The sequence below is a fragment of the Luteimonas campi genome, from assembly GCF_051162505.1.
GTDB lineage: Bacteria > Pseudomonadota > Gammaproteobacteria > Xanthomonadales > Xanthomonadaceae > Luteimonas.
Genome location: NZ_JBNWEM010000001.1, coordinates 1,022,346 through 1,126,430, shown reverse-complemented (window position 1 = coordinate 1,126,430; position 104,085 = coordinate 1,022,346). Strand labels below are relative to the sequence as shown.

Sequence of the window (104,085 nt, the reverse complement as noted above, 5' to 3'; positions counted from 1 at the left end):
GGCCAGCACCTGGCCGGCCGCGTCGAAGGCGGTGAAGCGCATGCCGTTGGTGTGGTGCGGCAGCTTCTGGCGCTTGTTCATCACCAGGTCGCGCTTCTCGTCGAAGGCGACCGGATGCGTGCCGCCCAGGGCGATGCGCCTGTCGCCGCGGATCCGCGCCAGCGCGGCGGGAATGATGTCCGGATCGATGAGGTGGGGCAGTTGCCCTTCCAGACCCATCAGCAGCGCCTTGTCGGTGCCGTGGCCGCGGCCGGTGAGCGCCAGCGAGCCGAACACCTCGGCGCGCACCTGCGCCACCTCGTGCAGGCAGCCCGGCTCCACCAGCCAGCGCTCGACGAAACGCGCCGCCGCCCGCATCGGCCCCACCGTATGCGAGGAGCTCGGTCCGATGCCGATCTTGTAGAGGTCGAAGGTGCTGACGGACATGGCGGATTCCAGATTCTGCGCGGCCATTGTATTGGTTGCGTCCGTAACACAGGCGGTACGGTGCGTCGCGTCGCGTCGCGACAGCCGCTACGCTGCGTATCCCGTCCGGATCCGGCCCGCGACCCCCATGAGCCGCTACATCCTCTACCAGCGCGACGACTGCCATCTGTGCGACCAGGCCATCGAGCTGCTGGTGCGGGTCCGCTTCGCCGAGCCGCGCAGCGTCTTCATCGACGACGATCCGGCGCTGGAGGCGCGCTACGGCCACCGCGTGCCGGTGCTGCACGACACCGCCACCGGCGCGGAGCTGGACTGGCCGTTCGACCCGGCCGCGCTGCAGGCCGCAGGCAGGTGAAGGCCCTGGTCCTGGCGGCGGGGATGGCGATGACGGCAGGCGCGGCGGACGCGGACGTGCACCTGGGCAAACCGCTCGCGGGGGCCGATCCGCTGCGCTGGCGGGGCATGGCGCTGGGCGCGGTGGTGGATCCGGCGCAGGTGGAGCGGATCATCCTGCTGCGGGCGGTGACCAGCGCGCCGCGCGAACTGGACCTGGCCAATCTGCGCCGCATCCTGGCGGCAAGCGCACCGCTGCGGCTGGAGGCGCCGGATGCGCCGCCCCCGCCGCCATGGCAGCCGCGCCAGGGCATCTGGCACGCGCTGCTGCTGATGCGTTCGGGGCAGGTGTTCGAGCTGGAGCTCCACGCCGGCGATGCCGGCCTGCGCGGCTGCCTCGCCGCCGAGGACGGCGCGCGAGGCTGCTTCGTGCTGCCGCAGCAGGCGGTCGACGCGCCCTGATCAGGGCGACGGGGTGAGGAACACCCGCGTGCTGATCGCCACTTCATCGGGAATCACGCTGGTGTCGGCCCAGTCGCCGCCGCCCACGCCGAACGCCAGCCGGCTGACGGTGGCGCGACCGGCGAGCAGTGCGGGACTGCCTGCCGTCCAGGTGAATTCCAGCGTGACCGGCCGGCTCACGCCGCGCAGGCTGAGCGTGCCGTCGGCGGCGTAGCGGTCGCCGCCGAGCGCGCGGAAACTGTCGGCCACGTAGCGCGCGGTGGCGAACCTGGCCACGTTGAAGAAGTCTCCGCCCGACAGGGTCGAATCGCGGTCGGCGTTGCCGGTCTGCGTGCCCGCCAGTTCGATGGTGACCTCGAGCCGCGCGGCATCGAGCTGCTGCGGATCGAAGCTGAGCCTGGTGTCGAAGCCGCCGAAGCGGCCGGTGAACACCTCGCCGTCGTACTTGGTGGCGAAGGCGAGCGAGGAGCCGGGCGCCTGCACGTAGTCGGCCGCGCGCGCGGGCGCGGCCAGCATCGCCACCAGCATGGCGGCGACGGCGGCGGGAGTGGTGAGCTTATTGGACATGGTCGGTGTTCCGTGGGGGAGCGGGGCGCGCGCCGCGGCGGGGCAGCATGCGCAGCAGGGTGTCGTCGCGCTGGAAAATGTGGTGGTAGAAGGCGGCGCCCGCATGCGCGGCCACCAGGAGCACCAGCACCCAGAACAGCAGCCCGTGGGCTTCGCGCGTGAGATCGGCCAGCCATTCGTTGGGCGCCACCAGCTTGGGCATGTCGAACTGGCCGAAGAACCGGAACGGGCGCAGGCCGCTGGCCGAATCGTAGAGCCAGCCCGACACCGGCATCGCCAGCGCCACGGCATAGAGCAGCCAGTGGGTGAGGTTGGCGATCGCGGCCTGCCAGCCCGGCGTGCCGGCGACCGGCGCCGGGGCGCCGGCATACAGCCGCCAGCCCAGGCGCGCCAGCATCAGCGCCAGCACGGTGATGCCGAGCGACTTGTGCGCGGTGTACACCCAGAAATACTTCGGCGTGCGCGGCAGTTCGTCCATGGCGAGCCCGGCGATGGCCAGGGCCAGGATCAGCAGCACGATCAGCCAGTGGAACGTCTTGCTGACGGCGCCCCAGTGTTCGCGGGAATTGCACAGGGTCACGGGATGGGCTCCGGTTCAGGAACGGGGGTGGGGTCGTCCGACGCCGGCCGGTCGGGCGCTGGCGCCGTGGGTGCATCGCCTGCTTCGGACCCATCGGCCCCATCGCGATCGCGCACCCGGGTGGCTTCGGCCTCGATGCGCAGTTGCACCGTGTCGCCGATCATCGAGCGCCAGGCCGTGATGCCGAAGTCCGCGCGGCTGAGTGTGGCGGTCGCGGAGAAACCGACCGTGCGGCGGAACGGGGGCAGCGGGTGGCGCCTGGCGCCATTGAGCGTGACCTCCAGCGCCACGTCGCGGCTCACCCCGCGCAGGTCCAGCACGCCATGGACGACGGCCAGCTGTTCGTCCAGCGGCTCGACGCGGGTGGAGCGGAAGGTCGCGACCGGATGCGTGCCGGCGTCGAGCAGGCCACGCGCCAGGGTGGCCCGGTTCCACTCCTCGTCGCCGAAATCCAGCCGCTGCAGCGGGATCTCCACCGTGACTTCGGCGCCGGCCCACTCGCCGGGCGTGAAGCGCAGGCGGCCGGTGCTGCCCGAAATCGTGCCCAGCGCAGTGGAGAAGCCGGCATGGTCGACGGCCACCAGGATCCGCGTGTGGACCGGATCGAGCGCGTAGGTCGCCGGTTCGGCGCGCGCGGCGCCGGCCAGGGCGAGCAGCAGCCAGGCGGATGCGGACAGGCGCAGCAGGAAGCGGGGCATTGGCGGGTCTTGGCAGGTCTCTGGGCAGGGACCGGTCGCGCATTCTAGGCCGCGGCGGCGGCCCGGGTCCGGACTTGCGCCGGCAACGATGCGTTGCGACGATGCCGGGCCGCGTGCCGCCGTGCGCGCCAGGGACGGGCATCGCGAGCGGGGAGGCCGGGTGCGGGCGATCGCCTTGACAGTGCTGGTGTGGGGATGGGCGCTGGCCGGGGCAGTCCTGGCCGCGGAGCCGCTCGCGCCGCCGCAGCTGCCGATGCCGCGCCAGATCAGCGTGTTCGACGGCCTGCCTTCGAACCGGATCAACGCGCTGGCCGAGGACCGGCAGGGTTATCTATGGATCGCCACGCGCGACGGCCTGGCCCGCTACGACGGCGTCGGCTACCGCATCTGGCGCGTCGGCGACGGTCTGCACGACAACCACGTCTGGACCGTGTTCGTGGACGACCGCGACCGGGTCTGGGTCGGCACGCAGAACGGCGGGCTGGCCATGCTCGATGCCGGTCGCCGCGGCTTCGTCCATTTCGATCGGGGCAGGGACGCGAGGATCGGCAGCAACGACGTCTGGTCGGTGGCGCAGACGCCCGACGGTGCGATCTGGTTCGGCACGGCCGACGGCGGCCTGCACCGGATCGATCCGGACGGGGCGATCCGCCGCTTCATGCCGGAGGTCGGCAATCCGCGCAGCCTGCCTTCCGCCTCGGTGACCTGGCTGCGCGTGGACCGCCGCGGCCGGCTGTGGGTCGGGACCTACCACGGCCTGGCGCGCTGGACCGGCGACGGCTTCGACCGCCTGCTGCAGGACGTGCGGCCCAGTCCCGCGGTCAATGCGCTGGTGCTCGACCAGGCCGGCGACCTGTGGATCGGGACCTCCAGCAGCGCCTGGGTCTATCGCGATGCGAGCGGAACGATCGAACCCGCGCCCTGGCGCGACCCGGTGCTCGGTCTGCCGGTCCTGAGCATGCTGGTGCAGGATCGGCAGGGCGCGCACTGGCTCGATACGCGCAGCGGGCTGGCGCTCGAGCGCGGTGGACGGGTCGAGGACGTGCCCCTGTACAGCAGCACCAGCCGCGGCCTGGTGCGTCCGGCCTGGTCGGCCGCGCTGGAAGACCGCGAAGGCGGCCTGTGGCTGGCCAGTTCCGAAACCGGCGTCTGGCACCTGCCGGCCAACTGGCGCAACTTCACCGTGCTGCGGCGGCGGCTCGAGGATCCGGCCTCCTCGGGCAATGCCTTCGTCTATAGCGCCACGCCGGCGATCGATGGCGGGTTCTGGCTGGTCGGTACCGGCGGCGTGCTCGACTGGCTCGATCCAGACACGGCCGAGGTGCAGCACCGTACCGCCGGTGTCTGCGGCGACATGCTGCCGTACGTGGTGCGCGAGGTGCGCGACCGCAGCGTCTGGATCGGCTGCCACGGCTCGGTGACCCGTTACGAGCCCGGCAGCGGCCAGCTGCGCCGCTGGCACCAGGGCGATGTGGAGGATCCGGCGCCCGCCGGCGTGGTCAGCCAGATCGTGGAGGAGCCGGACGGGTCGATCTGGCTGGCCTCGACCGACGCGCTGCAGCTGCGCGCGCCCGACGGAAGCCTGCGCCAGACCATCCCCGCCGGCGGCGGCCAGGGCTTCCCCGCCGGCAACGCCCTGCAGCAGGTCTCGCGCGGGCCGGACGGCGCGCTGTGGCTCGGGACCGCGCAGGGACTGCTGATGTGGAACGCCGGCGCGCGCGTGTTCGAACCGGTCCCGGGCGGGCCGGAGTGGCAGGTGTTCGCCTTCGGCTACGCCCCGGACGACACGGTCTGGGTGGGCGGCAGCGGTGTGCTGGTGTCGTATCGCTGGACCGGCGCGGAACTGATCGCCGAGCGCACCATCGACGCGCGCCAGGGCCTGCCGGCGGTCGCGCCGGGCGGGCTGGTTGTGGACGCATCGGGCGTGGTGTGGATGAGCACGCCGCGCGGACTGGTGCGCTACGACCCCGAGCGCGAACGCCTGCGCGTGTACAGCGTGCTCGATGGCCTCCCCAGCCAGCAGTTCAGCGACTACCCGTTCGAGGCCTCCGCACGCGGCTACATCGCGGTCGGCACCGCGGACGGCCTGCTGCTGTTCCATCCGCGCCATGTGCAGGTGAGCGAGCGCGCGCCCACGCTGGCGATCGAATCGGTGCACGCGCGTCGCGGCGAGCAGTCGCTGGAGTTCCCGGCCGACGCGCCGGTCGTCCTGCACCACGACGACCGCGACCTGCGCGTGGTCGCGCGCCTGCTGTCGTTCACCGACGCGCATGCGCATCGCTACCGCTACCGGCTGGAGGGCTACGATCCGGACTGGGTCGAGGTGGGCGCCTCGGGCGAACGCATGTTCCCGAGCCTGCGCCACGGCAAGTACGCGCTGGACGTGCAGGCGCGCACCGCCGACGACGAATGGACGCCGGTGCAGCGCCTCGAATTCGTGGTCGAGGAACCCTGGTGGCGTACCGGCCTGGCGACCGCGGCCTGGATCCTGGCCGGGCTGGCGCTGCTGGCGCTGCTGGCCGGCCAGTACCGCGCCCGGCTCAAGCGCCGCCACGCCTGGCAGCTGGCCGAGCACAAGCGCGAGGTGGCCGAACAGGCCTCGCTGGCCAAGACCCGGTTCCTGGCCACGCTGGGGCACGAGGTGCGCACCCCCATGACTGGCGTGCTGGGCATGAGCGAACTGCTCGCCGGTACCGCCCTGGACGAGCGCCAGCGCGGCTACGTCGAGTCGATCCGCCGCGCCGGCGAACACCTGCTGCGCCTGGTCAACGATGCCCTGGACCTGGCGCGGATCGAAGCCGACCGCCTGCAGCTCGACCAGCAGCCTTTCGAACTGCATGCGCTGGTGGCCGAGACGGCCGCGTTCTGCGCGCCGCAGGCTCAGCAGCGTGGCCTGGACTTCCATGCGCGCGTCGACCCCGCGGTGCCGCGCTGGGTGATGGGCGATGCCGGACGCGTGCGCCAGATCCTGCTCAACCTGCTCGGCAATGCGGTCAAGTTCACCGAGCGCGGCAGCGTGGCCCTGCAGGTGCAGGCGATGCTGCCGTCGGGCGTGCGCCTGACCGTGCGCGATACCGGCCCGGGCCTCAACGCCGAGCAGAAACAGCGCCTGTTCCGGCGCTTCGAGCAGGCCGAAGGCGCGCGCACCAGCGCCCGCTACGGCGGCAGCGGACTGGGCCTGGCGATTTCCCAGGAGCTGGCCGCGGCAATGGGTGGGCGCATCGATATCGACAGCGCCCCCGGGCAGGGCACCGCCTTCATCGTCGAACTGCCGCTGCAGCCATGCGCTCCGCCACCGGGGCAGCCGGTGCCGGAGCCCACCCCCGCGGCCAGCAGGCTGACCCTGCTGCTGGTCGAGGACGATCCCACCATCGCACGCGTGGTGAGCGGCCTGCTCGAAAGCCAGGGGCACCGGGTCGTGCACGTGGCGCATGGGTTGGCCGCGCTGTCGGAGATTCCGCTGCACGCCTTCGACGCCGCCCTGCTGGACCTCGACCTGCCCGGGATCGATGGCCTGACCCTGGCCCGGCTGATGCGTTCGAACGGCTTTGCCGCGCCCCTGATCGCGGTGACCGCGCGCGCCGACGGCGAGGCCGAGGCCGCGGCGGCGGGCGCCGGCTTCGACGCCTTCCTGCGCAAGCCGGTGACCGGCGCGATGCTCGCGGCCGTACTGGCGGAGGCGATCCGGCCCTGAGCGGCCCAGCCGGGGTGCGGCATCCGCGATCCGCCGATGCCGCACGCCGGGCCGGGTGGTTGTCCTACGCGCGATCCGGTCACGACCCGATCGCAGGCATGCCGCGCGATCGCCAGACTCGCCTGGTCGTCCTGTCGGGGAACCCCACATGCGCACGGGCCTGGTCCTGCTGCTGTCGCTGCTGCTCGCGCTGTGCGCCGCCCCCTGCGGCGCGCAGCCGCCGGCACTGATGCTGGCGAAGGATTACCAGCCGGGGATCGCGATCGGTGACTACTGGGTCAGCGAGAAGCTAGACGGCGTGCGCGGCCACTGGGACGGGCGCGTGCTGTGGACGCGCGGCGGCGGCCGGATCGCCGTGCCGGCCTGGTTCGTCGCCGGCTGGCCGCCGGTGGCGATGGATGGGGAACTGTGGATCGCGCGTGGGCGCTTCGATGAGGTGAGTGCGATCGTGCGCGCGCAACGCCCGGGGGACGCCGCCTGGCGGCAGGTGCGCTTCATGGTGTTCGACCTGCCCGCGCACCCCGGCAGTTTCGACGAGCGTCTGGTGCGGCTGCGCGCCCTGCTCGCGGGCGCCGACGTGCCCTGGCTGCAGCCGGTGCGGCAACAGCGTTTCGCCGATGCATCGCTCCTCGATGCGCGCCTGCAGGCAGTGGTGGCGGCCGGTGGCGAGGGGCTGATGCTGCACCACCGCCATGCGCGCTACCGCAGCGGGCGCAGCGAGGGCCTGCTCAAGCTCAAGCCCTGGCAGGACGCCGAAGCACGCGTGGTCGGGTACAGCCCGGGACGCGGCAAATACCAGGGCATGACCGGCGCCCTGCTGGTCGAACGCGCGGACGGCCTGCGCTTCCGGCTGGGCAGCGGACTCGACGATGCCCAGCGCGCCTCGCCGCCGTCGCTCGGCAGCCTGGTGACCTATCGCTACAACGGCCTCACCGGCAACGGCGTGCCGCGCTTCGCGCGCTTCCTGCGTGTGCGCCATGAGGCGCCGCCACCCGATCCCTAGGAGGGCCAGAGCAGCAGCGGAACCAGCGGCCCACCGTCCGGTTCCGGGCGGCGCCCGGCGAGGCTGCGGCCGGGGATCAGCGCGCGCTGTAGGCGTGCACCTCGTCGACCAGGGCGGCGACGTGATCGGGGTTCATGTCCGGCGACATGCCGTGGCCGAGGTTGAACACGTGACCGTCGCGCGAGCCGCCGTTGCCGTCGCGATAGCTGTCGAGCGCGCGACGCACTTCGCGGCGCACCGCTTCGGGCGAGCCGTACAGCGTGGTCGGATCCAGGTTGCCCTGCAGCGCGACCTTGCCGCCGGTGCGGCGTGCGGCCTCGCCCAGTTCCACCAGCCAGTCGACGCCGACGCCGTCGGCGCCGGTGGCGGCCAGCTCTTCCAGGTAGGCGGCGGTGCCCTTGCCGAACAGGATCAGCGGCGTGCGCTGCGCGCCTTCGCCGCGTTCGAGCCCCTGCGCGATGCGCTGCAGGTAGGGCAGGGAGAACTCGCGGTACATCGCCGGCGACAGCACGCCGCCCCAGGTGTCGAACACCTGCAGCGCCTGCGCGCCGGCCGCGCGCTGCGCGGCGAGGTAGGCGATCACCGCGTCGGCGGTGACCGAGAGCAGCGCATGCAGGGCCGCCGGCTCGTTGAGCGCCATAGCCTTGATGCGGGCGAAGTCCTTGCTGCCGCCGCCCTCGACCATGTAGCAGGCCAGGGTCCAGGGGCTGCCGGAGAAGCCGATCAGCGGTACCGCGCCGTCCAGCTCGCGCCGGATCACGCGTACCGCGTCCATCACATAGCGCAGTTCGGTTTCCATGTCGGGCACGGCGAGCTTCGCGACGTCGGCCGCGCTGCGTACCGGACGCTCGAATTTGGGGCCTTCGCCGTCGACGAAGTACAGGCCCAGGCCCATCGCGTCGGGGATGGTGAGAATGTCGGAAAACAGGATGGCCGCATCCAGCGGGAAGCGGCGCAGCGGCTGCAGGGTGACCTCGCAGGCGATGTCGGGGTTCTTGGCCATGGCCAGGAAGCTGCCTGCCTGGCGGCGGGTCTCGCGGTACTCCGGCAGGTAGCGGCCGGCCTGGCGCATCAGCCACACCGGCGTGCAGTCCACGGGTTCGCGGCGCAGGGCGCGCAGGAAGCGATCGTTCTTGAGGGCAGCGGTCATGGCGTTTCCGTCTCCGGGCGGCGGCCCGGACCTGTAGGGGACAAGAAGGGCGCCCGCGACGGCGGCCCGCCCCGCATGGGCGGGGTCCGCGCGAAGGCAGGAAGGGGGGTGCATGCAGCGGGGGCGGGCCGGCACGACCGGGGCGCGATGCTCACTTCGGCGCGCCCGCCCCTTCGGCGTACATCAGCTGGAAGCCGCGCTTGAGCTGCGCGTCCCGGGCATGCTCCAGCGCGGCCAGGGCGCTGGCATGGTCCAGGTACTGTTCGCGCCGAAGGCTGCTGCGACCGCCGGTCTGGCCGGTTTCGCGCAGCAGCGTCCACGCCCCCAGCAGGTCCTGCTGCAGGGTCAGCTGCACGAAGCGCGGGGCTTCGCGGCCGTCGGGACGTTGTTGCAGGAGCAGGCGCATGGGCCGGCCATTGTACGTCGCGGCGCGTCACGGGCCGCGCCACGCCGGGGCTCAGGCCTGGAGCACGTCCCGGACCACGTCCTCTGGCACGTCGGCCTCGACCCTGGCCCGCCCGGCCCCCTCCCAGACGATGAAGCGCAGGCCGCCGGCCTGGGTCTTCTTGTCCAGGCGCATGAGGGCGACCAGCCGGTCCGGATCCAGCCCCGGCGGAGGGTCGACCGGCAGGCCGAAGCGCAGCAGCAGCTCACGCAGGCGGGCAGTGTCGGCCGCGGTGGCCAGCCCGAGGCGCTCGGACAGGCGCGCGGCCTGGATCATGCCCACCGCCACCGCCTCGCCATGGACCAGGCCGCCGTAGCCCTGCCCGGTCTCGAGCGCGTGGCCGAAGGTGTGGCCGAAATTCAGCAGGGCGCGTTCGCCGTGCTCGAACGGGTCGCGCTCGACGATCGCCGCCTTGTGCGCGCAGCTGCGGGCGATGGCCTCGGCCAGCGCGTCGTCGTCCATCGCGAGCAGGGCTTCGGCGTGGGCGTCGAGCCAGTCGAGGAAGCCGGCATCCACGATCGCGCCGTACTTCACCACCTCGGCCAGGCCCGCACGCAGTTCGCGCGGCGGCAGCGTGCGCAGCGTGGACGTGTCGGCCAGCACCGCGCGCGGCGGGTGGAAGGCGCCCACCAGGTTCTTGCCCTGGGGCAGATCGACCGCGGTCTTGCCGCCGACCGAGGAGTCGACCATCGCCAGCAGGGTGGTCGGCAACTGCACGCAGTCCACGCCGCGCATCCACGCGGCCGCGGCGAAGCCGGCCAGGTCGCCGACCACGCCGCCGCCGAGCGCGTAGACGGTGGCGTCGCGGCGCGCACCGGCATGCGCGATCGCGTCGATCGCCTCGCCGAAACGCGCCAGGGTCTTGGAGGCCTCGCCGGCCGGCATGGTCCAGTGCGCCAGGCGCAGGTCGGGACGCGCCGCCTGTAGCGCCTGGAGCACGCGCTGCAGGTACAGCGGTGCGACCGCGTCATCGCTGACCACGAAGGCGTCCCTGCCGCGCAGGGTGGCGGCAAGTCGAGCGCCATCGCCGAGCAGGCCGGGGCCGATGCTGATGGTGTAGGGGTGGCCGCCGCCGACGGCAACGTCGCGGCGTGGCTGACTCTTCATGCGGTGGCGGTGTCCTTCAGATCCTGGTCCGGCGCGCGCTGCCACTGCGCCTGCAGCAGGCGGGAGAGCTGCACGGCCGCCTGCGGCGGCAACCAGGGGTCGGTGTCGAATCGCAGGTCGGCGACTTCCTCGTAGAGCGGCGCCCGCTGCAGTGCCAGCCGCCGCAGCACCTGCTCGCGATCGTCTCCGGCGATCAGCGGGCGACTGCGGTCGCGGGCCAGCCGATCGAGCTGGCGCGGCAGGCTGACCTGCAGGTACACCACGAACGCACGCTCGCGCATGCGTTGCCGGCTGCCCGCATCGAGCACCGCGCCGCCGCCGGTGGCGATCACCTGTCCCCGGCCCGACAACAGGTCCGACAGCGTGGCCGATTCGCGGGCGCGAAAACCGGCCTCGCCCTCGCATTCGAAGATGGTGGGAATGGTGGCGCCTGTGCGTATTTCGATCTCGCGGTCGGCATCCAGGAACGCCAGGCCGAACCGCTGGCCCAGGCGCTTGCCGATCGAGGACTTGCCGGCGCCCATGGGGCCGACCAGCACGAGATTGGGAGCCGGATTCATGGGCGGGATCGTAACAGCCCGTGCGCGTCCACCGTGGCCCGGCCTGCGCGATCGCAGTCGTTGCATTCGCGACTTTCCCGCCTTGCCGGGGCCGTCGCGCGCAGCGCGCAAGCGGCACCTACGACTGCGCGGCTGCGCCGCGTGCGTACACTTGTTCGACCGCAACTGCGCTGGCTCGGCTCGCACTGCCTGCTCGAGCGGATCGAACGCCTGGCGCGACGGACTGGTGCGTGCATCCGTCCTGCGGCGATCCACAGTCGGGTTGGACAGGTGGCGGACGACCGCATCCCGACCGCACATCGCTTCCATCCGCACCGACACCGGCCGGGCGCACGCCGCGCGCTGTGCCCGCAGCGCAGTTGCCCGAACCCTGGCGCAGCGAGGATCCCGGGCGCCGCCCGTGTAGACACGGCGATCCTGCATCGCGGCGCCGGATAGGCGCTCAGGCGAGGCCGCGGCAGCCGACGGTGCGGCGCGCCGCGTCCAGTTCGATGACGGCATCGGCCTGCGCCGGGAGGATACGCAGCGCCTGGCGGCTGACGCGCTCGAAATGCTGCACGAAGCGCGTCACCTGGCTGCGCGTCATGGCTGGCCGGGTGGGACTGCCCGCCTGCAATGCCTGCTCCTGTTGCCAGCGCCACGAGGCCACCACCTCGAAGCCGGGTGGCTGCAGGAACAACAAACGGTCGACGCGCTCCCAGAGTGCCGGGTAGTCGCGTGCGAGGGCGGCGTTGCAGTAGCCGCGCCAGGCGCCGCCGGCGTCGTGCTCGCGCTCGAGCGTATTGACCGGCTCGACCAGGCCCGCCGCCGGCTCCGGCGGCGTGCACAGGCACCAGCCCTCGAAGACCACCAGGTCCACCGGGCCCACCAGCGGCCACTGCGAACGGGGCAGGCGACGGTCGCCGAGCTTGTCGAAACGCGGCAGCCGCGTGCGACGCCCCGCGCGCAGCGCGTCGAGGGTGGCCAGCGCCAGCGGCAGGTCGTGGGTGCCTGGCGGGCCGCGCGTGGCCAGCAGCGGGTGGACGTCGCGTGCCAGCGCCCGACGCGCCGGCACATCGAGATAGACGTCGTCCAGCGACAGCGCGACGGCCCGCAGTCCGCGGCCGGTCGCGGCGGCCACCACCTGCGCGGCCAGCGTCGACTTGCCGCTGCCCTGCAGGCCAGAGATGCCGTAGACCACCGCGCCAGCGGCCAGCGCGCCGTCGAGCACGCGCATCGCCAGCGCGTCGTCGAACCCTTGCGGCGGAGCGGCGTGCGCGTGATGGACCATCGGGCCACAATAGCCCAATGAACTGCGCAGACCTGCAGGCCGAGGCCCTGGCCACCTTCGATGCCCTGTTCGCCGAAGCGTCGGCGGCGGGCGAACCCGATCCCACCGCGATGACGGTGGCCACCGCGTCGCGCGAGGGCCTGCCGTCGGCGCGCACCGTGCTGCTCAAGGCGCACGACGCGCGCGGCTTCGTGTTCTACACCCACCTCGACGGGCGCAAGGGCCAGGAGCTGCAGCTCAATCCGCACGCGGCGCTGCTGTTCCACTGGCCGCGCGTGCGCAGCGGCGTGCAGGTGCGCATCGAGGGGCCGGTGGAGCTGGTCGACGAGGCCGAGGCCGATGCCTATTTCGCGACCCGGCCGCGGGTGAGCCAGCTCGGCGCCTGGGCCTCGAAGCAGTCCGAGACGCTGGCCTCGCGCGATGCGTTCGAGCAGCGGCTCAGCGAACTGGAGGCCGAGTTCGCGGGGCGCGAGGTGCCGCGCCCGCCGCGCTGGACCGGCCTGCGCGTGCGGCCGGACCGGATCGAGTTCTGGTACGGCGGCATGTTCCGCCTGCACGAGCGCTGGCTGTACGAGTTCGATCTCACCGGCCAGTGCCGCAAGCGGATGCTGTATCCGTGAACCCTGCGCCGGCGTTCGCGCTGCGGCCGGTGCGGTTGCCGGACGACTCGGCCGCCTGGGGGCGGATGCGGCAGGCGCTGTGGCCGGACGAAACCGGGGTCGATGCAGCCGACGAGCTGCACGCGGCCACGCAGCCTGCCGACGCCACCGGCGTCGTGCTGGCCCTGGCCGGTGACGCGCCGATCGGCTTTGCCGAGGCGCGGCGCCGCATGGAATACGTCAACGGCACCCGCTCGTCGCCGGTGGGCTTCCTGGAAGCGTGGTACGTCGTGCCCGGCTGGCGCGGCCGAGGGGTCGGGCGCGCGCTGGTGGCGTGGGTCGAGGCCTGGACCCGGGCCTGCGGGTGCACCGAGCTTGCCTCGGATGCGCTGCTGGACAACCGGGTCTCGCTGGCGGCCCACCTGGGCTGCGGATTCGAGGAGACAGAGCGCGTAGTCTGCTTCCGCAAGCCGCTGCAATGAGCGTCGGCCCACGGCGCATCGTCTGCCTCACCGAGGAACCCACCGAAGTCCTCTACGCGCTGGGCGAGCAGGACCGGATCGTGGGCATCAGCGGCTTCACCGTGCGTCCGCCGCGCGCGCGCAAGGACAAGCCCAAGGTCAGCGCCTTCACCAGCGCGAAGATCGACGCGATCCTGGCGCTGCAGCCGGACTTCGTGGTGGGGTTTTCCGACATCCAGGCCGACATCGCCGCCGAACTGGTGCGGCGCGGGGTGGAGGTGTGGATCAGCAACCACCGCAGCGTCGCGGGGATCCTCGACTACGTGCGGCGCTTGGGCGCGCTGGTGGGTGCGGGCGCCCGTGCCGACGCCTATGCCGACGGGCTCGCGCGCGGCCTGGAGGCGATCGCGGCCGACGCGGCGAAGTTGCCGCTGCGGCCGAAGGTCTACTTCGAGGAATGGGACGAGCCGCTCATCACCGGGATCCGCTGGGTGGCCGAGCTGGTCCGCATCGCCGGTGGAGACGACATCTTTCCCGAGCTGTCGATCGAACCCCTGGCCAAGGCCCGCATCCTGGCCAACGGCGATCCGGTGATCGCGCGCGCGCCGGACATCATCCTCGGCTCCTGGTGCGGCAAGAAGTTCCGGCCGGCGACCGTTGCAGCGCGCCCGGGCTGGAGTGCGATCCCGGCGGTGCGCGACGGCGAACTGCACGAGATCAAGTCGCCGCTGATCCTGCAGCCGGGGCCTGCCGCGCTCACCGACGGCGTTGGCGAGATCGCGCAGGTCATCCGGCGCTGGGCGGAACGGCGCGCCTAGCCGTGGCGCATCGGCGGGTGGTTCCGGACTCCCCGGGGGGTAGATGCCGGCAGCGGACCGTCCGGGCGGCTACCGGGCGAACACATCGCGACTGAAACGCAGCACGTCCGGCGCATCGGCGCCCTCGCGCTGCACGCTCACCTCCAGGGCCAGCGTGTCGGGCGGCGCAACCCGCGCGGTGCCGACATAATCGACGAAACCGTCGCTGTGCACTTCGCGCATGGCCACGTCCTGCCAGACGCCCCGCAGGTCGCGCGCGCGGACGCTCACCTGCGCCTGCACCGAGGTTTCCTCATGCGCCGGTCCCTGGCGCAGGCCGACCAGCAGCAGTTGCGTCGCGCGGTCGGGCGCCACGCCGTAACGGGCGGCGATGGCAGGGCTGAGTGAAGCGGTGGGGGCCACGCTGGCGCTGATCCGCACGCCGCCGGCCTCCATCGTGGCGGGTTGGCGCGAGGCGACGCTGAGCGCGGCCAGTTCCTCCTGCCCGACCGGGCTGCCACCGCAGGCGGCCAGCGCGCACAGGACCACAGCCGCCAGCACACCTCCCCCGCGTGCGCGCCGGTCAGTCATTGGCGGCCGACAGTTCGGCGCCGCGGCGCGTGGCGGCGTCGATCGCACGGGCGACCAGGTCATGGAACCCGCCCGCCTCGAAGGTTTCGATCGCGGCCTGGGTGGTGCCGTTGGGCGAAGTGACGCGGCGGCGCAGCTCCGCGGGCGGCTCGTTGGATTCGGTGAGCATCCGCGCCGCCCCGAGGATGGTCTGCTGCGCCAGCGTGCGTGCGGCCTGTGGCGGAAGGCCCTGCGCGATCGCCGCCGCCTCCATCGCCTCGGCCAGCAGGAACACGTAGGCGGGGCCGCTGCCCGAGGTGGCGGTGACCGCGTCCATCTGCGCTTCGTCGGCGATCCACACGGTCTGCCCGGCGCTGGCCAGCAGCTGCGTGGCGCGTTCGCGCCCGCGCGCATCGACCTGCGCATTGGCGAACAGGCCGGTCACGCCGGCGCCCAGCAGGGCAGGCGTGTTGGGCATCGCACGCACCACCGGCAGGCCGCCGCCCAGCCAGCGGTCGAGCTGCGAGGCGGTGATGCCGGCGGCGATCGATACGACCAGCGGTCGCCCCTCCTGCGCGGGTGCGGCCAGCGCCGCGCAGACCTGGCGCATCACCTGCGGCTTGACCGCGAACACCCAGGTCGCCGCGCCCTGCACGGCCTCCTCCGCCCCGGCGAAGCAGGCCACGCCGAAGTCCTCGGCCAGCCCGGCGCGGGTACGGGCATCGGGCTCGGCCACGCGGATGCCTGCGCGGTCGGCGCCGGCCGCGACCAGGCCGCCTATCAGGCTGCGGGCCATGTTGCCGCCGCCGATAAAGGCGATGGGCGGGGAGGGGGCCGGGGACGGGTCGGGCAGGGTCATGGGCGGGCGAGGTTTGCGGAAAACCCCAACCCTAGCGCGAACGCGGGCCGCTGGCATGTCGCGGACAGGTCAGGGGCGGAGCGCGGCGGGTCAGCAGCCGGCGGGAGAGGACGCGATGTGCGCGATCTCCGCCCTTCACCGCATGCGCCGCCCGTGGCGAAGCCGGGCCCGGCGCGCCCGCAGGCCGCGGATTCACAGGCCTCCAGCGCTCGCCATGCAGGGTCGGCCGGGACCCGCAACGGCCTGAATTGTGATCCGCGTACATGGCTATACTGGCCCCCGGGGATAGGCTGTCGCCAACGGTCGTGGCGGCCGCATCACGACACACTGCAGCCGCAGGGGAGCTTGCATGGATATCGCCGAACTTCTGGCGTTCTCGGTCAAGAACAAGGCCTCCGACCTTCATCTGTCGGCAGGCCTGCCGCCGATGATCCGGGTCGATGGCGACGTGCGCCGGATCAACATCCCGGCGCTGGAACACAAGCAGGTGCACGCGCTGGTCTACGACATCATGTCGGACAAGCAGCGCCGCGACTTCGAGGAATTCCTCGAGACCGACTTCTCGTTCGAGATCCCGGGCCTGGCGCGCTTCCGCGTCAACGCGTTCAACCAGAACCGCGGCGCGGGCGCGGTGTTCCGCACCATTCCCTCGGAAGTGCTGACGCTCGAGGACCTGGGCTGCCCGCCGATCTTCCGCGAGCTGATCGAGCAGCCGCAGGGCCTGATCCTGGTGACCGGGCCGACCGGTTCGGGCAAGTCGACCACGCTGGCGGCGATGATCGACCACATCAACAAGAACGAGTACGGGCATATCCTCACCATCGAGGACCCGATCGAGTTCGTGCACACCTCGCAGAAGTGCCTGATCAACCAGCGCGAGGTGCACCGCGATACCCACGGCTTCAGCGAGGCGCTGCGCTCGGCGCTGCGCGAGGACCCGGACATCGTCCTGGTCGGCGAATTGCGCGACCTGGAGACCATCCGCCTGGCCCTGACCGCCGCGGAAACCGGCCACCTGGTGTTCGGCACCCTGCACACCAGCTCGGCGGCCAAGACCGTGGACCGCATCATCGACGTGTTCCCGGCCGGCGAGAAGCCGATGGTGCGCTCGATGCTGTCCGAATCTCTGCGCGCGGTGATCAGCCAGGCGCTGCTGAAGAAGGTCGGCGGCGGCCGCACCGCGGCCTGGGAAATCATGGTGGGCATCCCGGCCATCCGCAACCTGATCCGCGAGGACAAGGTGGCGCAGATGTATTCAGCGATCCAGACCGGCCAGCAGCACGGCATGATGACGCTCGACCAGCACCTGCAGGACCTGGTCAAACGCGGCATGATCACGCGCCAGCAGGCCAGGGAATACGCGAAGGAAAAACGTCTTTTCGAATGATCGAGAAAGACGCGGGAATCGGGAATCGGGAATAGAGAATCGCAAAAGCCGAGAAACGTGCGCCGGGCGTGTGGGGTGTCGAGGAGCCAGCTCCTGACGATTCCCGATTCCCGATTCCCGATTCCCGGCTCCGCAGGAGCCACCATGAGCAGCATCGACTTCACCTCGTTCCTCAAGCTGATGGCGCACCAGAAGGCGTCGGACCTGTTCATCACCGCCGGCATGCCGCCGTCGATGAAGGTCCACGGCAAGATCCAGCCGATCACCCAGAACCCGCTCACGCCGCAGCAGTCTCGCGACCTGGTGCTCAACGTGATGTCGCCGCCGCAGCGCGAGGAGTTCGAGAAGACGCACGAATGCAACTTCGCGATCGGCGTCTCGGGTGTGGGCCGCTTCCGCGTCTCCTGCTTCTACCAGCGCAACCAGGTGGGCATGGTGCTGCGCCGGATCGAGACCAAGATCCCCAGTATCGAAGAGCTCAACCTGCCGCCGATCATCAAGACGCTGGCGATGACCAAGCGCGGCATCATCATCTTCGTCGGCGCCACCGGCACGGGTAAATCCACCTCGCTGGCGGCGATGATCGGATACCGCAACCAGAACTCGACCGGCCACATCATCACCATCGAGGACCCGATCGAGTTCGTGCACAAGCACGAGGGCTGCATCATCACCCAGCGCGAGGTCGGCATCGATACCGACAGCTGGGAGAACGCGCTGAAGAACACCCTGCGCCAGGCGCCGGACGTGATCATGATCGGCGAGGTGCGCACGCGCGAGGGCATGGACCACGCCATCGCCTTCGCCGAGACCGGCCACCTGGTGCTGTGCACCTTGCACGCCAACAACGCCAACCAGGCGATGGACCGCATCATCAACTTCTTCCCCGAGGACCGTCGCGGCCAGCTGCTGATGGACCTCTCGCTCAACCTCAAGGGCGTGGTCGCCCAGCAGCTGATCCCGACGCCCGACGGCAAGGGCCGGCGCGTGGCGATGGAGATCCTGCTCGGCACGCCGCTGGTGCAGGACTACATCCGCGACGGCGAGATCCACAAGCTCAAGGAAGTGATGAAGGAGTCGACCAACCTCGGCATGAAGACCTTCGACCAGGCCCTGTTCGAGCTCTACCAGGCCGGCGAGATCTCCTACGAGGACGCGCTGCGCTACGCCGACTCGCAGAACGAGGTGCGGCTGAAGATCAAGCTCGCCCAGGGCGGCGATGCGCGCACGCTGTCGCAGGGCCTGGACGGCGTCGAGATCGCCGAGGTCCGCTGACCGCGGCCGCGGCCCGTCGCCGGGCCGCGCTGCAGCGGCGGCGACAACCGGCATCGCCACCATGACATCCGCGGGCGCGACGGGCGCGGGCCCGGACGTGGCGCTGCTTACCGCCTGGCTGGATCCGGCGGCAGCGACGCAGTTGTTCGACGGGCTGCGCGAGGCATTGCCCTGGCAGGTGCACCAGGTCCGGATGTTCGGGCGCGCCATCGACGCGCCGCGCCTGAGCTGCTGGATCGGGGACGAAGACGCGGCCTACCGTTATTCCGGCGTCCGCCATGCGCCGCATCCCTGGCCCGCCGCGCTTCGCCCGCTGCGGGCGCGACTGGCGGGCGAGACAGGAATCGACTTCAACAGCGTGCTGGCCAACCTCTATCGCGACGGACGCGACTGCATGGGCTGGCACAGCGACGACGAGCGCGAACTGGGCCAGCGTCCGCTGATCGCATCGCTGAGCCTCGGTGCGGAGCGTCGCTTCCTGCTGCGGCACCGGCAGGATCCCGCGCGCAGGCTCGCGCTGGCGCTGCCGCATGGCAGCCTGCTGCTGATGCGCGGCGATACCCAGGCGGCGTGGCGGCATGCGCTGCCGCGGACGGCCCGGCCGGTGGGCGCCAGGATCAACCTCACCTTTCGCTTGATCGCGCCGGCATGACGCCTCGCCCCCGTGGGAGCGTGAGGGCTCAGCGCGCCTCGCCGGGGTGCGCGCTGCGCTGGTGCGTGTCGCCCGCGCTCAGGATCCAGTGGGCGAGTTCCGCGGTGAGCCGCTCCATCCCGCGCGAGAAGGCATCGGCGACCAGGGCGATGTCGGTGCCGGCGGACGGCTCGGCGTGCAGGAACGTACGCGAGGCGACGATCGCCTGGTCGCGCCCGTGGATCAGCTTGGCGTTGAACTCGATCGTGGCGGCCGGCACGGCCTTGCCGGCGTAGTCGGCCTCGAAGCGGCGTACGTCCATCACCAGCTTGTAATCGGCGGCGATGCCCGAGCCCTGGCGCGCGACGGCGGGAATCCGGCCCGAATCCTCCAGTGCCCGCAGCAGCGCATCGGTCAGCATGTCCGGCGGCGGCTTCGCCCAGCTGGCGCCGCGATAGACCTGCAGTTCGCCCGGCGTCGGGCGCACCGCGATGCGGGACGTGTCGACGATGCGCGCCGCCTGCGGCGACACCAGCGAGAGCTGCCAGTCCACCGCCGGCGTGGCGGCGTCGAGCGTGACTCGCGGATCGGGCGCGAAGATGGTCGTCGGCTCGCGGTCGCCGCCGCCGAGGATCGAACAGCCTGCGAGGGCCAGGGCGAGGATGGCCGCAGAGGCCGTGCGCACCGCGCCGGTGCGGGCGGCCCGGGTGCGCGCCGGGGGGTGGAAGAGGCGTGCGGCTCGGATCACGGTTCGAACTCCTTGGGGCCCTGGCGGCCGAACAGATACTGCGCCGGATTGCCGTCGAGCCGGTCGCTGATCCTGCGCAGGTCGCGCACCAGGCCGCGCAGTTCGGCCAGGGTCGGGCCGAGCTGGGCCAGGCCGTCATTGGCGAAGCTGCCGATGGCTGCGCGGTTCTCGTTGAGGATGGCGTCGGCGCCGCCGGCGGCCGAATCCAGCCGGTCCAGCGTGGTGTCGATCTTGCCCACCAGCGACGGCAGCTGCTGCGCGAGTTCGCGGTCGAAGGTATCCAGCGTGCGGTTGGCCGAAGCCATGGTGACGGTGAGCTGCTCGCTGGCCTGGCGTGCGTTGACCAGGATCTGGCGCATGTCCTCGCGTTGTTCCGCAATGGTGCCGGTCATGCTCTGGATGTTGTCGAGCGTGGCGGTGAAGCGCTGCACGTTCTCCTCGCTGAGCATGTCGTCCAGGCGTTCGACCAGGCGGTTGGCGGTGTCGGCGATGTTCTGCAGCGCCGAAGACTCGGTCTGGATCACCGGCGGCCCGCCGTTGGGCCCGGGCTGCAGCGGCGGCGCTTCAGGGCTGCCGCCGGTGAGCTGGATGATGGGCGGGCCGGTGAGGCTGGTCATCGACAGCCGCGCGCGGGTATCGGACTTGATCGGTGCCTCGGCCTGCAGGCGCAGGCGGGCGATGACCTGGCGCGGATCGTTGGGCGCCAGCATCAGGTCCTCGATCGTGCCCACGGCGATGCCGTTGTAGTGCACGTTGCCGCCCTCGGTGAGGCCGGTGACCGGTTCGCGGAAGACCACGTGGTATTCGTTCCAGTCGCGGTCGGAGGAGTATTTCGCCGCCCACAGCGCGAACAGCAGCAGGAACAGCGTCACCCCGATGGTGAACGCCCCGATCAGCACGTAGTTGGCTTTGGTTTCCATCTCAGCTGTCCTCAGCCGCGGCCGCCGCGGCGTGCGCCGCGCGCCCGCGCGGGCCATGGAAGTAGTCCTGGATCCAGGGGTGGTCGTTGCGCTCGATCTCCGCGAGCGGGGCCACGGCCACCACCTTGCGGTCGGCGAGCACGGCGACACGGTCGCAAATCGCATACAGCGTGTCGAGATCGTGTGTGATCAGGAACACCGTGAGCCCCAGCGCTTCCTGCAGGGTGCGGATCAGCCGGTCGAACGCCGCCGCGCCGATCGGATCGAGCCCGGCGGTCGGCTCGTCCAGGAACAGCAGGGGCGGATCCAGCGCCAGCGCCCGCGCCAGGGCTGCGCGTTTGCGCATGCCGCCCGAGAGCTGCGAGGGCAGCTTGTCCAGCGCGTCGGCCGGCAGGCCCGCCAGCCGCACCTTGAGCAGGGCCAGCTCGTAGCGCAGCGAGTCGGGCAGGTCCGGGTGGTGTTCCTTGAGCGGCACCTGCACGTTCTCGCCGACGGTGAGCGAGGAGAACAGCGCCCCGTCCTGGAACAGCACCCCGGTGCTGCGCTCCAGGTGCAGGCGGTCGCGCGGGTCGTCCGAGCGCGGGTCGACGCCCAGCACCGCGATCTCGCCCGCATCGGGCTGGCGCAGGCCGATCAGCGAACGCATCAGCACCGACTTGCCGCTGCCCGACCCGCCGACCACGCCCAGGATCTCGCCGCGGCGCACGTCCAGGTCCAGTTCCTCGTGCACGGTCTGGGCGCCGAAGCGGTTGACCATGCCGCGGACGCGGATGATCACCTCGCGATCGTCGGGATCCGGCATGACCGGACGTGCGTCTGTCGAAAGCGGGGATGGGGAATCCGTCAAGACATCGCCTCCATCGCCCCCGCGCCCCGCGCCCGTGCGAATCCCGACTCCCGGCTTTCAACAGACTCACGTCTGGTCATTCCGAATCCCGGCCTTTCCATCACCAATCCATGTACATGAACCAGATCGCCGCGAACGCGTCGAACACGATCACCAGCGAGATCGTCTGCACCACGGCGGACGTGGTGCGCTCGCCCACCGACTGCGCCGTGCCCTTGACCTGCATGCCCTCCAGGCAGCCGATCAGGCCGATCACCATCGCGAACAACGGCGCCTTGGACATGCCGATCAGGAAGTGGCGCAGTTCCATCTGCTCCTGCATGCGCGCCAGGTAGGCCTGCGGCGGGATGTCGAGGCTGAAGGCGCCCACCGACAGGCCGCCGAGCAGGCCGGAGACCATGGCGATGAAGGTCAGCAACGGCAGCATCACCAGCAGCGCGATCAGGCGCGGGATCACCAGCAGTTCCACCGGGTCCAGGCCCAGGGTGCGGATGGCATCGACCTCCTCGCGGCTGACCATCGCGCCGATCTGCGCGGTGAACGCGCTGGCGGTGCGCCCGGCGAGCAGGATCGCGGTGAGCAGCACGCCGAACTCGCGCAGGAAGGCGATGGACACCAGTTCGACCACGAAGATCGTGGCCCCGAAGTCGGCCAGGATCTGCGCGCCGAGGAAGGCGATCACCGCGCCCACCAGGTACGACAGCAGGGCCACCAGCGGCACCGCGTCCAGGCCCACCTGCTCCATGTGGTGCACGGTGGGGGTGAGCCGGAAGCGGCGCGGATCGAGCACGGTGCGGCCGAGCTTGAACAGGGTCTCGCCCAGGAAGCTCACCAGCGCGACCACTTCCCGGGCATTGTCGTGCACGGCGTGGCCGAGCCTGGCCAGCGCGGCGGCGAAACCATACTCGCGCCGCGTCTTCGGGCGCTCGTCGTGGATGTCCTCGATCGCCGACACCAGGGCGCGATGGTCGTCGCGGAAGCGGAACGCGTCGTAATCCAGTTCGCGGCGCTTGGCATAGCGCAGCAGCTGCAGCACGCCCAGCGAATCGAGCCGTTCGACCGCGGAGGCGTCGATCGCGGCCACCGAATCGGGCGCGGCGCGCAGCGCTTCGCCGATGTCGGTCGCGTGGTCCAGCGTCCAGCACCCGGCCAGGCGCAGCAGCGCCGCGTCGGCGGGATCGGCCTCGGCAGTGGGCGGTGTGGGGGTGGACGCACTCATCGCCGGCGAGGATACAGGCAACGCCGTGCAAGTTCAGATCACGGCGCCGCTGCGAGCGGCGGCCTGCCATGCGATCCTGTCGCCATGCCTGCCGACGCCGTGCCCGCCAACGCCGCCTATGCGATCCGCATCGCCTTCATCGTCGAACTGGCGGGCCACCTGCATCGCTACGGGACCACGGCGCAGCGGCTGGAAGGGGCGATCGTGTCGGTGGCGCGCCGGCTCGGGCTCGACTGCGAACCCTGGAGCAACCCGACCGGGCTGATCCTGAGCTTCAGCGATCCGCAGCGCCCCCCGGGCGAAAGCGACACCACCCGCGTGATCCGCCTGCCGCCAGGCGAGACCAACCTGTCGAAGCTGTGCGAGGCCGACCGCATCGCCGAGGAGGTCACCGCCGGCCGGCTCGGCATCGCCGATGGCCATGCGGCGCTGCGCGCGCTCGATCGCGGCGCGGACTGGCGTGCCCACCTGCGACAGACCTTCGGCTTCGGCCTGGCCGCCGCCAGCGTGGCCGGGCTGCTGCGCCTGCCGTGGCTGGACATCGGTACTGCGGGCGGGATCGGCACCCTGGTCGGCCTGCTGCTGTGGGCCAGCCGCAACAGCGCCCAGATGAAGGAGGCGGACGATGCCATCGCCGGCATCCTCGCAGGCGGGCTGGCGGCGCTGGTCGCGGTCTTCGTGGCTCCGCTCAACCTCAACACCGTGGTCATCGCCTCGATGATCGTGCTGATGCCCGGGATGGCGCTGACCAATGCCTTCAGCGAACTCACCAGCCAGCACCTGATGTCGGGCACCGCGCGCTTCTTCGGCGCGATGACCACGCTGCTCAAACTCACCGTCGGCACGATGATCGCACTGACCCTGGTGCAACTGGTGGGCCTGGAGCCGCAGGTGCGCGCCTGGCGGCCTCAGCCGGACTGGGTGGAATGGTGCGCGGTGGTCACCGCTGCCTGGGCCTTCGCGGCCCTGTTCCGCGCAGCGCGCCGCGACTACCTGCTGGTGATGGCTGCGGCCATCGTTGGTTACCAGATCTCGCGCCTGGGCGGGCAGTGGCTGGGCAGCCCGGCCGGCGTATTCCTGTCGGCACTGGTCATCACCGTGGCCGGCAACGGATACGCGCGCTGGATGAACCGGCCCGGCGCGCTGATCCGCGTGCCCGGCATCATCATGCTGGTACCGGGCAGCACCAGCCTGCGCAGCCTGCTGGTGGCCGTGCAGCAGCAGGATGTCTCGGCAGGGCAGGGCGCGGCCATCGCAGTGCTCAATGTGCTGCTGGCGCTGGTGGCGGGACTGCTGATCGGCAACCTGCTGCTGCCGGCGCGCCGCGATCTCTGAGCGGCGCCTGCGAAAACGCCGGCTCGCGCCGGCGTCGGGATCGCGTCTCGCCCGGGGGGCGGGCGCTTACTTGATCAGGAAATCCTCGGGCTTCTTGCCCTTCTTGACCAGCGCCGCCATCCAGCGCGGCTGCTTGCCGCGGCCGGTCCAGGTCTCGTCCGCGTTCGCGGGGTTGCGGTATTTCGGCGCGACCTTGCCCAGCTTGCGGCCGGCACGGGCCGGTGCACGCTTGCCCGTCGCCTTCTTCGCTCCGGCCTTGCGCCGGGTGCCCGCGGCCGAGCCGCCGAACAGCTCTTCGACCGAATAGCCCTCGGCAGTCGCGAAGTCGACGATGCGCTTGCGGATGGCGGCGATGGGCGTGCGCTTCTTCAGCGCGGTCTTGCGCTCGCGGGCCGCGCTGATCAGCGCATCGAGTTCCTGGGCCGACAGTGTATTCAGATCGATTGCCATTCAAGACTCCGTAACGGAAAAAAGGGGAATGGCCGGTCCCTGGCGCGGCGCCATGGTAATGGAATGCGGCGTGCAGGGAAAATCACGCGCCCTGCCATCGCTGCATGCGGAGATTATCCGCGGGCATATTGCGAGGATATTGGGCGGGCCATCGCACTTGTCCCGAAACCCGCAGGCCGCCGTCGCTGGCGCGCGCAACGGCGGCCTCGCGGTGATATGCGCTGCTGGCCGCTACGGGTTAATGCGGTCGCCCGGGCACGGGTCGACGCCGGCGCGATATGCGCGCGGCCGGAGAAAACCCAAGAAGGCGGCAGGCGGTGGTCGACCGCCTGCCGGAGGGGCGGAGATCCCCTAGGCGGCCTGCAGGCGCGCCATGACCGCCTCGCGGTCGAGATTGGCGGATTCGGCTTCGCCGCGTGCGCGGTATTCGAACGTGCCCGCCGCCAGCCCGCGCTCGGATACCACGATCCGGTGGGGGATGCCGATCAGTTCGATATCGGCGAACATCGGGCCAGGACGCAGTCCGCGATCGTCCAGCGCCACGTCGACGCCGGCCTGGGCGATCTCGCGATACAGCGCCTCGGCCGCAGCCGCGACCTCGGCATTGCCCTTGGGATTGATCACGCAGACCACCGCCTGCCAGGGCGCCATCGGCGCCGGCCAGACGATGCCGGCCGCGTCGTGGTTCTGCTCGATCGCCGCAGCCACGATGCGCGAAACGCCGATGCCGTAGCAGCCCATCGCCGGGTGGACCGCCTTGCCGGATTCGTCCAGCACGCTGCACTGCATGGACTCGGAGTAGCGCCGGCCCAGCGCGAACACATGGCCGACCTCGATGCCGCGCGCCAGCGACAGCGTGCCCTGGCCGTCGGGCGAGGCATCGCCGGCAACGACGTTGCGGATGTCGGCAACGAGGTCGGGTTCGGGCAGGTCGCGCCCCCAGTTGACGCCGGCGATGTGGAACCCGCTTTCGTTGGCGCCGACCACGAAATCCGCCATGGCCGCCACGCTGCGGTCGGCCACGATGCGGATCGGCCGCTTCGCCCCGAGCGGTCCGAGGAAGCCGGGTTCGGCGCCCAGGTGGTCGCGGATTTCGGCCTCGGTGGCCAGCCGGTACTCCGCCATGCCGGGCAGCTTGGCCAGCTTGATCTCGTTGACCACGTGGTCGCCCCGCACCAGCGTCAGGACGAAACCCTCCTCGCCCCAGAGCGCGACCGACTTGACCGTGCGCTGCAAGGCGATGCCCAGCAGGTCGGCCACCGCCTCGCAGGTCTTCTGCGTGGGCGTTTCGACCCGGCGACGCTCCTCCGTAGGTGCGGGCCGCTCGCCCGGCGACACCGCTTCGGCCAGCTCCACGTTCGCCGCGTAATCGGAATCCTGCGAGAAGGCCAGCGCGTCCTCGCCCGAATCCGCCAGCACGTGGAACTCGTGCGAGGCGCTGCCGCCGATGGCGCCGGTGTCGGCGGCCACCGCGCGGAACTTCAGCCCCAGGCGGGTGAAGATGCGCACGTAGGTGTCGTACATGTTGCGGTATTCGCGCTGCAGGTCCTCGTCGCCGACGTGGAACGAGTACGCGTCCTTCATGATGAACTCGCGCGCCCGCATCACGCCGAAGCGCGGACGGATCTCGTCGCGGAACTTGGCGGTAACCTGGTAGAAGTTCACCGGCAGCTGCTTGTAACTCGAAAACTCCTGGCGGAAGAAGTCGGTTACCGCTTCCTCGGCGGTCGGGGTGAAGCAGTAATCCTGCTCCTTGCGGTCGCGGATCTTGAGCAGCTGCGGGCCGAACTTCTGCCAGCGCCCGGTTTCCTCCCACAGCTCCTTGGGCTGCACCGAGGGCATCGCCATCTCGATCGCGCCGGCCCGGTCCATTTCCTCGCGCACGATGGTCTCGACCTTGCGCAGCACCCGCAGCCCAAGCGGCGACCAGGTGTACAGGCCGGCGGCCAGCCGCCGCACCATGCCTGCGCGGAGCATCAGCTGGTGGCTGACGATCTCGGCGTCGGCGGGGGTTTCCTTTTCGGTACGGAGGTGGAACTGCGACAGGCGCATCGTCGGGCTCGGAACGGCGGGACGCGCATTCTGCCATGCGTGCCCCGCAGGTTCCGGAGGGAGCGCTCAGGGCGCGGCGTCGGATGCCGGATCCGGATCGATGAGGTTGCGCCGTTCCAGCGCGGCCACGTCCACGACCGTGTACTCGCGATCCCTGGGCGGCACGTCGGTGATCTGGACGATGCCCGCCGCATCGCGCCAGCGGTACAGGGCCGGGCCTGGGGGCCGGTCGCCAGCGGCAGCCTTGCCGGCGGGGGGCGAGTTTGCGCCGGCAGCCGGTGCCGCGGCGTCGGGCGCATCGCGCGCCAGCCACCAGGTCAGCGCGACCGCACCCGCGAGGCCTGCGACGATGGCCCAGGCCAGGCGCATGCTCAGGTCGCCGGCACGCCGGTTCCCGCGCAATAGGCCTTGACCGCGGCATTGGCCAGTTCCAGCTGGCTGGCGCGCTCGGCATCGTTCAGTGCGCGGCCCGGCTGCCCATCGCTGCCCGCTTCGTGGACCGGGCTGCCGCTGCCCAGCGCGGCGACATTGGCCTTGGCCACGGTGCACCTGGGATCCTCGGCGGCGGCCTGGCTCACCACCGGCTGCGCGCTGCCGGCCCGATCGCCGCTGAGCACGCGCTGCTGGTAGCTACCCTTCGGAGGCGGGGTCTGCGAATAGTGGGTGACGCCGTTGGCATCCTTCCACTGGTAGACCTCGCCGCCCTGCGCGGCGGATGCGGCCAGCAGGCCGGCGGCGGCGAGCGCCAGGATCGGAAGGCGTTGCATCGACGGGCTCCTGGGGACGCGGGTGTCCAGCGCGGATTGCAGCATCGCGCAGCCCCCCGCGCAAGCACGGGACGGTGGAAACGTGAACCCCACGGCAGGGGGCCGGGGCCACGGCCGGCCCCGCGTGCCGGCGACCTCGCGCCGTCTGGCGCTACACTGCCGCGATGGATCATCAGACCCCAGCGCCGCCGCGTGGCCGCGGCATCTACCTGCTGCCCAACCTGTTCACCACCGGCGGTCTGTTCGGGGGCTTCTTCGCCATCATCGCCGCCTCGCAAGGGCGCTTCGGCGCGGCCTGCATCGCCATCTTCGTGGCCGCCATCCTCGACGGCATCGATGGTCGCGTGGCACGCATGACCAATACCCAGAGCGAGTTCGGCGTGCAGTACGACTCGCTGGCCGACCTGATCAGCTTCGGCATGGCGCCGGCGCTGGTGATGTACCACTGGGCGCTGATGTCGATGAAGCTCGATGGCCCGACCCTGGGCAAGATCGGCTGGCTGGCCGCCTTCCTGTACGCGGCCTGCGCGGCGCTGCGGCTGGCGCGTTTCAACAGCCAGGTCGGAACGGCGGACCGGCGCTGGTTCATCGGGCTGGCCAGCCCCGCCGCCGCCGGGCTGATGGCCAGCTTCGTGTGGACCTGCGACGAGCTGGGCTTCGTCGGCGAGGAACTGCGCTACGCGGCGCTGGCGGTGACGGTGATCGCCGGGCTGCTGATGGTCAGCCGGCTGCGCTACAACAGCTTCAAGGGCAGCGGTACCGGACCCAAGGCCGAGCGGGTGCCGTTCGTGGCGTTGCCGATCGCGGTGGGCGTGCTGATCGCGTTGTGGGTCGATCCGCCCAAGACCCTGCTCATCGCGGCGTCGCTGTATGCGCTGTCCGGGCCGGTGCTCTGGTTCTGGCGCCGCCACGAAGGCGCACGCGCGGAGCCGACGTGAGCTGGGATCCGTTCCAGCGCGACGCCCTGGAGGCCATGGGCCTGCGGCTGTACGAGGTGCATGGCGCCAGCGTGGCGCAGGACCCGGCGCCGGTTCCCGTCGAACCGGTCGCGGCTAACGACACGTCCCATGTCCCGGCCAGCGTAGGCATGGCCGACGGCGCGCTGCTGCGCGCGCTGCTGCGCGCCTGCGGCCGGGGCGCGGACGATGCCGCCGCGCTGGCGCTGTGCCGCGGACTGCTGGCCGGTGGCCTTCCCGACGCCGCAGCGCGTCGTGCGCTGTGGCCCCGGCTGCGCGCACTGCGGACGCGTCCTGCGCGATGAACGCGCGCGCCATCGACGCAGATCAAGCCCGCGCCTCGCTGCGGCCGATGCGCGATGACGACCTGGACGCGGTGATGCGGATCGAGGTGCGCGCCTATCCGTTTCCGTGGACCGCCGGCATCTTCCGCGACTGCCTGCGCGCCGGCTATCCGGCCTGGGTGCTGGTGCAGGACGCCCGCATCCTCGGCTACGGGGTGCTGAGCGTGGCGGCGGGCGAGGCCCACGTACTCAACGTGTGCATCGATCCGGACGACCAGGGCCAGGGCCACGGTCGCCGGCTGCTGCGCGCGCTCGTGCGCGCGGCACGCGGGCAGGGCGCGCAGCGGGTGTTCCTGGAGGTGCGGCCGTCCAACCCGAATGCGATCGCGCTCTACCACGACGAGGGGTTCAACGAGATCGGGCGCCGGCCGCGCTACTACCCCGCGCACGACGGGCGCGAGGATGCGATCGTGATGGCGCGCGAACTGGTCGCCGACGACATCAGCACGATGCCGCCGCTGTAGGCGGGCGGCATCGCGCCATCGTCCCGGTCGCGCCCGCGAGGCGCCGGACGCCTGGTCAGGCGAGACGCGCGCGCTGCTGGGCCAGGGCCTCGTGCTGTGCGGTCCAGTCGGACAGGCGCTGGCGCTCTTGCTCGACCACCGCCGCGGGCACCTTGTCGCTGAACTTCGCCAGCTTGGCCGCGCTCTTGTCCTTCTCGGACGACACCCGGGCCAGCTCCTTGTCCAGGCGCGCGCGCTCGGCGTCCAGGTCCACCAGGCCTTCCAGCGGCACGAACAGCCGCAGCTCGCCGACCAGCCCACCAGCCGCGGGCGGCGGTTCGCCATCGATGGCCTCGATGCGCTCGAGCTTGTTGAGGAAGCGCAGCTGCGCATCGAAACGCTGCAGGCGCGCGCGGTCGTCGGTGCTCCCGTCGCGGACCAGCAGCGGCACCTGGCGCGAAGGCGACACGCCCAGCTCGCTGCGGATCCGGCGCAGCGCGGTAACCATCGCCTTGAGCCATTCGACGTCGGCCTCGGCCCGGGCGAAGTCGCCGCTGAAATCGCCGGCCTGCGGGTAGGGCTGCAGCGAGATGGTCTCGCCCGCGATGCCCAGTCGCGGCGCAACCTGGCGCCAGAGCTCCTCGGTCACGAACGGCACCAGCGGATGCAGCAGGCGCAGCACCGCCTCGAGCACGGCCAGCAGGGTGCGACGGGTGCTGTCGGCGGCGGCCGCGTCGTCGCCCTGCAGCGCGGGCTTGGCCAGCTCCACGAACCAGTCGCAGTACTCGTTCCAGGCGAATTCGTACAGCGTCTGCGCGAGCAGGTCGAAGCGATAGCTGGCGAAATGCGCCTGCGCTTCGGCCGCGGTGCTGGCGAGGCGCGAGAGGATCCATCGCTCCGCGTCGGTCGCGGGCGCATGCGCGCCACCGGCGGCATCGAAGCCTTCGGTGTTCATCAGCACGAAGCGGGTGGCATTCCACAGCTTGTTGCAGAAGTTCTTGTAGCCCTCGGCGCGGCCCAGGTCGAACTTGATGTCGCGGCCGGGTCCCGCCAGCGCCGCCATGGTGAATCGCAGCGGGTCGGCCCCGTGCGGCGCGATGCCGTCGGGGAATTCCTTGCGCGTGGCCTTCTCGATCCTGGGCGCGTCGGTGGGCTTCATCAGCCCGCTGGTGCGCTTGGCGACCAGGGCGTCGGCGCTGATGCCGTCGATGATGTCGAGCGGGTCGAGCACGTTGCCCTTGGACTTGGACATCTTCTGCCCGTCCTTGTCGCGCACCAGGCCGGTGATGTACACGTCGTCGAAGGCGACCTTGCCGGTCAGCGCGTCGGTCATCATGACCATGCGCGCGACCCAGAAGAAGATGATGTCGAAGCCGGTGACCAGCACGCTGGTGGGCAGGAAGTCGTCGAAGCCGCGCTCGCGCATGGCGGCTTCGTCCGGCCAGCCCAGGGTGCTGAAGGGCCACAGCGCGGACGAGAACCAGGTCTCGAGCACGTCGCTGTCCTGGCGCAGCGCGACGTCGTCGCCGATGCCGCCGCGCGCGCGCGCCTCGGCCTCGTCGCGGCCCACGTAGACGTTGCCGGCCTCGTCGAACCAGGCGGGAATGCGGTGGCCCCACCAGAGCTGGCGGCTGATCGTCCAGTCCTGGATGTTCTCCATCCAGTGGCGATAGGTATTGATCCAGTTCGGCGGCACGAACTTCACGCTGCCGTTCTCGACCAGCTCCATGCCGCGACGGCCCATCTGGTCCATCGCCACGAACCACTGGTCGGTCAGGAAGGGCTCGATCACCTGGCCGCTGCGGTCGCCGAAGGGCTGCATGATCGGCTTGGCGTCCACGACCGGCTGGCCTTCGGCGTCGACCACCGCCAGGCCCTCGGCGGTGATCGCCTCGACCACGCGGCGGCGCGCCTCGTAGCGGTCGAGTCCGCGCAGTTCCTCGGGCACCAGGTTGATCGCCCCGACATCGTCCGGGCCGCGCTCGCCGCGGGCGATCGCGCCGGCGATGGCCGCGCTTTCGGCATAGGACAGGCCGTCGCTGCGCATGCGCGCCGAGCCGTCCATCAGCGCGTACAGCGGCAACTGGTTGCGCTGCGCCACGCCATAGTCGTTGAAGTCGTGCGCGCCGGTGATCTTCACCGCGCCCGAGCCGAAATCCGGGTCCGGGTACTCGTCGGTGATGATCGGGATCAGGCGCCGGTGCTCCTTCGGCCCGACCGGGATCTCGCACAGCTTGCCCACGATCGGCGCATAGCGCGCATCGGACGGGTGCACCGCCACCGCACCGTCGCCGAGCATGGTTTCCGGGCGGGTGGTGGCGATGGCGATGTAGTCGCGGGTTTCGCGCAGGGTGATGTTGCCGTCGGCGTCGCGCTCGACGTATTCGTAGGTTTCGCCGCCGGCCAGCGGGTACCTGAAGTGCCACATGTGGCCGGGCACCTCGCGGTTCTCCACCTCCAGGTCGGAGATCGCGGTGTTGAGCACCGGATCCCAGTTCACCAGCCGCTTGCCGCGATAGATCAGGCCCTGCTCGTGCAGGCGCACGAATGCTTCGATCACCGCCCTGGACGGCATCTCGTCCATGGTGAACACGCTGCGCGACCAGTCGCCGGAGGTGCCCATGCGGCGCATCTGCCGCTCGATGGTGTCGCCCGAGTGCTGCTTCCACTCCCAGACCTTGGCGATGAAGCCTTCGCGTCCGAGCGAGTCGCGGGTCTCGCCGGTGCCGGCGATGGCGAGGTTGCGGCTGACCACCATCTCGGTGGCGATGCCGGCATGGTCGGTGCCCATCTGCCACAGCGTGCGGTAACCGCGCATGCGGTGGTAGCGCGCCAGCGCGTCCTGCAGCGTGTGCTGGAAGGCGTGGCCCATGTGCAGGGTGCCGGTGACGTTGGGCGGCGGCAGCAGGATGGTGTAGGCCGGACCGTCGCCGCGCGGCGCGAATACCCCGCTGGCCTCCCATTCCGCGTAGAGGCGGGATTCGAAGTTGCCGGGGTTGTAGCTGGGAGCGAGTTGGTCGGTCATGGCGTCTGGCTGGTCGTTCCGAACGAGGCGGGACATCCGCCCGACGGCGGCCACCTCGCCGCGTCTGGAGTGTCGGGGAGCGCGGGCGCGGCGGTGTCCCTGCGCGCGGTTACATGTCGTACTTGTTGAGCTGCAGTCCCTGTGCCTTGTAGTGCTTCCAGCGCTCGCGCAGCGGGGCGCGCGCCGATTCGTCGGCAGGCACCACCTCCAGCACGCGCTCGAAGCCCCCGCCCACCGGCGCGTCGCGCAGGTTGATCACCAGCGGCCGCATCGGCGGGTCGGCCTGAGGATCGGCGATGAGCACGGGCGTCACCTCGTCCTCCTCGTCGCGACCGGCGATCTGGTGGGGAATGTACTCGTCCTCGCCCATGTCCCAGAGCAGGTCGTCGAGTTCCTCGGCCTGCGCGCTGTCGCGCGCCAGCACCAGGACCCACAGGTCCGCCGCGTAGGCCTTGCGCACCAGCTCGCAGACCAGCCGCAGCGGCTGCTCGCGGAAACGCGGCTTGGCGATCAGGTAGAAGTCGGCGCGTGGCATGAGAGCCGGGAATCGGGAGTCGGGAACGGGGAATCGGAAAAGCCGCGGGCCTCGACCCGGAAACTGCTCGCCGGTGACCGGGCGGTTCTCACCGCTCCCGAATCCCGATGCTCAATTCCCGGTCGCGCCACTGGCGCGATCCAGCAGCCACTGGCTCAGCAGGCCCACCGGACGACCGGTGGCCATGCCCATCTTGCCGTCGCCGCTGGCGCTGCCGGCGATGTCCAGGTGCGCCCAGCGCTGGCCTTCCGTGAAGCGCGACAGGAAGCAGCCGGCCGTGATCGCGCCGCCCCAGCGCCCGCCGATGTTGTAGACGTCGGCGAAGTTGGAGTCGAGCAGGGTCTGGTATTCGTCCCACAGCGGCAGGCGCCAGGCGCGGTCGAAGACTTCCTCGCCGGCATCCAGCAGTTCCGCCGACAGGTCGTCGTGCTTGCTCATCAGGCCCGAGGCGTAGCGGCCCAGCGCCACCATGCAGGCGCCGGTGAGCGTGGCCACGTCGATCAGTGCCTGCGGCTTGAAGCGCTCGGCATAGGTCAGCGCGTCGCACAGGATCAGGCGGCCCTCGGCGTCGGTATTGCCCACCTCGATGGTCTTGCCGGCCATGCTGGTGATCACGTCGGAGGGCCGGTAGCTGTTGCCGTCGATCGCGTTCTCGACCGCCGGCACGACCACCACCAGGTTGACCGGCAACTGCATGCCGACCGCGGCGACGAAGGTGCCCATCACGCCGGCCGCGCCGCACATGTCGAACTTCATCTCCTCGATGCCGCCCTGCGTCTTGAGGTTGACGCCGCCGGTGTCGAAGGTGATGCCCTTGCCGACCAGCACGTAGGGCGCGCTGTCGCCGCCGTTGTTCCACTTCAGCACCACCAGACGCGGACGGTTGGCCGAACCGCGCGCAACCGCGAGCAGGGCGCCCATGCCCAGCTGTTCCATCTGCGCCTCGTCCAGGACCTCGGCCTCGGCCTTGTCGAAGCGGGCGGCAAAGGCCTGCGCCTGCTCGGCGACATAGGCCGGATTGCAGATGTTGGGCGGCAGGTTGCCCAGCTCGCGCGCGAACTTCACGCCCGCCGCGATCGCCTTGCCCTGCGCCAGCGCCGTCTCGTCCGTGCCCTGCAGCGACAGCGCCTCCAGGCCGGCTTCGCTGCGCTTCTTGTTCTTCGCACCCAGGGTGGTGGTGTACCGATAGGCTGCATGGTCCGCGGCGATCACCGCCTGGCGGATGTTCCAGGCCGCGTCGCGGTCCTTCACCTCGAGCTCGGTCAGGGTGAACAGGGCCGACTTCACCGGCCCGGTGCGCAGCGCGCGGACGGCGTCGGCCACCGCCTTGAGGTACTGTGCCACCCCGAACTTGCTCTTATCGCCCAGGCCGATCAGCAGCACGCGCGGCGCGGCCACGCCCGGCAGGTCGTGCACCACCAGGCTGCGCCCCGTGGCCCCCGAGATGTCGCCGCGCGAGACGAGCGCGGCCAGGCGGCCCTCGGTGTCGAGCGCCTGCGCGGCGGGGCTCAGCGAGCCGTCGGAGAACGCGCCTACCACGACGCAGTCGGTGCCGGTGGCGCCCGGAGCCGAGCGGTTCAGGGTGAATTCGAGGGTCATCAATCAGATTCCGATGGGTATTTCCGTACAATCGGCGCCCGCGCAGCAGATGGGCGCCGGAGCCGGCGTCGAATCAAGGCCGCAGTCGCAGGCCGGACGCAATGCCCTAGTCTAATCGAAGCCCCCGCCCGATGCCGAAGCTCGACAGCTACCTGTTCCGCGAATTCGCGCAGACCACGTTCGCGGCGCTGGTGGTGCTGATGATCGTCAGCCTGGGCGGCGTGTTCGCCGACGTGCTCAAGGACATCGTCGGCGGCAGGGTGCCGGCGGGGATCATGTTGACCCAGCTGGGCCTGCAGCTGCTCAACTACCTGCCGCTGATCCTTCCGCTGGGCCTGATGCTGGGTCTGCTGCTGGGGGTGGGGCGGCTGTACCGCGACAGCGAGGCGCCGGTACTGGCCTCGATCGGGGTCGGTCCGCGGCGGCTGCTGCGGCCGCTGCTCATGCTGGTGGTGCCCTTCGTGCTCATGGTCGGCGCCTGCTCGCTGTGGCTGGGACCCTGGGCACGCGGCTATTCCCAGCAGATGATCGAAGCGGGCCAGCGCACGCTGCTGGTGTCGGGCCTGGAGGCCGGGCGCTTCGTCGAACTGCCGGGCGGCGGCGGGGTGGTGTACGCCAATTCGATGTCCAGCGACGGCACCTACCTGGGGCGGGTCTTCATCTACCGCCAGGAGGATGGCCGGATGGACATCACCTCGGCCCGCACCGGGACGCTTGCCCTGGATGGCGACACGCGCTACCTGAAGCTCGACGAAGGGTTCCGGGTCGAAGGGCCCATGGACGGCGGCAAGGACTTCCGCCTGATGCGCTATGCCTCCAACGAGGTGCGCCTGCCCGACGCCGAGAGTTCCGACGCCGACGGCGATGCGGAGCTGATGTCGACCCTGGCGCTGTTGTCGGACGGCCGGCCGGAAGCGCGTGCGCAGCTGCATTTCCGGCTCGCGCCGCCGCTGCTGGCGCTGGCCTTCGCGCTGCTGGCGGTGCCGCTGGCGCGCAGTCCGCCGCGCCAGGCGCGCTGGGGCCGCATCCTGCTGGGCCTGCTGGCCTATGTGTTCGGCGTCAACCTGATGCTGCTGGGGACCAACGCGCTGGCCTCGGGCCGGCTGCCGGCTCCCCTTGGGCTGTGGTGGCTGCTGCTGCCGCTGCTGGCGCTGGGGCTGTGGATGTACTTCACCGACGGCCGGGTCCGCCGGGCGCGGCTGCCACGCATGGCAGGAGCGCCGCGATGAGGCCGTTCCCCAAGCTGCACGACCTGCTGGTCGCGCGCGTGGTCATCGGCACGGTGCTGCTGACCTGGGCGGTGCTGACCGGTCTGGACCTGGTGTTGGCCATGGTCGATGAACTGCGCAGCGTCGGCCAGGGCAGCTACGACTTCCTCAAGGCCCTCAACTACATCGCGCATACGGCGCCGCGGCGCGCTTACATGATGTTCCCGACGGCCGCGGTCATCGGCTCACTGATGGGCCTGGGCCAGCTGGCGGCCAGTTCCGAGCTGACCGCACTGCGCGCGGTGGGCGTGTCGCGCAGGCGGCTGAGCGTGTCGGTCGCGCTGCCGCTGCTGCTGCTCACCGGGCTGATGATGGTCAATGCCGAGACCGTGGCGCCGTGGGCGCAGCGCAGCGCGGACATGATGAAATCCGCGGCGCGGTCCAACGACATGATCGTGGCCCAGTACTCGGGCCTGTGGGCGCGCGAAGGCGACATCTTCCTCAACGCGCAGTCCGGCCGCGAGCGTGCCGAGGGCGACGAGCAGTGGCTGGAGCTGGACGATGTGCGGCTGTTCGAGTTCGACGAGAACGGCCGGCTGGCGTCGGTGGCGCGCGCGCGCCTGGCCGAGCATCGCAGCGACAGCGGCTGGCTGTTGCGCGACGTCCAGCGCACCTGGTTCGAGGAGCGCGCCGTCACCCAGACCGAAGCCGCCGAGGAGCATTGGGAGTCCAACCTCGACTCGGCGACGCTGGCGGCCAATGCCGGCAACATCTGGCGGCCGCGTTACATGTCGGCAGCCGAGCTGCGCCAGGGGATCGACTACCGCAAGCGCAACCAGCTCGACGCCAGCGAGTTCGAGGAACACTACTGGGGCCACTGGTTCTATCCGCTCAACGTGCTGGCGCTGTGCCTGGCGGCGATCCCCTTCGCCTTCGGCAGCCTGCGCAGCGGCGGCCTGGGGCGGCGCCTGTTCGTCGGCGTGGTCTTCGCCCTCGGCTTCTGGTTGTTGCAGACCCAGGTCGTGAAGCTGGCGGCGGTCTACCAGTTCGATTACCGCATCGCCTACCTCGTGCCGCCGCTGATCATGCTGGCCGTCTCCTGGTTCCTCTTCCGCCGACGGAGTGGGTGAGGAGCGGGCGCTTGCGAGGCACTGCCTCGCGCCCGCTCCGAACGCCCGGCGCGCTGCGCCGGGCCGGATGAGGAGGAGAATCGCCTGCGAGGCACTGCCTCGCGCCCGCTCCGAACGCCCGGCGCGCTGCGCCGGGCCGGATGAGGAGGAGAATCGCCTGCGAGGCACTGCCTCGCGCCCGCTCCGAACGCCCGGCGCGCTGCGCCGGGCCGGATGAGGAGGAGAATCGCCTGCGAGGCACTGCCTCGCGCCCGCTCCGAACGCCCGGCGCGCTGCGCCGGGCCGGATGAGGAGGAGGAAGCGCCTGCGAAACACTGCCTCGCGCCCGCTCCGAACGCCCGGCGCGCTGCGCCGGGCCGGATAAGGAGGAGGAAGCGTCTGCGAGGTACTGCCTCGCGCCCGCTCCGAACGCCCGGCGCGCTGCGCCGGGCCGGATGAGGAGGAGGAGGCGCCCGCGAGACTGCCTCGGGCCCGCTCCGAACGCCCGGCGCGCTGCACCGGACGGATGCCCCCCATCACCTCGGCCCCAGCGACAGTCCGCTGTCGGCACCAGCGCGCAGGTCAGTCCCGGTCGCCTGCGGGACCAGGCAGGCTCAGGCCGCCTTGGCCGCCCTCACCATCCGTGTGCGCGCCGCCCGGTCGTGCCAGGTCTGCCGGTCGCGATCGAACCAGGCCCACCAGAACCCCAGCCCGCCCGCCGCCAGCGACAGGGTCGCAACCGCATAGCGCAACCACAGCCTGCGCCGGCCTGGCGCCGCGCCGTCCTGGCCGACCACCCGCAGACGCCAAGGCCGCATGCCCAGCGTCTGCCCACCGCGGGCCCAGCTGATCGTCGCGTAGAGACCGGTCGCGGCCCAGCACGCCAGCCACAGCAGCCACTGCAGCAGGCTGGACGGACCGATGTTGTGGCGGACATCGCCGCTGACGGCCACGTCCAGCAGGACGAAGGGCACCGCCACCACGATCCACAGCGAAACCGTCACGAACAGGTCGTACAGCAGCGCCAGCAAACGCCAGCCGATGAGGGCGGTGGGCGGCTGCGCCGCGCTGTCTGCGGGAGGTGTGGACATCCGCACAGGATAGCGGTTCGCGACACGTCGGCTAAGCTGCGCCGATGACCAGCACCACGCCCGCCGAGCGCCGCCAGCGCAGCCAGCAGTTGCCGCCGCTGCGCGAGGCCGACGGCGCGGCGATCGACGGATTCCTCGATGCGCTGTGGGCCGAAAGCGGTGTCGCCCGGCAGACGCTGGACGCCTACCGGCGCGATCTCGAAGGACTTGCGCGCTGGCTGGACGGCCGCGCCGGCGGCCTGGCCGCGGTCGATCGCGCCGCCTTGTTCGATTACCTGGCGGCCCGCACCCGCGAGGGCTACGCGGCGCGCAGCAACGCACGGCTGCTCACCGCGCTGCGTGCCTTCTTCGCCCATCTGCGCCGACGCGGGGTGCGCGAAGACGATCCGGTTGCGCTGATCGACCCGCCGCGGCTGCCGCGCTCGCTGCCCAAGGCGGTCGGCGAGGGCGAGATCGAGGCGCTGCTGGCCGCGCCGGATGCCACCACGCCCGACGGGCTGCGCGACCGCGCCATGCTCGAGCTGATGTACGCCTGCGGCCTGCGGGTGAGCGAACTGGTCGGCCTGCCGGCAACCGCGATCAACCTCCGCCAGGGCGTGCTGCGGGTGACCGGCAAGGGCGGGCGCGACCGGCTGGTGCCGCTCGGCGAGGAGGCGCAGCACTGGCTGGAGCGCTATCTGGCCGAGGCACGACCGCTGCTGGCGGGCAAGCGCGTCCTTCCGTCGCTGTTCCTCACCGCCGCGGGCGAACCGCCCAGCCGCCAGCAGTTCTGGTCGACGGTGAAGCGGGCGGCGGCCGTGGCCGGGATCGATCCGGACAGGATCAGCCCCCACGGCCTGCGCCACAGTTTCGCCACCCACCTGCTCAATCACGGCGCCGACCTGCGCGCCCTGCAGATGCTGCTGGGCCACAGCTCGCTCTCGACCACGCAGATCTACACCCTGGTGGCGCGCGAGAAGCTCAAACAGCTGCACGCCCGTCATCACCCGCGCGGGTGATCGCGACGGTCACCCGTCAGGGTGCGCACTGACGTGGCTGCGCCTGGCCACGCACGAGAACCCTGCGAGAGGGAGTTCCAGAGTCCTGCTTGAGTCGGTGATGGCGGTCGCCGGGGACGCATCGGGACGCACTCGACACCCAGCGTGGGCCTGCTCGGCGCCGGAATCCGATGGCAGGCACCGCGGCATGCTGCAACGCGGCGGGACCGCCGCAGACCTCGATGTTAGCGTTAACATTCTGCTCGCCGGGGGATCCACCAGATGTCGCATCCAAGTCCCGCGCGCCGCCTGGCGGCCGCCTCCATCGCCATCGCGCTCGCCTGGCCGGTGGCCGCCGTCGCCGAAGCGCCGGTGCTCAACGAGCTGGAGTATTTCCACAAGCGCGGCCTGGATGTGCTGGCCTTCAGCAATTACTACGACGGCCTGTTCAGCGACGCCAAGCATGCCGGCGTGGAGTTGATCCACCACGGGGTACGCACGGCCACCAATGGCGATGTCCGGCTGAGTCCCACGCCCGAGCAATGGGATCCGGTCGCGTTGATGGTCGACCGCAAGGTCGACACGCGCACCAGTACGGTGACCACCCGGCTGGGTTATGCCGCGCACGACTTCGAATACGACATCCGCGTCTCGCCCGCCGGCCAAGGCGTCCGGGTCCAGGTGGTATTCGACCGGCCGTTGCCGCGCGCGCTGGTGGACAAGGCGGGGTTCAACCTGGAGTTCCTGCCGTCGGCCTACTGGGGCAAGGCCTGGACGACGGACTCCGCAAGTGGCCAGCTGCCGTTGTATCCGGCCGGGCCGACCGCCAGGGGCAACGATGGTGCGCCGGTGCGCCTGCCCATGGCACGCGGGACGAGCCTGACCCTGGCGCCGGAGGATCCCGAGCGTCGCGTGACCATCCGCGCCCGCGATGGCGAGATCGGCCTGTTCGACGGTCGCAACCAGGCGCAGAACGGCTGGTACGTGGTGCGCGGCATGCTGCCGCCGGCCAAGACCGGCGTGGTGTTGGAGTGGACGATCGAGGGCAATACCGTGCCCGGCTGGACCCGGCAGACGGTGATCGGTCATTCGCAGGTCGGCTACCACCCCGCGCAGCGCAAGGTCGCCGTGCTCGAGTCCGACCGCAATGCCGGCGCTCCGGGGCCTGCCCGCCTGCTGCGCATCGATGCGGACGGCCGCGAGCACCAGGCGCACGCTGCCGACGTCCTGCGCTGGGGCCCCTATCTGCGCTACGAGTACTACACCTTCGACTTCTCGGACGTGCGCGAGCCGGGCATCTATGTCATCGAGGCCGCCGGGCAGCGCAGCAACGCCTTTCGCATCGCAGAGGACGCCTATGCCAACGCCTGGCAGCCGACCCTGGATGTGTTTTTCCCGGTGCAGATGGACCACATGTTCGTCAACGAGGCCTATCGCGTCTGGCACGGCCGCCCGCACATGGACGACGCGCGCCAGGTGGCGCCCAACAAGGCGCACTTCGACCTGTTCGGGCAGGGGCCGGACCTGGATTCGCCGTTCCAGCCGGGCGAGCACATCCCGGGGCTCAACTACGGCGGCTGGTTCGACGCGGGCGACTTCGACATCCGCACCCAGACCCATTACGCCACGGTGATGTCGCTGGTGGACACCTGGGAGCAGTTCCGGCCCGAGCGCGACGAGACTTCGATCGACCAGAAGAAGCAGCACGTCGAACTCCACCGTCCGGACGGCGTGCCGGACATGCTGCAGCAGATCGAGCACGGCACCCTGGCGCTGATCGCGCAGCATCGGGTGTTCGGGCACGCGATTCCCGGCATCGTCGAGCCCGACCTCGGCCAGTACACCCATCTGGGAGACGCCGCCAGCAAGACCGACGGCAAGGTCGACGACCCGAACGACCCCGATTCGCCCGCCGACGACCGCCTGGCGTTCACCACCAACACCACCGCCCTCAACTACGGTTCGGCCGCTGCGCTGGCCGCCGCCAGCCGCGCGCTGCGCGGCTACAACGATCCGCTCGCCGAAGAGTGCCTGGCGACGGCGAAGAAGGTGTGGGAATTCGAGCACGGGCGCGAGCCGAACCTGTTCCGCGTCGGCAACACCACCGGTGGCGACCCGGAAGACGAGGAGCTGCGTGCGGCGGTGCAGTTGCTGCTGAGCACCGGCGATGCCAGGTACGCCGCGCGCATCCAGGCGCTGTGGCCGGCGATCGACGCGCGCTTCGGTTTCAATGCCGCGCCGGCGGTGGCCGCGCTGCCGAAGATGGACGCGGCGTTCGCCGCGAAGCTGCGCGCGCGCGCCGAGGCGTTCAAGGCCGAACGCGCGCAGATGGTGGCCGAAAATCCCTACGGGGTCCTGATCACCCGAGGCGGCTGGGCCGGCAACGGCGCGGTCATCGGCATGGCCAGCACCAACTACCGTCTGCACCAGGCCTTCCCGGACCTGTTCGACATCGAGCCGACCCTGCAGGGGTTGAACTACCTCTACGGCACCCATCCCGATTCGAACATCTCGTTCGTTTCGGCGGTGGGCGCGAAGTCCAAGCAGGTGGCCTACGGCATGAACCGCGCCGACTTCAGCTTCATCGCCGGCGGCATCGTGCCGGGCGTGCTCGTGCTCAAGCCCGATTTCCCGGAGAACAAGGAGGACTGGCCGTTCTTCTGGGGCCAGAACGAGTATGTGATCAACCTCGGCGCCAGCTACATCTACCTGGTGCACGCGGCCCAGGACCTGCTGTCGCGGCCGTAGCGGCCGGCCCGGCCGGGCGCGCCCCGGCGGCCGGGATCAGCCCTGCAGCGAATTGAGCAGGGCGAACACCACCGCCAGCACCAGCGCGGCGCGCAGCAGGACGATGCCGGCGTTTTCGCCCAGCTTGCGGAACGGGAGGTCGGAGAGGTTCATGGCTGCGCTTGGCTATGGGGACCGTCGCTGCTGTTGACGGCGCCGACGAGGCAAGCAGGAGTCGTGCCTGCGGGAACTGCGACGCATACCGCGGTTTCTGGCGCAGGATCTGACGCGGGCCGGCAGTCTGTTGCAGGGGGAGCGGGCGGATCCTGCCGTCGTGGCCCGGCGGCGGGCGAGCGGCGCAGTGACGTCCCGCCGTGTCATTGCCCTCGCATCCCATCGACCCCGCCGGCCTGCCGCTCGGGCCCCACGCCCGCGCGCACCGTCCGGGAAAACGCAAAAGCCCCCTTGCGGGGGCCCTGGCGGATCTGGCGGGGAGGGGGGGATTCGAACCCCCGAGGCGCTATAAACGCCTGCCTGATTTCGAGTCAGGTACATTCAACCGCTCTGCCACCTCCCCGGAATGCGGATGTCGCGCGGTCCCGGCGCTGAACGCCGGGGGCGCAATCATACGGGGCGGGCTGCCTGCGGACAAGGCGCGCGCTAGACTGGCCGGCCCGACTTTTCCGCAGGAACCGTGCCCATGTCCGAGATTTCAGTGCCAGTGTCGTTCGGCGAGCTGCTGGACAAGATCTCGATCCTGCAGATCAAGTCCGAGCGCATGACCGACGAGGCCAAGCTGACCAACGTCCGCAACGAGCTCACTGCGCTGGAGAACACCTGGATGGCGCACCCGGCCGCCGGCAAGGACATCGCCCGCCTGCGCGCCGACCTCAAGGCCGTGAACGAGCGGCTGTGGGTGATCGAGGACGATATCCGCCTCAAGGAAAAGGCCCAAGCCTTCGACGAGGAGTTCATCCGCCTGGCGCGCAGCGTGTATTTCGAGAATGACGTGCGCGCCCGGGTGAAGAAGGAGATCAACCTCGCCCTGGGCTCGGCATACGTCGAGGAGAAGTCCTACCAGGACTACGGGACCGGCAAGGGCGCCTGAGGCGCGGCAGCGGCGAATGCCGCGACGCGGCTGCGGGACCAGCGGTCCGGCAGCTCCGACAGGTGTTTCCGGGTCGCGCCGGCGTGGCGCGATCCCGGTCTGGACGCTCGTCGTCGGCTGGGTCCAAACGTGCGGTGCAATGGTTCGCTCTGCCGGCGTGTTCGCGGCGGACCGGACCGCCCACCGCGCGTGAACGCCGTCTGGGGCGATCCCTCAGCCGTGATCCGTCCGGTAGCGCTCGAACGTGGCAATGGCATCGTCGACCGTCACCAGGTCCATGACCCCGTCGAACTCGATCTTGGTGCCCCACTTCAGCTCGGCGGCCGGCTTGCGCAGGTACCTGCGCGCCGCATCGTCGTAGCGGTCCACGCAGTAGCGCAGGTCCGAGTAGGGGCCGCTGCGGGCCGGGTTGCTGGCCGCGTGCAGGCCCAGGACCTTGGTGCCCATGGCGTTGGCGATGTGCATGGGCCCCGAATCGGGCGTCAGCACCAGCGCGGCGCGCTCGAGCAGGGCTGGCAGCTGCTTGAGCGTGTCCTTGCCCACCAGGTCGATCGCCGGAGCCGACATCGCCGCGAGGATGGCGTCGGTGGTGTCGCGCTCGAGCTGGCTGCGGCCGCCGCAGAGCACCACCCGCCAGCCCTGGGCGGCGGCATGGTCGGCGACCGCCGCGTAGCGGTCGGCGTACCAGTTGCGGCGCACGTGGCTGGAGCACGGCGAGATCAGCAGCGCCGGACGGCCGTCCTCGGGCCATTGCGCGGCGGCCCAGTCGCGGGCCTCGGCCGGAACCGGCATGTCCCAGCGCACCTGCGTCTGGCGCAAGCCCAGCGGCTCGCAGAAGCTGCCGATGGCCTCGAGCACGTGGATGCCGGGGCGGTCGGGGATGCGTTCGTTGACGAACAGGCCGTGCAGGTCCTTCGAGCGCGAACGGTCGTAGCCGACCCGGCGCCGGGCCGGGATGAAGGCCGACAGCAGGTTGGCGCGGGCCGCCACCTGCATCTGCAGCAGCGCATCGAACCGGCGCCCGCCCAGCGACCGGCGCAGCTCGCGCATCCCGGCGAGGCCGCTCCGCTTGTCGTAGACGACGAACTCCACGTCGGACAGGCCATCGAGCAGGCGCTGCTCGCCCTTGCCGATCACCCAGGTCAGCGCGACATCCGGCCACGCCGCCCGCAGGGTGGCGATCAGCGGCAGCACATGGGTCACATCGCCCAGCGCCGAGAGGCGCAGCAGGCAGATCGAACGCGGAGCGGGATGAGGTTGGGCCACGGCTTGATAGACTCGCTGGATGGTCGCGTTCGACGCCACTGAGAGCCTGACGCCCTTCCGCGATCCGCGCGGCAGCGGCGAGTATGGTGCGATTCTGTTCGACTCCACGCAGTTGCGGCAAGTGGACCCGCGCTGGTTCGACGCGGAGGAGTGGGGCATGCGCGCGCAGGCGGTCGCCGGCAGCGGCCGCGGCGGCGCCTGGTTCATCGACGCCAGCCACGGCCCCTGCGTGCTGCGCCAATACCTGCGGGGCGGGATGGCCGCCAACCTCAGTCGCGACCGCTACATCTGGCGTGGCGCCGACCAGACCCGCAGCTTCGCCGAGTTCCGGATCCTGCGCGAACTGCTGCGCCGCAAGTGCCCCGTGCCGCAGCCGGTCGCGGCCTGCTACCTGCGCAGCCGTTTCAGTTACCGCGCCTGGATCATCGTCGAGCGCCTGCGCGACGTGCGCTCGCTGGCGGACCTGGTGCGCGAATCGGTGGTCGATGCTCCCTGGGAGCAGACCGGCGTGCTGGTCGCGCGCTTCCATCGAGAAGGCCTGGACCATGCCGACCTCAACGCGCACAACGTGCTTTACGACGCCGCCGGCAAGGGCTGGCTGATCGACCTGGACCGCAGCCGGATGCACATCCCGGCCACCGCCTGGCGCGAGCGCAACCTGCAGCGCCTGCTGCGTTCGCTGCACAAGATCGCCGGCGAATCCGGCGGCGCGGCCGTCGATGCCGGCTTCGCGCGATTGCGCAAGGCCTACGACGCGCGCTGGGCGCGCGGGAACTGACCATGGCCGGGCACCCGTCCCGCAGTGGCGACGGCGCCTGCGCCGGGAACATGGCGCCATGAACTGGGCGCTGCGCTTCCACGGCGTGGGCAATGCTTCGGCCATCGAGCTGGGCTCGCCCATGGCCACGATCGAGCGGGACGGCCGGCCCTGGCTGACCATCGACTGCGGCAGCGAAGGCCTCACGGCCTTGCTGGCCCAGTACGGCGAAACGCCGCCGGCGCTGTTCATCACCCATACCCACCTCGACCATGTCGGCGGCTTCGAGCGGCTGTTCGTTTCGGAATACTTCGACCCGGCGCGTCGCGGGAAGATGCCGGTCTATGTGCCGGCCAGCGTGGTGCCGCTGCTGCACCAGCGCGTGGGTGCGTATCCCAACGTGCTGGCCGAAGGCGGCGCCAACTTCTGGGACGCGTTCCGGGTGATCCCGGTAGGCGATGCGTTCTGGCACGACGGATTGCGGCTGGAGGTATTTCCGGTGCGCCACCACTGGCCCGACACCGCGTTCGGCCTGCGCCTGCCCGGCAGCCTGGTGTGGACCGGCGACACCAGGCCGATCCCGGAACAGCTGCGCCGCCATGCCGATCGCGGCGAGCTGGTCGCGCACGACTGCGGCCTGCACGGCAATCCCTCGCACAGCGGCGTGGACGACCTGGAGCGCGAGTACGAGCCGGGCCTGCTCGCGCGCTGCGTGCTGTACCACTACGCCAGCGCGGCCGACGGCCGGGCGCTGGCCGCGCGCGGGCATCGTGTGGCGCAGCCGGGCGAGGTGTTCGCGCTGGCCGAGCCGCTGGCGTATGCGGTGGGCGGACCATGAGCGCGCAGCCCCGCCTGCCCGAGGCGCCGGCGGACCGGCTGGGGCGCCCGCTGCGCGATCTGCGCCTGTCGGTGATCGAGGCCTGCAACTTCCGCTGCGGCTACTGCATGCCGGCCGACCGGATCCCGGACGACTACGGCCTGGATGTCGCCGGGCGCCTGTCGTTCGACGAGATCGAAGTCCTGGTGCGCGCTGCGGCGGGCCTGGGCGCGACCAAGCTGCGCATCACCGGCGGGGAACCGCTGTTGCGGCGCGACCTGCCGCGGCTGATCGGGCGGCTGTCCCGCATCGACGGGCTCGACGACCTGGCGATGACCACCAACGGGTCGCTGCTCGCGCGCCACGCCGCAGCCCTGCGCGCGGCCGGCCTGCGCCGGATCACGGTCAGCCTGGACGCGCTGGATCCGCAGCTGTTCCGCAGCCTGTCCGGCGGGCGCGGCGAGATTGCCGACGTGCTCGCCGGTATCGCCGCGGCGGAGGCGGCCGGGTTCGGGCCGCTCAAGATCAACTGCGTGGTCCAGCGTGGCGTCAACGAGTCGGAGGTGCCTGCCCTGGTCGAGCACTTCCGCGGCAGCGGCCACGTGCTGCGCTTCATCGAATATATGGACGTGGGCACCTGCAATGGCTGGCAGCGCACGCGCGTGGTGCCCTCGGTCGAGCTGCGCGACCGCATCCACGTCCGCTGGCCGCTGCGCGCGCTGGATGCCAACTACCGTGGCGAAGTGGCGCAGCGCCACGCCTTCGTGGACGGGGCCGGTGAGATCGGTTTCGTCAGTTCGGTGACCGCGCCGTTCTGCGGAGATTGCCATCGCGCCCGGGTTTCGGCCGACGGGCAGTTGTACACCTGCCTGTTCTCGGCGCAGGGCCAGGACCTTCGCCCGTCGCTGGCCCTGGGCGAAGCCGCGCTGGCCGCGCGCCTGGCCGGGATCTGGTCGCAGCGCACCGACCGCTACAGCGAACTCCGCGGCAGCGGGCAGGCGCAGCGCCGGCGCGTGGAGATGTTCCTGGTGGGCGGTTGAGCGCGGACAGTTCCGGTCGCAGCGGCTAGGATGGCGCCATGGCAATCCGCAAGACCTTGACCCATCTCGACGACCAGGGCCGCCCGGCCATGGTCGACGTGTCCGGCAAGCCCGCGACCGCGCGCCAGGCGCTGGCCGAATGCCGCGTGCGCTTTCCCGCGGACGTGGCTGCGCAACTGCGCCGCTCCGGCCTGCGCAGCGCCAAGGGCGGCATCGTCGACACGGCGGTGATCGCCGGCACCATGGCGGTCAAGCGCACCCATGAGCTGATTCCCTTCTGCCATCCGCTGCCGATCGACGGCGTGCGCATCGCGATCGACTGGCACGGCGAGCGCGAGCTGCGCATCGAATGCGCGGTCAGGACCACCCATCGCACCGGGGTGGAGATGGAGGCGCTCACCGGCGCGACCGTGGCCGCATTGACTGTCTACGACATGTGCAAGGCGCTTTCGCACGCGATCGTGCTGGGGCCGGCGAAGCTGGCGGGCAAGCGCGGCGGCAAGCGCGATTTCGGGCAGGTGGGCTGATGCCGCGGGTCACGCTGCTGTATTTCGCGAGCCTGCGCGATGCCGCGGGCGCGGCGTCGGAAACCTTCGATGCGGCGCCCGGCGACCTCGCGGCGCTCTACGCCCAGGCGCGCGATTGCCACGGATTCCCGCTGCCGCTCGAGCGCCTGCGCGTCGCGGTGGATGGCGACTTCGCCCGCTGGACCGATCCGGTACGCGAAGGTTCGGAAGTGGCCTTCATTCCGCCGGTTTCGGGAGGGTGAGCATGCACGGCCGCAACGCACGCCATGGCGCCAGGGTGGCAGCAGGCCGCTCCCGGCCCCGCGGCGCCGCGGCAGGCCTGCGGCAGCGGATGCCGACATGACCCGCTTCCGCATCGCCGAGGCCCCCTTCGATATCGCGCCGCTGCGCGAGCGGCTGCTGCACGGGCGCGCGGGCGCGTTCGCGGCCTTCGAGGGCTGGGTTCGCGACCACAACGAGGGCCGTCCGGTGCATGGGCTGCGCTACGAAGCCTATGTGCAGCTTGCGCAGACCGAGGGCGAGCGCATCATGGACGAGGCGCTCGCGACATTCGGCGTGATCGACGCCTGCTGCGTGCATCGCATCGGCGAACTGGCCATCGGCGACCTCGCGGTCTGGGTGGGCGCCAGTGCCGCGCACCGCGGTGCCGCGTTCGACGCCTGCCGCTGGATCATCGACGAGGTCAAGGCGCGGGTGCCGATCTGGAAGCACGAGCGCTATGCCGACGGCGACGCTGGCTGGCTGCATCCGCGCCAGACGGATCCATCCGTCTCCACGGACTGACACCGTCGCCACGGGCGCGAATGATGAACTGGCCGCTCTCCCCCCGCGCCCATCACCTCTTGATCGCAGAGACCGCCATGCAACGCTGCGCACCCCGCCTGCTCGCATTTTTCCTAATCCTCCCGTCCATAGCCTGCGCCCAGGGCACGCTGCTGGTCGGCAACAAGAGCGACGACACCGTCTGGCGCCTCTCGCTGGAGGACGGCAGCCGGCGCGCCGAGCTGGCCAGCGGCGCTGGCCCGCACGAGATCGCCGTGTCCACCGACGGCCGCATCGCCGTGGTCACCGATTACGGCCACCAGCAGCCGGGCCGTTCGCTGAGCGTGCTGGACCTGGCCGGTAACGCAGCGCCGCGCAGCATCGACCTGGGCGACCATCGACGGCCGCATGGCCTGCGCTTCCTGCCCGGGGGCGATGTCCTGGTGACCACCGAGCAGAGCCATGCCCTGCTGCGCGTGGACCTGGCCGCGGGGAAGGTGAAGCAGGCCATCGAAGTGGGCGACGGCGTCGGGCACATGGTCGCGGTTTCGGGCGACGGCAACGTCGCCTACGTGAGCAAGATCGCGGCCGGCACGGTACTGCGCGTCGACCTTGCCACCGGCGAGGTGACGCATGAGGTCGCGGCGGGCGAGGGCGCCGAAGGCATCGAGGTGGCCCCCGACGGCAGTGTCTGGGTGACCAACCGCGAGGAGGACACCGTGACCGTGCACGATCCGGCGACGCTCGCGAAGATCGCCACGCTGCAGAGTCCGGGCTTTCCGATCCGCGTGGTGTTCACGCCCGATGGCCGCCACGGCCTGGTCACCAATGCGAAAGCGGCGACGCTGTCGGTGTTCGACGCCATCACCCGGCTGCCTGTCGCCAGTGTGGCGCTGCGGCCCGAGGGTGCGGAGTCTGGGCAGAGCATGCTGGGGCAGGGGCCGATGCCGATCGGTGCGATTGCCGATCCGGTGCGCCCACGCGTGTATGTGGCGATCAGCGGCGGCGACCGCATCGCAGTCGTGGACACTACGCAATGGCGCGTGCTCGATTACTGGGTCACCGGTCGGCAGCCCGACGCGCTGGGCCTGGCCCCCTGACAGGCCGGCCTCTGCGCCGCATCCGGCCGCAGTGTCCGGGTTTGCGGCCGGCGACGCGCGGAAATGGCGATGGCCCCGCCAGCTTGCCTCGGCACCCGCGTCGATCGATACCGTTGCTGCCTTCCGGCCCTGGCGGGGTTTTCGACCTAGCGTCGCGAGGGGCCGACGGGGCCACCATGGGAATCTGCGTCGGCGCGGCAATGCCGCCTGGCAGAAACGCGATTGTAGACGTTCGGCGGCATTGGCGACCAGCGCGTCGCGATGCGGGGTTCAGTCCAGCGCGCGCCAGGTGGCCGGCGCCACGGGCGCCAGCGTCTCGAGCTGGGGCCGGCCGAACAGGTAGCCCTGGAACAGCGATACGCCCAGTGTCCGCAACATGCGGTACTCGTCCGCGGTCTCGACGCCTTCCGCGATCACAGTCGATCCGAGCTCGGCCGCGATCCGTGCCACGCCACCCACGATGGCCTGGCGCGCCGGATCGGTGGCGATCCCGCGCAGCAGCGCCATGTCGAGCTTGCACGTCCGGCTGAAACTCGGCCAGCAGCCCCAGTCCGGCATAGCCCGCGCCGAAGTCGTCGATGGCGGTCAGGAATCCGCGGTTGCGATAGTCGCGAAAGATCCGGGTCAGGTGCGCGTGGTCGCGAACCTGTTCCGATTCCGCGGTTTCGAACACCAGTTGTCCGGTGGGAAAGCCGCAGCGCTGCGCCGCCGACAGGGTCAGGCGGATGCAGGTGGCCGGTTCGTACACCGCGTTGGGCAGGAAATTGATCGACAGCCGCGAGCGCAGGCCCAGGCGTGCGGCGGTCTCGATCGCCTTGACCCGGCAGGTCTGGTCGAACCGGTAGAGCTGGGCGGGACTGACGCGGGCGAGTACCTCGGCCGCGCCGCTCCCCTCCATCGTGCGCACCAGCGCCTCGTAGCCGAACACGGAACGGTCACGTGCGTCGACGATGGGCTGGAACGCCATGCGCACGTCGAAGTCGAGGCGGTCGGCGTCCCCGCAGTTGGCGCAGGGGTGGGGGCTGCCGGGCTCGCCGAAGAAGCGGCTCAGGTACATGGACGCTCCGGCGCGTGGGTCGGCTGCAGCAGACAATACGGATGGCGCCACGATCCCGGACGCAACGCCGAGGCGCGTGCTCGACCGGGATCGGGGCGGAGGCTGGACCGTGGCTGGCGTCCGTCCTGGAGAGTACCAGCGACCGTCGCCTCTCCGGTTGCCCGAAACGAAAAACGCCCCTTGCGGGGCGTTTGCGAAACTGGCGGAGAGAGGGGGATTCACTCGGCGCTTGCGCGCCTCGCCCTTCGGGCGGCTTCGCCGTGCAGGCCGCTGTGCGGCCTGTCGAACCCGCGGGGGTTCTCATCCCCCTCTTCGGTGCCGCCGGCGAAACCCACGCGACCCGACCCAACTACCCACTTGAAACTGGCGGAGAGAGGGGGATTCGAACCCCCGAAGCGCGGTTTAGACGCTTACACACTTTCCAGGCGTGCTCCTTCAACCACTCGGACACCTCTCCGGGAGGCCCGGCAGGCGACGTCCAGCCGCACGCAGGGGCGCAAATTCTAGCGGCGCAGCGGCCGCACCACAACCAAGACGGCGGGCCGCGGCCTGAACGGACCGGTCCGGGCGGACAAACCCGGGCGCGGCGCGGCACAATGCACGCATGTCGTACCTCGTCCTCGCTCGCAAGTGGCGCCCCCGGCGTTTCGCCGAACTGGTGGGCCAGGAACACGTGGTCCGCGCGCTCTCCAATGCGCTCGATTCCGGCCGCGTGCACCACGCCTACCTGTTCACCGGCACCCGCGGCGTGGGCAAGACCACGATCGCGCGGATTTTCGCCAAGAGCCTGAACTGCGAGCGGGGCACCGGTGCCGATCCCTGCGGCCAGTGCGAGACCTGCCTGGCGATCGATGCGGGCCGCTACATCGACCTGCTGGAGATCGACGCGGCCTCGAACACCGGCGTGGACAACGTCCGCGACCTGATCGACAACGCGCAGTACATGCCCTCGCGTGGCCGCTACAAGGTCTACCTGATCGACGAAGTCCACATGCTGTCCAAGCCGGCGTTCAACGCGCTGCTCAAGACGCTGGAGGAACCGCCGGAGCATGTGAAGTTCCTGTTCGCTACCACCGATCCGGAGAAGCTCCTGGTCACGGTGCTGTCGCGCTGTCTGCAGTTCAACCTCAAGCGCCTGGACGAGGAGCAGATCGGCGGGCAGATCGCGAAGATCCTCGAGGCCGAGGGCATCGCCGTCGAACCCGGCGCGGTGCGGCAACTGGCGCGCGCGGCCGATGGCAGCCTGCGCGACGGCCTGTCGCTGCTCGACCAGGCGATCGCCTACACCGGCGGCAACCTGTCCGAGGCCGGCGTGGCGACGATGCTCGGCACGGTCGATCGCACCCGGGTCGGCGCGCTGCTCGAGGCGCTGGCCGCGGCGGATGGTGCGCGGCTGATGGAGGAGATCGCGGCGCTGGCCGAGTTCTCCCCCGACTGGTCCGGCGTGCTGGAGGCGCTGGCCGCCGCGCTGCACCGCATCCAGGTGCGCCAGCTGGTCCCCGGCAGTCCGGGCGAGGCCGACGGCATCGATATCGAACCGCTGGCGTCGGCGCTCCGCCCGGAGCTGGTGCAGCTCTGGTACCAGATGGCGCTCAACGGCCGCCGCGACCTGCCGCTGGCGCCGAGCGCCCGCTCGGGGTTCGAGATGAGCCTGCTGCGGATGCTGGCGTTCCGTCCGATCCAGGGTGGCACGGCCGCCGCGCCCGGCGCGGACGCCGCGCCGGCCCGGGGCGGCCGCTCGGCTGCGGAGGCGGCGCGCGCCGCGCTCGAGGCCGACGTGCAGCCTGCGCGCGCGGCCCCTCCGCGCGCGGCGGAGGCTCCGCCGCTTCGGCAGCCTGCAGAAGCTCCCCGGGCCGCCAGGCAAGCGGAGGCCGCGCCGTTTCGGCAGCCTGCAGCGCCTCCCCAGGCCGGCACGCACGGGCCGTCGTCGCCGCGCCAGGAGCACCAGCCCGACAGCGCCCGGCCGAACGCGGCCGAGCCGTCGCCCCGCGAGCCCTCGCCACCGCGGCCGACCGCGCCCGCAGGCGCCAGCGCCACCCACGGACCGCTCGACGAGGCGGGGTGGGTGGATCTGGTCGCCGGCCTGGCGCTGCGGGGTCCGGTGCGCGAACTGGCGGCGCATGCCGCGTTCATCGACTGGAGCGGCGGCGCATTGCGACTGTCGCTTCCCGCCAGCGATGACCACCTGAAGGCGCCGTTCCTGGTCGCCCAGCTGGCCAATGCGCTGGCGCCGGCGCTGGGCGTCGCGCCGCAGATCCGGTTCGACGAGGCGGCTGTGTTAGCGGGCGAAACGCTGCACGCGCGCACCGCCCGCGAGCGCGACGAGCGCCAGGCGGCCGCCGAGAGCGCCTTCCTGTCCGACCCGCAGGTGCAGCGGCTGATCCAGCAGCAGGGCGCGCGGGTCGTGCCCGATTCCATCCGACCATTCGACGAAGCCTAGGAACACCGACATGCGTGGAAACATCGCCCAGCTGATGCAGCGGGCGCAGAAGATGCAGGAGAACATGCAGAAGGTGCAGCAGGAGATCGCTGCGCTGGAAGTCACCGGCAGCGCCGGCGGCGGCATGGTCAGCGTGACCCTCTCCGGCGCCAAGGAATGCCGCAAGGTGCGCATCGATCCCAGCGTGCTGTCCGATCCGGAGATGGCGGAGGACCTGATCGCGGCCGCCTTCAACGACGCCTCCAACAAGATCGACGCCGCCTCCCGCGAGAAGATGGCCGGCGCCACTGCCGGCATGCCGATCCCGCCCGGGATGAAGCTGCCGTTCTGAACGGCCGTGGCTGGCGATGGCCGGCCTGCGGCTGTCGAGCGGCGACGCCGGGTTGCTGATCGGCGACGGCACGGGTCCGCGCCAGCCTCTCGCAACCACCGGTCAGCACTCACCAATCGCCTCCCATGTCCTCCCTGCTCGAACAGCTGATCGAAGCCTTCCGCGTGTTGCCGGGCGTGGGCCAGAAGACCGCGCAGCGCATGGCCTACCACGTGCTCGAGCGCGAGCGCGATGGCGGGCGGCGCCTGGCCGCGACCTTGGCCGACGCGATGGAACGCGTGGGCCATTGCGCGCGCTGCCGCGATTTCAGCGAGACCGACGTCTGCGCCACCTGCGCCAGCGCCTCGCGCGATGCGCACCAGCTGTGCGTGGTCGAATCGCCCGCCGACCGGCTGGCGATCGAGCAGGCCACCGGCTACCGCGGGCTGTACTTCGTGCTGCAGGGCCGGCTGTCGCCGCTCGATGGCATCGGTCCGCGCGAGATCGGCATGGACCGGCTGGACGTGCGCCTGCGCGAGGGCGAGGTGCAGGAACTGATCATCGCCACCAATCCGACGGTGGAAGGCGAGGCCACGGCGCATTACCTGGCCCAGCTCGCGCGCCAGTACCAGGTCAGGCCCAGCCGTCTCGCCCACGGCGTGCCGCTGGGAGGGGAGCTGGAGTACGTGGACCGCGGCACGCTGTCGCACGCGTTCGGTTCGCGCAGCGAGATGGCCTGAACCGACCCGCTGCGACGCCGGCGCGCAGCGGCGCTTTGTCGCATCGCCGCCGTCGGCAGCAGGGCGATCGCGTTCCCGCGCCTTGGGCCGCACATGTCCCTGCGCGGGATTCCGCGCTACGCTCGTGGCGATCGCGAGCCCTTGTCCCGATCCCACCGTCTCTCCGGAACGCCGACGCTCCGCCCATGCCGACCATCTTCCACAAGATCATCCGCCGCGAGATTCCCGCCGACATCGTGTTCGAGGATGAACACGTCATCGCGTTTCGCGACATCGCGCCGCAGGCGCCGGTGCACGTGCTGTTCGTCCCCAAGGAACGGTTCGCGACCTTGAACGACGTGCCGGCATCGCGGCCGGAAATCGTCGGCCGCCTGGCCGTGGCGGCCGCCGCGTACGCGCGGGAGCAGGGGTTCGCCGAGGATGGCTACCGCATCGTCATGAATTGCAATGGCGATGGCGGCCAGACCGTGTTCCAGATCCACCTGCACCTGCTGGCCGGAACCCCGCTGGGCCGGTTCGGCGCCTGAAGAAGATCGACCGCCTGGCGCGCCGGGAAAGCTGTCGGCCCGATACCGCCCACAGCTTCCCGAGCATGGGCGGGAGATCGACAGCTCACTGCAGGGCCGCGCGATCTTCCGCTACGGCCGCCATGGCGGCCGTGCTCACCACCAACCCCACCACGGCCACGGCTCGGGACGGGTGATCACGCGCACGGCCTCGCGCTTGGGCCACAGGTACACCACGTCCGCGGCGACCTTCGGGAAGCGATAGTCGTACTCGCCGATGCGACGGGTGTCGTAGCCGGTGACGGTGCCGGAGAAGGTGACCTCGCGATTCACTTCGAACACGGCCGGATCGTAGAAGCCGGTGCGGCAGGCGATGAATCGGCCGTTGCTGTCGTCGCTGCCCCACCAGGGACGGCCGGTCGACGTCAGCCGGGTGGAGATCATCTCGAAGCAGGTCTCGTTCGGACCCGGTTCGACTCTGACGATGCGCCCGCCCCAGCGGACGGGCAGGCCGGTGGCATCCGATTCCACCGCGGCATGCGGCGTGATCGGGCTGAAATCGCCCCGCAGCGGCTTGGGCTGGGAGGCGCAGGCGGCGAGCAGCAGGGTCGCGGCGGCAGCAAGCAGGAGGCGGACGGTCATGGCGGGGGTTCCATGCGGTTGGTTCATGCGGGGCGATGCCTGCGCAGGTCGCGGATCAGCGGGCGTGGATCGGCGTCGGCACTGCGCGGAGCGTAACGCCAGTTCTCGAAACGCGCGGTGAGCGCCAGCAGCGTGCTGGCGTCGCCGGGGCGTGCCGCGGCGACGCGCCGCGCCCACTGCAGCGACGGTTCGTGCGGCGCGCGTGCCAGGCCCAGCCTGGCGTAACGGGCGCACAGGCGCCGCCAGGCTGCCACCACGGCGTCGCCGCCGCGTTCGGCGCGGGTGGCGAGCCACAGCATCCAGGCCAGCGCCAGCCCGGCGCAGCCTGCGAACAGGCCCACCAGCCCACGCAGGCCGGCGCCGTCCAGGCCCAGCGGCCGCAGCATCGCCATCTGCCGGGTGGCGTCGAAACCAAGCACCAGGTCGTTCCAGCCGCGGCGCAGCCAGTCGCCGACGTTCAGCATCGGCGCCACTCCGGGCAACGCGCCGAACCCGCCGCCGCTGCGGTCGTCGATGGTGTCGTAGATGCGCTCGGGCGCGACCGCCGCGGTGGGATCGACGCGGACCCAGCCGCGACCCGCCAGCCAGACCTCGGCCCAGGCATGGGCGTCCTGGTTGCGCACGATCCAGTAGTTGCCGATGGGATTGCGATATCCGCCGACATACCCGGTCACCACGCGCGAGGGAATGCCGGCAGCCCGCATCAGGATCACGAAGGCGGAGCTGAAGTGTTCGCAGAAGCCCTGCTTCCAGTCGAACAGGAATTCGTCGGCCGCGTGCCGGCCGGGCAGGGGCGTATCGAGCGTGTAGCCGAACTCGCTGCGGATCATCCGCATGGCCCGGTCCACCAGGGCCGCGTCGTTGCCATCGCCGAGTTCGCGTCGCCACTGCCGGGCCAGCGCCACGGTGCGCGGATTGAAGCCATCGGGCAGCTGCAGCGCGTTCTGACGGATCAGCGCGGGAAGTTCCGGCTCGAACGACACGGGCGGCGACGCACGCATGCGCCAGCGCGTGACGCTCTGGATGGGCGCGGTCTGGATCACATGGTCCCAGCCCATGCGCGCGCCCGCGGGGGGCGCGTCGGGCAGCTCCAGGGCGACCAAAGTGCGGCGCTCGTTCGGCTCGACCTCCATCTCGTACTCCCAGACAGTGTCCGAGCGCGTGGTCTGCGGCGCGGGAATGCCCCGCAGCCAGCGCGAGCGGGTCCAGGTGCGGCCGTCGTAGTCCATCAGCACCGGGCCGCGCCAATACATCTGGGAGGTGTCGGGTGTCGCGCCGGAAAACGTCACGCGCAGCGCGGGGCGATCGTCGGTCATGAAGTCCAGCCATTGCCCGGGCGCCATCTCGTCGGACAGGCCGGGCCGCGTCAGCGCGCGCTCGGGCACCCCCCACAACGGCGAGCCAAGACGCGGGAACAGCCAGAAGGCCACCAGCGCCAGCGGCACCCCGATCAGCACCAGCCTGCCGACCAGGGCCAGGCGCGCGCGAGGGATGATCGACACGCCCACCGCCGACTCGTGTTCGGAAAGCTGCGCTAGCGCGGCCAGCGCCGTCAGCGCGCCAGCCAGGCCCAGCAGCAGCGACAGCGGCCCCTGGTCGAGCAGGAAGGTGGAGAACGGCGCGAACAGGGCGAAACCCACCAGGCTGCGCGCATCCCGCACCGAGGCCAGTTCGCCCGGCTTGATCGCCAGCATCGCCGCCAGCAGGGCGCAGGCGGTATCGCGGCCGAGGCTGAAGCGCGACATCGCCAGCACGCCGCCGATCAGGCACAGCGCCAGCAGGGTGCGGATCCAGCCGGGCAGCGGGCGGCGGCTGGAGACGATGGCGACCAGCACGCCGATGCCGATGCAGCCGGCGGCCACGCTCGCCGGCAGCTGAGGCAGCAGCGGCAGGAGGCAGGTGGCGGCCGCCGCCAGTGCCCAGCGCCGGCTGGCCGCGTCGAGCGGTACCGGGTCAGCCGCCTGCACGCGATCCTCCTTCCGCCGGCAGCAGGGCCAGCGCGCGCAGGCAGGCATGCCGGTGCGCCTCGCCCTGGCCCGGTCCCAGGGTTTCGGCGGGCAGCTGCAGCCGGTAGCGGCGCGACTCGCGCTCGGCCTCGTCGATCCAGCGCGCGAGCCGGCGGATGCGGTCCTCGTAGGGCAGCGCATGCAGCGCGTGCCAGTCGAGCATCACGTCGATTCCCAGCGGCTGCTCGAACTCGCGCACGAGCAGCGCATCGCGCCGCGCGGACGCCTTCCACGCCACCGCACGCACGCTGTCGCCGCGACGCCATTCGCGCAGGTGGTGCACATCGTCCCCGCTGGGCGTCAGCCGCGACCGGGCGGACTCGCCCTTGCCCGAAGGCAGGGGCGGCCCCGCCGCCTCGGGCACGGGGTAGACCAGCAGCGGTGCGTCGGTCCAGACGTAGGCCCAGGCGCGCGCAAGCCCGAGCGGGCGCGTGGTGGAGATGCGCAGCCGGCCAGGGTCGAGCCAGCCGCGCCGCAGAGTCGCCACCGCCAGGTCCGCTTCACCCGCGCCGTTGTCCAGCGACAGGGTCGCGGACACGCCGCCACACGCCACCTGCAGGCCGCGCCGCTGGCGCCCGGCTGGTGCGCGGGCGTGCACGCGCAGTTGCAGCGGCGTGCCGGCAGGCACCGGCTCGGCGCCGATCGCGTGGATTTCCAGTCCGCTCAACTGCAGCTGCGCCTGCAGCAGGCTGGCGATGCCCGCGCCGGCGAGCAGCAGGCACAGCAGCAGCGCCGGGTTGTTGTTGTAGTTGAGCGCGCCCGCGCCCATCGCCAGCAGCAGCAGGCTGAAGAACAGGCCGAAGCGGGTCGGCAGCAGGTAGATGCGATGCCGGTCGAAACGCACCGGCAGCGACACCGGGCTGCGGCGCCGCGTCCAGGCATCGAAGCGTCGCTCCAGCCGCTGGCGGATCGCGGCCAGCATCAGGCGTCTCCGCCCGCGGCATCGGGCCCGCTGGCGCGGGTGCGCATGGCGACCATCATCGCAACGCCCGTCTCAGTCCACCGGCACGTCCTGCAGGATCGATCGCGCCAGCGCGGCGCCATCGCTTCCCGCTTCGACCTCGGGCACCAGCCTGTGCGCGGCCACCGCTCCGAACAGCGCCTGCACATCGGCGGGCGTGGCGCTGGTGCGTCCCTGCAGCAGCGCGTGCGCGCGCGACGCGCGCAGCAGGGCGATGCCGGCGCGCGGCGACAGCCCCACGCGCACGCCCGGCGCGTGGCGGCTGCGTGCCAGCAGCGCCTGCACATAGCCCACCAGCGCCTGGCTGGCATGCACGCGGGTAACCGCATCGCGCAGGCGCATGACGTCGTCTCCGCCCAGCAGCGGCGCGGCGCGCGCGATCAGCCCGCGCCTGTCTTCGCCGGCCAGCAGCGCGCGCTCGGCGTCCTCGTCCGGATAGCCCAGCGACAGCCGCAGCAGGAACCGGTCGAGCTGCGAGTCGGGCAGGGGATAGGTGCCCGAAAGGTCCACCGGATTCTGGGTGGCGATCACGAAGAACGGCTCCGGCAGCCGATGGGTGGTGCCGTCGACGGTGACCTGGTGCTCGGCCATCGCCTCCAGCAGGGCGCTCTGGGTGCGCGGCGGCGCGCGGTTGATCTCGTCGGCGAGCAGGACGTTGGCGAACACCGGCCCCGGGTGGAATTCGAAGCGCCGCGCCTGCGCGTCGAAGATCGAGACGCCGACGATGTCCGAAGGCAGCAGGTCGGAAGTGAACTGCACGCGCTGGAAACCCAGCCCCAGCGTCGCGGCCAGCGCATGCGCCAGGGTGGTCTTGCCGAGGCCGGGCAGGTCCTCGATCAGCAGGTGGCCATCGCACAGCAGGGCCACGAAGGCCAACTGCACTTCGCGCACCTTGCCCAGGACCAGGCTGTTGACCTGCGCCTGCGCCGCCGTCAACGCGTCTTGATCGCGGTCGGTTAGCATGGCGGATTCATGGATGGCGGCGGACACGACGCTCTCCCGATTGACGAATTTCCGAGTGTACGGGGTTGCGGCGGATGCAGGAACGAAGCGGGCAGCGGACGGCGTTCATCGCGCTGTGGACGTGCGCGGTGGTGGCCAAGCTGCTGGTCGCCGCGCGCCTGCCGCTGTTCGTGGACGAGGCGTTCTACTGGCAGGAAGGCCAGCACCTGGCCTGGGCCTACTCCGACCTGCCCGGACTGACGGCGTGGACGATCCGCCTCGGCGGCGAACTGTTCGGCGACAGCGTGCTGGCGGCCCGGTCCCTGTTCGTGGCGATTTCCGCGGCGCTGCCGTGGCTGGTGGTGCGCATCGCCGGGCGCGAGCTGGAACCCGCGCAGGCCTGGATCGCCGGCTGCGGCGCACTGGTGCTGCCGCTGTTCGCCACCCTGGGGGTGATGGCGCTGCCGGATGTGCTGATGGCGCTGGCCACGCTCCTCTGCCTGGACGCACTGACCCGAATGCTGCGGCAGGTCAGTTACGGCGCGGCGGTGCAACTGGCGCTCGGCCTGGCGATCGGGGCGCTCAGCCATTACCGGTTCATCGCCGCGATCGGCGCCGGCCTGCTGGCGCTGCTGCTGATCGCGCGCGGCCGCGAACTGCTGCGCGATCCGCGCGTGATCATCGCGGTCGCGTTCGGCGCGGCGGCCTGGATGCCGCTGCTGGCGTGGAACATCGAGAACGCCGAGGCCGGGCTGCGTTTCCAGCTGGTCGACCGCCACCCCTGGGCGCTGCATCGGGACGGCGCGAGTTTCGTGCCGATCCAGGCGGCGTTCGTGACGCCGCTGCTGCTGGTCGCGCTGCTGGCGGGGGCGTGGCGCGTCCGTCGCCACGACAACGACGCGCTGCGCCTGCTCGGCCTGTCGGGCGGCATCGTGGTCCTGGGATTCTTCGCGCTCGGGTTCTTCGCCGATACCGAGCGGGTGAGTTTCCACTGGCCGCTGCCCGGCTATATCGCGCTGCTGCCGCTGCTGCCGCTGGTGCTGGGCTCGTGGCCCCGCTGGCTGCGCGTGCTGACCTGGGCGATCGCGCTGGTGGGCACGCTGTCGATGCTCGGCTACTACGCGGCCGTGTCGTCCTCCGAGCTGCGCGAACGCAGCGCGGCGGGCAAATGGTATCCGCAGAATTTCTCCGGCTGGGACGAACTCGCAGCCGCAGTGCGCAAGGCGCGGGCGGACATGTCGGAAGACACCCGCCTGATCGCCGACAATTTCAAGGTCGGTGCCGAACTCGGCTTCGCGCTCGGCGATCCGGCCATCCCGGTGCTGCCGCATGCGCTCAACCGCGCACATGGCCGTGCCCCGCAGCTGCAGCTGTGGGGGCTGGAGGCGAGCGCGCCGGGTCCTGGCGACGGTCCGGCCCTGCTGGTCGTCTCCCCGAGCGACGTCAAGCTCAGCGAACTGCTGGACCACTACCAGTCGCTGTGCCGCAGGTTCGGCGCCTTGCCGCCGCCGCAGGTGGTGGATGCCGATGGCGGCGGACGGCGTTTCCTGCTGTTCGCGCTCGACGGCGAAACAGCAGAGGCACCGGAAGAGTGCGTGCCGCCTGCCATCGCCTACCTCAACACGCCCCGGGCCGAGGCGCGGTTGCCGGCCGTGTTCGAGGCCAGCGGCTGGGCGATCAAGGACGTGGCCGGGGTGAAGCGGGTGTCGGTGACCCTGGGTGGACGGGTTGTCGCCGAAGCCGAGTACGGGCTGCGGGACGACTGGCCGCAGCAGTTCTACCGTGGTCGATCGAAAGACCCGTCGCTGCCGCAGGTCGCGTTCCGTGCGCAGGTCGATGCCAGCGGGCTGCCGCCGGGACGGTACTGGCTGGGACTGGAAGTGGTCGGCGGCGACGGCAGCATCGAACGGTTCGCCGGGCAACCTGTGGAGCTGCTGGGCGAATGACGATGCAAGGCGAACCCGGGCGGGTGCATGGCGAGGGCGGGGCGGCACGATGACGACGACTCGGGGAAGCACCTGGATGGCGTTCGCCGCGCTGTCCCTGCTGTTGCTGGCCGCGACCCTGGCCTGGCACCTGCCGATGATGCTTTGGGACCACATCGACCTGGTGCCCATGTACGAGGCCTGGCAGGACGGAACGCTGGCCTCCTCCGCGTTCTGGCAGGTCCACGATGGCAGCCATCTGCACGTGGTCGCCTATGCGGTGCTGCTGGTCACGACCTGGGCCTCGGGCGGACAGCCCTGGCTGGACAGCCTGGCCAGTTTCGCCCTGCTGCTGGCGCAGGCGGCGGTGCTGATGGGGATGGCCGGTCGGGCGCCAGGCGGCGCCATCTCCGCGCCGTGGCGTCTGCTGCTGCTCTGCATCGCGCTCTACCCCGGCCACCTGGCCAACCTGCAGTGGGGCTGGCAGGTCGCAGTGTTCATCAGCACCCTCGGCGCGGTGGCCGCGATCGCCCTGCTGACGCGGCCCGGGCTGTCGCTCGCATCCAACATGCTGGCGGTCGCGCTGGCTTCGGTCGGCGTTCTCGGCTTCTCGACCACGCTGGCGGTGTTTCCGGTCGCGCTGGGCCTGCTGGCGCTGCATCCCGGCCTGCCGCGCAGCCAGCGGCTGTGGCTCGCGCTGCCCTGGCTGGCTGCAGGCGCAGCGCTCGTGGGCTGGCTTTGGGCGGGGCGAGCGAGCGCGGGCGGCGGCGTTCCCGGCCTCGCCACACTGGTGCTGTATGTCCTCAACTATCTGGGCGGTGGGGTGTCGCGCCTGGCCACGGCCACCGCGCCCGTGTGGACCCTGGTCGCGCTGGTCACCGCGTCCTGGGCCGCGGCCAGGCGCTGGCGGCCAGCGCTGCTGCCGTGGCTGGCGCTGATGCTGTTCGGGGTCGGGTGCGCGCTGATGACCGCCATGGGCCGGGCGGGCGAGTACGGCGCTGACCACGCGTTCGTGACCCGTTACGTCAGCTTCGCGTCCCTGTTCTGGTTCGGCTGGGTCGGCCTGATGCTCCTGGCCTGGGGCGACGTGCAGCCGGCCTGGCGGCGCTGGGTGCGAACGCTGCTGTGGCTGTTGCTGGTATTCCTGCTCGGCAACGGAGTTCATCTGGTCAAGCAGGCGCGCGAGCTGCACGCACGCGCCGAGGGCTATGCCATGCACATCCGCAGCCGCTATCCGGCGGTCGATCCCAGCGTGATGGACGCGGCCTACGGCTGGCGTGCAGGGGCCGCGCACGGGCATCTGGAGGCCTTGCGCGCGCGCGGGTTCGCGCCGTTCGACCAGGCTGTCGCGGACGAGGATCGCTCAGGGCAGGACGAAGCCCGCGCTACGCAGTAGCCGCGCGGTCGCGATCAGGGGCAGGCCGACCAGGGCGGTCGGGTCGCGCGTCTCGATGGCCTCGAACAGGGCGATGCCCAGGCCCTCGCAGCGGAAGCTGCCGGCGCAGTCCCAGGGTTGCTCGGCATCGATGTAGCGGGCGATGGCGTCATCGGCCAGTGGCCGGAAGCGCACCGTGGTGGTGTCCAGCGCCTGCCCCCGGGCCTGGTGCCCGACCACGGCCACTGCGGTCAGGAAGACCGCCTCGCGCCCGGACATCGCCTGAAGCTGCGCGAGCGCGATGTCGCGCGACCCGGGTTTGCCCAGCACCTGCCCGTCGCAGCTGGCGACCTGGTCGGAGCCGATCACCACCGCGTCGGGATGCCGTCGGGCGACGGCCTCGGCCTTGGCCACGGCCAGGCGCAGCGCGAGCGTCGCCGGCGGCTCGCCCGGGTGCGCGCTTTCGTCCACCTCGGGCCGCGCCGTGTCGAACGGCAGGCGCAGCCGGCCGAGCAACTCGGCGCGATACGGCGAAGTGGAAGCCAGGATGAGGGGGGCGGGCGACATGGCGTTCAGTGCAGTGCGGCGCGTGCCCGCTCGATCTGGAGCAGCTGCGTCTCGATGCTGTCGCGGGCGGCATCGATCGAGGCGCGGACGCGGTCGAGCTGTTCCAGCGACGCACTCTGGCCATTCTGCTGCAGCCACAGGCGCTGGCGCAGCATTTCCTGCATCGCCTCGCGCACCGGGTTGTGCTCGTCGCCGGCAATGGCCTCGATCTCGGAGCGGGCGGTGCGCAGGCGGTCTTCGAGTGCGTCGGCCGCATCCAGCAGCTGCGTCAGGGCCCGGTGGCGGCGGTTGCCGCGGCCGCGCAGCCAGGCGGTGAGGACGGCTGCGGTCGCCACGACCAGCACGGACAGGACAAGAACGGTCACAATGCACTCCCCCGGACGGGACGGCAGTCTGACCGCCGCCGCCGCAGCGGGCAAATTTCCTGCCGGCACAATGGCTTGCCCGTACCGGGTGGGTTTGACAGGGTTCGTTTCGACCATTAAAATCCTACAGCTTATGTCCGCGGAACTGCCCGAAATCCTGGACGCTTGGCGGATGGTTGCCGCGCGGCGGGAGTTCAAGGGCCGGGTCGCACTGGCGGCGCTGCCGAGGCTGCGCGAGGCGTTGTCGGGGGCCGAAGGCGAGGTCGCCTTCGAACTCGGGTTCGACACCGACGCGCTGCGCGTGCCGTACCTGGAACTGAAGCTCGAGGCCGAGCTGCCGCTGGAGTGCCAGCGCAGCCTGCAGCGGTTCCTGTTCCCGGTGCGGATCGAGCAGCGGCTGGGGCTGATCCGGGACGAGGACGGGGAAGCCGGCCTGCCCGGTGGCTACGAACCGCTGCTGGTCGAGGCCGACGGCATGCTGCGGCCGCTGGACCTAGTCGAGGACGAGCTGATCCTCGCCCTGCCGGTGGTCCCGGTGAAGCCGGGCTCCGAGGCGGTCGAGCGCGACTGGCCGGTGTCCGCGGAAGAAGAGGTGCGTGCCAATCCGTTCGCCGGGCTGGCCGCGCTGAAGAAGAAACAATGAAGCGGTTCGCGTCCCGGTGGCGCGGAGCGCGATAGCAACAACCGAATCGTTCCTGGAGCAATCCCATGGCTGTGCAGAAGTCCCGCGTCACCCCGTCCCGTCGTGGCATGCGTCGTTCGCACGACGCGCTCACGGCCAAGCAGCTGGCCACCGACCCGACCACGGGCGAGACCCACCTGCGCCACCACATCACCGCCGACGGCTACTACCGCGGCAAGCAGGTGATCCAGCCGAAGACCAAGGTCGTCGAGGAAGATTGACCCTGATCCGGGCCCGTCCGCGGGCCTGGTGACCTCGGCCCGCCTCCCGTGTCCGCGCCCGCGGTGACGGTTGCGCGGGCCGCCCGCTTCGACCAGAGGGCCGTCCACGAGATGAGCAGCGCGCGGATCTATTCACGTATCGCCGGGACCGGCAGCTACCTGCCCAGCAAGGTGCTGACCAACGACGACCTGTCGAAGATCGTCGACACCAGCGACGAATGGATCGCCTCGCGCACCGGCATCCGTGAGCGTCACATCGCCGCCGAAGGCGAGACCACGGTGGACCTCGCCTACCACGCCGCCGTGCGCGCGCTGGAGGCGGCGGGCACGCGCGCCGACGAGATCGACCTGATCATCGTCGGCACCACCACGCCCGACCTGATCTTCCCGTCTTCGGCCTGCCTGCTGCAGGAGCGGCTGGGTATCGCCGGCTGCGGCGCGTTCGATGTCAACGCCGCCTGCTCGGGCTTCCTCTACGCGCTCTCGGTGGCCGACAAGTTCATCCGCTGCGGCGACGTCAAGACCGTGCTGGTGGTCGGCGCGGAAACCCTGACCCGCATGGTCGACTGGACCGAGCGCACCACCTGCGTCCTGTTCGGCGACGGTGCCGGCGCGGTCGTGCTCAAGGCCGACAGCGAAACCGGCATCCTCAGCACCCACCTGCATGCCGACGGCAGCAAGAAGGAGCTGCTCTGGAACCCGGTCGGCGTCTCGGTGGGCTTCGACGACGACGCCAAGAACGCCGGCGTGCGCATCCAGATGTCCGGCAGCGACGTGTTCAAGTACGCGGTCAAGGCGCTGGACTCGGTGGTCGAGGAAACGCTCGAGGCCAACGGCCTGGATCGCCACGACATCGACTGGCTGATCCCGCACCAGGCCAACCTGCGCATCATCGAAGCCACGGCCAAGCGCCTGGACATGCCGATGGAGCGCGTGATCGTCACCGTCGACAAGCACGGCAATACCTCGTCGGGTTCGGTGCCGCTGGCGCTGGACGAAGCGGTCCGTTCGGGCAAGGTGCAGCGCGGGCAGTTGCTGCTGCTCGAGGCCTTCGGCGGCGGCTTCACCTGGGGCTCGGCGCTGCTGCGCTACTGACGCCTGGCGCGACGCAGGCGTCGCGCCGCCTCCGCATTCATCTGTCCGCCACTGCGCTGCAGGGGCGGTATTGCCGTGTCCTGCCATCACGAGCGCGGAGTCCGCCGTTTCCCGCTGGCCGGCATCCGCGGCCGATCGCAGTACGCGAAGGTTCTGACGGTGCGACACCAGCGCGTGGGTCGCTCGCTCCGACGATGGGCGATCTTGAAAGGTGATCGGACGGCATGCCTGCCGATACCTGCAGCATCCTGCGCCCGCGCATACGCCCCGGTACAGACGGGGCGATGGCTTTGCCCGTATCATCGCGCCCTGTTTTCACCCCGGAAGTTGGCGTGACCGATCCACAACTCGCGTTCGTGTTCCCCGGGCAGGGCTCGCAGTCGCTGGGCATGCTCGCCGAACTGGCCGAGCGCCAATCCCTGGTGCGCGACACCTTCGCCGAAGCCTCGCAGGGAGCGGACGCCGACCTGTGGTCGCTGGCGCAGACGGGGCCCGAGGAACAGCTCAATCGCACCGAGTTCACCCAGCCGGCGCTGCTGGCCGCGGGCGTGGCGGTGTGGCGCGTGTGGCTGGCGCAGGGCGGGGCAGGTCCGGCGCAGTTGGCCGGCCACAGCCTGGGCGAATACGCCGCGCTGGTCGCTGCCGGCGCACTGTCGCTGGAGGACGGCGCACGGCTGGTGCGCCTGCGCGGACAGCTGATGCAGGACGCCGCGCCTGCAGGCACCGGCGCGATGGCGGCGGTGCTCGGCGCCGAGGATGCGCTGGTGGAGGAGGTCTGCCGCGAAGCGTCCGGCGACGAGGTCGTGGTGCCGGCCAACCACAATTCGCCCGGCCAGATCGTGATCGGCGGCCATGCCGCGGCGGTCGACCGCGCACTGGCCCTGCTGGCCGAGCGCGGCGTGCGCAAGGCGGTGAAGCTGGCCGTCAGCGTGCCTTCGCACACCCCGCTGATGCGCGAGGCGGCCAATCGGCTGTCGCAGGCGATGTCTTCCCTGGCCTGGAGCGAGCCGTCGATCCCGGTGGTGCAGAACGTCGATGCCGAAGTGCACCAGGGCGCGCAGGCCATCCGCGACGCGCTCGTGCGCCAGCTCTACCTGCCCGTGCAGTGGACCGGCTGCGTGCAGGCGCTGGCCGCGAACGGCGTCACGCGCATCGCCGAGTGCGGCCCCGGCAAGGTGCTGGCCGGCCTGGTGAAGCGCATCGACAAGTCGCTCGACGCACGGGCCATCGGCACGCCGGCCGATTTCGACACGGCGCTGGCGGACTGGAAGGGCTGACCCTCCCGTCGCCATTGCGCGGCGGGCGTGGGACGGGCCCGGATTGGCCCGCAGCCGCCTCATCCGCGACAATCCCGCAGGCACACGCTCCAGACTCAGGACAGGCAGGAACAGATGACCCAGGACCTCAAGGGCGAGATCGCGCTCGTCACCGGCGCCAGCCGCGGCATCGGTGCCGCCATTGCCGACACCCTGGCCGCGCGCGGCGCGACCGTCGTCGGGACCGCGACCTCCGAATCCGGCGCGAAGGCGATCGGTGAGCGGCTGGCCGCCCACGGTGGACAGGGGCGGGTGCTGGACGTCTCGGTGGCCGGCCAGGTCGAGGCGCTGATCGAGGCCATTGGCAAGGAGGTCAGGCCGTTGTCGATCCTGGTCAACAACGCCGGCATCACCCGAGACGGCCTGCTGATGCGCATGAGCGACGAGGACTGGCAGGCCATCCTCGACACCAACCTCACCAGCGTCTACCGCTCGTCCAAGGCGGCGATGCGCGCGATGATGAAGGCGCGCAAGGGCCGCATCATCAACATCGCTTCGGTGATCGGCGTCACCGGCAACGCCGGCCAGACCAACTACGCCGCCGCCAAGGCCGGCATCATTGCCTTCAGCAAGTCGCTGGCCAAGGAGATCGGCTCGCGCGGCGTGACCGTCAACGTGGTCGCGCCGGGCTTCATCGAGACCGACATGACCGCCGCGCTGCCCGAGGAAGTGAAGAAGGGCCTCGTGGGGCAGATCGCGCTCGCGCGTCTGGGGCAGGCGCAGGACATCGCCAATGCGGTCGCCTTCCTCGCCGGTCCGGGCGCCGGATACATCACCGGCGAAACCATCCACGTCAACGGCGGCATGTACATGCCCTGAGCCGGAACCTCTACGGGGCGCGCCGCGGCTCTGCCGGGACGCGTCCCTAAGTTGCCGATTTCAAAGGAAATGCGTTGTCGCCTGTCGCGACACGCCCGACCGCCCCGGGGCCGCGCAGCGGCAACGCGCTATCCTCGCCCCGGATCAGACCTTACACTTGTCAACGTAACAGCCTCCGCGGAGCCAGAGCCAATGAGCAGCATCGAAGAACGCGTCAAGAAGATCGTGGTCGAACAACTGGGCGTCAAGGAAGAGGAAGTCAGCGCCAGCGCTTCCTTCGTCGACGACCTCGGCGCGGACTCGCTCGACACCGTCGAACTGGTGATGGCGCTCGAAGAAGAGTTCGAGTGCGAGATCCCCGACGAAGAAGCCGAGAAGATCACCTCGGTGCAGCAGGCGATCGACTACATCAAGGCCCACGTCAAGGCGTGAGCCCGGCGGCCGTACCCGGCTCCGGCCAGGTGCGGCACCGTCAGCGCTTGCATCGGCGTGAGCGCCGATCCGTAACAACCCGGGGCCGCGATGCGGCCTCGTGCGTTTTGCATCGCGCGGCGCAAGCGGCGCGATGCCCATGCATGCATCGAGGAGAGAGCCGACCATGTCCAAGCGTCGTGTCGCCATTACCGGCATCGGCATCCTGTCGCCGCTCGGCAACGACCTGGCCTCGAGCTGGGACGGCATCGTCAACGGCCGCTCGGGCATCGGCCCGATCACCCATTTCGACGCCTCCGCCTTCGCCACGCGCATCTCCGGATCGGTCAAGGACTTCGATCCGGCGCAGTGGATCCCTGCGAAGGACGTCAAGAAGATGGACCCCTTCGTCCACTACGGCGTGGCCGCAGCGCTGATGTCGATCGCCGATGCCGGCCTCGAGATTCAGGGCGCCGAGGCCGACCGTATCGGCGTGGCCATCGGCGCCGGCATCGGCGGGCTCAAGGGCATCGAAGAGACCTCGATCAAGTACCACGAGGGCGGGCCGCGCAAGGTCTCGCCGTTCTACGTGCCCAGCACCATCATCAACATGGTCGCCGGCCACGTGTCGATCATGACCGGTGCGCGCGGCCCCAACATCGCGGTCGTCACCGCCTGCACCACCGCCACCCACAACATCGGCCTGGCCGCCCGCATGATCCAGTACGGCGACGCCGACGTGATGATCGCCGGTGGCTCCGAGTTCGCCACCACCCCGACCTCGCTGGGCGGCTTCTGCGCGATGAAGGCGCTGTCCACCCGCAACGACGACCCGACGCGCGCCTCGCGCCCCTGGGACGCCGGACGCGACGGCTTCGTGATGGGCGACGGCGCCGGCATCCTGGTGCTCGAGGACTGGGAGCGCGCGAAGGCGCGCGGCGCGCGCATCTACGCCGAACTCGCCGGTTTCGGCATGAGCGGCGACGCCCACCACATGACCGCACCGGCCGAGAACGGCGAGGGTGGCGCGCGCTGCATGGTCGCCGCGCTGCGCGATGCCGGCATCGATCCGTCGGAGGTCGGCTACATCAACGCCCACGGCACGTCCACGCCGCAGGGGGACCTGGCCGAGACCATGGGCATCAAGTCGGTGTTCGGCGCGCACGCCTCGAAGCTGATGGTCAGCTCCACCAAGTCGATGACCGGGCACCTGCTCGGCGCGGCAGGCGGCGTGGAAGCGGTGTTCTCGGCGATGGCCCTGCATACCGGCGTGATCCCGCCGACGATCAACCTCGACAACCCGTCGGAAGGCTGCGACCTCGATTACGTGCCGCACACCGCGCGCCAGGCGCAGGTGGACATCGCGCTGTCGAACTCGTTCGGCTTCGGCGGCACCAACGGCACGCTGATCTTCCGCCGGGCCTGACCGGCGCGCGTCCGCGTGCCGGGCCGCGCGTCCTGCAGTCGCCATCTTCCGGAATCGGATCCTGGTGGCGACGCGGCGCGGGCCGGGCCGCGATGGATCAACCGTCCCGGTCATCGAAGTGAGTCCAGGATGCTGATCAGCCGGCCGCTACCGCACGAGACGGACCTCCTGGCGATGCATCGCCAGGACCCCCGGCGTTATCCGGTGCTGCTGCAGTCGGTTGCGCAGGGCACGGCACAGGCACGCTGGGATCTGCTGCTCGCAGCGGACGGCGGATCGCTGACCCTGGGCGCCGACGGCGTGACCCGCGACGCATCCGGGGCGGCCATCGGCGGAAGTTTCCTGGACACGCTCGATGCCGCCTGGCGCGTGCTGCGCCTGCCGCGCGAGGAGCCGCGCTGGCCGTTCCGCGGCGGCTGGGCGCTGCTGCTGGGCTATGAGTTGGCCGGCCAGGTCGAACCCGTGCTGCGTTTGCCCGAGGCCCCGGGCGGGCTGCCGGTGGCGCAGGCACTGCGCTGCCCCGCGGCACTCCTGCGCGACCACGCCAGCGGCGAATGCGTGGCCGTGGCCGAACTCGGCCACGACGCGATGCTCGATGCCATCGTCCAGGACCAGGCCGCTGCGGCGGACCTCGCGCCGCTGCCGGGTTGGCAGCCGCCGGTCCGCGTGGACGAGGATGACCCGGCGCGCTTCACCGATGGCGTGCAGCGCATCCTCGACTATCTGGCCGCGGGCGATGTGTTCCAGGTCAACCTATCGCGCGGCTGGCGTGCGCAGTTCGATGCGCCGCTCGATCCGGCCCGGCTCTATGCGCGGCTGCGCCAGGCCAACCCGGCGCCGTTCGCCGGACTCTATGCCGGCGATGGCTGGGCGGTCGCGAGCGCATCGCCCGAACGCCTGGTCTCGATACGCGGCGACGTGGTCGAAACGCGGCCGATCGCAGGCACCCGGCCACGCCTGAGCGGCGAGGACGAAGCCGCGCGGGTGCGCGAGCTGATCGGCCATCCCAAGGAGCGCGCCGAGCACGTGATGCTGGTCGACCTGGAGCGCAACGACCTGGGCCGGGTGTGCGTGGCGGGCAGCGTCGAGGTCGACGAACTGATGACCATCGAAAGCTATGCGCATGTGCATCACATCGTCAGCAACGTGCGCGGCCGCCTGCGCGCCGATGCCGGGCCCGGCGAGGTGATCGCCGCGACGTTCCCGGGCGGGACCATCACCGGTTGCCCCAAGGTGCGCTGCATGCAGGTCATCGCCGAACTCGAGGGCGGCGGGCGCGGCGCCTATACCGGGGCGGTGGGCTGGCTCAACCGCGACGGCGACCTCGATCTCAACATCCTGATCCGCAGCGGCGAGCTGGAAGGCGCGCAGCTGCGCTTCCGCACCGGCGCCGGGATCGTGGCCGATTCGGACCCGGCGCGCGAACTGGACGAGACGCGGGCGAAGGCGCGCGGCATGCTCCAGGCGCTGGCGGCGGAGGCCGGCGGCGCCACGGTATCCTAGCGGCATGACGATTCCTTCCGGACCGATGGGGCGGGCGCATGGCCAAGGGCACTAGCCGCTGGCGCGGCCTGCGGTTGCTGTTCGTGCTGTCGGCGCTGTTCGCAGGCGCCGCCGCGTTCTTCCTGTACGACCGCTACACCGGCTTCGCCGATGCGCCGCTGGCGGGCATCGAGGCGGGCGAGACCCTGCAGGTGGAACGCGGCGATTCGTTCCGTCGCGTGTTGTCGCGCCTGCGCGAGCTGGGCGTCCGCGACGGCCACGACCTGGAATGGCAGGCGCTGGCGCGGCAGCTCGGTGCAGATGCGCGCATGCAGGTGGGCGAGTACGCGCTCGAGCCCGGCATGACCCCGCGCACGCTGCTGCAGCGCATGCGCGATGGCCGCGTGGTCAGCTACCGCTTCACCATCGTCGAAGGCTGGAACATGCGCGAGCTGCGCGCGGCATTGGCGCGGGCGACGCCGCTGGTGCAGAGCATCGGCGAACTCGACGACGTGGCGCTGATGGAAAAACTCGACCGCACCGGCGTGCATCCGGAAGGACGGTTCCTGCCCGAGACCTACGTCTACACTCGTGGCGATACCGACCTGGATGTCCTGCGCCGCGCCAACCAGTCACTCGAGCGTGCGCTGCAGGCCGCGTGGGAGTCGCGTGCGCCGGGACTGCCGCTGGAGAACCCCGAACAGGCGCTGGTGCTGGCCTCGATCATCGAGAAGGAGACGGGCATCGCGGAGGAGCGTGCCCGCATCGGCGGGGTGTTCGTGCGCCGGCTGCAGCGCGGCATGCGCCTGCAGACCGATCCGACCGTGATCTACGGCATGGGCAGCCGCTACGACGGCAACATCCGTCGCGCCGACCTGCTGGCCGACACGCCCTACAACACCTACACCCGCGACGGTCTGCCGCCGACGCCCATCGCGATGGCCGGCACGGCCGCGCTGCAGGCGGCCACGCAGCCGGCAGACGGCGACGAGCTGTATTTCGTCGCGGTGGGCGACGGCAGCGGCCGCCACGTGTTCTCGCGCACGCTGGACGAGCACAACACCGCGGTGCGCGACTACGTGCGCCGCTATCGCGCGCAGTTCGGCCAGTGATCGCGGCCATCGCCACGCACCCACGCTTCGTTTCGCTCGAGGGCGGCGAGGGCGCGGGCAAGACCACGGTACTCGGTGCGCTGCGCGAGACGCTGCGCGAGAGCGGGGGCGAGGTGGTGCACACGCGCGAGCCGGGCGGCACGCCGCTGGCCGAGATGATCCGCAGCCTGCTGCTGGATCCCGCGCACGAACCGCCGGCCGCGGAGACCGAACTGCTGCTGATGTTCGCCGCGCGCGCCCAGCACGTGCGCGAGACCATCGCGCCGGCGCTCGAGCGCGGCGCGTGGGTGCTCTGCGACCGCTTCACCGATTCCAGCTACGCCTACCAGGGCGGTGGACGGGGCCTGGATCCGGACTGGATCGCGGAACTGGAGCGGCGCGTGGTCGGCCTGCGTCCCGGCCTGACCCTGCTGCTGGACCTCGACGTGGGCCGCGGCCGCGAACGCACCCGGGGCCGCGATTGCGTGCCCGACCGCATCGAAGCCGAGCGCGACGAATTCTTCGAGCGCGTGCGCGCGACCTACCGTGCGCGCGCCGCGGCCGAGCCGCAGCGCTTCCGCGTGATCGACGCCACGCCGCCAGCAGCGGAGGTGGCGCGCGAGGCGGTCCGATTGCTGCGCGAATGGATGGTGCGCGCGTGAGCGGGCCGCTCGCGCCATGGCAGCAGCGCGCCTTCGACCACGCCAGCGCCACGCTGGCGGAGGGTCGGCTTGGCCATGCCCTGCTGATCTGCGGTCCGGCGCGGCTGGGCAAGCGGCTGGTGGCCGAGCGCCTGGCCGCCCACCTGCTGGGACAGCACGGCGCGCGTGCCGGCCACCTGATCGAGGCCGGGACCCACCCGGATTTCCATGTGGTCACCCTGCAGCCCAATCGCGAAGGCACCCGGCTGCGGACCGAGATCGTGATCGAACAGATCCGCGAACTGTCCGAGAAGCTGTCGCTGACCCCCCAGTACGGCGGCGTGCAGGTCGCGATCGTCGACCCGGCAGACGCGATCAACACCTCGGCGGCCAATGCGTTGCTCAAGACCCTGGAGGAGCCGCAGCCGGGCCGCTACCTGTGGTTGCTGGCATCCAATCCGGCGCGCCTGCCGGCGACGATCCGCAGCCGCTGCCAGCGGCTGGAGTTCCGCCTGCCGCCGCGCGACGAAGCGCTGGAGTGGCTGCACGCGCAAGGCCACGCGAGCGGGGAGGCGCTGCAGGCGCTGGACGCGGCGCGCGGGCATCCGGGCCTAGCCGATGCCTGGTTGCGCGACGGCGGCATGCGGCTACGCGGCGAAGTCGCCGACGATCTGGGCCGGCTCGCCCGCGGCGAACTCGCGCCGCTGGAGGCCGCGCAGCGCTGGACCAGCGACGAGCACGCCGACCTGCGGCTGCGTCATGCAGCCGACCTGGCGCTGGACGAGGCCTCGGGCTTGACCGATCCGGCGCGAATCCGGAAGCTGGGGCAGTGGTTCGACGCGGCCAACCGCACGCGCGACCTGTTGCGCACCACGGTGCGCGCGGACCTCGCCGTCGCGGAGCTGCTGCTGTCCTGGCGCGGCGGGGATGCGTCGGGGCCGGCATCCGCAAACAAGAGGTATCGATGAACACGACCGCGGGCGGCGCGCGCCAGGGCATTCTTTCGCTGGCGCTGAAGGACAAGGCGCAGCTGTACGGCGCCTACATGCCTTACCTGAAATATGGCGGCATCTTCGTGCCCACGCCGCGGCGCTACTTCCTCGGCGACGAGGTGTTCCTGCTGCTGACCCTGCCCGAATCGCACGAGCGGCTGCCGGTCGCCGGCAAGGTGGTGTGGGTCACGCCCACCGGCGCGCAGGGGGCACGCACCGCCGGGGTCGGGGTGCAGTTCGCCGACACGCCCGAGGGCGAGACGGTGCGCGGACGGATCGAAACCCTGCTCGCGGGCACCCTGTCCGCCGAAAAGCCCACGCACACGATGTGATGCCAGCCTTCGCGCCGCGCGTCGCTGCCCTGTTGCTTGGCGCGGCCCTGTGCGCGACGGCGGCTGCGACGCCGGTCGGCCAGCCTCCGCCGGGGCCGGAGCGCATCCGTCTCGATGACGGGCATCTGCAACTGGAGGTGGTCCCCGGGGTGGGCGCACGCGTGGTGCATCTGTCGCTGCCGGGGCGTGGCAACGTGCTCAGGGTGGGGGCCGCGCTGGACACCACGCCGGCTCCCGGGCCCACTGCCGATGGTCCGGACCTGCCGTACTTCGGCCATGAGCTCTGGCTCGGACCGCAATCGCGCTGGTGGCTGGACCAGGACCTCAATCCCCAGCGGCGCGCCGCTGCCGCGCCCTGGCCACCCGATCCGTGGCTGGCGCATGGCCGCAACCGCATCGTCGAGCGCAGCGCGCTGTCGCTGGTGCTCGAAGGCGAGGCCAGCCCGGTCAGCGGCCTGCAGGCCACGCAGTCGTTCCGCCTGTCCGGGCGTGCCCCCGCCACCGTCGAACTCGTCGCCGAAGCCATCAACCGGCGCGATCGCGAAGTGCGTCGCGACCTGTGGTTCAACACGCGCCTGCCGGCGGGCAGCCGCGTGTTCGCGCCCGTCGCGCGGCCGGGAGACGCGCGACTGCGCGCCGACCCCGATGCGGTGTTCGCCGGTCCGGTGGGCTGGTGGGAGGATGGCCTCTACTCGCTGCAGCTGGATCCGCCGCCACCGGGCAAAACGGGCCGGCGCGGCAAGATCTTCATCGCGCCGTCGGCGGGCTGGATCGCCGGTTTCAATGCCGGACAGCTGCTGTTGATCCGGTTCGAGCGCCAGCCCGACGCGGCGATCGATCCGGAACACGGCCAGGTCGAGATCTACCAGCAGTGGCATGCCGACGATCCGCAGGCCGGGATCCTCGAACTCGAGGTGCATGCGCCGCTGCGGCGGCTGGCGCCGGGAGAGTCGATGCGGGCGGGCGAGACCTGGACGCTGTTTCCCTACGATGGTCCGGACACCCTGCAGGCGCAGCGTGCCGCCCTGGAAGCGGCGCTGCGCGCGCTCGGCATGGCCGACTGATCCCCGCCCAGCCGCGGCGGCGCCGCGCCGAGCGGCGTTGGATGGACCCCGTGGCCGCGATGTCCGCCTGCGGCACGACCCGCCGTTGGGAGAGCTGTCGGGCCGCGCATTGCGGGGCCTGGGCGCAGCGGAGGGGGCTGCTGCATCACCCGACGCGACCGGCGTCAGCGCCGGTGCCGTCGGATCCGCCTGTGGAGATCCCATCCGTGAACACCCGTTTCCTGATCCTGGCGGGCGCGATCGCCGCCCTCGCGCTGTCCGCCTGCGAACGCGAGATCGAGCCGGCGGCCGCCGCGCCGGCGCCTGGAGTGTCGCCGCCGGAACTGGCGATGATCGGCGCGCACCTGCTCGACGGCCTGGGAAACCACAGTTTCCCGGTGACCAGTCGCCATCCTGACGTGCAGCGCTGGTTCGACCAGGGGCTGATGCTCACTTTCGGCTTCAACCACGATGCCGCCGAACGCTCCTTCCTCAAGGCGACCGAACTCGATCCGGACTGCGCGATGTGCTGGTGGGGCGCATCGCTGGTGCTGGGACCGCACGTCAACGCCGCCATGGACCCGGCCGATGGCGCCGATGCCTGGCAGCGTCTGCAGCGCGCGCGAGAACTCGCACCGGCCGCCAGCGAACGCGAGCAGGGCTTCATCCAGGCGCTTTCGGCGCGTTACGCGGCTCAGCCGCCGGAAGACCGTCGCGCCCTCGACGAGGCCTATGCCATGGCGATGCGCGAGCTGGCGGGCAGGCGTCCGCAGGATGCCGATGCCGCGGTGTTCCTGGCCGAGGCGCTGATGGACCTGCAGCCCTGGGACTACTACGACGCGCAGCTGCGGCCCAAGGGCCATACCGCCGAAGTGGTGCGGATCCTCGAAGCCGTGATGGCGCGCGAGCCCGACCATGCCGGCGCGCTGCACCTGTACGTACACGCGGTCGAGGCCTCGGCTGATCCGCAGCGCGGCGCGGCCGCCGCCGACCGACTGCGCACCCTCGTGCCCGGTTCCGGCCATCTGGTGCACATGCCCGCGCACATCTACGCGCGGGTGGGGCGCTGGCACGACGCGGTGCTCGCCAACCAGCGTGCGATCGAGGCCGACGACGCCTATCTCGCGCTGTGCCGCGGCAACACCCAGGGCGTGTATCCGCTGGGTTACGTGCCGCACAACCATCATTTCCTCTGGTTCGCGGCCAGCATGGAAGGCAATGCCGCGGTGGCCCGGAGTTCGGCGCAGGCGACATCCGAGCGTACCGATCTGCCCGACCTGATGCGCCAGCCCGGATTCGCCGGCCTGCAGCACTACTGGTTGACCCCCTGGTTCGACCGCGTGCGCTTCGGACGCTGGGACGAGATCGCCGGCGTGGACAATCCCGCGCCGGACCTGCCCTACGTCACCGCGATCTGGCACTACGCGCAGGCGATGGCGGCACTTCGCCAGCAGCGCGTCGGCGATGCCGAAACCCACCTCGCCGCGCTGCGGCCGCTGGCCGCGGATCCGGCAATGGACGCCCTGCTGGTCTGGGACCGCTATCCGCTGGCGCACGCCGCGCGCATCGCCGAACGCACGGTGACGGCCGAGCTGGCGGCCGCGTATGGCGAGTTCGACGGCGCGGTCGCCGCGCTGGAGGAGGCGGTTGCGATCGAAGGCGGCATTCCCTACGACGAGCCGCCGGGTTGGCACGCGCCGGTCCGACAGACGCTGGGTGCGATCCTGCTCCAGGCCGGACGCGCTGCCGAGGCCGAAGCGGTGTACCGGGAGGAATTGCGGCGCAATCCGGGCAATGGCTGGTCGCTGTTCGGCCTGGCGAAGGCGCTCGAAGCGCAGGACGATCCGGGGGCGAAGGAAGCGATGGCGAGCTTCGATGCGGCGTGGACGCGATCCGATGTCGCGTTGAACTCATCCCGGATGTAGAGGGTCCGGCCGCTGGTGTCGCGAGGCGGTCTGGATCCCGATGGCCGCGGCATCGGCGCGGTCACGGCCGGCCTGACGCGTTGCGCGCCGCTATGCCGGCAACGGCGCGTAGCTCGTATGCAAAGGTGATGGGGTATCCACGCCCGACCCGCAAGCGGGCATCCCCGACTGCAGGAACGTACAGCGCCGTTGCCTCTGGAGACCAGGGCGCCCTGCACGGATCGCGCGGTGCTGGAAGAGCGCAGAGCCGAACGCGGATGACCGCAGCCGCGACGCGCGTCGCCAGGAAGCGTCGCGCAGTGAGCCGCGCGTCGCCAGGCTGCGTCGCCCCGCAGTGAGCCGGCGGACACGCGCCGCCGCGCGCGTGTAACCCCTCGGCCGTGTCCGCCCTCAGCCCAGGCCGGCGGCGTCCGCATCCTTACGCAGGGCGGGGTGGTCCCAGCCCGGGCTCGGGGCGAAGCGCTCGCCGTACTTCGCCCGCAGCGCCTGCAGGCGGGCAAGCAGCGCATCGGCGCCGCCCTCGCGGATGGTCTGGATCGGGCCGCCGCGGAAAGGGGCGTATCCGGTGCCGAAGATCACGCCGGCGTCGAGCAGCTCGGCATCGCTCACCACGCCATCGTGCAGGGCCGCCACCGCCTCGTTGAGCAGGGGCAGGATCAGCCGGTCTTCCAGGTCGTCCGGCACCTTGTAGTCCTTCGGCACCTCCGGCTTTTTCGGCTTGCTGCCCTTGGGCGTCTGCTCCCAGGCGTAGATGCCCTGGCCATCCTTCTTGCCGCGCTTGCCGGCTTCGGGCGGGTTGGCCAGTGCCGGCGGGATCTGCAGTCCGAGGAACGGCGCAAGCTCCTGGCCGACGCCGTAAGCCACGTCCAGCCCCACCGTATCGATCAGCTCGATCGGCCCCATCGGCATGCCGTACTTCACCGCGGCCTTGTCGATCACCGCGGCGGGAATGCCTTCGGAATAGGCGGTCGCGGCCTCGAGCATGTAGGGGAACAGCAGCCGGTTGACCAGGAAGCCCGGCGTGCCCGCGACCGGCACCGGCAGCTTGTCCAGCGCCTTGCAGAATGCGGCCAGGCGCTGCTCGGTCTGCGGCGACATCGCATCGTGGCGCACGATCTCCACCAGCGGCATCGACGCCACCGGGTTGAAGTAGTGCAGGCCGGCGAATTGCGCCGGACGCACGATGTGGTCGCGCAACTCGTCCAGCGGGATCGACGAGGTATTGGTGGTGAGCAGCGCATCCGCCTTCATGCGCGGCTCCAAGCCTGCGTACAGATCGCGCTTGGCATCGGCACGCTCGACGATCGCCTCGATCACCAGGTCCGCGTCCGCCGCGCCGTCGCCGGCCAGGTCGGACTTCAGGCGCGCGGCAACCGCAGGCCGCTTCGCCTCGTCCTTGACCTTCTTTCCGAACAACTCCCGCGCGCGCGCCAGTGCGCCATCGATGAACTTCTGCTCGCGGTCCTGCAGGGTGACCTCGAACCCCTTGTAGGCCGACCATGCCGCGATGTCGCCGCCCATCACGCCGGCGCCGACCACGTGCACGCGGTGGATGCCGTGCGGATCCTTGCCGCCCAGGCCCTTGAGCCGCTCCATCAGGAAGAACACGCGAGTCAGGTTACGCGCGGTCGGCGTGCCGGCCAGCTTCACCACCGACTTCTGTTCGGCGCCGAGCAGGGCCTGGATGCCGCCGCCGCTGCGCCGCCAGGTTTCGATCAGCGCGTAGGGCGCGGGGTAGTGGTCCTTGCGGGCCTTGCGCGCGACCTGCTTGACCAGCGCCGGTGCCAGCGCCTGGCGCACCGGCCAGGTGTTGGTGATCCAGCCCATGAACCGCTGCTTGAACGGACGCGTGCGACCCTCCAGCGCCAGCTTCGCCGCCTCGTCGACCAGCACCGCCGGCGCGACCACCTTGTCCACCACGCCCATGGCCAGGGCCGACTTCGCCGAAAGGTTGCGGCCGGTCAGCATCACGTCCATCGCCGCGGGCGCACCGATCAGGCGCGGCAGGCGCACGCTGCCGCCCCAGCCGGGATAGATGCCGAGCTTCACCTCGGGCAGGCCGATGCGGGTGGACGGGTCGCTGCTGGCGATGCGGTAATCGCAGGCCAGCGAGATCTCGGTGCCGCCGCCCATGCAGAAGCCGTGGATCGCGGCGACCGTGGGGCAGGGCAGGTCGGCCAGGCGCTGGAACACCTGCTGGCCGCGGCGGATGGAGTCGGCGATCGTGCCCTTGCGGTCGAACTCGGCGAACTCGCGGATGTCGGCGCCGGCAATGAAGCCCTTGTCCTTGGCCGAGCGCAGCACCAGGCCCTTGGGCGGGTCGAGCGCCAGGCGTTCGAGCAGCCCGTCGAGTTCGAGCAGCACGTCCTGGGCGAAGGTGTTGACCGACTCGTTGGCGCGGTCGAACGACAGCACCAGCACGCCGTCCGGACGCAGCTGGACTTGCCAGTGGCTGAAGCGCAGTCCATCGAGGCCAGCAATCATGCGGGACCATCCGTTAGGGTATGGGAAGGCCCTTATGATCCAGAGGGTGTTGCGCCGCAGTCAAATCGGCGGCCTCCAGCGCCCCGGCAGGCCGCCCGTGGCGCGGCTTGAGCCGCGCCGGCGCAGCCCCCAGATCCGCCTGATGCGGGAACTTCCCGCCCCACCGCAGGTCACAGCGCCCGGCCATGGCCGGCCAACAGGAGTGCCAGGCCCGATGGCCGAAATCGACACCCAGACACTGGACCTGGAACTGGTCAAGCGCGTGCAGCGTGGCGACAGCGCGGCGTTCGACCTGCTGGTGCGCAAGTACCAGCACCGCATCGCGGCCCTGATCGGGCGCTATGTGCACGACTGGAGCGAAGTCCAGGACGTGGCCCAGGACACCTTCATCCGCGCCTATCGCGCGATCGGCAACTTCCGCGGCGACGCGCAGTTCTATACCTGGCTGCACCGGATCGCGGTGAACACCGCCAAGAACCACCTGGTCGCCGGCAACCGCCGGCCGCCGGGGGCGGATATCGAGATCGAGGACGCCGAGCAGTTCGACGCCGGCATCCGCCTGCGCGACAGCGACACGCCGGAACGTGAACTCATGCGCCAGCAACTGGAACAAACCGTGGTCCGCGCGGTCGAAGCCCTGCCCGAGGAGTTGAGGCTGGCGATCACGCTGCGCGAGGTCGACGGCCTGAGCTACGAGGACATCGCCCAGCGCATGGACTGCCCGATCGGCACGGTGCGCTCGCGCATCTTCCGTGCGCGCGAGGCGATCGATGCGGAAATGAAACCCCTGTTGGACAGCGATACCAGACCGGAGCGTGCGGCACGATGACTTCCGTCGACGACAACGACACCCTGCAGATCAGGCCAGACCCGGACAAGCTGTTCGTCTACCACCGCCAGCAGCTGTCGGCCATGCTCGACGGCGAGCTGTCGCCGGACGAGGCGAAATTCATGCTGCGCCGTCTGCAGCACGACGTCGAACTCGCGGCCTGCTGGGAGCGCTGGCAGGTCTGCGGGGACGTATTGCGCGGCCAGCGCAACGGGCTGTTGCCGGCGGACTTCGCGCGCCGCGTCGCGGCCGCGGTCGGCGCGGACGCCGGCCTGGAAGCGGCCCCCGCCGCAACACGCCGCGCGGCGCGGCCGCGCCTCGCGCGCTGGGGCGGCGGCGCAGCCGTGGCGGCCTCGGTCGCGCTGATGGCGGTGTTCGCGAGCCGGCAGTTGCCCGACGCCGGACTGGCGCCGGCCGCGACGCCGACGCCGATGGTGGCGCAGGGCGCCACGCCATCTCCCGTAGTCATGCCCGTGCAGGCGCCGGCCGCCGCGGCCAGCGATCCTGCGCCTTCGCCGCCTGCGGCGCAGCCCGACGCTGCGATGGCGCTCGCTGTGGTGGCCGCCGCCGCCGAGGTGCCGCGCCGCGCCGCGCAGCGGCGTGCGTCCAACCCACAGCCGCGCGTGGCGCCCGTGCAGACGGCGCAGCCGCCGGTGGCGGTCGCGGCGAACGACGCGCTGCCGCCGACCCCTGTTGCGGAGGGCGCGATCGCAGCGTCCGCCGCCTTCGCCATGCCGCAGGCCACGGCGCGTCCCTGGCCGCGTGCCCTGCTGGCGCCGCAGGGCAGCTTCACCGTCGCCAGCGGTGGCCTGTTGCCGCGCGAGCCGGAGTTCGAGCCGCTCCTGCCCGGTGGCCGCGTCGCGCCATGGTCCGCGCCCGAGGCGGCTGCGCCGCAGGCCGACGCCGCGCAGCCCTGATCCGGCCCCGAACACCCCTTCTTCCATCCACGCTTTGTCGAGGGCCACGTCCCGATGAAAACCCCGCTGCACGCATTCGCCCTGATCCTGCTGGCCTCGGCGGCCACCACCGCCATCGTGTTGCCGATCGCCACTGCCCAGCCGGGCCCGGACGCCGCGACCGCGGCGCCGCTGGCCGGCCAGGCCACCGCGGTGCCGGCCGCGCCGCTGGTGACGGGGCTGCCGGACTTCACCCGCCTGGTCGAGGAGGTCGGCCCGGCCGTGGTCAAGATCGACACCACCATCGGCAGCCGCCGCGCTTCCCAGCAGCAGGACGATGCGATGCCGGGCGACGACCAGATCCCGGAGATCTTCCGCCGCTTCTTCGGCCCCGGCTTCCAGATGCCGGGCCCGGGCGGCCCCCGCGGTCCTGCGCCGCGCGGGCGCTCGATGGGCACCGGCTTCATCATTTCCGATGACGGCTATGTGCTGACCAACCACCACGTGATCGACCGCGCCGACGAGGTCAAGGTCACCCTCAGCGACCGCCGCGAGTACACCGCCAAGGTGGTGGGCAGCGACGAGCGCTCCGACGTGGCCCTGCTCAAGATCGACGGCAAGGGCCTGCCGGTGCTGCGGACCGGCGATGCCTCGGGCGTGAAGCCGGGCCAGTGGGCGGTGGCGATCGGTTCGCCCTTCGGCTTCGAGCAGACCGTCACCGCAGGCATCGTCAGCGCGGTCGGTCGCAGCAACCCCTACGCCAACCAGCAGTACGTGCCCTTCATCCAGACCGACGTCGCGATCAACCAGGGCAACTCCGGTGGGCCGCTGCTCAATACCCGCGGCGAGGTGATCGGCATCAACTCGCAGATCTTCAGCAACTCCGGCGGCTACATGGGCGTGGCTTTCGCGATCCCGATCGACGTGGCCATGAACGTGGTCGACCAGTTGAAGAAGACCGGCCGCGTGCAGCGCGGTCAGCTGGGCGTGCAATTCCAGGCCACGGGCATCACCACCGATCAGGCGCGCGGCTTCGGCCTGCCCGATACCCTGGGCGCGCTGGTGAGCGAGGTGGTTCCGGGCAGCCCGGCCGAGAAGGTCGGGATCGAGCCGGGTGACGTGATCCGCAGCGCCGATGGCGTGACGATCCGGCAGCCGGGCGACCTGCCGCCGATCGTGGGCAACAAGGTGCCGGGCGCGAAGATCAAGATCGTGGTGTTCCGCGAAGGCCGCGAGCGCACGCTGGACGTGACGCTCGCCGAGCTCGACGACGAGGCCGTCGCCAGCGCCGATGCGCGCCCGGGTGCGCCCTCGGCGGCGCCGGCTGGTGGCACCAATGCGCTCGGCCTGGTCGCGCAGGAGCTCACCGAGGCCCAGCGCCGGCAACTGGGCCTGGAGGCGGGCGAGGGCGTGCGCATCGTGCGCGTGGAGGGCGCGGCCGCTCGCGAAGCCGGCTTGTCGCCGGGCGACGTGGTGCTGCGCGTGGGCCGGACCCAGGTGGGCAGCGCCTCGGCGCTCGATCGCGAACTGCGCGGCGTGAAGGCAGGCGAAACGGTCATGCTGCTGGTGCGCAGCCCGGGTGGCGGCAGCCGCTTCGTCGCGGTCACCCCAGGCGACGCCGAATAGCATTCCCCGGGACCGGCCATCGGGCCGGTCCCGGCCCGCCCACCCGCGCGGTCAGGGCGCCGTCCCGCCGCCGTCCGGCCCGTCCCGCCGGGACGGGCCACGCGAAGCCCTGTATCCCCGCGAGGTGCGGCCCGCATGGGCGCGGCGGCCCGCGGAAGCGCCCCGGGCCGCGGCCCGTGCTATGCGATAATCTCCGGCTGTCCTGACGCCGGCCGCTGCCGCTCCCCCATGTCCGATCCGATGCGGCAGATCCGCAACTTCTCCATCATCGCCCACGTCGACCACGGCAAGTCGACGCTTGCCGACCGCATCATCCAGCTCTGCGGCGGCCTGACTGCGCGCGAGATGGAAGCGCAGGTCCTCGACAACAACCCGATCGAGCGCGAGCGCGGCATCACCATCAAGGCGCAGTCGGTGTCGGTGCCCTACACCGCGCGCAACGGCGAGACCTACCACCTCAACTTCATCGACACCCCCGGCCACGTCGACTTCAGCTACGAGGTCAGCCGCTCGCTGGCCGCCTGCGAAGGCGCGCTGCTGGTGGTCGATGCGGCGCAGGGCGTGGAGGCGCAGTCGGTCGCCAACTGCTACACCGCGGTCGAGCAAGGCCTGGAAGTGGTGCCGGTGCTCAACAAGATCGACCTGCCCACCGCCGACATCGAGCGGGCCAAGGCCGAGATCGAGGCCGTCATCGGCATCGATGCCACCGATGCGGTCGCGGTCAGCGCCAAGACCGGGCTCAACGTGGAGGAGGTGCTGGAAGCGATCGTGCACCGCATCCCGCCGCCCCAGCCGCGCGACAGCGACAAGCTGCAGGCGCTGATCATCGATTCCTGGTTCGACAACTACCTGGGCGTGGTCTCGCTGGTGCGGGTGATGCAGGGCGAGATCCGCTCCGGCGCCAAGATGCTGGTGATGTCGACCGGCCGTACCCACCAGGTCGACGGCGTGGGCGTGTTCACGCCCAAGCGCAAGGTCACCGGCAAGCTCGCCGCCGGCGAGGTGGGCTGGATCACCGCTTCGATCAAGGACGTCCACGGCGCGCCGGTGGGCGACACGCTCACCCTCGCCGGCGACCCGGCGGCGGAGCCGCTGCCGGGCTTCCAGGAAATGCAGCCTCGCGTATTCGCGGGCCTGTTCCCGGTTAACGCCGAGGACTATCCGGACCTGCGCGAGGCGCTGGACAAGCTGCGGCTCAACGATGCCGCGCTGCGCTTCGAGCCGGAAAGCTCCGAGGCGATGGGTTTCGGCTTCCGCTGCGGCTTCCTCGGCATGCTGCACATGGAGATCGTGCAGGAGCGGCTGGAACGCGAGTACGACCTCGATCTCATCTCGACCGCGCCCACGGTGATCTACGAGGTGCTGCGCACCGACGGCGAGGTCATGCCGCTGGACAACCCGGCCAAGCTGCCGTCGGTGAACCAGATCCAGGAAGTGCGCGAGCCGATCATCCGCGCCAACATCCTCACGCCCGAGGCCTACATCGGCGCGATCATCAAGCTGTGCGAGGACAAGCGCGGCGTGCAGATCGGCATCCAGTACCTGGCCAGCCAAGTGCAGATCAGCTACGAACTGCCGATGGCCGAAGTGGTGCTCGACTTCTTCGACAAGCTCAAGTCTGTCAGCCGCGGCTACGCCTCGCTCGACTACCACTTCCTGCGCTTCGACGCCGGTCCGTTCGTGCGCGTGGACACGCTGATCAACGGCGACAAGGTCGACGCGCTCTCGATCATCGTGCACCGCAGCCATGCCGACCGGCGCGGGCGCGAGCTGACCGAGAAGATGAAGGAACTGATTCCGCGCCAGCAGTTCGACGTGGCCATCCAGGCCGCGATCGGCTCGCAGATCATCGCCCGCACCACGGTCAAGGCGCTGCGCAAGAACGTGCTGGCCAAGTGCTACGGTGGCGACATCAGCCGCAAGAAGAAGCTCCTCGAGAAGCAGAAGGAGGGCAAGAAGCGGATGAAGCAGGTCGGTCGCGTCGAGATCCCGCAGGAAGCGTTCCTGGCGGTGCTGCAGGTGGACAACAAGTAAGGGATGGCGTGACATGATGAAGTGGTTCGAGCTCGCGCTGGTCGTGCTGACCTTCGCCACCGGCATCACCTGGCTGCTCGACCGGCTGTTCTTCGCGAGGCGGCGCGCGCAGCGGTCCGGCCTGCTCGAGGAGAAGGAGCCGATCGTCGTCGACTACGCGCGCGCCTTCTTCCCGGTGCTGTTCGTGGTGCTGATCCTGCGCAGCTTCATCGCCGAACCGTTCCGCATCCCGTCCAGCTCGATGATGCCGACCCTGCTGATCGGCGACTTCATCCTGGTCAACAAGTTCAGCTACGGCATCCGCCTGCCGGTCAACAACCGCAAGGTGATCGCGCTGGGCGAACCCGAGCGCGGCGACGTGGTGGTGTTCCGCCCGCCGCACCATCCCGACCAGGACTGGATCAAGCGAGTGGTCGGCCTGCCCGGCGACCTGGTGGCCTACCGCGACAACATGGTCTACGTGAACGGCGAGCCCTTCGCCTACGGCGAGCCGCAGCGTTATGCCGGGGTGGGACGCGGCAGCGACATGACCGGTGCAGGCCTGATCGCCGAGACCATGCCCGGCCGCACCCACCACGTGCTCGAGACCCGGCGCCCGGGCATGCTCGACCCGGGCGAGGGCGAATGGCGCGTGCCGGAAGGCGAGTATTTCGTGATGGGCGACAACCGCGACCGCAGCGACGACAGCCGGTTTTGGGGTACGCTGCCGGAGAGCCAGCTGCGCGGGAAGGCGTTCCTGGTCTGGATGAATCTCGACAGCAGCGCGCCGGGCTGGATCGACTGGGGCCGGATCGGCAGCCGCATTCCGTAGGCCGGAGCGGAAGGGCGTGTGGCAGGCCGGCACATCTGCAGCAACTAGGGGGCGGGACATGCACATGCGTCGCAAACAGGGCGGCATCACCCTGCTGGGCTTCATCATCGTGGCCGCGGTGGTGGGGTTCTTCGTCTATATCGGCATCCGCCTGTTCCCGATGTATTCGGAGTACTACAGCGTCAAGTCCGCCCTCAAGGGGCTCGCATCCGAGCCCGGCGTCGGCAGCTACGAGCCGGCGCGGATCCAGGACCTGCTGTTCCGGCGGCTGTTCGTGAGCTACACGCAGAACGTCAAGAAGGAACACGTCAAGATCCGCCGCATCGACAGCGGATGGCAGATCGACGTGCAGTACGAGGTGCGCAAGCCCCTGGTGGCGAACCTGGACGTCGTGGGCAAGTTCCACGCAAGCCAGCAGCTGACACGGTCCGGTGATCCCAACTGACGGCATGGCGGACCGGTTCGCGGGCCATGTGTTCGCCGACCCCTCCCTCCTGCGCCAGGCACTGACCCATCGCAGCGCGGGGGCGCCGCACAACGAACGGCTGGAATTCCTCGGCGACGCGGTGCTGGGCATGATCGTGTCCGAGGCGCTGTATGCCCGCTGGCCCAAGGCCGACGAGGGTTCGCTCACCCGCGCGCGCGCCGAACTGGTGCGCGAGTCGTCGCTGGCCGACGTGGCGCGACGGCTTGCGATCGGCGAGCGGCTGACCCTGGGGCCCGGCGAAATGAAATCCGGCGGCCACCGGCGCGACTCGATCCTGTCCGATGCGCTGGAGGCGGTGATCGGCGCCATCTGCCTGGACGCCGGCTTCGAGGCCTGCCGGGCGGTCGTGCTGCCCTGGTTCGAGGAGGCGGTCTCGGCAGTCCCGGCCAGCAAGGTGGGCAAGGATGCCAAGACCCGCCTGCAGGAATGGCTGCAGGGGCGGCAGCGGCCGCTGCCGCAATACGAACTGAAGTCCGAAAGCGGCGAGGAACACGCGCGCGTGTTCGTGGTGCGCTGCGTGGTCTCCGACCCGCCAGCGGCTGGGGAAGGCGAGGGCGGGTCGCGCCGCGCCGCCGAGCAGTTGGCGGCGGCCGCGGTGCTGGAGCTGCTGCAAGGCGCGGGCTGACCCCGGGCGGGCAGGTGGGCCGCGCTCACCCGCCGCGACGCGCAAGTCCCCTACAATCCGTCCATGTCGCAGATCCCGCCAGCCGCGCACCGCGCCGGCCACCTCGCCGTCATCGGCCGCCCCAACGTCGGCAAGTCGACGCTGGTCAACGCCCTGGTCGGCGCCAACATCAGCATCGTCTCCAACCGCCCGCAGACCACTCGCCACCGGCTGCTGGGCATCGCCACCGTGCCGGGCGGCCAGCTGGTGCTGGTCGACACGCCCGGCCTGCACCGCGAAGGCGGCAAGCTGGCTTCGTCGGCGCTCAACCGCGTGCTCAACCGCGCCGCGCGCGGCGCGCTGGAGGGCGTGGACGCGGCCGCACTGGTGGTCGAGGCCGGGCGCTGGGACGAGGAGGATGGGCTGGCCTACGAGGCCCTGCAGGCGAGCGGCCTGCCGGTGGTGCTGGTGGTCAACCAGGTGGATCGCATCGCCGACAAGGCGGCCCTGCTGCCCTACCTGCAGCGCGTGACCGAGGGCCGCAGCTTCGCAGCGGTACATCCGGTCTCGGCGCTCAAGCGCACCGGGCTGGATGCGCTGGTGGCCTCGCTGCTGCAGCAGCTGCCCGAGCAGCCGCCGCTGTACGGCGAGGACGAGATCACCGATCGCAGCCAGCGCTTCCTGGCCGGCGAACTGCTGCGCGAGCAGCTGATGCGCCAGCTCGGCGCCGAACTGCCGTATGCGACCACGGTCGAGATCGAAACCTTCACCGAGGAACCCTCTCCCAAGGCCGGGGTGATGTACCGCATCGGCGCGGTGATCTGGGTCGAGCGCGAGGGCCAGAAGGCGATCGTGATCGGCAAGGGCGGGGTGCGCCTGCGCGACATCGGCAAGCGTGCGCGCGAGCGCATGGAGCGGCTGTTCGACGCCAAGGTGTTCCTGCAGACCTGGGTGCGGGTGCGCGAGGGCTGGTCGGACGACGAATCCGCGCTGCGCACCCTCGGCTACGAATAGACCTCGCGCCGCAGGCGGGCATCCGTGCGCTACGACGGCGAACCGGCCTTTGTGCTGCATGCGCGCGCCTGGCGCGAGACCAGCCTGCTGGTCGACGTGCTGACGCGATCGCACGGGCGGCTGGGGCTGCTGGCACGCGGCGTGCGTGGGCCGCGCAGGCAGGTGCAGTTCGCCGCGCTGCAGCCGCTGCAGCACGTGCGCCTGAGCGCCGTGCAGCGTGGCGAGCTGGCCAACCTCACCTCGGTCGAAGCGCTGGACGCGCCGCCGCCGCTACCCGGCCACGCCGCACTCGCGGCCTTCTACGTCAACGAGCTGCTGCTGCGGCTGGCGCCGAGGCAGGACCCGCATCCGGAGCTCTACGCGCTTTATGGAAAGCTGCGCGCGCAGCTGCACGATGCCGCCGCGCTGGCCTGGAACCTGCGCCGCTTCGAACGCGACCTGCTGGAAGCACTGGGATTCGGCTTCGACCTGGCCCATGACGGCGATGGCGCCGAGATCGATCCGGCCGCCCGCTACCGCCTCGATGCCGAACACGGCCCGCGCCGGGTGCTGGGCGAGCGGGTGGGCGAGTCGCGCGCCCGCTACGCCACCGGCAGCGCGCTGCTGGCGCTGGCCGAGGACCGCCGGCCGGCCGCGGCCGATCTCGACAGCCTGCGCGGCGCGATGCGCGACGTGCTCTCGCAGCACCTGGGGCAGCGCGGATTGAAGTCCTGGCAACTGGCGGGCGAGCTCGGCCGGCTGTCGCGCGGACCGGATCAGGGCCCCGACAGCGTGGCCTGAGCTGCGTCCTCGAAGGCGCGCAGCGCCGCGGCCGAGTCCGGCGCCGCGCGCAGCTGTCGCAGCGCCAGCTCCAGGCGGACCGCTCCCACGAATCCGCAGCCGGCCTCGAGCCGGTGCAGGAGATCGCGCAGCGCGGACGCATCACCGCCTCGCGCGGCTGCCGCCACGGCGGCGTGCGTGGCGGGCAGCTCGGCCAGGAACAGTCCGCGCATGGCGGCGACGTTCCCGGCGTCGCCCGCGAGCGCGGCCAGCGCCTGCGCATCGTCCCAGACCGGGGGCGACCGCATGCCGTCGGGTTCGGCAACGCGGTGCGACCTGGGCGCAGGCGATCCCGGATCCTCGGCGCGGTTGGCCAGTGCGCTGCGCAGTGCCGCCTGCCAGTCCGCGGCCGACAGCGGTTTGGCGAGCGTGCCGGCGAAGCCGGCGACGCGTAGCGCCCGATGGTCGCCTGGCTCCCGCGAAGCGGTGTGCGCGAGCGCGGGCGTGTCCAGGCCGCGGCTGCGCAGCCGCGCCAGCAGAGCGGCGCCGCTGCCGTCGGGCAGGTTGGCGTCGATGAGCCACAGGGCGTAGTCGTGGATGCCGGCCAGTGCCAGCGCATCGGCCATGCTCGCGGCCGTATCCACGCGCGCGGGCAGCGCTTCGGTCGCCGCCAGCAGGAAGGCGCGGCTCGTGGGGTCGTCCTCGACCAGCAGGATCCTTGGATTCATCGCCGCTTCCCGCGCTGCGGATATGCTCGCCCGATGCTCGGCCGCATCTTAACGCTGTTGCTGGTGCTGGCGTCGATGCCGGCTACTGCGCGCACCGCGACCGCGCACATCGACCGGATCGACGCGGCCGGCGTCGAGTTGCGCCAGGTGCGCGTGCGCCTGCATTGGCCAGCGGATGCGGCGCAGGGCGAACTGCGGATCGAGGCCGCGCGCATCGACGCGCCGGCGCTGGGCTACCGGTTCGCGGACCTGCGCTGGCAGTGTCCGCTGCTGCGGCCGCAGGCGGCGACCTGGAGCTGCGAGGGTCCGATCCGGGAGCGGGGTGGCCCGCCGCTGCAACTGGCGGTGGACCTGTCGCCGGCCACGACCGATGCCGTGCTCTCCGGCGCGGATGCGGTGCTGGCCCTGCACCGCACTGCCGCCAGTCCCGACGCCACCCGGCTCGAGCTCACCCGCGTGCCGCTGCTGTGGGCGCAGGCGCTGCTCTCGCAGGCCTGGGACGACGGACGTCTGGCCGCGGGCAGGATGGATGGAGCGCTGGTCGTGCATACCCCGCACGCGCGGCCGCTGCAGGTCGAAGGGCGCCTGGCCCTGGCCGGTGCGGGACTGGAGTCCGGCGACGGCACGATCGCGCTGGGCGATCTCGATGCGGATATGCGTTTCGACCTGCGCCTGCCGCCCTCCGGGGGCATGCTGCTGTCGCTCGATGGCGATGTCGCGCGCGGCGAAGCGCTGTTCGGCAATGCCTATCTGGCGCTCGAGGGCGCTCCGGTGGCGTTCGGCGTCGATGCCCGGCTGGCGGACGGCGGCTGGTCCGTGCCGCGGATCGACTGGCACGATCCCGGCGCGCTGGAGGCGCGGGGCGACGCGGAACTCGATGCGCAGGGCGGGCTGCGCCGCCTGGCCATGGAGGCGCATGCTCCCGCTCTCGGAGTCCTGCCCGGGCGCTATCTCTCGGGCTGGCTGGGACTGGCCGGGCTGTCCGGCCTGGCGCTGGACGGCAGCGCCGTGGCGCGACTGCAGGTCGCAGGTGGGGGACTGCAGGCGATGGACCTGCGCCTGGACGCGGTCGACATCGCCGATCCCCGTGGCCGCTTCCGCATCGACGGTCTGGCGGGCGAACTGCGGCACACCAACGGTGCGACGGTGGACAGCGCATTGCGCTGGCGCGGCGGTGCGCTGTACGAACTGGACTTTGGCCCGGTCCAGCTGCCGCTGCGCAGCGAGGCCGGCACGCTGCGGCTGCGCGATGCCGCAGCGCTGGACATGCTCGGCGGCCGCGTGCGGCTGGACAGCTTCAGCCTGACGCCGCCAGGCGGCGATGCAGGCCTGCGCCTGGGCTTCGGTCTCGCGCTGGACGCCCTCGACGTGGGCCGGCTGGCCGCGGCGCTGGACTGGCCCGCGTTCAACGGGACCCTGAGCGGCCGCATTCCCAGCGCCCGCTATGCCGACGAGCGCCTGGACTTCGACGGCGGCCTGAGCGTGCATGTCTTCGACGGCCGCATCGATGTGGGCGCCCTGTCGATGGAGCGCCCCTTCGGCGTCGCGCCCACGTTGTCGGCCGACGTCTCGCTGCACGACCTGGACCTGATGGGCATCACCGGCGCCTTCGATTTCGGCAGCATCAGCGGCCGCCTGCACGGGCGCATCGACGGCCTGCGCCTGGTCGACTGGACCGCCACCGCCTTCGACGCGGAATTCCATACCGAACCCCGGCGCGGCGTGCCGCAGCGTATCAGCCAGCGCGCGGTGCAGGATATTTCCAGCGTGGGCGACGCCTCGTTCGTCGGCAGCCTGCAGGGACGGCTGATCGGACTGTTCGACGACTTCGGCTACCGGCGCATCGGCATCGGCTGCCGGCTGGTCAACGAGGTCTGCGCGATGTCGGGCCTGGATTCAGCGGGCGCTGGCTTTACTATCGTCGAAGGCGCTGGCGTGCCCAGGCTGCAGGTGGTCGGGTTCAACCGCAATGTCGACTGGCCCACGCTGCTCGAACGCCTCGCCGCGGTGGCCGCCGGCGACGTCGCGCCGGTGGTGGACTGAGTCCTCGCCGCACCCCGTCAACGCAAGGAGTCGCCGCATGCGCCGTATCCTGGGAATCTCGCTGTTTTCGCTGGCGCTGTGCGCCTGCGTCACGATCAACGTGTATTTCCCCGCCGCCGAGGCGCGCGAAGCCGCGCGCGAATTCGTCGAGAACGTGATCGGCGACGAGGCGGCGCCCGCCCCCGCGCCGGTGCCGGGCGACGGCGGCATGGCGATGCGCGAGCTGCGTTTCGATCCCTGGCTGCTGCTGGGCATCGGCAGCGCGCAGGCGCAGTCGACGCCGGACATCACCATCCGTACCCCGGCCATCCAGGCGATCCAGTCGCGCATGGAGTCGCGCTTCGCATCCACGTTGCGCCCGCACTTCGACTCCGGCGCGCTCGGCTTTGCCGGCGACGGCAGCGTGGTGGTGCGCGATGCCTCGAAACTGGCGATCAAGGACCGGGTGGCGGTCAACGCCGCGGTCGCGGACGACAACCGCGATCGCAAGGCCGTGTATCGCGAGATCGCCGTGGCCAACGGCCATCCCGAATGGGAAGGGCAGATCCGCGACGTGTTCGCGCGGCAGTGGATCGCCAGCGCGCGCCCGGGCTGGTGGTACCAGCAGGGCGGGGCCTGGAAGCAGAAGTAGCGGCTGCCGGCGGTCTCTGCGCGCCGGGCCCCGGTGCGCGGAAAATCTGCGTGGCGGCCGGCTCCGACCATCGATGCCGCACCGGCCTCCTGCGCCTCCCGACCGCCTCGTGTGCGCCTGCGCGACGCGCGTCCCTGGCGACAGAGGCGGTCGACCCTCTAGGCGCATCTGCGACAATGGCGGCCCCCTGCACGCAACTGACGCCACGTGGCCCGGATCGACCAGACGCCCTTCGAACTCGACATCATCGACCTGAGCCACGACGGCCGCGGCGTCGCCCGCCGTGAGGGCGGCAAGACCGTGTTCGTGGCCGATGCGCTGCCGGGCGAGCGCGTGCTGGCCCGCCAGACCGCGCGCTCGCGCAGCTTCGACGAGGCGACGACGCTGGAGGTGCTGCAGGCCTCGCCCGACCGCGTGCAGCCGCGCTGCGCGCATTTCGGCGTGTGCAGCGGCTGCGTGCTGCAGCACCTGGAGGAATCCAGGCAGATCCTCGCCAAACAGCGGGTGTTGCTCGAGAACTTCGAGCGCATCGGCCATGTCGTGCCGGACGCGGTGCTGCCGCCGCTGACCGGAGGCGCCTGGGGCTACCGGCGCAAGGGCCGTTTCTCGGTGCGGCGCGTGGAGAAGAAGGACAAGACCCTGGTCGGCTTCCGCGAGCGCGACCCGCGTTTCGTCGCCGACCTGCGCGAATGCCACACCGTGGTGCCCGAAGTGGGCGTGCTGGTGGAGCCGCTGTCGGCGCTGGTCGATGGGCTGCAGGCGCGGCGCGACGTGCCGCAGATCGAATTCATCGTCGGCGACGCACAACCGGATTTCGACGGCGTGGCGCTGGTGTTCCGGCACCTGCAGCCGCTGGGCGAGGTCGACCTGGCGGCGTTGCGTGCGTTCGGCGAACGCCATCGCGTGGCGATCCACCTGCAGCCCCGCGGCGTGGACTCGGTGCACGCGCTGTGGCCGCAGGCACCCGCGCTGTCGTTCCGGCTCGAGGCCTGGGACGTGCGCCTGGCGTTCCGGCCGCTGGACTTCATCCAGGTCAACGCCCGGCTCAACGAGGACATGATCGCGCGCACCTTCGAACTGCTCGACCTGCGTGTCGGCGACCGGGTGCTGGACCTGTTCTGCGGGCTGGGCAACTTCACCTTGCCGATGGCGCGGCTGGTGGCCGAGGTCGTCGGCGTCGAGGGCGACGCGGGCCTGGTGGCGCGCGCGCGGGAGAACGCGGCGGGCAACGGACTGGCGAACGCCAGCTTCCACGCCGCCGACCTCACCCAGGACCAGCGCGGCGCGGCCTGGATGCGGCAGGGCTTCGACAAGCTGCTGCTCGATCCGCCGCGCTCGGGCGCGATCGAGGTGCTGAAGCAGCTGCCGCTGGAGCGCTTCGAGCGCATCGTCTACGTCAGCTGCCATCCTGGTTCGCTGGCGCGCGATGCAGGTTATCTGGTGAACGAGCGCGGCTGGAAGCTGTTGAGCGGCGGGGTGATGGACATGTTCCCGCAGACCGCGCATGTCGAATCGATCGCGCTGTTCGAGCGGGCTTGAGCATGGCGATCGAGATCGAGCGCAAGTTCCTCGTCACCGGCGACGCCTGGCGCGAGGCCGCGCACGAGGTCGTGCCCATGGCCCAGGGCTACATCAACGACCTCGGTGCCGTGGATCGCGGCGAACAGAACGCCTCGGTGCGGGTGCGCATCCAGGGCGATGCGGCCTTCCTCAACCTCAAGTCGCGCGAGCTCGGTCGCAGCCGGCAGGAGTTCGACTACGCCATTCCCGTCGATGACGCCCGCGCCCTGCTGGCGCTGTGCGTGGGCGGGGTGATCGACAAGCGCCGGCACCTCGTGCGCCATGCGGGCCATCTCTGGGAGGTCGACGAGTTCCTCGGCGACAACGCGGGGCTGGTGGTGGCCGAGATCGAGCTGTCCAGCGCCGACGAGGCCTTCGTGCTGCCGCCCTGGGCCGCCCGCGAAGTGACCGACCAGGCGCGCTACTACAACCTCGCGCTGGCCTCGCGCCCCTACGCGCGCTGGAACGCGGAAGAGCGCGGCTGAGGCTTGGCCCGCGGGCCGGACGCGATCATGATCGGGCCATGAGAATCGACGTCTGGTCCGATGTGGTCTGCCCCTGGTGCTGGATCGGCAAGCGCCGGCTGGAACGCGCGCTGGCGCTGCTGGGCGACCAGGCGCCGCAGGTGGAGCTGCACTGGCATCCGTTCCTGCTCGATCCCGACGCCGGCACCCAGCCGGTGCCCCTGCGCGAGGCCTATGCCCGCAAGTTCGGCGGACCCGAGCGCACGCAGCAGATGCTCGCCAGCACCCAGGCCACCGCGCGCGCCGAAGGGCTGCCGTTCGACTTCGATCGCGGCCAGGTGCGCGTGACCACCGTCCCGGCGCATCGCCTGCTGTGGCTGGCGGCGCGCGAGGGCGATGCCGGGCGCGTGGGCGAGGCGCTGTTCCATGCGCATTTCGCCGAGGGGCGCAATCTCGCCGACCGCGAGGTGCTGGCCGCGGCGGGCGCGGCAGGCGGTCTGTCCGAGGCGCGGGTACGGGCACTGCTGGACGGTGACGAGGGCGAGGCCGAGGTGCGCGCGGCGGTGGCGCAGGCGCAGGCGATGGGCATCCGCTCGGTGCCGACCTTCGTCATCGATGGCCGCCACGTGGTCCAGGGCGCGCAGCCGCCCGAGCTGTTCGCGCAGGCCTTGCGTCGGGCGGGCGCGGCCGCCCCGTCCCAGGCGGCGCCCGGTGACGAGGATTGCGGCGGCCCCGACGGCTGCCGCGTCTGAACGGGCCGTCCCGGCCGCGAGCGCCTGCGCGCGACCATCTGCGACAATGCCCCGGTGCGCGGCCGCGCACGTGAAGGAGACCCGCGGATGCTCGTGATCGGCGTTGCCGGCATGGAACTGAGCGCGCAGGAGCGCGACTGGCTGCAGAACGACGCCTGTGCCGGCGTGATCCTGTTCAAGCGCAACTTCAGTTCGCGCGCGCAGGTGATGGAGCTGTGCGCGGCGATCCGCGAATCCACCGCGCGGCCGCTGCTGATCTGCGTCGACCAGGAAGGCGGGCGCGTGCAGCGCTTCCAGGAAGGCTACAGCGACCTTCCGCCGCTGGTGGGGTTCGACCGCCTGTACGCACAGGATCCGGCCGCGGCGCTGAAGCTGGCCGAGGAACATGCCTGGCTGATGGCCAGCGAGATCCGCGCCACCGGCGTGGACCTGAGCTTCGCGCCGGTGGTCGATGTCGGCCATGGCAACCTCGCCATCGGCGACCGGGCGTTTTCCGAGCATCCGCAGGTCGTCGCCGAGTTCACCCGCGCCTACGTGCGCGGCATGCACTCGGTGGGCATGGCGGCCACGCTCAAGCACTTTCCCGGCCACGGCACGGTGCGCGAGGACACGCATTTCGACAACGCCGTCGACAACCGTCCTCTGGACGAGATCCGCGCGCACGACCTGGTGCCGTTCGTGGCCGGCATCGAGGCCGGCGCCGACGCGGTCATGCTCGCGCACGTGGTCTATCCGCAGGTGGCGCCCGAGCCGGCGGGCTATTCGCCGCGCTGGATCAACGAGATCCTGCGCGGCGAGATGGGCTTTCGCGGCGTGGTGTTCTCCGACGACATCGGCATGGCCGCGGCGTTCTCCGCCGGCGGCATCAAGGCGCGCGTGGACGCGCACCTCGACGCCGGCTGCGACGTGGTCCTGGTCTGCCATCCGGAACTGGTCGAGGAGTCGTTGGCGGCGGTCAGGCATCGCAGCCTGAACACCATGGCCCTGGTCGGCCTGCTGGGCCGCGGCGGGCTCGGCTGGGACGGCCTGCTGGCCGATGCGCGCTACAGTGGCGCGCAGGCGCAGCTGGCTGCGCAGCTGGGACGGACCGCATGAACGTGCCGAAGCTTTCGGAAATCCTCGATACCGCGGACCTGCTGTTCGACCGCGACGAGCTCGATGACGCGATCGAGACGATGGCCGACGCCATCCAGCCCGACTACGCCGACGACGCGCAGCCGCCGCTGTTCCTGACGGTGATGCATGGCGGCCTGCCGTTCGCGGCACAGCTTGCGTTCGCACTGGGCGAGCGCGGGCTGGACCTGGAGTTCGACTACCTGCACGCCACCCGCTACCGCGGCAACACCACCGGTTCGGGCCTGGCCTGGCTGCATCGTCCGGCCACGCCGATGCGCGGACGGCGCGTGCTGCTGGTGGACGACATCCTGGACGAGGGCCACACCCTCAAGGCGGTCAAGTACTGGTGCGAGGACCAGGGCGCGGCCGATGTGCGCGTCGCGGTGCTCGCGGTCAAGCAGCACGACCGCTGCGTCGACGGCATCTGCGCCGACTACCTGGGCGTGGAAGTGCCCGACCGCTACGTGTTCGGCTACGGCATGGACTTCCACGAGCAGGGCCGCAACCTGCCGGGGATCTACGCGCTCGGGGAGTAGCGACGCGGCAGTACGGCCGCAACCGGCCGGCTGCAGGCGCGACGCGTCCCGGGCGGGCGGGGCCTGACGGTATCCTTCCCGCTTCGTCCCGCCCGAAGCAGTCCAGCATGAACCTTCACATCCCGCTCGCCGTCATCGGCGGCACCGGCCTGTACGCCCTGGCCGAGCTGCAGGACATCGAGACCCACCAGCCGGTCACGAAGTACGGCGCACCCTCCGGCCCGATCCGCATCGGTACGCTGGACGGCAGGCGCGTCGCCTTCCTGGCGCGACACGGCGAGGGACATTCGGTGCCACCACACCGGATCAACTACCGCGCCAACCTGGCCGCGCTGCAGGCGCTGGGCGCGCGCCGCGTGCTGGCGCTCAACACGGTCGGCGGCATCGGCGAACGCTTCGGCCCGCGCGTGCTGGCCTGCCCGGACCAACTGATCGACTACACCTGGGGCAGGATCTCCACGCTCTGCGAGGAATCCGGCACCGAGGTGCTGCACGTGGATTTCGGCGACCCCTACACGCCGTCGCTGCGTCGGCAGGTGCTGGACGCGGCGCGGGCCGCTGGCGTGGAACTGGTCGATGGCGGTTGCTATGGCGCCACCCAGGGGCCGCGGCTGGAGACCAAGGCCGAGATCGCCCGCATGCGGCGCGATGGCTGCGACCTGGTCGGCATGACCGGGATGCCCGAGGCCGGGCTCGCGCGCGAACTCGGCCTGGAGTACGCGTGCCTGGCGATCGTCGCCAACTGGGTGGCGGGCGCAGGACCCGATCCGGATGAAACGATCACGCTCGAGGACGTGCTCGCCAACGTCGCCGCGGCATCCTCCGGCCTGCCCGCGCTGATCTCGACACTGTTGCGCGGGTGATTGCAACACCCCGGCTTGCTTTGCATACTCGACGGGCGCGACCGGCCGCCGACCGCGTCCGGGCGGGCGCCACCAGCCATCACGAGGTTTGACGAGTCATGCAATACGGCACAGTGAAGTGGTTCAACGACGCCAAGGGATTCGGATTCATCGCGCCTGAAGACGGCAGCGCCGATGTCTTCGTGCACTACTCGGCGATCGATTCGAAGGGCTTTCGCAGTCTCCAGGAAGGCCAGCGCGTCCAGTACGAAGTCACCCAGGGTCCGAAGGGTGCGCAGGCGGCAGGGGTACAGCCGGTCGCTTGAGATGTCCGCAAGAGATTCTTGAAGCCCCGCTCCGGCGGGGCTTTTTTCTGGGTCACGCCAACTCCGAGGGAGATACCGGTTTGCTGTCGACGATGGGGGGAGGGAGGCGTTTGCGCTCGGTCGCTTGGCATCGAATCCTGGCGAGGCGACCTGACGGGGGCCGCTGCGGTTGGCGGGCCTTCTCCGTGAATGTCTCCCGGCATCCGCCTGCAGGCGGATGCCTCCTGCTTGTTTTCGCCGCGGAGGCCCGCCGCCTGCAACGTGGCTCGGATGGCGGACGTTTGCGCAGGAGCGCAGCAGGGGCCATGGCTTTCCGCTTCCTGGAACGCCAAGCATGCCGACACGTCGGGTGCGGGTACCCCTGGGTGCGAGATCAAGGAGGAGGCGATGGCCGCAGGCCGTCGCCGGGGGACATTCGCAGCCAGGGGTATCCGCACTCGGCGACGCGAGAACGCAACAGACGCCGGGCTTTGACCTCAGGTAGCGGGGCGAGCCTTTCTCCCGGACCGGAGCGCCGCCGATGAAGCGTCGCATCGCCATCGTCGGTTACGGCAGCGCGGGGCAGTGCGCGGCGGTACTGCTCGAGCGCGACGGGCACTGCGTGGAGGTGTTCGAGCGGGTGCCGGAGCCGGGTCCGGTGGGTGCCGGCTTCCTGCTGCAGCCCAGCGGACTGCAGGTGCTGTGGCAAATGGGGCTGCTGGCGCCGGTGCTGTCGCACGGAGCCCCGGTCGAGCGCCTGTACGGGGATACGCCCTGTGGCCGCACGGTCATGGAGATGGGCTATGCCGGGCTGGATCCGCGCCTGGTCGGGGTAGGACTGCAGCGTGGCGCGTTGTTCTCGATCCTGGCCGGCGCATTCGAAGGCCATCGCCAGGTGCGTGCCGGGATGGCGATCGTCGCCCTGGAGGACGATGGCCGGGTGCTGGTGGACGCGCACGGCGGACGGCACGGCCCTTACGACCTGGTCGTGGTAGCCGACGGCGCGGCCTCGCTGCTGCGCCGACATGTGGGCGAGGTGCGCCTGGACCAGCCCTATCCCTGGGGCGCGCTCTGGTGCCTCGTGCCCGCGGTGGGCTGGCCGCATCTGCGCGAACTGCGCCAGCGCTACGTCGCCGCGCGGCGCATGGTCGGGCTGCTGCCGGTGGGCACGCGGCCGGGGGACGACACACAACGGCTGAGCTTCTTCTGGAGCCTGCCGACGGCGGGATTCGATGCCTGGCAGGCGGCGGGTGTCGATGCCTGGAAGGCCGAGGTGGCGGCGTTGTGGCCGGAGATCGCGCCGCTGATCGCCGAGCTGTGCGCGCCCGCGCAGCTGGCCCGGGCCAGTTATCGCGACAGCGTGCTGAGGCGCTGGCACTGTGGCCACGCGGTGCTGATTGGCGACGCTGCGCACGCGATGAGCCCGCAGCTTGGACAAGGCGTGAACATGGCGCTGCTGGACGCGATGGCGCTGGCCTCGGCGCTGCGTGCACGCGGCAGCGTGCACGATGCACTACAGGCGCTGCAGGCCGAGCGGCGCCGCCACGTGGCCATCTATCAGTGGTGGAGCCGCTGGCTGACGCCGATGTTCCAGTCCGATCTCGATACGGTGGCACGGCTGCGCGATCTTGCGCTGCGGCCCGCGGCCCGGCTGCCGCTGGGCAGGACGCATATGCTGCGGGTGCTGAGCGGCACCCAGCAGGGGCTGTTCGGCCGGATCGCGCTGGACGAGGCCTTCATCGATGCGCTGGCGCAGGGCGCAGGCAGGCCCGCATGAGAGGAGTGCAAGATGAGCGCAGCGACCACGCATCTCGTGGACAACCAGCCGCCGGAATTCGCGCCGCGCGACCTGTGGCGCGATGATCCGGCGCTGCGCGAGGCGCTGTCGCGCGAGGGCGCAAGCGCCTTCGTCGACACCGTCTCGGGGTATGGCGCGCTGGCGGGCGGCGAGCTGCTGGCGCTGTCGTTCGACGCGCACCGCGATCGCCCGCGCCTGCGCACGCACGATCGTGCGGGGCGCCGGATCGACACGGTCGAGTTCCATCCGCACTACCACCGGATTATGGAGGCGGCGATCCGCAGTGGGGTCGCGGGCCTGTCCTGGCAGCGGGCGGAGCCGGGGGCGCATGTCGCACGCGCGGCGCTGTCCTACCTGCACTACCAGGCCGAGCCGGGCAGCAGCTGTCCGCTGACGATGACCCATGCGGCGGTCCCGGTGCTGGCCGGCGCGCCGGCCCTGCGCGAGTGGAGTGGGAAGGTCGCGACCTGTCGCTACGATCCGCGCGATCTGCCCGTGGCCGACAAGCATGGCGTCACGCTGGGCATGGGCATGACGGAGAAGCAGGGCGGCAGCGATGTGCGCGCCAATACCACGACGGCCACGCCGCTGGCCGGGGGCGAGGACTACGTGCTGCGCGGGCACAAGTGGTTCTTCTCCGCGCCGATGAGCGATGGTTTCCTGGTGCTGGCGCAGGCGCCGGCCGGGTTGACCTGTTTCCTGATGCCGCGGCGCCTGCCCGATGGTGCGCTCAACGGGTTCCGGCTGATGCGGCTCAAGGACAAGCTGGGCGACTGGAGCAATGCCTCGTCCGAGATCGAGTTCGATGCGGCGCGCGCGCATCGGGTCGGCGAGGAGGGGCGTGGGGTGGCGACGATCATCCAGATGGTGATGCTCACGCGGCTGGACTGCATGCTCGGCTCCGCGGGACTGATGAGGATGGCGCTGTCGCAGGCGTTGCATCACTGCCGCCATCGCAAGGTCTTCGGCCGTGTGCTTCTGGAGCAGCCGTTGATGCGCAACGTGCTGGCCGATCTGGCGATCGAGGCGGAAGCGGCGCTGGCATTGTCGATGCGCGTGGCGAGGGCGGTGGATGCGGCGGGGCGCGATCCGGAGGAGGCGGCCTTCGCGCGGATCGCGACGGCGATCGGCAAGTTCTGGATCTGCAAGCGGGCGACGGCCTTCATCAACGAGGCGCAGGAGTGCCTGGGCGGGCTGGGCTACGTGGAGGAATCGCTGCTGCCGCGGCTGTACCGGCAGGCGCCGCTGAATTCGATCTGGGAAGGCAGCGGCAACATCCAGTGCCTGGATGTACTGCGTGCGCTGGGGCGCGAGCCGGAGACGGGTGCGGCGCTGTTCGCGCGGCTGGGGGCGGCGGCGGGGCGCGATGCGCGGTTCGATGCGTCGCTGGCGGCCCTGCGCGCTGCGCTGGCTGCGGGGGCGGGCGAGGCTGGCGCGCGGCGGCTGGTCGAGGCGATGGCGCTTCTGCTCCAGGCGGCGGTGCTGATCGAGGCCGGCAGTCCGATGGCGGAGGTCTTCTGCGGCAGCAGGCTGGGCGGGCGCGGTGCCTTGGTGTACGGGACGTTGGGACCGGAGGTGGATTTCGGGAGGCTGCTGGAGCGGGCTTCGGGCGCGTAGGTCCTGCGTGTGGGCGGCGCTTGTCTGCCGAGGCATCGGGCTTGCTTCGGCGAGGGGGTCGCGACCGGGTGGGCCTTGCGCGACCGGCGGGCCTCCTCCGCGAATGTCCCCCGGCCTGCGCCACTGCGCAGGCCCACCGGTCCGCACGCCGTGTATTCGGGTCCATATGTGGCCCCAGGACTTTCGGTGCGATCTTCACCGGCCTGCTTCGGCAGGCGCGTTGCGATCGGGATGGGCCGCGCGCAACCGGCGAGCCTTCTCCGCGAATGTCCCCCGGCCTGCGCCACTGCGCAGGCCTCCTCCTTGATTTCGCTACGAAGGCCCACCGGTCACGCGCGGTGCGTCTTCGGGTGCATATGTGGCCCGAGGATTTTCGGTGCGATCTTCACCGGCCTGCTTGGGCAAGCGCGTCGCGATCAGATGGGTCGTGCGCGACCGGCGGGCCTTCTCCGCGAATGTCCTCCGGCCTGCGCCACTGCGCAGGCCTCCTCCTTGATTTCGCTACGAAGGCCCACCGGTCACGCGCGGTGCGTCTTCGGGTGCATATGTGGCCCGAGGATTTTCGGTGCGATCTTCACCGGCCTGCTTGGGCAAGCGCGTCGCGATCAGATGGGTCGTGCGCGACCGGCGGGCCTTCTCCGCGAATGTCCTCCGGCCTGCGCCACTGCGCAGGCCTCCTCCTTGATTTCGCTCCGAAGGCCCACCGGCCGCGCACGGCGCCTTTTCGGATGCATATGTGACACCAGGGTCTGCGGGGGGTCTTCACTGGCCTGCTTCGGCAAGCGAGCCGCGACCGGGTGGGCCGTGCGCGAACGGTGGGCCTTTTCCGCGAATGTCCCCCGGCCTGCGCTACAGCGCAGGCCTCCTCCTTGATTTCGCTGCGAAGGCCCACCGGCCCCGCACGGCGCGTCTTCGGTGCAGTTGGTGGCACCAGGATCTGCCGTGCGATCTGGTCGGGGCTGCTTCGGCGAGGGCCGGCAGCGGAACAGGCCGCTGCGGTGGCGGGCCGGCCTTACTTTCTCGCTCTGCGATTCGCCCTTCCCGCGCTTCTCGGCACCGGCATGTGCTCCGGTGTTGGCGACGCATCGTGGGATCAGCAATTGCCAGTCGTGCGGGCAAGAAGACGCGGCCGCGGATGTCCGCGGCCGCGACCCTGTACTTACTTCTTCAGGAAGTCGAGCAGATCCTGGTTGAGCCTGTCCTTGTGGGTGTCGGTGATGCCGTGGGGCGCGCCGGGGTAGAGGATGACCTGCGCGTGCTTCACATGGCGCGGCACCAGCTGCGCCGACAGCTCCGGCGGAACGATCTGGTCGTCGCTGCCGTGGATCACGAGGGTCGGCACGTCGAACTTCGCCAGGTCGCCACGGAAATCGGTGGCCGAGAAGGCTGCGATCGACTCGTAGGTGTTGCGGTGGCCGGCCTGCATGCCCTGCACGTAGAAGGTCTGGATCAGGCCCTGGCTCGGCGTGGCGCCGGGCCGGTTGAAGCCGAAGAACGGGCCCGAGGCGATGTCCAGGTACTGCTGGGCGCGGTTGGCCTGGGCGGCCGCGCGGAAGCCGTCGAACAGCTCGATTGGCGCGCCGGCGGGATTGTCGGCGGTACGCAGCATGAAGGGCGTGACCGCGCCGACCAGCACCGCCTTCTTCACCCGCGACGTGCCGTGGCGGCCGATGTAGCGCGCCACTTCGCCGCCGCCGGTGGAGAAGCCCACGGCGGTCACGTCGTGAAGGTCCAGCGCGGTGATCACCGCGGCCAGGTCGTCGGCGTAGTGATCCATGTCGTTGCCGTCCCAGGGCTGGCTGGAACGGCCGTGGCCACGACGGTCGTGGGCGACCACGCGATAGCCGTTCGATGCGAGGAACAGCATCTGCGATTCCCAGCTGTCCGCGTTCAGCGGCCAGCCGTGGCTCAAGGTGACGACCGGGCCATCCTTCGGGCCCCAGTCCTTGTAGTAGAGGCGCACGCCGTCGGCAGTGACGATGTGGCTGCCGTCGATGGTGGCGGCGCGGGCGGCCGTTTGCAGGTCGGCCGCGGCGGGCGATGCAGCGGCGGCGTGGGTGGCGAGCGCGAGCGCGCCGGTGGCGAGGGTGCGGGTGATGGCGTTCATGGCGGCGGTCCTGTGTGGAGACGGGCGGGTACTGCAGTGGCGCGTGGCTTCAGCCGGCGATGGACAGCGAGACGTCGATGTTTCCGCGGGTGGCGTTGGAGTAGGGGCAGACGATGTGCGCCTGTTCGACCAGGGACTGCAGCGTGTCGCGCTCGACACCCGGTGCCGAGACGGCCAAGGCGGCTTCGATGCCGAAGCCGGTCGGGATCTGGCCGATGCCGACCTTGCCGGTGACGGTGGTGGAGGCGGGCAGGGCGACCTTCTGGCGCGCGGCGACGAACTTCAGCGCGCCCAGGAAGCAGGCCGCGTAGCCGGCGGCGAACAGCTGTTCGGGGTTGGTGCCCGGGCCGCCGGCGCCGCCCAGCTCGCGCGGTGTGGACAGCTGCACGTCGAGCACGCTGTCGTCGGAACGGGCGCGTCCGTCGCGTCCGCCCGTGGCGGTGGCGGTGGCGGAATAGAGGATCTGGTCGATGGCCATTGGGGGCTCCTGTCGGTGGGTGGGTGCCCGGGACGTTCCCGGTGAGGCCTACTTTGCGCGTGCCGTTGCGACGGCAGGTGACGTAAAGTCCGGAAAACTTGACCGGGAGTCTCTGGAATGGCGGATCGCCTCGCGGCACTGATGACCCATTTCCCGGTCGCGGCGCAGGTGTTCAATGCCGGGGCGCTGTGCGGAATCAACACCGTCGAGGACGAGTCGGGACGCGGCCAGCTGCATCTGGTGCGCGAGGGCGCGGTGTCGGTGCATTACGGGCGCGAGTCGCTGCAGGTGACCGAACCCAGCCTGCTGCTGTTCGCGCGGCCGCTGGCGCATCGCTTCGTCACCGATCCGGAGCGCGGCGCGGACATGGTCTGCGCGCACCTGGCATTCGAAGGCGGCGCGGCCAACCCCATCGCCACCGCCCTGCCGCCGCTGGTGTGCCTGCCGCTTGCCGAGGTCGACGGCGCCGCTCCCGTGCTTGGCCTGCTGTTCGAAGAGGCGTTCGAGCAACGCTGCGGGCGCATGGCCCTGGTGGAGCGCCTGTTCGAGGTGGTGATGATCCAGGTGCTGCGGCAACTGATGGAACGGGGCGGGATCCGTGGCGGCATGCTGTCGGGCCTGTCGCATCCGCGCCTGCGCGGCGCGCTGGTGGCGATGCACGAGTCGCCGTCACGCGACTGGACGCTCGATGCACTCGCGGGCGAAGCGGGCATGTCGCGCAGCGTGTTCGCCGCGGCGTTCCGCGACACGGTGGGCACGACGCCGGGCCAGTACCTGCAGGAGTGGCGGATCGGCCTGGTGCAGCAGGCGCTGCGCCGCGGGCGGCCGCTCAAGGCGGTGGCGGCGGACGTGGGCTACGGCAGCGAAGCGGCGCTCTCGCGTGCGTTCAAGGCGCACACCGGACAGTCGCCACGCGAGTGGCGCAGGCAGTTGCGCGCGCGCGACGAGGCCGCCTAGGCCTCGTGCATGCGCGGTCCCGGGTTAGGGCGAAGACGCGCCGCGTGCCTGGGTGCAGGCCGCGGCCAGGGCCTGCATGGCCGTCAGGTAGGGACCGGGCCCGTGGCTCACGCGGGCGACGCCAAGCTGCGCCAGCGTTGGAAGCGGGGGACAGCCCTGCATCGACATGATGTTGACCGGCAGCGGAGACCGCTGCACCAGTGCTTCGATCAGCGCGGGCGCGACCAGCCCCGGGACGAACAGGCCATCGGCACCGGCGTCGGTATAGGCCTGGGCGCGCGCCAGCGCGTGTTCGACCAGGCTCGCGTCGTGCGCGTCAGCCGGCCGCTGCAGGAACAGGTCGGTGCGGGCGTTGATGAAGAAGGGCAGCGCCCGCGCGTCCGCCGCTGCGCGCGCCCGGGCCAGCAGCGCGGCTTGTTCGGCAATCGGGCGCAGTCCGGACTCCAGTCCATCCTCGAGGTTGCCGCCCACCGCGCCGGCGTCGATTGCCCGCGCGACGGTGGCGGCCGCATCGCCGTAGCCGCGCTCCAGATCGACCGTCAGCGGCAGGTCGCTGGCCGCTGCGATCCGCGCGACCGTGTCGAGGGTCGCCTCCAGCGGCAGCTGTTCGCCATCGGCGATGCCGTGCGCGGCCGCCACCGCCCAGCTGCTGGTGGCCAGCGCATCGACGCCGCAGGCCGCGATGGCCTTCG

General features: G+C 71.0%; 102 protein-coding genes, 2 tRNA genes, 1 other RNA gene and 1 pseudogene (1 of these 106 cut by a window edge). 67 read left to right on the top strand and 39 right to left on the bottom strand.

Annotation, left to right across the window (positions count from 1 at the left end; translation table 11 throughout):
- On the bottom strand, positions 1-426 hold a 426-nt coding region (locus tag ACQYVW_RS05125), incomplete at its 3' end, for a serine dehydratase beta chain (RefSeq protein WP_434946237.1).
- 127 nt (positions 427-553) lie between these two features.
- On the opposite strand from ACQYVW_RS05125, the gene ACQYVW_RS05120 reads away from it, so the two are divergent.
- Entirely contained in the window at positions 554-781 is a 228-nt protein-coding gene (locus tag ACQYVW_RS05120) for a glutaredoxin family protein (RefSeq protein WP_434946236.1), read from the top strand.
- On the top strand, positions 778-1,221 hold the full coding sequence (locus ACQYVW_RS05115; RefSeq protein ID WP_434946235.1) for a hypothetical protein: 444 nt from the start codon (positions 778-780) through the stop codon (positions 1,219-1,221). Before ACQYVW_RS05120 ends, ACQYVW_RS05115 begins: the two co-directional genes overlap by 4 nt.
- Here the strand turns inward: ACQYVW_RS05115 and ACQYVW_RS05110 are convergent, their stop codons facing one another.
- From ACQYVW_RS05110 to ACQYVW_RS05100, 3 genes are read right to left on the bottom strand one after another with little or no spacing between them, the layout of a single operon-like run.
- Complete coding sequence (locus ACQYVW_RS05110; protein ID WP_434946234.1) at positions 1,222-1,788, bottom strand: YceI family protein; 567 nt, start codon at positions 1,786-1,788, stop codon at positions 1,222-1,224. It abuts the gene before it with no gap.
- The gene (locus tag ACQYVW_RS05105) at positions 1,778-2,368 is read right to left on the bottom strand and encodes a cytochrome b (RefSeq protein ID WP_434946233.1); all 591 of its coding nucleotides are present in this window, start codon (positions 2,366-2,368) and stop codon (positions 1,778-1,780) included. Before ACQYVW_RS05105 ends, ACQYVW_RS05110 begins: the two co-directional genes overlap by 11 nt.
- Entirely contained in the window at positions 2,365-3,066 is a 702-nt protein-coding gene (locus ACQYVW_RS05100) for a YceI family protein (RefSeq protein ID WP_434946232.1), read from the bottom strand. The genes ACQYVW_RS05105 and ACQYVW_RS05100 overlap by 4 nt, the downstream gene beginning before the upstream one ends.
- A gap of 253 nt (positions 3,067-3,319) precedes the next feature.
- On the opposite strand from ACQYVW_RS05100, the gene ACQYVW_RS05095 reads away from it, so the two are divergent.
- Both ACQYVW_RS05095 and ACQYVW_RS05090 read left to right on the top strand, forming a co-directional pair.
- Entirely contained in the window at positions 3,320-6,760 is a 3,441-nt protein-coding gene (locus ACQYVW_RS05095; RefSeq protein WP_434946266.1) for a sensor histidine kinase, read from the top strand.
- A 148-nt stretch (positions 6,761-6,908) separates the two neighbouring features.
- Positions 6,909-7,763, top strand: coding sequence for a DNA ligase (locus ACQYVW_RS05090; protein ID WP_434946231.1), 855 nt, complete (start codon positions 6,909-6,911; stop codon positions 7,761-7,763).
- A gap of 76 nt (positions 7,764-7,839) precedes the next feature.
- On the opposite strand, the gene hemE is transcribed toward ACQYVW_RS05090, so the two are convergent.
- The 5 genes from hemE to ACQYVW_RS05065 all read right to left on the bottom strand — a co-directional run bounded on the left by hemE (position 7,840) and on the right by ACQYVW_RS05065 (position 12,295).
- Positions 7,840-8,913: a uroporphyrinogen decarboxylase gene (hemE, locus tag ACQYVW_RS05085; RefSeq protein ID WP_434946230.1), complete on the bottom strand. Its 1,074-nt coding sequence runs from the start codon at positions 8,911-8,913 to the stop codon at positions 7,840-7,842.
- A 151-nt stretch (positions 8,914-9,064) separates the two neighbouring features.
- Positions 9,065-9,319: a WGR domain-containing protein gene (locus ACQYVW_RS05080; protein WP_434934179.1), complete on the bottom strand. Its 255-nt coding sequence runs from the start codon at positions 9,317-9,319 to the stop codon at positions 9,065-9,067.
- 51 nt (positions 9,320-9,370) lie between these two features.
- On the bottom strand, positions 9,371-10,465 hold the full coding sequence (gene aroB / locus ACQYVW_RS05075; RefSeq protein WP_434946229.1) for a 3-dehydroquinate synthase: 1,095 nt from the start codon (positions 10,463-10,465) through the stop codon (positions 9,371-9,373).
- Positions 10,462-11,025, bottom strand: a complete 564-nt coding sequence (locus ACQYVW_RS05070) for a shikimate kinase (protein ID WP_434934181.1) — start codon at positions 11,023-11,025, stop codon at positions 10,462-10,464. The genes aroB and ACQYVW_RS05070 overlap by 4 nt, the downstream gene beginning before the upstream one ends.
- A gap of 442 nt (positions 11,026-11,467) precedes the next feature.
- Complete coding sequence (locus ACQYVW_RS05065; protein ID WP_434946228.1) at positions 11,468-12,295, bottom strand: kinase; 828 nt, start codon at positions 12,293-12,295, stop codon at positions 11,468-11,470.
- Positions 12,296-12,312: 17 nt separating this feature from the next.
- Here ACQYVW_RS05065 and pdxH point away from each other — a divergent pair, with 17 nt between their 5' ends.
- Genes pdxH through ACQYVW_RS05050 form a run of 3 tightly spaced genes read left to right on the top strand, consistent with a single transcriptional unit; the run spans position 12,313 to position 14,173 of the window.
- On the top strand, positions 12,313-12,915 hold the full coding sequence (gene pdxH / locus ACQYVW_RS05060) for a pyridoxamine 5'-phosphate oxidase (RefSeq protein ID WP_434934183.1): 603 nt from the start codon (positions 12,313-12,315) through the stop codon (positions 12,913-12,915).
- Positions 12,912-13,376 carry an aminoglycoside 6'-N-acetyltransferase gene (gene aac(6'), locus ACQYVW_RS05055; protein WP_434946227.1) on the top strand — a complete coding sequence of 155 codons (465 nt, stop codon included), beginning with the start codon at positions 12,912-12,914 and terminating at the stop codon, positions 13,374-13,376. Before pdxH ends, aac(6') begins: the two co-directional genes overlap by 4 nt.
- Positions 13,373-14,173 carry a cobalamin-binding protein gene (locus ACQYVW_RS05050; RefSeq protein ID WP_434946226.1) on the top strand — a complete coding sequence of 267 codons (801 nt, stop codon included), beginning with the start codon at positions 13,373-13,375 and terminating at the stop codon, positions 14,171-14,173. Before aac(6') ends, ACQYVW_RS05050 begins: the two co-directional genes overlap by 4 nt.
- Before the next feature lie 69 nt (positions 14,174-14,242).
- Here the strand turns inward: ACQYVW_RS05050 and ACQYVW_RS05045 are convergent, their stop codons facing one another.
- Positions 14,243-14,743 carry a DUF4426 domain-containing protein gene (locus tag ACQYVW_RS05045; RefSeq protein WP_434946225.1) on the bottom strand — a complete coding sequence of 167 codons (501 nt, stop codon included), beginning with the start codon at positions 14,741-14,743 and terminating at the stop codon, positions 14,243-14,245.
- Positions 14,736-15,581 carry a pyrroline-5-carboxylate reductase gene (gene proC / locus ACQYVW_RS05040; RefSeq protein WP_434946224.1) on the bottom strand — a complete coding sequence of 282 codons (846 nt, stop codon included), beginning with the start codon at positions 15,579-15,581 and terminating at the stop codon, positions 14,736-14,738. Before proC ends, ACQYVW_RS05045 begins: the two co-directional genes overlap by 8 nt.
- Before the next feature lie 349 nt (positions 15,582-15,930).
- On the opposite strand from proC, the gene ACQYVW_RS05035 reads away from it, so the two are divergent.
- The 3 genes from ACQYVW_RS05035 to ACQYVW_RS05025 all read left to right on the top strand — a co-directional run bounded on the left by ACQYVW_RS05035 (position 15,931) and on the right by ACQYVW_RS05025 (position 18,895).
- A complete protein-coding gene (locus tag ACQYVW_RS05035) occupies positions 15,931-16,968 on the top strand; it encodes a type IV pilus twitching motility protein PilT (RefSeq protein WP_434934188.1) in 1,038 nt (345 codons plus the stop codon).
- 144 nt (positions 16,969-17,112) lie between these two features.
- On the top strand, positions 17,113-18,243 hold the full coding sequence (locus ACQYVW_RS05030; protein WP_434934189.1) for a PilT/PilU family type 4a pilus ATPase: 1,131 nt from the start codon (positions 17,113-17,115) through the stop codon (positions 18,241-18,243).
- A gap of 61 nt (positions 18,244-18,304) precedes the next feature.
- Positions 18,305-18,895, top strand: coding sequence for an alpha-ketoglutarate-dependent dioxygenase AlkB family protein (locus tag ACQYVW_RS05025; protein WP_434946223.1), 591 nt, complete (start codon positions 18,305-18,307; stop codon positions 18,893-18,895).
- A gap of 28 nt (positions 18,896-18,923) precedes the next feature.
- Here the strand turns inward: ACQYVW_RS05025 and ACQYVW_RS05020 are convergent, their stop codons facing one another.
- From ACQYVW_RS05020 to ACQYVW_RS05005, 4 genes are all read right to left on the bottom strand, one after another.
- A complete protein-coding gene (locus tag ACQYVW_RS05020; RefSeq protein ID WP_434946265.1) occupies positions 18,924-19,559 on the bottom strand; it encodes an ABC-type transport auxiliary lipoprotein family protein in 636 nt (211 codons plus the stop codon).
- 59 nt (positions 19,560-19,618) lie between these two features.
- Positions 19,619-20,542, bottom strand: a complete 924-nt coding sequence (locus ACQYVW_RS05015) for an MlaD family protein (RefSeq protein WP_434934192.1) — start codon at positions 20,540-20,542, stop codon at positions 19,619-19,621.
- A 1-nt stretch (position 20,543) separates the two neighbouring features.
- Positions 20,544-21,344 carry an ABC transporter ATP-binding protein gene (locus tag ACQYVW_RS05010; protein WP_434946222.1) on the bottom strand — a complete coding sequence of 267 codons (801 nt, stop codon included), beginning with the start codon at positions 21,342-21,344 and terminating at the stop codon, positions 20,544-20,546.
- 145 nt (positions 21,345-21,489) lie between these two features.
- Complete coding sequence (locus ACQYVW_RS05005; protein WP_434934193.1) at positions 21,490-22,608, bottom strand: ABC transporter permease; 1,119 nt, start codon at positions 22,606-22,608, stop codon at positions 21,490-21,492.
- Positions 22,609-22,692: 84 nt separating this feature from the next.
- Here ACQYVW_RS05005 and ACQYVW_RS05000 point away from each other — a divergent pair, with 84 nt between their 5' ends.
- Positions 22,693-23,943, top strand: a complete 1,251-nt coding sequence (locus ACQYVW_RS05000; RefSeq protein WP_434946221.1) for a threonine/serine exporter family protein — start codon at positions 22,693-22,695, stop codon at positions 23,941-23,943.
- Between the two features lie 66 nt (positions 23,944-24,009).
- Here the strand turns inward: ACQYVW_RS05000 and ACQYVW_RS04995 are convergent, their stop codons facing one another.
- From ACQYVW_RS04995 to ACQYVW_RS04980, 4 genes are all read right to left on the bottom strand, one after another.
- Positions 24,010-24,393 (bottom strand): H-NS histone family protein, encoded by a 384-nt coding sequence (locus ACQYVW_RS04995; RefSeq protein ID WP_434946220.1) that lies wholly within the window; start codon positions 24,391-24,393, stop codon positions 24,010-24,012.
- A 351-nt stretch (positions 24,394-24,744) separates the two neighbouring features.
- Positions 24,745-26,445: a proline--tRNA ligase gene (locus ACQYVW_RS04990; RefSeq protein WP_434946219.1), complete on the bottom strand. Its 1,701-nt coding sequence runs from the start codon at positions 26,443-26,445 to the stop codon at positions 24,745-24,747.
- A 66-nt stretch (positions 26,446-26,511) separates the two neighbouring features.
- On the bottom strand, positions 26,512-26,814 hold the full coding sequence (locus ACQYVW_RS04985; RefSeq protein ID WP_434946218.1) for a DUF4124 domain-containing protein: 303 nt from the start codon (positions 26,812-26,814) through the stop codon (positions 26,512-26,514).
- A gap of 2 nt (positions 26,815-26,816) precedes the next feature.
- A complete protein-coding gene (locus ACQYVW_RS04980; protein ID WP_434946217.1) occupies positions 26,817-27,212 on the bottom strand; it encodes a DUF4124 domain-containing protein in 396 nt (131 codons plus the stop codon).
- Between the two features lie 164 nt (positions 27,213-27,376).
- Between ACQYVW_RS04980 and pssA the strand changes: the two genes are divergently transcribed.
- From pssA to rimI, 3 genes are read left to right on the top strand one after another with little or no spacing between them, the layout of a single operon-like run.
- On the top strand, positions 27,377-28,150 hold the full coding sequence (gene pssA / locus ACQYVW_RS04975) for a CDP-diacylglycerol--serine O-phosphatidyltransferase (RefSeq protein ID WP_434937018.1): 774 nt from the start codon (positions 27,377-27,379) through the stop codon (positions 28,148-28,150).
- Positions 28,147-28,473 carry a hypothetical protein gene (locus ACQYVW_RS04970; protein ID WP_434946216.1) on the top strand — a complete coding sequence of 109 codons (327 nt, stop codon included), beginning with the start codon at positions 28,147-28,149 and terminating at the stop codon, positions 28,471-28,473. The genes pssA and ACQYVW_RS04970 overlap by 4 nt, the downstream gene beginning before the upstream one ends.
- Positions 28,470-28,976, top strand: a complete 507-nt coding sequence (rimI, locus tag ACQYVW_RS04965; RefSeq protein WP_434934393.1) for a ribosomal protein S18-alanine N-acetyltransferase — start codon at positions 28,470-28,472, stop codon at positions 28,974-28,976. Before ACQYVW_RS04970 ends, rimI begins: the two co-directional genes overlap by 4 nt.
- A 55-nt stretch (positions 28,977-29,031) precedes the next feature.
- Here rimI and ACQYVW_RS04960 read toward each other — a convergent pair whose 3' ends face one another.
- The 3 genes from ACQYVW_RS04960 to ACQYVW_RS04950 form a co-directional block, all read right to left on the bottom strand.
- The gene (locus ACQYVW_RS04960) at positions 29,032-31,980 is read right to left on the bottom strand and encodes a valine--tRNA ligase (protein ID WP_434934392.1); all 2,949 of its coding nucleotides are present in this window, start codon (positions 31,978-31,980) and stop codon (positions 29,032-29,034) included.
- Positions 31,981-32,089: 109 nt separating this feature from the next.
- Positions 32,090-32,515 (bottom strand): DNA polymerase III subunit chi, encoded by a 426-nt coding sequence (locus ACQYVW_RS04955; protein ID WP_434934391.1) that lies wholly within the window; start codon positions 32,513-32,515, stop codon positions 32,090-32,092.
- 111 nt (positions 32,516-32,626) lie between these two features.
- A complete protein-coding gene (locus ACQYVW_RS04950) occupies positions 32,627-34,114 on the bottom strand; it encodes a leucyl aminopeptidase (protein WP_434934390.1) in 1,488 nt (495 codons plus the stop codon).
- A gap of 131 nt (positions 34,115-34,245) precedes the next feature.
- Between ACQYVW_RS04950 and lptF the strand changes: the two genes are divergently transcribed.
- On the top strand, positions 34,246-35,343 hold the full coding sequence (lptF, locus tag ACQYVW_RS04945) for an LPS export ABC transporter permease LptF (protein ID WP_434934389.1): 1,098 nt from the start codon (positions 34,246-34,248) through the stop codon (positions 35,341-35,343).
- Entirely contained in the window at positions 35,340-36,452 is a 1,113-nt protein-coding gene (gene lptG, locus ACQYVW_RS04940) for an LPS export ABC transporter permease LptG (RefSeq protein WP_434946215.1), read from the top strand. Before lptF ends, lptG begins: the two co-directional genes overlap by 4 nt.
- 593 nt (positions 36,453-37,045) lie before the next feature.
- Here lptG and ACQYVW_RS04935 read toward each other — a convergent pair.
- Positions 37,046-37,522 (bottom strand): RDD family protein, encoded by a 477-nt coding sequence (locus tag ACQYVW_RS04935; protein ID WP_434934387.1) that lies wholly within the window; start codon positions 37,520-37,522, stop codon positions 37,046-37,048.
- A 44-nt stretch (positions 37,523-37,566) separates the two neighbouring features.
- On the opposite strand from ACQYVW_RS04935, the gene xerD reads away from it, so the two are divergent.
- The gene (xerD, locus tag ACQYVW_RS04930) at positions 37,567-38,520 is read left to right on the top strand and encodes a site-specific tyrosine recombinase XerD (RefSeq protein WP_434934386.1); all 954 of its coding nucleotides are present in this window, start codon (positions 37,567-37,569) and stop codon (positions 38,518-38,520) included.
- A 261-nt stretch (positions 38,521-38,781) separates the two neighbouring features.
- Entirely contained in the window at positions 38,782-41,247 is a 2,466-nt protein-coding gene (locus ACQYVW_RS04925) for a glycoside hydrolase family 9 protein (protein ID WP_434946214.1), read from the top strand.
- A 465-nt stretch (positions 41,248-41,712) separates the two neighbouring features.
- On the opposite strand, the gene ACQYVW_RS04920 is transcribed toward ACQYVW_RS04925, so the two are convergent.
- Positions 41,713-41,803, bottom strand: a tRNA-Ser gene (locus ACQYVW_RS04920).
- Between the two features lie 123 nt (positions 41,804-41,926).
- On the opposite strand from ACQYVW_RS04920, the gene ACQYVW_RS04915 reads away from it, so the two are divergent.
- A complete protein-coding gene (locus ACQYVW_RS04915; RefSeq protein ID WP_434934384.1) occupies positions 41,927-42,334 on the top strand; it encodes a DUF6165 family protein in 408 nt (135 codons plus the stop codon).
- Between the two features lie 213 nt (positions 42,335-42,547).
- Here the strand turns inward: ACQYVW_RS04915 and ACQYVW_RS04910 are convergent, their stop codons facing one another.
- Positions 42,548-43,600 carry a glycosyltransferase family 9 protein gene (locus tag ACQYVW_RS04910; RefSeq protein ID WP_434946213.1) on the bottom strand — a complete coding sequence of 351 codons (1,053 nt, stop codon included), beginning with the start codon at positions 43,598-43,600 and terminating at the stop codon, positions 42,548-42,550.
- Between the two features lie 19 nt (positions 43,601-43,619).
- Between ACQYVW_RS04910 and ACQYVW_RS04905 the strand changes: the two genes are divergently transcribed.
- The 7 genes from ACQYVW_RS04905 (at position 43,620) to ACQYVW_RS04875 (ending at position 48,603) form a co-directional block, all read left to right on the top strand.
- Positions 43,620-44,378, top strand: a complete 759-nt coding sequence (locus ACQYVW_RS04905; protein ID WP_434934382.1) for a 3-deoxy-D-manno-octulosonic acid kinase — start codon at positions 43,620-43,622, stop codon at positions 44,376-44,378.
- 58 nt (positions 44,379-44,436) lie between these two features.
- Complete coding sequence (locus tag ACQYVW_RS04900; RefSeq protein WP_434946212.1) at positions 44,437-45,195, top strand: MBL fold metallo-hydrolase; 759 nt, start codon at positions 44,437-44,439, stop codon at positions 45,193-45,195.
- Positions 45,192-46,214 (top strand): GTP 3',8-cyclase MoaA, encoded by a 1,023-nt coding sequence (gene moaA, locus ACQYVW_RS04895; protein ID WP_434934380.1) that lies wholly within the window; start codon positions 45,192-45,194, stop codon positions 46,212-46,214. Before ACQYVW_RS04900 ends, moaA begins: the two co-directional genes overlap by 4 nt.
- A 38-nt stretch (positions 46,215-46,252) precedes the next feature.
- Positions 46,253-46,741 (top strand): cyclic pyranopterin monophosphate synthase MoaC, encoded by a 489-nt coding sequence (moaC, locus tag ACQYVW_RS04890; protein WP_434934379.1) that lies wholly within the window; start codon positions 46,253-46,255, stop codon positions 46,739-46,741.
- On the top strand, positions 46,741-46,983 hold the full coding sequence (locus tag ACQYVW_RS04885; RefSeq protein WP_434934378.1) for a MoaD/ThiS family protein: 243 nt from the start codon (positions 46,741-46,743) through the stop codon (positions 46,981-46,983). The genes moaC and ACQYVW_RS04885 overlap by 1 nt, the downstream gene beginning before the upstream one ends.
- 97 nt (positions 46,984-47,080) lie before the next feature.
- Positions 47,081-47,524 carry a molybdenum cofactor biosynthesis protein MoaE gene (locus tag ACQYVW_RS04880; RefSeq protein WP_434934377.1) on the top strand — a complete coding sequence of 148 codons (444 nt, stop codon included), beginning with the start codon at positions 47,081-47,083 and terminating at the stop codon, positions 47,522-47,524.
- A gap of 77 nt (positions 47,525-47,601) precedes the next feature.
- Positions 47,602-48,603, top strand: a complete 1,002-nt coding sequence (locus ACQYVW_RS04875; protein WP_434946211.1) for a gluconolaconase — start codon at positions 47,602-47,604, stop codon at positions 48,601-48,603.
- Between the two features lie 72 nt (positions 48,604-48,675).
- Here ACQYVW_RS04875 and ffs read toward each other — a convergent pair.
- The 3 genes and pseudogenes from ffs to ACQYVW_RS04860 form a co-directional block, all read right to left on the bottom strand.
- An RNA gene (gene ffs, locus ACQYVW_RS04870) (signal recognition particle sRNA small type) lies at positions 48,676-48,772 on the bottom strand.
- A 101-nt stretch (positions 48,773-48,873) separates the two neighbouring features.
- Positions 48,874-49,660, bottom strand: a pseudogene (locus tag ACQYVW_RS04865) (EAL domain-containing protein).
- A gap of 364 nt (positions 49,661-50,024) precedes the next feature.
- Positions 50,025-50,117, bottom strand: a tRNA-Ser gene (locus ACQYVW_RS04860).
- Positions 50,118-50,264: 147 nt separating this feature from the next.
- On the opposite strand from ACQYVW_RS04860, the gene dnaX reads away from it, so the two are divergent.
- The 4 genes from dnaX to ACQYVW_RS04840 all read left to right on the top strand — a co-directional run bounded on the left by dnaX (position 50,265) and on the right by ACQYVW_RS04840 (position 53,677).
- The gene (dnaX, locus tag ACQYVW_RS04855; RefSeq protein WP_434946210.1) at positions 50,265-52,100 is read left to right on the top strand and encodes a DNA polymerase III subunit gamma/tau; all 1,836 of its coding nucleotides are present in this window, start codon (positions 50,265-50,267) and stop codon (positions 52,098-52,100) included.
- A gap of 10 nt (positions 52,101-52,110) precedes the next feature.
- Positions 52,111-52,431, top strand: a complete 321-nt coding sequence (locus tag ACQYVW_RS04850; protein WP_434936827.1) for a YbaB/EbfC family nucleoid-associated protein — start codon at positions 52,111-52,113, stop codon at positions 52,429-52,431.
- A 125-nt stretch (positions 52,432-52,556) separates the two neighbouring features.
- The gene (gene recR / locus ACQYVW_RS04845; protein WP_434946209.1) at positions 52,557-53,150 is read left to right on the top strand and encodes a recombination mediator RecR; all 594 of its coding nucleotides are present in this window, start codon (positions 52,557-52,559) and stop codon (positions 53,148-53,150) included.
- A 185-nt stretch (positions 53,151-53,335) separates the two neighbouring features.
- Positions 53,336-53,677, top strand: coding sequence for a histidine triad nucleotide-binding protein (locus ACQYVW_RS04840; RefSeq protein ID WP_434936824.1), 342 nt, complete (start codon positions 53,336-53,338; stop codon positions 53,675-53,677).
- Between the two features lie 135 nt (positions 53,678-53,812).
- Here ACQYVW_RS04840 and ACQYVW_RS04835 read toward each other — a convergent pair whose 3' ends face one another.
- The 4 genes from ACQYVW_RS04835 to ACQYVW_RS04820 form a co-directional block, all read right to left on the bottom strand.
- Positions 53,813-54,298 (bottom strand): Slp family lipoprotein, encoded by a 486-nt coding sequence (locus tag ACQYVW_RS04835; RefSeq protein ID WP_434936822.1) that lies wholly within the window; start codon positions 54,296-54,298, stop codon positions 53,813-53,815.
- A 23-nt stretch (positions 54,299-54,321) separates the two neighbouring features.
- Positions 54,322-56,313: a transglutaminase TgpA family protein gene (locus ACQYVW_RS04830; protein ID WP_434946208.1), complete on the bottom strand. Its 1,992-nt coding sequence runs from the start codon at positions 56,311-56,313 to the stop codon at positions 54,322-54,324.
- Positions 56,252-57,223 carry a DUF58 domain-containing protein gene (locus ACQYVW_RS04825; RefSeq protein WP_434936805.1) on the bottom strand — a complete coding sequence of 324 codons (972 nt, stop codon included), beginning with the start codon at positions 57,221-57,223 and terminating at the stop codon, positions 56,252-56,254. Before ACQYVW_RS04825 ends, ACQYVW_RS04830 begins: the two co-directional genes overlap by 62 nt.
- Before the next feature lie 75 nt (positions 57,224-57,298).
- Positions 57,299-58,255 carry an AAA family ATPase gene (locus tag ACQYVW_RS04820; RefSeq protein ID WP_434946207.1) on the bottom strand — a complete coding sequence of 319 codons (957 nt, stop codon included), beginning with the start codon at positions 58,253-58,255 and terminating at the stop codon, positions 57,299-57,301.
- Positions 58,256-58,302: 47 nt separating this feature from the next.
- Here ACQYVW_RS04820 and ACQYVW_RS04815 point away from each other — a divergent pair, with 47 nt between their 5' ends.
- Together ACQYVW_RS04815 and ACQYVW_RS04810 are read left to right on the top strand one after the other, a co-directional pair.
- Positions 58,303-60,153: an ArnT family glycosyltransferase gene (locus ACQYVW_RS04815; protein WP_434934644.1), complete on the top strand. Its 1,851-nt coding sequence runs from the start codon at positions 58,303-58,305 to the stop codon at positions 60,151-60,153.
- A gap of 49 nt (positions 60,154-60,202) precedes the next feature.
- Positions 60,203-61,528: a hypothetical protein gene (locus ACQYVW_RS04810; RefSeq protein ID WP_434934643.1), complete on the top strand. Its 1,326-nt coding sequence runs from the start codon at positions 60,203-60,205 to the stop codon at positions 61,526-61,528.
- Here the strand turns inward: ACQYVW_RS04810 and ACQYVW_RS04805 are convergent.
- Together ACQYVW_RS04805 and ACQYVW_RS04800 are read right to left on the bottom strand one after the other, a co-directional pair.
- Positions 61,496-62,074 carry a Maf family protein gene (locus ACQYVW_RS04805; protein WP_434934641.1) on the bottom strand — a complete coding sequence of 193 codons (579 nt, stop codon included), beginning with the start codon at positions 62,072-62,074 and terminating at the stop codon, positions 61,496-61,498. The two genes, ACQYVW_RS04810 and ACQYVW_RS04805, sit on opposite strands and share 33 nt — an antisense overlap.
- A gap of 5 nt (positions 62,075-62,079) precedes the next feature.
- On the bottom strand, positions 62,080-62,556 hold the full coding sequence (locus ACQYVW_RS04800) for a death domain-containing protein (protein ID WP_434934640.1): 477 nt from the start codon (positions 62,554-62,556) through the stop codon (positions 62,080-62,082).
- 16 nt (positions 62,557-62,572) lie between these two features.
- Between ACQYVW_RS04800 and ACQYVW_RS04795 the strand changes: the two genes are divergently transcribed.
- From ACQYVW_RS04795 to ACQYVW_RS04730, 14 genes are all read left to right on the top strand, one after another.
- Positions 62,573-63,082 carry a YceD family protein gene (locus ACQYVW_RS04795; protein ID WP_434934638.1) on the top strand — a complete coding sequence of 170 codons (510 nt, stop codon included), beginning with the start codon at positions 62,573-62,575 and terminating at the stop codon, positions 63,080-63,082.
- A gap of 65 nt (positions 63,083-63,147) precedes the next feature.
- Positions 63,148-63,342 (top strand): 50S ribosomal protein L32, encoded by a 195-nt coding sequence (gene rpmF, locus ACQYVW_RS04790; protein WP_434934636.1) that lies wholly within the window; start codon positions 63,148-63,150, stop codon positions 63,340-63,342.
- 111 nt (positions 63,343-63,453) lie between these two features.
- Complete coding sequence (locus ACQYVW_RS04785) at positions 63,454-64,437, top strand: beta-ketoacyl-ACP synthase III (RefSeq protein WP_434946206.1); 984 nt, start codon at positions 63,454-63,456, stop codon at positions 64,435-64,437.
- A gap of 332 nt (positions 64,438-64,769) precedes the next feature.
- A complete protein-coding gene (gene fabD, locus ACQYVW_RS04780; RefSeq protein ID WP_434934633.1) occupies positions 64,770-65,714 on the top strand; it encodes an ACP S-malonyltransferase in 945 nt (314 codons plus the stop codon).
- Positions 65,715-65,828: 114 nt separating this feature from the next.
- Positions 65,829-66,572, top strand: coding sequence for a 3-oxoacyl-ACP reductase FabG (gene fabG, locus ACQYVW_RS04775; RefSeq protein ID WP_434946205.1), 744 nt, complete (start codon positions 65,829-65,831; stop codon positions 66,570-66,572).
- Between the two features lie 192 nt (positions 66,573-66,764).
- Complete coding sequence (gene acpP / locus ACQYVW_RS04770; RefSeq protein WP_146387575.1) at positions 66,765-67,004, top strand: acyl carrier protein; 240 nt, start codon at positions 66,765-66,767, stop codon at positions 67,002-67,004.
- 166 nt (positions 67,005-67,170) lie between these two features.
- Positions 67,171-68,409 carry a beta-ketoacyl-ACP synthase II gene (gene fabF, locus ACQYVW_RS04765; RefSeq protein ID WP_434946204.1) on the top strand — a complete coding sequence of 413 codons (1,239 nt, stop codon included), beginning with the start codon at positions 67,171-67,173 and terminating at the stop codon, positions 68,407-68,409.
- Between the two features lie 129 nt (positions 68,410-68,538).
- A complete protein-coding gene (locus ACQYVW_RS04760; RefSeq protein WP_434946203.1) occupies positions 68,539-69,912 on the top strand; it encodes an aminodeoxychorismate synthase component I in 1,374 nt (457 codons plus the stop codon).
- A 38-nt stretch (positions 69,913-69,950) separates the two neighbouring features.
- A complete protein-coding gene (gene mltG, locus ACQYVW_RS04755; RefSeq protein ID WP_434946202.1) occupies positions 69,951-71,003 on the top strand; it encodes an endolytic transglycosylase MltG in 1,053 nt (350 codons plus the stop codon).
- Positions 71,000-71,644, top strand: coding sequence for a dTMP kinase (gene tmk, locus ACQYVW_RS04750; RefSeq protein WP_434934623.1), 645 nt, complete (start codon positions 71,000-71,002; stop codon positions 71,642-71,644). The genes mltG and tmk overlap by 4 nt, the downstream gene beginning before the upstream one ends.
- Entirely contained in the window at positions 71,641-72,591 is a 951-nt protein-coding gene (locus ACQYVW_RS04745; RefSeq protein ID WP_434946201.1) for a DNA polymerase III subunit delta', read from the top strand. The genes tmk and ACQYVW_RS04745 overlap by 4 nt, the downstream gene beginning before the upstream one ends.
- Complete coding sequence (locus ACQYVW_RS04740; RefSeq protein WP_434934619.1) at positions 72,588-72,947, top strand: PilZ domain-containing protein; 360 nt, start codon at positions 72,588-72,590, stop codon at positions 72,945-72,947. The genes ACQYVW_RS04745 and ACQYVW_RS04740 overlap by 4 nt, the downstream gene beginning before the upstream one ends.
- Positions 72,947-74,011 (top strand): DUF4380 domain-containing protein, encoded by a 1,065-nt coding sequence (locus tag ACQYVW_RS04735; protein ID WP_434946200.1) that lies wholly within the window; start codon positions 72,947-72,949, stop codon positions 74,009-74,011. Before ACQYVW_RS04740 ends, ACQYVW_RS04735 begins: the two co-directional genes overlap by 1 nt.
- A 206-nt stretch (positions 74,012-74,217) precedes the next feature.
- The gene (locus ACQYVW_RS04730) at positions 74,218-75,915 is read left to right on the top strand and encodes a tetratricopeptide repeat protein (RefSeq protein ID WP_434946199.1); all 1,698 of its coding nucleotides are present in this window, start codon (positions 74,218-74,220) and stop codon (positions 75,913-75,915) included.
- 390 nt (positions 75,916-76,305) lie between these two features.
- Here ACQYVW_RS04730 and ACQYVW_RS04725 read toward each other — a convergent pair whose 3' ends face one another.
- Positions 76,306-78,399: a 3-hydroxyacyl-CoA dehydrogenase NAD-binding domain-containing protein gene (locus ACQYVW_RS04725; RefSeq protein WP_434946198.1), complete on the bottom strand. Its 2,094-nt coding sequence runs from the start codon at positions 78,397-78,399 to the stop codon at positions 76,306-76,308.
- Between the two features lie 214 nt (positions 78,400-78,613).
- Between ACQYVW_RS04725 and rpoE the strand changes: the two genes are divergently transcribed.
- The 9 genes from rpoE to recO all read left to right on the top strand — a co-directional run bounded on the left by rpoE (position 78,614) and on the right by recO (position 87,480).
- Positions 78,614-79,228: an RNA polymerase sigma factor RpoE gene (rpoE, locus tag ACQYVW_RS04720; protein ID WP_434936787.1), complete on the top strand. Its 615-nt coding sequence runs from the start codon at positions 78,614-78,616 to the stop codon at positions 79,226-79,228.
- Positions 79,225-80,145, top strand: a complete 921-nt coding sequence (locus ACQYVW_RS04715; protein ID WP_434946197.1) for a sigma-E factor negative regulatory protein — start codon at positions 79,225-79,227, stop codon at positions 80,143-80,145. The genes rpoE and ACQYVW_RS04715 overlap by 4 nt, the downstream gene beginning before the upstream one ends.
- Before the next feature lie 54 nt (positions 80,146-80,199).
- Positions 80,200-81,750 (top strand): Do family serine endopeptidase, encoded by a 1,551-nt coding sequence (locus tag ACQYVW_RS04710; RefSeq protein WP_434946196.1) that lies wholly within the window; start codon positions 80,200-80,202, stop codon positions 81,748-81,750.
- 240 nt (positions 81,751-81,990) lie between these two features.
- The gene (gene lepA, locus ACQYVW_RS04705) at positions 81,991-83,784 is read left to right on the top strand and encodes a translation elongation factor 4 (RefSeq protein ID WP_434946264.1); all 1,794 of its coding nucleotides are present in this window, start codon (positions 81,991-81,993) and stop codon (positions 83,782-83,784) included.
- 16 nt (positions 83,785-83,800) lie between these two features.
- Positions 83,801-84,595, top strand: a complete 795-nt coding sequence (gene lepB, locus ACQYVW_RS04700; RefSeq protein WP_434934093.1) for a signal peptidase I — start codon at positions 83,801-83,803, stop codon at positions 84,593-84,595.
- Between the two features lie 64 nt (positions 84,596-84,659).
- Positions 84,660-85,040, top strand: a complete 381-nt coding sequence (locus ACQYVW_RS04695) for a DUF4845 domain-containing protein (protein WP_434934090.1) — start codon at positions 84,660-84,662, stop codon at positions 85,038-85,040.
- Between the two features lie 4 nt (positions 85,041-85,044).
- Complete coding sequence (gene rnc, locus ACQYVW_RS04690) at positions 85,045-85,707, top strand: ribonuclease III (RefSeq protein ID WP_434946195.1); 663 nt, start codon at positions 85,045-85,047, stop codon at positions 85,705-85,707.
- Positions 85,708-85,770: 63 nt separating this feature from the next.
- The gene (era, locus tag ACQYVW_RS04685; RefSeq protein WP_434934088.1) at positions 85,771-86,700 is read left to right on the top strand and encodes a GTPase Era; all 930 of its coding nucleotides are present in this window, start codon (positions 85,771-85,773) and stop codon (positions 86,698-86,700) included.
- 24 nt (positions 86,701-86,724) lie between these two features.
- Positions 86,725-87,480, top strand: a complete 756-nt coding sequence (recO, locus tag ACQYVW_RS04680; RefSeq protein ID WP_434946194.1) for a DNA repair protein RecO — start codon at positions 86,725-86,727, stop codon at positions 87,478-87,480.
- Here recO and ACQYVW_RS04675 read toward each other — a convergent pair.
- A complete protein-coding gene (locus ACQYVW_RS04675; RefSeq protein WP_434946193.1) occupies positions 87,456-88,187 on the bottom strand; it encodes a response regulator in 732 nt (243 codons plus the stop codon). The genes recO and ACQYVW_RS04675 overlap by 25 nt on opposite strands.
- Positions 88,188-88,220: 33 nt before the next feature.
- Between ACQYVW_RS04675 and ACQYVW_RS04670 the strand changes: the two genes are divergently transcribed.
- The 11 genes from ACQYVW_RS04670 to ACQYVW_RS04620 all read left to right on the top strand — a co-directional run bounded on the left by ACQYVW_RS04670 (position 88,221) and on the right by ACQYVW_RS04620 (position 99,851).
- Positions 88,221-90,230, top strand: coding sequence for a translocation/assembly module TamB domain-containing protein (locus ACQYVW_RS04670; RefSeq protein WP_434946192.1), 2,010 nt, complete (start codon positions 88,221-88,223; stop codon positions 90,228-90,230).
- A 37-nt stretch (positions 90,231-90,267) separates the two neighbouring features.
- On the top strand, positions 90,268-90,861 hold the full coding sequence (locus ACQYVW_RS04665; RefSeq protein ID WP_434934084.1) for a YdbL family probable chaperone protein: 594 nt from the start codon (positions 90,268-90,270) through the stop codon (positions 90,859-90,861).
- 207 nt (positions 90,862-91,068) lie between these two features.
- Complete coding sequence (gene rlmD, locus ACQYVW_RS04660) at positions 91,069-92,400, top strand: 23S rRNA (uracil(1939)-C(5))-methyltransferase RlmD (RefSeq protein WP_434946191.1); 1,332 nt, start codon at positions 91,069-91,071, stop codon at positions 92,398-92,400.
- A gap of 2 nt (positions 92,401-92,402) precedes the next feature.
- Positions 92,403-92,906: a CYTH domain-containing protein gene (locus tag ACQYVW_RS04655; protein WP_434946190.1), complete on the top strand. Its 504-nt coding sequence runs from the start codon at positions 92,403-92,405 to the stop codon at positions 92,904-92,906.
- Positions 92,907-92,944: 38 nt separating this feature from the next.
- The gene (locus ACQYVW_RS04650) at positions 92,945-93,637 is read left to right on the top strand and encodes a DsbA family oxidoreductase (protein ID WP_434934081.1); all 693 of its coding nucleotides are present in this window, start codon (positions 92,945-92,947) and stop codon (positions 93,635-93,637) included.
- 87 nt (positions 93,638-93,724) lie between these two features.
- Entirely contained in the window at positions 93,725-94,732 is a 1,008-nt protein-coding gene (gene nagZ / locus ACQYVW_RS04645; protein WP_434946189.1) for a beta-N-acetylhexosaminidase, read from the top strand.
- Positions 94,729-95,289, top strand: a complete 561-nt coding sequence (locus tag ACQYVW_RS04640; protein ID WP_434934079.1) for a hypoxanthine-guanine phosphoribosyltransferase — start codon at positions 94,729-94,731, stop codon at positions 95,287-95,289. Before nagZ ends, ACQYVW_RS04640 begins: the two co-directional genes overlap by 4 nt.
- Before the next feature lie 107 nt (positions 95,290-95,396).
- Positions 95,397-96,152: an S-methyl-5'-thioinosine phosphorylase gene (locus tag ACQYVW_RS04635; protein ID WP_434946188.1), complete on the top strand. Its 756-nt coding sequence runs from the start codon at positions 95,397-95,399 to the stop codon at positions 96,150-96,152.
- Positions 96,153-96,250: 98 nt separating this feature from the next.
- Entirely contained in the window at positions 96,251-96,457 is a 207-nt protein-coding gene (locus tag ACQYVW_RS04630) for a cold-shock protein (protein ID WP_146386873.1), read from the top strand.
- Between the two features lie 520 nt (positions 96,458-96,977).
- Positions 96,978-98,213 (top strand): FAD-dependent oxidoreductase, encoded by a 1,236-nt coding sequence (locus tag ACQYVW_RS04625; protein ID WP_434934077.1) that lies wholly within the window; start codon positions 96,978-96,980, stop codon positions 98,211-98,213.
- 12 nt (positions 98,214-98,225) lie between these two features.
- Positions 98,226-99,851 carry an acyl-CoA dehydrogenase family protein gene (locus ACQYVW_RS04620; protein ID WP_434934076.1) on the top strand — a complete coding sequence of 542 codons (1,626 nt, stop codon included), beginning with the start codon at positions 98,226-98,228 and terminating at the stop codon, positions 99,849-99,851.
- A 1,159-nt stretch (positions 99,852-101,010) separates the two neighbouring features.
- Here the strand turns inward: ACQYVW_RS04620 and ACQYVW_RS04615 are convergent.
- Positions 101,011-101,958 carry an alpha/beta fold hydrolase gene (locus ACQYVW_RS04615; RefSeq protein WP_434934075.1) on the bottom strand — a complete coding sequence of 316 codons (948 nt, stop codon included), beginning with the start codon at positions 101,956-101,958 and terminating at the stop codon, positions 101,011-101,013.
- Positions 101,959-102,007: 49 nt separating this feature from the next.
- Positions 102,008-102,436 (bottom strand): organic hydroperoxide resistance protein, encoded by a 429-nt coding sequence (locus ACQYVW_RS04610; RefSeq protein WP_434934074.1) that lies wholly within the window; start codon positions 102,434-102,436, stop codon positions 102,008-102,010.
- Positions 102,437-102,553: 117 nt separating this feature from the next.
- Here ACQYVW_RS04610 and ACQYVW_RS04605 point away from each other — a divergent pair, with 117 nt between their 5' ends.
- Positions 102,554-103,393 (top strand): AraC family transcriptional regulator, encoded by an 840-nt coding sequence (locus tag ACQYVW_RS04605; protein WP_434934073.1) that lies wholly within the window; start codon positions 102,554-102,556, stop codon positions 103,391-103,393.
- A gap of 24 nt (positions 103,394-103,417) precedes the next feature.
- On the opposite strand, the gene ACQYVW_RS04600 is transcribed toward ACQYVW_RS04605, so the two are convergent.
- Positions 103,418-104,085: the 3' portion of an isocitrate lyase/PEP mutase family protein gene (locus tag ACQYVW_RS04600; protein ID WP_434946187.1), read on the bottom strand. 94 nt of this gene lie beyond the right edge of the window; 668 of the gene's 762 nt are visible here — the last part of the coding sequence; the start codon falls outside the window, past its right edge; the stop codon is at positions 103,418-103,420.

Bases quoted from the DNA above. Each gene is read 5' to 3' on its own strand.
- ACQYVW_RS05120 (WP_434946236.1), top strand. From the start codon at position 554: ATGAGCCGCTACATCCTCTACCAGCGCGACGACTGCCATCTGTGCGAC.
- ACQYVW_RS05110 (WP_434946234.1), bottom strand. From the start codon at position 1,788: ATGTCCAATAAGCTCACCACTCCCGCCGCCGTCGCCGCCATGCTGGTG.
- ACQYVW_RS05100 (WP_434946232.1), bottom strand. From the start codon at position 3,066: ATGCCCCGCTTCCTGCTGCGCCTGTCCGCATCCGCCTGGCTGCTGCTC.
- ACQYVW_RS05095 (WP_434946266.1), top strand. From the start codon at position 3,320: ATGCCGCGCCAGATCAGCGTGTTCGACGGCCTGCCTTCGAACCGGATC.
- ACQYVW_RS05090 (WP_434946231.1), top strand. From the start codon at position 6,909: ATGCGCACGGGCCTGGTCCTGCTGCTGTCGCTGCTGCTCGCGCTGTGC.
- hemE (WP_434946230.1), bottom strand. From the start codon at position 8,913: ATGACCGCTGCCCTCAAGAACGATCGCTTCCTGCGCGCCCTGCGCCGC.
- ACQYVW_RS05080 (WP_434934179.1), bottom strand. From the start codon at position 9,319: ATGCGCCTGCTCCTGCAACAACGTCCCGACGGCCGCGAAGCCCCGCGC.
- aroB (WP_434946229.1), bottom strand. From the start codon at position 10,465: ATGAAGAGTCAGCCACGCCGCGACGTTGCCGTCGGCGGCGGCCACCCC.
- ACQYVW_RS05070 (WP_434934181.1), bottom strand. From the start codon at position 11,025: ATGAATCCGGCTCCCAATCTCGTGCTGGTCGGCCCCATGGGCGCCGGC.
- ACQYVW_RS05065 (WP_434946228.1), bottom strand. From the start codon at position 12,295: ATGGTCCATCACGCGCACGCCGCTCCGCCGCAAGGGTTCGACGACGCG.
- pdxH (WP_434934183.1), top strand. From the start codon at position 12,313: ATGAACTGCGCAGACCTGCAGGCCGAGGCCCTGGCCACCTTCGATGCC.
- ACQYVW_RS05050 (WP_434946226.1), top strand. From the start codon at position 13,373: ATGAGCGTCGGCCCACGGCGCATCGTCTGCCTCACCGAGGAACCCACC.
- ACQYVW_RS05045 (WP_434946225.1), bottom strand. From the start codon at position 14,743: ATGACTGACCGGCGCGCACGCGGGGGAGGTGTGCTGGCGGCTGTGGTC.
- proC (WP_434946224.1), bottom strand. From the start codon at position 15,581: ATGACCCTGCCCGACCCGTCCCCGGCCCCCTCCCCGCCCATCGCCTTT.
- ACQYVW_RS05035 (WP_434934188.1), top strand. From the start codon at position 15,931: ATGGATATCGCCGAACTTCTGGCGTTCTCGGTCAAGAACAAGGCCTCC.
- ACQYVW_RS05030 (WP_434934189.1), top strand. From the start codon at position 17,113: ATGAGCAGCATCGACTTCACCTCGTTCCTCAAGCTGATGGCGCACCAG.
- ACQYVW_RS05025 (WP_434946223.1), top strand. From the start codon at position 18,305: ATGACATCCGCGGGCGCGACGGGCGCGGGCCCGGACGTGGCGCTGCTT.
- ACQYVW_RS05015 (WP_434934192.1), bottom strand. From the start codon at position 20,542: ATGGAAACCAAAGCCAACTACGTGCTGATCGGGGCGTTCACCATCGGG.
- ACQYVW_RS05010 (WP_434946222.1), bottom strand. From the start codon at position 21,344: ATGCCGGATCCCGACGATCGCGAGGTGATCATCCGCGTCCGCGGCATG.
- ACQYVW_RS05005 (WP_434934193.1), bottom strand. From the start codon at position 22,608: ATGAGTGCGTCCACCCCCACACCGCCCACTGCCGAGGCCGATCCCGCC.
- ACQYVW_RS05000 (WP_434946221.1), top strand. From the start codon at position 22,693: ATGCCTGCCGACGCCGTGCCCGCCAACGCCGCCTATGCGATCCGCATC.
- ACQYVW_RS04995 (WP_434946220.1), bottom strand. From the start codon at position 24,393: ATGGCAATCGATCTGAATACACTGTCGGCCCAGGAACTCGATGCGCTG.
- ACQYVW_RS04990 (WP_434946219.1), bottom strand. From the start codon at position 26,445: ATGCGCCTGTCGCAGTTCCACCTCCGTACCGAAAAGGAAACCCCCGCC.
- ACQYVW_RS04985 (WP_434946218.1), bottom strand. From the start codon at position 26,814: ATGCGCCTGGCCTGGGCCATCGTCGCAGGCCTCGCGGGTGCGGTCGCG.
- ACQYVW_RS04980 (WP_434946217.1), bottom strand. From the start codon at position 27,212: ATGCAACGCCTTCCGATCCTGGCGCTCGCCGCCGCCGGCCTGCTGGCC.
- pssA (WP_434937018.1), top strand. From the start codon at position 27,377: ATGGATCATCAGACCCCAGCGCCGCCGCGTGGCCGCGGCATCTACCTG.
- rimI (WP_434934393.1), top strand. From the start codon at position 28,470: ATGAACGCGCGCGCCATCGACGCAGATCAAGCCCGCGCCTCGCTGCGG.
- ACQYVW_RS04960 (WP_434934392.1), bottom strand. From the start codon at position 31,980: ATGACCGACCAACTCGCTCCCAGCTACAACCCCGGCAACTTCGAATCC.
- ACQYVW_RS04955 (WP_434934391.1), bottom strand. From the start codon at position 32,515: ATGCCACGCGCCGACTTCTACCTGATCGCCAAGCCGCGTTTCCGCGAG.
- ACQYVW_RS04950 (WP_434934390.1), bottom strand. From the start codon at position 34,114: ATGACCCTCGAATTCACCCTGAACCGCTCGGCTCCGGGCGCCACCGGC.
- lptF (WP_434934389.1), top strand. From the start codon at position 34,246: ATGCCGAAGCTCGACAGCTACCTGTTCCGCGAATTCGCGCAGACCACG.
- lptG (WP_434946215.1), top strand. From the start codon at position 35,340: ATGAGGCCGTTCCCCAAGCTGCACGACCTGCTGGTCGCGCGCGTGGTC.
- ACQYVW_RS04935 (WP_434934387.1), bottom strand. From the start codon at position 37,522: ATGTCCACACCTCCCGCAGACAGCGCGGCGCAGCCGCCCACCGCCCTC.
- xerD (WP_434934386.1), top strand. From the start codon at position 37,567: ATGACCAGCACCACGCCCGCCGAGCGCCGCCAGCGCAGCCAGCAGTTG.
- ACQYVW_RS04925 (WP_434946214.1), top strand. From the start codon at position 38,782: ATGTCGCATCCAAGTCCCGCGCGCCGCCTGGCGGCCGCCTCCATCGCC.
- ACQYVW_RS04915 (WP_434934384.1), top strand. From the start codon at position 41,927: ATGTCCGAGATTTCAGTGCCAGTGTCGTTCGGCGAGCTGCTGGACAAG.
- ACQYVW_RS04905 (WP_434934382.1), top strand. From the start codon at position 43,620: ATGGTCGCGTTCGACGCCACTGAGAGCCTGACGCCCTTCCGCGATCCG.
- ACQYVW_RS04900 (WP_434946212.1), top strand. From the start codon at position 44,437: ATGAACTGGGCGCTGCGCTTCCACGGCGTGGGCAATGCTTCGGCCATC.
- moaA (WP_434934380.1), top strand. From the start codon at position 45,192: ATGAGCGCGCAGCCCCGCCTGCCCGAGGCGCCGGCGGACCGGCTGGGG.
- moaC (WP_434934379.1), top strand. From the start codon at position 46,253: ATGGCAATCCGCAAGACCTTGACCCATCTCGACGACCAGGGCCGCCCG.
- ACQYVW_RS04885 (WP_434934378.1), top strand. From the start codon at position 46,741: ATGCCGCGGGTCACGCTGCTGTATTTCGCGAGCCTGCGCGATGCCGCG.
- ACQYVW_RS04880 (WP_434934377.1), top strand. From the start codon at position 47,081: ATGACCCGCTTCCGCATCGCCGAGGCCCCCTTCGATATCGCGCCGCTG.
- ACQYVW_RS04875 (WP_434946211.1), top strand. From the start codon at position 47,602: ATGCAACGCTGCGCACCCCGCCTGCTCGCATTTTTCCTAATCCTCCCG.
- dnaX (WP_434946210.1), top strand. From the start codon at position 50,265: ATGTCGTACCTCGTCCTCGCTCGCAAGTGGCGCCCCCGGCGTTTCGCC.
- ACQYVW_RS04850 (WP_434936827.1), top strand. From the start codon at position 52,111: ATGCGTGGAAACATCGCCCAGCTGATGCAGCGGGCGCAGAAGATGCAG.
- recR (WP_434946209.1), top strand. From the start codon at position 52,557: ATGTCCTCCCTGCTCGAACAGCTGATCGAAGCCTTCCGCGTGTTGCCG.
- ACQYVW_RS04840 (WP_434936824.1), top strand. From the start codon at position 53,336: ATGCCGACCATCTTCCACAAGATCATCCGCCGCGAGATTCCCGCCGAC.
- ACQYVW_RS04835 (WP_434936822.1), bottom strand. From the start codon at position 54,298: ATGACCGTCCGCCTCCTGCTTGCTGCCGCCGCGACCCTGCTGCTCGCC.
- ACQYVW_RS04830 (WP_434946208.1), bottom strand. From the start codon at position 56,313: ATGCCTGCCTGCGCGCGCTGGCCCTGCTGCCGGCGGAAGGAGGATCGC.
- ACQYVW_RS04815 (WP_434934644.1), top strand. From the start codon at position 58,303: ATGCAGGAACGAAGCGGGCAGCGGACGGCGTTCATCGCGCTGTGGACG.
- ACQYVW_RS04810 (WP_434934643.1), top strand. From the start codon at position 60,203: ATGACGACGACTCGGGGAAGCACCTGGATGGCGTTCGCCGCGCTGTCC.
- ACQYVW_RS04805 (WP_434934641.1), bottom strand. From the start codon at position 62,074: ATGTCGCCCGCCCCCCTCATCCTGGCTTCCACTTCGCCGTATCGCGCC.
- ACQYVW_RS04800 (WP_434934640.1), bottom strand. From the start codon at position 62,556: ATGGTCGAAACGAACCCTGTCAAACCCACCCGGTACGGGCAAGCCATT.
- ACQYVW_RS04795 (WP_434934638.1), top strand. From the start codon at position 62,573: ATGTCCGCGGAACTGCCCGAAATCCTGGACGCTTGGCGGATGGTTGCC.
- rpmF (WP_434934636.1), top strand. From the start codon at position 63,148: ATGGCTGTGCAGAAGTCCCGCGTCACCCCGTCCCGTCGTGGCATGCGT.
- ACQYVW_RS04785 (WP_434946206.1), top strand. From the start codon at position 63,454: ATGAGCAGCGCGCGGATCTATTCACGTATCGCCGGGACCGGCAGCTAC.
- fabG (WP_434946205.1), top strand. From the start codon at position 65,829: ATGACCCAGGACCTCAAGGGCGAGATCGCGCTCGTCACCGGCGCCAGC.
- acpP (WP_146387575.1), top strand. From the start codon at position 66,765: ATGAGCAGCATCGAAGAACGCGTCAAGAAGATCGTGGTCGAACAACTG.
- fabF (WP_434946204.1), top strand. From the start codon at position 67,171: ATGTCCAAGCGTCGTGTCGCCATTACCGGCATCGGCATCCTGTCGCCG.
- ACQYVW_RS04760 (WP_434946203.1), top strand. From the start codon at position 68,539: ATGCTGATCAGCCGGCCGCTACCGCACGAGACGGACCTCCTGGCGATG.
- mltG (WP_434946202.1), top strand. From the start codon at position 69,951: ATGGCCAAGGGCACTAGCCGCTGGCGCGGCCTGCGGTTGCTGTTCGTG.
- ACQYVW_RS04740 (WP_434934619.1), top strand. From the start codon at position 72,588: ATGAACACGACCGCGGGCGGCGCGCGCCAGGGCATTCTTTCGCTGGCG.
- ACQYVW_RS04735 (WP_434946200.1), top strand. From the start codon at position 72,947: ATGCCAGCCTTCGCGCCGCGCGTCGCTGCCCTGTTGCTTGGCGCGGCC.
- ACQYVW_RS04725 (WP_434946198.1), bottom strand. From the start codon at position 78,399: ATGATTGCTGGCCTCGATGGACTGCGCTTCAGCCACTGGCAAGTCCAG.
- rpoE (WP_434936787.1), top strand. From the start codon at position 78,614: ATGGCCGAAATCGACACCCAGACACTGGACCTGGAACTGGTCAAGCGC.
- ACQYVW_RS04715 (WP_434946197.1), top strand. From the start codon at position 79,225: ATGACTTCCGTCGACGACAACGACACCCTGCAGATCAGGCCAGACCCG.
- ACQYVW_RS04710 (WP_434946196.1), top strand. From the start codon at position 80,200: ATGAAAACCCCGCTGCACGCATTCGCCCTGATCCTGCTGGCCTCGGCG.
- lepA (WP_434946264.1), top strand. From the start codon at position 81,991: ATGCGGCAGATCCGCAACTTCTCCATCATCGCCCACGTCGACCACGGC.
- lepB (WP_434934093.1), top strand. From the start codon at position 83,801: ATGAAGTGGTTCGAGCTCGCGCTGGTCGTGCTGACCTTCGCCACCGGC.
- ACQYVW_RS04695 (WP_434934090.1), top strand. From the start codon at position 84,660: ATGCGTCGCAAACAGGGCGGCATCACCCTGCTGGGCTTCATCATCGTG.
- rnc (WP_434946195.1), top strand. From the start codon at position 85,045: ATGGCGGACCGGTTCGCGGGCCATGTGTTCGCCGACCCCTCCCTCCTG.
- era (WP_434934088.1), top strand. From the start codon at position 85,771: ATGTCGCAGATCCCGCCAGCCGCGCACCGCGCCGGCCACCTCGCCGTC.
- ACQYVW_RS04675 (WP_434946193.1), bottom strand. From the start codon at position 88,187: ATGAATCCAAGGATCCTGCTGGTCGAGGACGACCCCACGAGCCGCGCC.
- ACQYVW_RS04670 (WP_434946192.1), top strand. From the start codon at position 88,221: ATGCTCGGCCGCATCTTAACGCTGTTGCTGGTGCTGGCGTCGATGCCG.
- ACQYVW_RS04665 (WP_434934084.1), top strand. From the start codon at position 90,268: ATGCGCCGTATCCTGGGAATCTCGCTGTTTTCGCTGGCGCTGTGCGCC.
- ACQYVW_RS04655 (WP_434946190.1), top strand. From the start codon at position 92,403: ATGGCGATCGAGATCGAGCGCAAGTTCCTCGTCACCGGCGACGCCTGG.
- ACQYVW_RS04650 (WP_434934081.1), top strand. From the start codon at position 92,945: ATGAGAATCGACGTCTGGTCCGATGTGGTCTGCCCCTGGTGCTGGATC.
- nagZ (WP_434946189.1), top strand. From the start codon at position 93,725: ATGCTCGTGATCGGCGTTGCCGGCATGGAACTGAGCGCGCAGGAGCGC.
- ACQYVW_RS04640 (WP_434934079.1), top strand. From the start codon at position 94,729: ATGAACGTGCCGAAGCTTTCGGAAATCCTCGATACCGCGGACCTGCTG.
- ACQYVW_RS04635 (WP_434946188.1), top strand. From the start codon at position 95,397: ATGAACCTTCACATCCCGCTCGCCGTCATCGGCGGCACCGGCCTGTAC.
- ACQYVW_RS04630 (WP_146386873.1), top strand. From the start codon at position 96,251: ATGCAATACGGCACAGTGAAGTGGTTCAACGACGCCAAGGGATTCGGA.
- ACQYVW_RS04625 (WP_434934077.1), top strand. From the start codon at position 96,978: ATGAAGCGTCGCATCGCCATCGTCGGTTACGGCAGCGCGGGGCAGTGC.
- ACQYVW_RS04620 (WP_434934076.1), top strand. From the start codon at position 98,226: ATGAGCGCAGCGACCACGCATCTCGTGGACAACCAGCCGCCGGAATTC.
- ACQYVW_RS04615 (WP_434934075.1), bottom strand. From the start codon at position 101,958: ATGAACGCCATCACCCGCACCCTCGCCACCGGCGCGCTCGCGCTCGCC.
- ACQYVW_RS04610 (WP_434934074.1), bottom strand. From the start codon at position 102,436: ATGGCCATCGACCAGATCCTCTATTCCGCCACCGCCACCGCCACGGGC.
- ACQYVW_RS04605 (WP_434934073.1), top strand. From the start codon at position 102,554: ATGGCGGATCGCCTCGCGGCACTGATGACCCATTTCCCGGTCGCGGCG.